This window comes from Streptomyces sp. NPDC030820 (assembly GCF_055572075.1).
Map to the genome: position 1 here is coordinate 1 of NZ_JBVIEB010000013.1, position 115,343 is coordinate 115,343.

94 protein-coding genes and 12 pseudogenes are annotated in these 115,343 nt (G+C 70.7%); 35 read left to right on the plus strand and 71 right to left on the minus strand.

The window, feature by feature from the left end:
• Positions 1-483 (plus strand): annotated as a pseudogene (locus tag ACZ418_RS31205) (S8 family serine peptidase); the annotation flags it as partial.
• Positions 484-655: 172 nt separating this feature from the next.
• Here the strand turns inward: ACZ418_RS31205 and ACZ418_RS31210 are convergent.
• Complete coding sequence (locus ACZ418_RS31210) at positions 656-1,096, minus strand: Hsp20/alpha crystallin family protein (RefSeq protein ID WP_468369654.1); 441 nt, start codon at positions 1,094-1,096, stop codon at positions 656-658.
• 210 nt (positions 1,097-1,306) lie between these two features.
• Between ACZ418_RS31210 and ACZ418_RS31215 the strand changes: the two genes are divergently transcribed.
• Positions 1,307-3,298: an aconitate hydratase gene (locus ACZ418_RS31215; RefSeq protein WP_468369657.1), complete on the plus strand. Its 1,992-nt coding sequence runs from the start codon at positions 1,307-1,309 to the stop codon at positions 3,296-3,298.
• A gap of 340 nt (positions 3,299-3,638) precedes the next feature.
• On the opposite strand, the pseudogene ACZ418_RS31220 reads toward ACZ418_RS31215, so the two are convergent.
• The 7 genes and pseudogenes from ACZ418_RS31220 to sigJ all read right to left on the minus strand — a co-directional run.
• A pseudogene (locus ACZ418_RS31220) lies at positions 3,639-4,013 on the minus strand (lipase maturation factor family protein); the annotation flags it as partial.
• Positions 4,014-4,073: 60 nt separating this feature from the next.
• Positions 4,074-4,460, minus strand: coding sequence for a hypothetical protein (locus ACZ418_RS31225; protein ID WP_468369659.1), 387 nt, complete (start codon positions 4,458-4,460; stop codon positions 4,074-4,076).
• Between the two features lie 208 nt (positions 4,461-4,668).
• Positions 4,669-5,094: an Hsp20/alpha crystallin family protein gene (locus ACZ418_RS31230; protein ID WP_468369662.1), complete on the minus strand. Its 426-nt coding sequence runs from the start codon at positions 5,092-5,094 to the stop codon at positions 4,669-4,671.
• Positions 5,095-5,550: 456 nt separating this feature from the next.
• On the minus strand, positions 5,551-6,711 hold the full coding sequence (locus ACZ418_RS31235; protein ID WP_468369664.1) for a site-2 protease family protein: 1,161 nt from the start codon (positions 6,709-6,711) through the stop codon (positions 5,551-5,553).
• Positions 6,712-6,979: 268 nt separating this feature from the next.
• Complete coding sequence (locus ACZ418_RS31240) at positions 6,980-8,188, minus strand: baeRF2 domain-containing protein (RefSeq protein ID WP_468369667.1); 1,209 nt, start codon at positions 8,186-8,188, stop codon at positions 6,980-6,982.
• 217 nt (positions 8,189-8,405) lie between these two features.
• Positions 8,406-10,013: pseudogene (locus ACZ418_RS31245) on the minus strand (SpoIIE family protein phosphatase); the annotation flags it as partial.
• A gap of 45 nt (positions 10,014-10,058) precedes the next feature.
• On the minus strand, positions 10,059-11,018 hold the full coding sequence (gene sigJ / locus ACZ418_RS31250; protein ID WP_468369670.1) for an RNA polymerase sigma factor SigJ: 960 nt from the start codon (positions 11,016-11,018) through the stop codon (positions 10,059-10,061).
• A 168-nt stretch (positions 11,019-11,186) separates the two neighbouring features.
• Here sigJ and ACZ418_RS31255 point away from each other — a divergent pair, with 168 nt between their 5' ends.
• A complete protein-coding gene (locus ACZ418_RS31255) occupies positions 11,187-11,879 on the plus strand; it encodes an NAD(P)-dependent oxidoreductase (RefSeq protein ID WP_468369673.1) in 693 nt (230 codons plus the stop codon).
• A 10-nt stretch (positions 11,880-11,889) separates the two neighbouring features.
• On the opposite strand, the pseudogene ACZ418_RS31260 reads toward ACZ418_RS31255, so the two are convergent.
• Together ACZ418_RS31260 and ACZ418_RS31265 are read right to left on the minus strand one after the other, a co-directional pair.
• Positions 11,890-11,997, minus strand: a pseudogene (locus ACZ418_RS31260) (VOC family protein); the annotation flags it as partial.
• A 97-nt stretch (positions 11,998-12,094) separates the two neighbouring features.
• Positions 12,095-13,465: pseudogene (locus ACZ418_RS31265) on the minus strand (amidohydrolase); the annotation flags it as partial.
• Between ACZ418_RS31265 and ACZ418_RS31270 the strand changes: the two are divergent.
• Together ACZ418_RS31270 and ACZ418_RS31275 are read left to right on the plus strand one after the other, a co-directional pair.
• Positions 13,457-13,609: pseudogene (locus tag ACZ418_RS31270) on the plus strand (TetR/AcrR family transcriptional regulator); the annotation flags it as partial. The pseudogenes ACZ418_RS31265 and ACZ418_RS31270 sit on opposite strands and share 9 nt — an antisense overlap.
• Before the next feature lie 109 nt (positions 13,610-13,718).
• Positions 13,719-13,901, plus strand: coding sequence for a hypothetical protein (locus ACZ418_RS31275; RefSeq protein ID WP_468369675.1), 183 nt, complete (start codon positions 13,719-13,721; stop codon positions 13,899-13,901).
• A 6-nt stretch (positions 13,902-13,907) separates the two neighbouring features.
• On the opposite strand, the gene ACZ418_RS31280 is transcribed toward ACZ418_RS31275, so the two are convergent.
• From ACZ418_RS31280 to ACZ418_RS31310, 7 genes are all read right to left on the minus strand, one after another.
• On the minus strand, positions 13,908-15,461 hold the full coding sequence (locus ACZ418_RS31280; protein ID WP_468369678.1) for a N,N-dimethylformamidase beta subunit family domain-containing protein: 1,554 nt from the start codon (positions 15,459-15,461) through the stop codon (positions 13,908-13,910).
• 155 nt (positions 15,462-15,616) lie between these two features.
• Complete coding sequence (locus tag ACZ418_RS31285) at positions 15,617-16,642, minus strand: hypothetical protein (RefSeq protein ID WP_468369681.1); 1,026 nt, start codon at positions 16,640-16,642, stop codon at positions 15,617-15,619.
• Positions 16,643-16,933: 291 nt separating this feature from the next.
• Positions 16,934-17,938 carry a phosphotransferase gene (locus ACZ418_RS31290; protein ID WP_468369684.1) on the minus strand — a complete coding sequence of 335 codons (1,005 nt, stop codon included), beginning with the start codon at positions 17,936-17,938 and terminating at the stop codon, positions 16,934-16,936.
• Positions 17,939-18,071: 133 nt separating this feature from the next.
• Positions 18,072-19,886 carry a phospholipase C gene (locus tag ACZ418_RS31295; RefSeq protein WP_468369687.1) on the minus strand — a complete coding sequence of 605 codons (1,815 nt, stop codon included), beginning with the start codon at positions 19,884-19,886 and terminating at the stop codon, positions 18,072-18,074.
• A 203-nt stretch (positions 19,887-20,089) separates the two neighbouring features.
• A complete protein-coding gene (efeB, locus tag ACZ418_RS31300) occupies positions 20,090-21,328 on the minus strand; it encodes an iron uptake transporter deferrochelatase/peroxidase subunit (RefSeq protein ID WP_468369690.1) in 1,239 nt (412 codons plus the stop codon).
• Positions 21,325-22,533, minus strand: a complete 1,209-nt coding sequence (locus tag ACZ418_RS31305; protein WP_468369692.1) for an EfeM/EfeO family lipoprotein — start codon at positions 22,531-22,533, stop codon at positions 21,325-21,327. Before ACZ418_RS31305 ends, efeB begins: the two co-directional genes overlap by 4 nt.
• A gap of 189 nt (positions 22,534-22,722) precedes the next feature.
• A complete protein-coding gene (locus ACZ418_RS31310) occupies positions 22,723-23,496 on the minus strand; it encodes a polysaccharide deacetylase family protein (protein WP_468369695.1) in 774 nt (257 codons plus the stop codon).
• Positions 23,497-23,846: 350 nt separating this feature from the next.
• On the opposite strand from ACZ418_RS31310, the gene pip reads away from it, so the two are divergent.
• Both pip and ACZ418_RS31320 read left to right on the plus strand, forming a co-directional pair.
• Entirely contained in the window at positions 23,847-24,812 is a 966-nt protein-coding gene (gene pip / locus ACZ418_RS31315; RefSeq protein WP_468369698.1) for a prolyl aminopeptidase, read from the plus strand.
• A gap of 120 nt (positions 24,813-24,932) precedes the next feature.
• Positions 24,933-25,559, plus strand: coding sequence for a DinB family protein (locus ACZ418_RS31320; protein ID WP_468369701.1), 627 nt, complete (start codon positions 24,933-24,935; stop codon positions 25,557-25,559).
• A gap of 13 nt (positions 25,560-25,572) precedes the next feature.
• Here the strand turns inward: ACZ418_RS31320 and ACZ418_RS31325 are convergent, their stop codons facing one another.
• On the minus strand, positions 25,573-26,172 hold the full coding sequence (locus ACZ418_RS31325) for a TetR/AcrR family transcriptional regulator (protein ID WP_468369703.1): 600 nt from the start codon (positions 26,170-26,172) through the stop codon (positions 25,573-25,575).
• Positions 26,173-26,287: 115 nt separating this feature from the next.
• Here ACZ418_RS31325 and ACZ418_RS31330 point away from each other — a divergent pair, with 115 nt between their 5' ends.
• A complete protein-coding gene (locus ACZ418_RS31330) occupies positions 26,288-27,136 on the plus strand; it encodes an alpha/beta fold hydrolase (RefSeq protein ID WP_468369706.1) in 849 nt (282 codons plus the stop codon).
• 42 nt (positions 27,137-27,178) lie between these two features.
• Here the strand turns inward: ACZ418_RS31330 and ACZ418_RS31335 are convergent.
• Positions 27,179-27,945 (minus strand): annotated as a pseudogene (locus ACZ418_RS31335) (GNAT family N-acetyltransferase).
• Positions 27,946-28,305: 360 nt separating this feature from the next.
• On the opposite strand from ACZ418_RS31335, the gene ACZ418_RS31340 reads away from it, so the two are divergent.
• Positions 28,306-28,872, plus strand: a complete 567-nt coding sequence (locus tag ACZ418_RS31340; protein ID WP_468369709.1) for a dihydrofolate reductase family protein — start codon at positions 28,306-28,308, stop codon at positions 28,870-28,872.
• Between the two features lie 39 nt (positions 28,873-28,911).
• Here ACZ418_RS31340 and ACZ418_RS31345 read toward each other — a convergent pair whose 3' ends face one another.
• Entirely contained in the window at positions 28,912-29,703 is a 792-nt protein-coding gene (locus ACZ418_RS31345) for an SDR family NAD(P)-dependent oxidoreductase (protein WP_468369712.1), read from the minus strand.
• A gap of 99 nt (positions 29,704-29,802) precedes the next feature.
• Between ACZ418_RS31345 and ACZ418_RS31350 the strand changes: the two genes are divergently transcribed.
• Positions 29,803-30,414 (plus strand): TetR/AcrR family transcriptional regulator, encoded by a 612-nt coding sequence (locus ACZ418_RS31350; protein ID WP_468369714.1) that lies wholly within the window; start codon positions 29,803-29,805, stop codon positions 30,412-30,414.
• 75 nt (positions 30,415-30,489) lie between these two features.
• Here ACZ418_RS31350 and ACZ418_RS31355 read toward each other — a convergent pair whose 3' ends face one another.
• The gene (locus ACZ418_RS31355) at positions 30,490-32,556 is read right to left on the minus strand and encodes a SpoIIE family protein phosphatase (protein WP_468369717.1); all 2,067 of its coding nucleotides are present in this window, start codon (positions 32,554-32,556) and stop codon (positions 30,490-30,492) included.
• A gap of 178 nt (positions 32,557-32,734) precedes the next feature.
• Between ACZ418_RS31355 and ACZ418_RS31360 the strand changes: the two genes are divergently transcribed.
• Together ACZ418_RS31360 and ACZ418_RS31365 are read left to right on the plus strand one after the other, a co-directional pair.
• Positions 32,735-35,191 (plus strand): SpoIIE family protein phosphatase, encoded by a 2,457-nt coding sequence (locus tag ACZ418_RS31360; RefSeq protein WP_468369719.1) that lies wholly within the window; start codon positions 32,735-32,737, stop codon positions 35,189-35,191.
• A gap of 88 nt (positions 35,192-35,279) precedes the next feature.
• Positions 35,280-36,086 carry a maleylpyruvate isomerase family mycothiol-dependent enzyme gene (locus ACZ418_RS31365; RefSeq protein WP_468369722.1) on the plus strand — a complete coding sequence of 269 codons (807 nt, stop codon included), beginning with the start codon at positions 35,280-35,282 and terminating at the stop codon, positions 36,084-36,086.
• A 12-nt stretch (positions 36,087-36,098) separates the two neighbouring features.
• Here ACZ418_RS31365 and ACZ418_RS31370 read toward each other — a convergent pair whose 3' ends face one another.
• On the minus strand, positions 36,099-37,193 hold the full coding sequence (locus ACZ418_RS31370) for a PP2C family protein-serine/threonine phosphatase (RefSeq protein ID WP_468370278.1): 1,095 nt from the start codon (positions 37,191-37,193) through the stop codon (positions 36,099-36,101).
• Between the two features lie 201 nt (positions 37,194-37,394).
• Here ACZ418_RS31370 and ACZ418_RS31375 point away from each other — a divergent pair, with 201 nt between their 5' ends.
• Positions 37,395-37,967: a hypothetical protein gene (locus tag ACZ418_RS31375; protein WP_468369724.1), complete on the plus strand. Its 573-nt coding sequence runs from the start codon at positions 37,395-37,397 to the stop codon at positions 37,965-37,967.
• A gap of 50 nt (positions 37,968-38,017) precedes the next feature.
• On the opposite strand, the gene ACZ418_RS31380 is transcribed toward ACZ418_RS31375, so the two are convergent.
• A complete protein-coding gene (locus ACZ418_RS31380; RefSeq protein ID WP_468369727.1) occupies positions 38,018-40,906 on the minus strand; it encodes a lectin in 2,889 nt (962 codons plus the stop codon).
• Between the two features lie 267 nt (positions 40,907-41,173).
• On the opposite strand from ACZ418_RS31380, the gene ACZ418_RS31385 reads away from it, so the two are divergent.
• On the plus strand, positions 41,174-41,449 hold the full coding sequence (locus ACZ418_RS31385; RefSeq protein ID WP_468370280.1) for an arabinofuranosidase catalytic domain-containing protein: 276 nt from the start codon (positions 41,174-41,176) through the stop codon (positions 41,447-41,449).
• A 147-nt stretch (positions 41,450-41,596) separates the two neighbouring features.
• Here the strand turns inward: ACZ418_RS31385 and ACZ418_RS31390 are convergent, their stop codons facing one another.
• From ACZ418_RS31390 to ACZ418_RS31400, 3 genes and pseudogenes are all read right to left on the minus strand, one after another.
• The gene (locus tag ACZ418_RS31390) at positions 41,597-43,243 is read right to left on the minus strand and encodes an APC family permease (protein ID WP_468369730.1); all 1,647 of its coding nucleotides are present in this window, start codon (positions 43,241-43,243) and stop codon (positions 41,597-41,599) included.
• Positions 43,244-43,372: 129 nt separating this feature from the next.
• On the minus strand, positions 43,373-44,452 hold the full coding sequence (locus ACZ418_RS31395; protein WP_468369733.1) for a trypsin-like serine peptidase: 1,080 nt from the start codon (positions 44,450-44,452) through the stop codon (positions 43,373-43,375).
• Between the two features lie 142 nt (positions 44,453-44,594).
• Positions 44,595-44,669: pseudogene (locus ACZ418_RS31400) on the minus strand (non-oxidative hydroxyarylic acid decarboxylases subunit D); the annotation flags it as partial.
• A 302-nt stretch (positions 44,670-44,971) separates the two neighbouring features.
• On the opposite strand from ACZ418_RS31400, the gene ACZ418_RS31405 reads away from it, so the two are divergent.
• The gene (locus ACZ418_RS31405) at positions 44,972-45,271 is read left to right on the plus strand and encodes a hypothetical protein (protein ID WP_468369736.1); all 300 of its coding nucleotides are present in this window, start codon (positions 44,972-44,974) and stop codon (positions 45,269-45,271) included.
• Positions 45,272-45,419: 148 nt separating this feature from the next.
• On the opposite strand, the gene ACZ418_RS31410 is transcribed toward ACZ418_RS31405, so the two are convergent.
• Positions 45,420-46,181, minus strand: coding sequence for a tetratricopeptide repeat protein (locus ACZ418_RS31410; protein ID WP_468369739.1), 762 nt, complete (start codon positions 46,179-46,181; stop codon positions 45,420-45,422).
• Between the two features lie 353 nt (positions 46,182-46,534).
• Between ACZ418_RS31410 and ACZ418_RS31415 the strand changes: the two genes are divergently transcribed.
• A complete protein-coding gene (locus ACZ418_RS31415) occupies positions 46,535-47,017 on the plus strand; it encodes a carboxymuconolactone decarboxylase family protein (protein ID WP_468369741.1) in 483 nt (160 codons plus the stop codon).
• 178 nt (positions 47,018-47,195) lie between these two features.
• Here the strand turns inward: ACZ418_RS31415 and ACZ418_RS31420 are convergent, their stop codons facing one another.
• Positions 47,196-48,464, minus strand: coding sequence for a polysaccharide deacetylase family protein (locus ACZ418_RS31420; protein WP_468369744.1), 1,269 nt, complete (start codon positions 48,462-48,464; stop codon positions 47,196-47,198).
• Positions 48,465-48,794: 330 nt separating this feature from the next.
• Entirely contained in the window at positions 48,795-49,616 is an 822-nt protein-coding gene (locus tag ACZ418_RS31425) for an SDR family oxidoreductase (protein ID WP_468369747.1), read from the minus strand.
• An 82-nt stretch (positions 49,617-49,698) separates the two neighbouring features.
• Between ACZ418_RS31425 and ACZ418_RS31430 the strand changes: the two genes are divergently transcribed.
• Complete coding sequence (locus tag ACZ418_RS31430) at positions 49,699-50,313, plus strand: TetR/AcrR family transcriptional regulator (RefSeq protein WP_468369749.1); 615 nt, start codon at positions 49,699-49,701, stop codon at positions 50,311-50,313.
• A gap of 143 nt (positions 50,314-50,456) precedes the next feature.
• Here the strand turns inward: ACZ418_RS31430 and ACZ418_RS31435 are convergent, their stop codons facing one another.
• From ACZ418_RS31435 to ACZ418_RS31470, 8 genes are all read right to left on the minus strand, one after another.
• Entirely contained in the window at positions 50,457-51,341 is an 885-nt protein-coding gene (locus tag ACZ418_RS31435) for a DMT family transporter (RefSeq protein ID WP_468369751.1), read from the minus strand.
• 164 nt (positions 51,342-51,505) lie between these two features.
• Entirely contained in the window at positions 51,506-53,254 is a 1,749-nt protein-coding gene (locus ACZ418_RS31440) for a carbohydrate binding domain-containing protein (RefSeq protein WP_468369754.1), read from the minus strand.
• 225 nt (positions 53,255-53,479) lie between these two features.
• A complete protein-coding gene (locus tag ACZ418_RS31445) occupies positions 53,480-53,761 on the minus strand; it encodes a hypothetical protein (RefSeq protein WP_451003206.1) in 282 nt (93 codons plus the stop codon).
• A 117-nt stretch (positions 53,762-53,878) separates the two neighbouring features.
• Positions 53,879-54,559, minus strand: coding sequence for a maleylpyruvate isomerase N-terminal domain-containing protein (locus tag ACZ418_RS31450; RefSeq protein WP_468369757.1), 681 nt, complete (start codon positions 54,557-54,559; stop codon positions 53,879-53,881).
• A 30-nt stretch (positions 54,560-54,589) separates the two neighbouring features.
• The gene (locus ACZ418_RS31455) at positions 54,590-55,405 is read right to left on the minus strand and encodes an ABC transporter permease (protein ID WP_468369759.1); all 816 of its coding nucleotides are present in this window, start codon (positions 55,403-55,405) and stop codon (positions 54,590-54,592) included.
• Between the two features lie 21 nt (positions 55,406-55,426).
• Complete coding sequence (locus ACZ418_RS31460) at positions 55,427-56,320, minus strand: ABC transporter permease (protein WP_468369762.1); 894 nt, start codon at positions 56,318-56,320, stop codon at positions 55,427-55,429.
• 3 nt (positions 56,321-56,323) lie between these two features.
• Complete coding sequence (locus ACZ418_RS31465) at positions 56,324-57,520, minus strand: ABC transporter substrate-binding protein (protein WP_468369765.1); 1,197 nt, start codon at positions 57,518-57,520, stop codon at positions 56,324-56,326.
• A 36-nt stretch (positions 57,521-57,556) separates the two neighbouring features.
• Positions 57,557-58,588, minus strand: a complete 1,032-nt coding sequence (locus tag ACZ418_RS31470; RefSeq protein ID WP_468369768.1) for an ABC transporter ATP-binding protein — start codon at positions 58,586-58,588, stop codon at positions 57,557-57,559.
• A gap of 100 nt (positions 58,589-58,688) precedes the next feature.
• On the opposite strand from ACZ418_RS31470, the gene ACZ418_RS31475 reads away from it, so the two are divergent.
• Together ACZ418_RS31475 and ACZ418_RS31480 are read left to right on the plus strand one after the other, a co-directional pair.
• The gene (locus ACZ418_RS31475; protein WP_468369771.1) at positions 58,689-59,447 is read left to right on the plus strand and encodes a FadR/GntR family transcriptional regulator; all 759 of its coding nucleotides are present in this window, start codon (positions 58,689-58,691) and stop codon (positions 59,445-59,447) included.
• 36 nt (positions 59,448-59,483) lie between these two features.
• A complete protein-coding gene (locus ACZ418_RS31480; RefSeq protein WP_468369773.1) occupies positions 59,484-60,245 on the plus strand; it encodes a cache domain-containing protein in 762 nt (253 codons plus the stop codon).
• A 47-nt stretch (positions 60,246-60,292) separates the two neighbouring features.
• On the opposite strand, the gene ACZ418_RS31485 is transcribed toward ACZ418_RS31480, so the two are convergent.
• The 3 genes from ACZ418_RS31485 to ACZ418_RS31495 all read right to left on the minus strand — a co-directional run bounded on the left by ACZ418_RS31485 (position 60,293) and on the right by ACZ418_RS31495 (position 64,320).
• Positions 60,293-61,798, minus strand: a complete 1,506-nt coding sequence (locus tag ACZ418_RS31485; protein ID WP_468369775.1) for a S53 family peptidase — start codon at positions 61,796-61,798, stop codon at positions 60,293-60,295.
• 474 nt (positions 61,799-62,272) lie between these two features.
• Entirely contained in the window at positions 62,273-63,982 is a 1,710-nt protein-coding gene (locus ACZ418_RS31490; RefSeq protein ID WP_468369777.1) for an MFS transporter, read from the minus strand.
• A 173-nt stretch (positions 63,983-64,155) separates the two neighbouring features.
• Positions 64,156-64,320, minus strand: coding sequence for a hypothetical protein (locus ACZ418_RS31495; RefSeq protein ID WP_468369778.1), 165 nt, complete (start codon positions 64,318-64,320; stop codon positions 64,156-64,158).
• A gap of 244 nt (positions 64,321-64,564) precedes the next feature.
• Between ACZ418_RS31495 and ACZ418_RS31500 the strand changes: the two are divergent.
• Positions 64,565-64,706, plus strand: a pseudogene (locus ACZ418_RS31500) (IS630 family transposase); the annotation flags it as partial.
• 19 nt (positions 64,707-64,725) lie between these two features.
• Here ACZ418_RS31500 and ACZ418_RS31505 read toward each other — a convergent pair.
• Positions 64,726-65,289: a hypothetical protein gene (locus tag ACZ418_RS31505; RefSeq protein WP_468369781.1), complete on the minus strand. Its 564-nt coding sequence runs from the start codon at positions 65,287-65,289 to the stop codon at positions 64,726-64,728.
• Positions 65,290-65,524: 235 nt separating this feature from the next.
• Here ACZ418_RS31505 and ACZ418_RS31510 point away from each other — a divergent pair, with 235 nt between their 5' ends.
• Positions 65,525-67,111, plus strand: coding sequence for a Na+/H+ antiporter (locus ACZ418_RS31510; RefSeq protein ID WP_468369783.1), 1,587 nt, complete (start codon positions 65,525-65,527; stop codon positions 67,109-67,111).
• 227 nt (positions 67,112-67,338) lie between these two features.
• On the opposite strand, the gene ACZ418_RS31515 is transcribed toward ACZ418_RS31510, so the two are convergent.
• On the minus strand, positions 67,339-67,467 hold the full coding sequence (locus tag ACZ418_RS31515) for a hypothetical protein (protein WP_468369785.1): 129 nt from the start codon (positions 67,465-67,467) through the stop codon (positions 67,339-67,341).
• A 177-nt stretch (positions 67,468-67,644) separates the two neighbouring features.
• Between ACZ418_RS31515 and ACZ418_RS31520 the strand changes: the two genes are divergently transcribed.
• The 3 genes from ACZ418_RS31520 to ACZ418_RS31530 all read left to right on the plus strand — a co-directional run bounded on the left by ACZ418_RS31520 (position 67,645) and on the right by ACZ418_RS31530 (position 69,553).
• Complete coding sequence (locus ACZ418_RS31520) at positions 67,645-68,265, plus strand: DUF6230 family protein (protein WP_468369787.1); 621 nt, start codon at positions 67,645-67,647, stop codon at positions 68,263-68,265.
• Between the two features lie 83 nt (positions 68,266-68,348).
• The gene (locus ACZ418_RS31525) at positions 68,349-68,771 is read left to right on the plus strand and encodes a DUF6114 domain-containing protein (protein ID WP_468369790.1); all 423 of its coding nucleotides are present in this window, start codon (positions 68,349-68,351) and stop codon (positions 68,769-68,771) included.
• 191 nt (positions 68,772-68,962) lie between these two features.
• Complete coding sequence (locus ACZ418_RS31530; protein ID WP_468369792.1) at positions 68,963-69,553, plus strand: substrate-binding domain-containing protein; 591 nt, start codon at positions 68,963-68,965, stop codon at positions 69,551-69,553.
• 241 nt (positions 69,554-69,794) lie between these two features.
• Here the strand turns inward: ACZ418_RS31530 and ACZ418_RS31535 are convergent, their stop codons facing one another.
• A complete protein-coding gene (locus ACZ418_RS31535; RefSeq protein WP_468370282.1) occupies positions 69,795-70,355 on the minus strand; it encodes a hypothetical protein in 561 nt (186 codons plus the stop codon).
• A gap of 680 nt (positions 70,356-71,035) precedes the next feature.
• Here ACZ418_RS31535 and ACZ418_RS31540 point away from each other — a divergent pair.
• Positions 71,036-71,767: a DUF7873 family protein gene (locus ACZ418_RS31540; RefSeq protein ID WP_450982117.1), complete on the plus strand. Its 732-nt coding sequence runs from the start codon at positions 71,036-71,038 to the stop codon at positions 71,765-71,767.
• Between the two features lie 906 nt (positions 71,768-72,673).
• Here ACZ418_RS31540 and ACZ418_RS31545 read toward each other — a convergent pair.
• Positions 72,674-73,102, minus strand: coding sequence for a MarR family winged helix-turn-helix transcriptional regulator (locus tag ACZ418_RS31545; protein ID WP_468369796.1), 429 nt, complete (start codon positions 73,100-73,102; stop codon positions 72,674-72,676).
• Positions 73,103-73,208: 106 nt separating this feature from the next.
• Here ACZ418_RS31545 and ACZ418_RS31550 point away from each other — a divergent pair, with 106 nt between their 5' ends.
• Positions 73,209-74,666, plus strand: coding sequence for an aldehyde dehydrogenase family protein (locus ACZ418_RS31550; protein ID WP_468369799.1), 1,458 nt, complete (start codon positions 73,209-73,211; stop codon positions 74,664-74,666).
• A gap of 25 nt (positions 74,667-74,691) precedes the next feature.
• Positions 74,692-75,798, plus strand: a complete 1,107-nt coding sequence (locus tag ACZ418_RS31555) for an NAD(P)-dependent alcohol dehydrogenase (RefSeq protein ID WP_468369802.1) — start codon at positions 74,692-74,694, stop codon at positions 75,796-75,798.
• A gap of 179 nt (positions 75,799-75,977) precedes the next feature.
• Here ACZ418_RS31555 and ACZ418_RS31560 read toward each other — a convergent pair whose 3' ends face one another.
• The 7 genes from ACZ418_RS31560 to ACZ418_RS31590 all read right to left on the minus strand — a co-directional run bounded on the left by ACZ418_RS31560 (position 75,978) and on the right by ACZ418_RS31590 (position 83,028).
• Positions 75,978-76,721 carry an SDR family NAD(P)-dependent oxidoreductase gene (locus tag ACZ418_RS31560; protein ID WP_468369804.1) on the minus strand — a complete coding sequence of 248 codons (744 nt, stop codon included), beginning with the start codon at positions 76,719-76,721 and terminating at the stop codon, positions 75,978-75,980.
• Positions 76,718-77,689: a fumarylacetoacetate hydrolase family protein gene (locus ACZ418_RS31565; protein ID WP_468369807.1), complete on the minus strand. Its 972-nt coding sequence runs from the start codon at positions 77,687-77,689 to the stop codon at positions 76,718-76,720. The genes ACZ418_RS31560 and ACZ418_RS31565 overlap by 4 nt, the downstream gene beginning before the upstream one ends.
• A gap of 102 nt (positions 77,690-77,791) precedes the next feature.
• Positions 77,792-78,730: a VOC family protein gene (locus ACZ418_RS31570; protein ID WP_468369810.1), complete on the minus strand. Its 939-nt coding sequence runs from the start codon at positions 78,728-78,730 to the stop codon at positions 77,792-77,794.
• Between the two features lie 11 nt (positions 78,731-78,741).
• On the minus strand, positions 78,742-79,791 hold the full coding sequence (locus ACZ418_RS31575; RefSeq protein WP_468369813.1) for an amidohydrolase family protein: 1,050 nt from the start codon (positions 79,789-79,791) through the stop codon (positions 78,742-78,744).
• Positions 79,788-80,924: an FAD-dependent oxidoreductase gene (locus tag ACZ418_RS31580; RefSeq protein WP_468369815.1), complete on the minus strand. Its 1,137-nt coding sequence runs from the start codon at positions 80,922-80,924 to the stop codon at positions 79,788-79,790. The genes ACZ418_RS31575 and ACZ418_RS31580 overlap by 4 nt, the downstream gene beginning before the upstream one ends.
• A 161-nt stretch (positions 80,925-81,085) precedes the next feature.
• The gene (locus ACZ418_RS31585; protein ID WP_468370284.1) at positions 81,086-82,042 is read right to left on the minus strand and encodes a cyclase family protein; all 957 of its coding nucleotides are present in this window, start codon (positions 82,040-82,042) and stop codon (positions 81,086-81,088) included.
• Positions 82,042-83,028 carry a fumarylacetoacetate hydrolase family protein gene (locus ACZ418_RS31590; protein WP_468369817.1) on the minus strand — a complete coding sequence of 329 codons (987 nt, stop codon included), beginning with the start codon at positions 83,026-83,028 and terminating at the stop codon, positions 82,042-82,044. The genes ACZ418_RS31585 and ACZ418_RS31590 overlap by 1 nt, the downstream gene beginning before the upstream one ends.
• Before the next feature lie 121 nt (positions 83,029-83,149).
• Between ACZ418_RS31590 and ACZ418_RS31595 the strand changes: the two genes are divergently transcribed.
• Complete coding sequence (locus ACZ418_RS31595) at positions 83,150-84,124, plus strand: LysR family transcriptional regulator (RefSeq protein ID WP_468369820.1); 975 nt, start codon at positions 83,150-83,152, stop codon at positions 84,122-84,124.
• A gap of 62 nt (positions 84,125-84,186) precedes the next feature.
• Here ACZ418_RS31595 and ACZ418_RS31600 read toward each other — a convergent pair whose 3' ends face one another.
• Positions 84,187-85,452 (minus strand): MFS transporter, encoded by a 1,266-nt coding sequence (locus ACZ418_RS31600; protein WP_468369823.1) that lies wholly within the window; start codon positions 85,450-85,452, stop codon positions 84,187-84,189.
• A gap of 686 nt (positions 85,453-86,138) precedes the next feature.
• On the opposite strand from ACZ418_RS31600, the gene ACZ418_RS31605 reads away from it, so the two are divergent.
• From ACZ418_RS31605 to ACZ418_RS31615, 3 genes are all read left to right on the plus strand, one after another.
• Positions 86,139-86,462, plus strand: a complete 324-nt coding sequence (locus ACZ418_RS31605) for a hypothetical protein (RefSeq protein WP_468369826.1) — start codon at positions 86,139-86,141, stop codon at positions 86,460-86,462.
• Between the two features lies 1 nt (position 86,463).
• Positions 86,464-87,510: a hypothetical protein gene (locus ACZ418_RS31610; RefSeq protein ID WP_468369829.1), complete on the plus strand. Its 1,047-nt coding sequence runs from the start codon at positions 86,464-86,466 to the stop codon at positions 87,508-87,510.
• Between the two features lie 117 nt (positions 87,511-87,627).
• Positions 87,628-89,268 (plus strand): hypothetical protein, encoded by a 1,641-nt coding sequence (locus ACZ418_RS31615; protein WP_468369832.1) that lies wholly within the window; start codon positions 87,628-87,630, stop codon positions 89,266-89,268.
• Positions 89,269-89,282: 14 nt separating this feature from the next.
• Here the strand turns inward: ACZ418_RS31615 and ACZ418_RS31620 are convergent, their stop codons facing one another.
• Together ACZ418_RS31620 and ACZ418_RS31625 are read right to left on the minus strand one after the other, a co-directional pair.
• Positions 89,283-91,016, minus strand: a complete 1,734-nt coding sequence (locus tag ACZ418_RS31620; RefSeq protein WP_468369834.1) for an APC family permease — start codon at positions 91,014-91,016, stop codon at positions 89,283-89,285.
• A gap of 89 nt (positions 91,017-91,105) precedes the next feature.
• Positions 91,106-91,356: pseudogene (locus tag ACZ418_RS31625) on the minus strand (transposase); the annotation flags it as partial.
• A 111-nt stretch (positions 91,357-91,467) separates the two neighbouring features.
• On the opposite strand from ACZ418_RS31625, the pseudogene ACZ418_RS31630 reads away from it, so the two are divergent.
• A pseudogene (locus tag ACZ418_RS31630) lies at positions 91,468-91,539 on the plus strand (orotate phosphoribosyltransferase); the annotation flags it as partial.
• A 39-nt stretch (positions 91,540-91,578) separates the two neighbouring features.
• Here ACZ418_RS31630 and ACZ418_RS31635 read toward each other — a convergent pair.
• The 15 genes and pseudogenes from ACZ418_RS31635 to ACZ418_RS31705 all read right to left on the minus strand — a co-directional run.
• Positions 91,579-92,505, minus strand: a pseudogene (locus tag ACZ418_RS31635) (helix-turn-helix domain-containing protein); the annotation flags it as partial.
• 558 nt (positions 92,506-93,063) lie between these two features.
• Positions 93,064-94,830, minus strand: coding sequence for an RNA polymerase sigma factor (locus ACZ418_RS31640; protein WP_468369837.1), 1,767 nt, complete (start codon positions 94,828-94,830; stop codon positions 93,064-93,066).
• A gap of 175 nt (positions 94,831-95,005) precedes the next feature.
• Positions 95,006-96,943, minus strand: a complete 1,938-nt coding sequence (locus tag ACZ418_RS31645; RefSeq protein WP_468369839.1) for an autotransporter — start codon at positions 96,941-96,943, stop codon at positions 95,006-95,008.
• A 514-nt stretch (positions 96,944-97,457) separates the two neighbouring features.
• Positions 97,458-98,165 carry a FadR/GntR family transcriptional regulator gene (locus ACZ418_RS31650; RefSeq protein WP_468369842.1) on the minus strand — a complete coding sequence of 236 codons (708 nt, stop codon included), beginning with the start codon at positions 98,163-98,165 and terminating at the stop codon, positions 97,458-97,460.
• Entirely contained in the window at positions 98,156-99,169 is a 1,014-nt protein-coding gene (locus ACZ418_RS31655; protein WP_468369845.1) for an aldo/keto reductase, read from the minus strand. The genes ACZ418_RS31650 and ACZ418_RS31655 overlap by 10 nt, the downstream gene beginning before the upstream one ends.
• Positions 99,170-99,230: 61 nt before the next feature.
• Entirely contained in the window at positions 99,231-100,325 is a 1,095-nt protein-coding gene (locus ACZ418_RS31660; RefSeq protein ID WP_468369848.1) for a sugar kinase, read from the minus strand.
• Complete coding sequence (locus tag ACZ418_RS31665) at positions 100,322-100,954, minus strand: bifunctional 4-hydroxy-2-oxoglutarate aldolase/2-dehydro-3-deoxy-phosphogluconate aldolase (protein WP_365324817.1); 633 nt, start codon at positions 100,952-100,954, stop codon at positions 100,322-100,324. Before ACZ418_RS31665 ends, ACZ418_RS31660 begins: the two co-directional genes overlap by 4 nt.
• A complete protein-coding gene (locus ACZ418_RS31670) occupies positions 100,951-101,712 on the minus strand; it encodes an SDR family oxidoreductase (RefSeq protein ID WP_468369852.1) in 762 nt (253 codons plus the stop codon). Before ACZ418_RS31670 ends, ACZ418_RS31665 begins: the two co-directional genes overlap by 4 nt.
• Positions 101,709-102,752 (minus strand): zinc-dependent alcohol dehydrogenase, encoded by a 1,044-nt coding sequence (locus ACZ418_RS31675; protein WP_361225802.1) that lies wholly within the window; start codon positions 102,750-102,752, stop codon positions 101,709-101,711. Before ACZ418_RS31675 ends, ACZ418_RS31670 begins: the two co-directional genes overlap by 4 nt.
• Positions 102,749-103,186: an RbsD/FucU domain-containing protein gene (locus ACZ418_RS31680; RefSeq protein WP_468369854.1), complete on the minus strand. Its 438-nt coding sequence runs from the start codon at positions 103,184-103,186 to the stop codon at positions 102,749-102,751. Before ACZ418_RS31680 ends, ACZ418_RS31675 begins: the two co-directional genes overlap by 4 nt.
• Positions 103,177-104,082: an amidohydrolase family protein gene (locus ACZ418_RS31685; protein ID WP_468369857.1), complete on the minus strand. Its 906-nt coding sequence runs from the start codon at positions 104,080-104,082 to the stop codon at positions 103,177-103,179. The genes ACZ418_RS31680 and ACZ418_RS31685 overlap by 10 nt, the downstream gene beginning before the upstream one ends.
• Positions 104,075-105,400: an L-fuconate dehydratase gene (locus ACZ418_RS31690; protein ID WP_468369859.1), complete on the minus strand. Its 1,326-nt coding sequence runs from the start codon at positions 105,398-105,400 to the stop codon at positions 104,075-104,077. The genes ACZ418_RS31685 and ACZ418_RS31690 overlap by 8 nt, the downstream gene beginning before the upstream one ends.
• A 93-nt stretch (positions 105,401-105,493) precedes the next feature.
• Entirely contained in the window at positions 105,494-106,534 is a 1,041-nt protein-coding gene (locus ACZ418_RS31695) for an ABC transporter permease (protein WP_468369862.1), read from the minus strand.
• Positions 106,527-108,092 carry a sugar ABC transporter ATP-binding protein gene (locus ACZ418_RS31700; RefSeq protein ID WP_468369864.1) on the minus strand — a complete coding sequence of 522 codons (1,566 nt, stop codon included), beginning with the start codon at positions 108,090-108,092 and terminating at the stop codon, positions 106,527-106,529. Before ACZ418_RS31700 ends, ACZ418_RS31695 begins: the two co-directional genes overlap by 8 nt.
• Before the next feature lie 47 nt (positions 108,093-108,139).
• Positions 108,140-109,204, minus strand: a complete 1,065-nt coding sequence (locus ACZ418_RS31705; RefSeq protein WP_468369865.1) for a sugar ABC transporter substrate-binding protein — start codon at positions 109,202-109,204, stop codon at positions 108,140-108,142.
• Between the two features lie 465 nt (positions 109,205-109,669).
• On the opposite strand from ACZ418_RS31705, the gene ACZ418_RS31710 reads away from it, so the two are divergent.
• Positions 109,670-111,901 carry an alpha-L-fucosidase gene (locus ACZ418_RS31710; RefSeq protein ID WP_468369867.1) on the plus strand — a complete coding sequence of 744 codons (2,232 nt, stop codon included), beginning with the start codon at positions 109,670-109,672 and terminating at the stop codon, positions 111,899-111,901.
• Between the two features lie 840 nt (positions 111,902-112,741).
• Positions 112,742-113,557 carry an EamA family transporter gene (locus ACZ418_RS31715; protein ID WP_468369869.1) on the plus strand — a complete coding sequence of 272 codons (816 nt, stop codon included), beginning with the start codon at positions 112,742-112,744 and terminating at the stop codon, positions 113,555-113,557.
• 38 nt (positions 113,558-113,595) lie between these two features.
• Here the strand turns inward: ACZ418_RS31715 and ACZ418_RS31720 are convergent, their stop codons facing one another.
• Entirely contained in the window at positions 113,596-114,192 is a 597-nt protein-coding gene (locus ACZ418_RS31720) for a hypothetical protein (protein WP_468369872.1), read from the minus strand.
• Between the two features lie 115 nt (positions 114,193-114,307).
• On the opposite strand from ACZ418_RS31720, the gene ACZ418_RS31725 reads away from it, so the two are divergent.
• Complete coding sequence (locus tag ACZ418_RS31725; protein ID WP_468369875.1) at positions 114,308-114,508, plus strand: hypothetical protein; 201 nt, start codon at positions 114,308-114,310, stop codon at positions 114,506-114,508.
• On the opposite strand, the gene ACZ418_RS31730 is transcribed toward ACZ418_RS31725, so the two are convergent.
• Entirely contained in the window at positions 114,480-115,328 is an 849-nt protein-coding gene (locus ACZ418_RS31730; RefSeq protein ID WP_468369878.1) for a thioesterase family protein, read from the minus strand. The two genes, ACZ418_RS31725 and ACZ418_RS31730, sit on opposite strands and share 29 nt — an antisense overlap.
• Positions 115,329-115,343: the final 15 nt, after the last annotated feature.

The window sequence follows — 115,343 nt, forward strand, 5'->3', positions numbered from 1 at the left end:
CCCACCGTGTTCAGCGTGGGCGCACTGGGGGTGTTCGGCACGTACCCGCAGGACACCTCCCAAGCCACCCACACCGGCCCGCAGTTGACACCAGAGGGACTGTTCGCGGCCCCGTTCAGCTGCTACGGCCAAGGCGTCGATGCAGCCGCCCCCGGTGTGGCGGTTTTGTCGTGCGTGCCGCAGGGCGGCTACACGGCCCTCGACGGCACCGGCACCGCCTCGGCCCATGTCGTCGGTCTCGCCGCCCTCGTTCTCGCTCACCACGAGGACTTCCACGGCCAGTTGCTGCCCCGCGGATCCGGCCGGGTGCAGCACTTGTTCGAGATCATCGCCGCCAGCTGCCGCCAGCTGGCCGCCCCGGGCACGCTGGAGGCGGCCCGGGTCGGACGCGGCCTGCCGGACGCCCTGGTCGCCCTCGGCCTGGCCCCCGGAGTGCAACTCGCCCCGGCCGTATCGCCGTACGCCGTGTCCATGGTCGGCTAGAGCCACTCCCCATTGTTGAAGACCAGCGGCATGTTCATGCCTCCAAGCCGGCCCAGCACACAACCAGGGGTGGCCGTGGCCGCAGGAGATGAGCAGGGGTAAATGATCGGGATGGGCCAGTAGCAGGGCCGGCCGGCCGCCACACAATCTGGCGGCGGCCGGCCCCGGTCCCTCACTCCCCGGCTGTGATCTCGATGCGGCGGGACTTGGTCGTCTCCGCCTTCGGAACCTTGACGGTCAGCACTCCGTCACGGAGCGTGGCATCAATACCTTCGGTATTGATTTCACCGGGCAGCATCGTCCGGTATTCGAAGCGCCCGGTCCGCCTCATGGCCCGGCGCATGGTGCCGGTCTTCTCCCGTTCCTTGATTTCGCCGCTGATGACCAGCTCCCGGTCGTTCAGCTCGATGTCGATGTCCTCGCGCTTGACGCCGGGCACGTCGACCTCGAGCAGATAGGCGTCGTCGGTCTCGTAGAAGTCGGCCGGCGGAGACCAGGCCATGCCCGGTGTCCAGGCCATACCCGGGGCCGTGGGCGCTGTGCCGAATGTGGATTCCAGCAGCGATCCCATGCGGTTGAACAGGTCGTCGAATTCGGCCAGTGGCTCCCGCATCCAGCTGGGGAACGGCCGCTCGGCGAGCAGTCTGCCGGGGGTGCGTCGTACAGGCAGAGTCATGACAGACCACCCTCCCTTGATGTCTCCCGATCGCCGTCGCCGAGTACCCGCCCGGAGTTCGGCCACGCTGTTCGATAAGGCGGTGCGACCGACGGGTGTGCTGTGTCGGCTTGCCACGTCCCGACAGAGCGCGCAAGCCTGGGTGGTGTGACGCTCTCCCACGGCACGCTGGCGCACCGGCTCATCGCCGACCATCTCGTCGACGGCGTGATGGAGCCGGGCCGGGAGATCGGTCTGCGGATCGACCAGACCCTCACCCAGGACGCCACCGGCACCCTGGTGATGCAGGAGCTGGAGGCCCTCGGCCTGGACCGGGTCCGTACCGAGGTCAGCGTCCAGTACGTCGACCACAACCTGCTCCAGGCGGACGAGCGCAACGCCGAGGACCACGCCTTCCTCCGCTCCGCCTGCCGCCGCTTCGGCATCTGGTACTCCAAGCCCGGCAACGGCGTCTCCCACCCCACCCACATGCAACGCTTCGGCATCCCCGGCAGGACGCTCGCCGGGTCCGACTCGCACACCTGCGCCGCCGGATCGCTGGGCATGCTCGCCCTGGGCACCGGAGGCCTTGAGGTGGCGCTCGCGATGGCCGGACGGCCGCTGCACGTGACCATGCCGAAGATCTGGGGCATCCACCTGACCGGCGAGTTGCCCGCGTGGGTGAGCGCGAAAGACGTGGTGCTGGAGCTGCTGCGACGCCACGGCGTCAAGGGCGCGGTCAACCGGATCCTGGAGTACCACGGCCCCGGCCTGGCGCACCTGACCGCCATGGACCGGCACGTCATCGCCAACATGGGCGCCGAGCTGGGCGCGACCACCTCCGTCTTCCCCGCGGACGATGCGGTCCACGACTTTCTGCGCGCCGAGGACCGCGAATCCGACTTCCGCGAACTCGCAGCCGATCCGGACGCCGTCTACGACCTGACCGACGAGATCGACCTGTCCACGCTCGAACCGCTCATTGCCCGCCCCACCTCGCCCGGCAACGTCGTACCCGTGCGCGAGGTCGCCGGCGAACCGATCGGGCAGGCCGTCATCGGCTCGTCCGCCAACCCAGGGCTGCGTGACTTCGCCATCGCCGCCGCGATCGTCGCCGGCCGCCAGACCGACCCGGCGGTCAGCTTCGACGTCAATCCGACCTCCCGCGAGATCCTCGCCGACCTCACCCGGATGGGCGCCACCTTCGACCTGATCGCCGGGGGAGCGCGCATTCACCAGGCCGGCTGCCTCGGCTGCATCGGTATGGGCCAGGCCCCTGCCCCGGGCCGGAACAGTCTGCGCACGTTCCCGCGCAACTTCCCCGGCCGCTCCGGCACCGAGGAGGACGCCGTGTGGCTGTGCTCCCCGGAGACAGCCGCCGTCTCCGTCCTCACCGGCACGATCACGGACCCCCGCGCGTGGGCGGCCCAGGAGGGTGTGCCGTACCCGGACCTGCGGCTGCCCGAGCACGCCTCGGTCAACCGCGCCATGCTGGAGCCCCCGCTGCCGCCCGATGAGGCGGCCCGGATCGAGCTGGAGCGCGGCCCCAACATCTCCGGCCTGCCCGACTTCGACCCGCTGCCCGACGCCCTGGAGGGCCCGGTCCTGCTCAAGTGCGGCGACAACGTCTCCACCGACGAGATCTCCCCGGCCGGCGCGAAGGCACTGCCGTACCGCTCGAACATCCCCAAGCTCGCCGAGTTCACCTTCACCCGGATCGACCCCGACTACCCCCGGCGCGCCGCCGACCTGCCCACCGACGGCAGGTCAGGCGCACACTTCGTCATCGGAGGGGAGAACTACGGCCAGGGCTCCTCCCGCGAGCACGCCGCCATCACCCCACGCCACCTCGGACTGCGTGCCGTCATCGCCAAGTCCTACGCCCGCATCCACTGGCAGAACCTCACCAACTTCGGCGTCCTGCCTCTGGAGTTCACCGACCCGGGCGACTACGACCGCATCGACACCGGCGACCGGCTACGCCTGGAGAACCTCCACACCGCCCTGGCACCCGGAACCGAGCCCCTGCTGCGACTGCACAACACCACCAAGGACGAGACCTACGAGGTACGCCACCGCCTCTCCGACGGCCGCCGCCGCACCGTACTCGCCGGAGGCACCATCGCGGCCCTCGCTCGCGAGGAGCAGCAGAACCGTTGACCCGGCTGCCCCGCAGACCGCACTACCCGGCCGGCCAGGAACGTGCGAGTCGCCCTGCTCACTCCTCGGGGGCTCCTTCGTCCACCCGGTACGTCCTGGTCCATGTGGCACCGCAGCGGCAGCGAGACAACTCGATCAATTCGCCGCCATCAGTCACACTCAGGCCGTCCCGAATGCGGACGTGAACGTGCTCACCCATAGCAACTCCTCCGATTGGCCGGATGCTATTCAGCGAGCTGTCGAATGGGACAGAGCCGCCCACATGGTGAGATTCGCGTCCCGACCCGGCCGCGGACCGAGCAGGGACCGGTACGGCCGTCTTTGCTGCGGACCGCTGTCCTCACCCTTCGCTGAGGCAGCGGCGCTCGTTGGTCTCTGCGCGGGCGACGGGCGGCAGGTAGTCCAGCACGAGGGTGCGGTGCCACCAGGCGCCGGTCCGGCGGAATTCTGACCAAGTGGTGAAGCGGTAGGCGAAGAGGCGGGCGCGCAGGAAGGTGGGCGGGGCGGCGGGGAAGGGATTGCGGCGCAGGAGCCGCAGGATGGCGGCGTCGTTGTCCAAGAGGCGGACGAGAAGGGCCACGAACCACTCGGCGGCGTACACGGGTGAGAGCGCGGCAAACCACATCAGCCAGTCGAGCCGCAGGTGGTACGGCGCCACCTGCGGCGGCAGCCGCCGTCTGTCGCCCGGCTTGGCCTTGAACTCGTACTCCTCCCACTGATGTTCGCACCGCCGGTGCATGCAAGGAGATCCACAGCTTGTGCCCAGCCGTGTGGATCACAGGCGCTCCTTCGGCGGACGAGCCGCCCGCGCGTCGGGCTCGGGCTGGGTATGACCGGTCGACTGCAGGAGGGGCGCTGTGTGGCGCTCGGGGCGGTGGGCTCCCTCGGCTGGGACGCGGGTGCGGAGGGTTTCCGTGTCGCCGGTCACGGGGATGGGGCGGCGGGCCACGAGTCTGCCGACCCAGCGCCGGCCGCAGTGTTCGCAGGGCGGGGCGCCGGCCGGGGTGTAGGGGGAGGGGACCGCCGTGTTGTCCCGGTAGAAGTACTCCCACTCCGCGTCGAGAGCATCCCGGTAGCGTTGGACGTCGTAGTCCACGCTCCAGCGGTGCCAGCATGCGCCGCAGGTGAACTCGACACGTTCGACGGCAAGTTCGGTGATCACCGCACGGTACCTCCTGTCGGCTCGGCTGGGACGGCTTCCGCCCAGTGCGACGCCGGAAACAGAGCCATGGTCCTTCTCCGTCTCCGCCGCTCCATGCCCGTCGACGGCCGCCGCACCGGTCACGCTGCAGTGGTGCGGCGGCCTCACCGCGTGTCCTGGGTACTGTTCAGTTCGTCCCTCCTCTCTGCCGCTCGTCTCTTTGACGTGGTCAGCCCTCGATCTGCTTGGCCTCTCCGCCCCGGCTGATCTCGATGCGGCGCGGCTTGGCCTCCTCCGTCACCGGGATGTGCAGGGTGAGCACGCCGGCGTCGTAGCTCGCGCTGATCTTCTCCAGGTCGAGCGAGTCGCCCAGGAAGAGCTGGCGGCTGAAGACACCGGTCGGCCTCTCGGCTACGAGCAGGTCGGCCTCCTTGGCGTCCGGGCGGGGCCGCTCCGCCCGTACGGTCAGGACGTTGCGCTCCACGTTGAGATCGACGGTGTCCGGGGTGACGCCGGGCAGGTCGAAGTGGACGACGAGGGCGTCCCCGCTCTGGTAGGCGTCCATCGGCATGGCGGCCGGCCGGGCGAGGGTGCCGAACATCTGCTGGGTGAGCCGGTCGAGGTCCCGGAAGGGGTCCGTGCGGATGAGCACCATCACTCAGCTCCTTTCGCCTGGTGGAATCCATTCGTTGCGGATTCGCCGGCCCGGGCTCCGGGAGCCCGGAGTGCCTTCGACAACCCCTATACCTCGCCGGCTCAGACTTGACAAGAAGGCGCTCAAGTTATTCAGCCTTATAGGCAAGTAGATCCGAAACCGCAGCTCACAGCAGGGGTGGGGAGGTGGCCTCGATGCGGTGCCGGAGCTGCGCCCCGACACGCGGTGGATGCCGTCACGGCGGAAGCCAGGCCCCGGCGCCGCCCCGCAGATGCGTCGTCGTACTCGGCACCACAGCCCTGAACCGCCACTGCGCGCGGGACCGGTCCGATAGGAACCCAGTGGATGAACAGGCCTCCGCCCACACCGGCCCAGGTGTGCGCACCGGTTCCGCTGATGGCCGGTGGCCGCGACCGGGAGGTGCCAGGCGGACAACGCCCATCCAGGCAACAGAGTTCAGCGAGGCCACGCTGTCCTGAGGCCCGCGCCCGGTGGTGTCGTCGAGGAGAGCCAGGTGACGACCCGGCTGACGTCGGAGCTGGTGACGATGCCGAGGACGCGTCCGTCCGCCAGCACCAGGGCGCGGCGGGCGGGGCTGGCATCCAAGGCCGGCAGCAGCTGGGCCAGGGGGTCGTCCGGGCCGGCGGTCGGAAGGTCGCCGAGGGGCACCATCACGGCGTCGAGTGAGGTCGAGTCGCGGTCCTCCACCGGTACCTGTCCTGCCCGCCGCACGCTGATCAGCCCCGCCGGTCGCCCTGCCGGATCCGTGACCGGGAAGGTGGAGTGCCGATAACGCCACGGCGGGCTGCTGAGGAACTCCTGGACGGTCGTTCCGGCCGGAACGGTCACCGGATCCGTGCTCATCGCCTGCCGCACCGGCACGGAGCCCAGCAGTTCACGGAGTTTTGCCTGGCTGCCCTCGACGGTGGCCATGGCGACCATGAACCAGCCGATGAGCATCAGCCACAGGCCGCCCGCGAACCCGCCGGCCAGGGCCTCGTACCCGCCGACCACGACCAGGATCCAGCCCAGCGCGCGTCCGGCTCCGGTGGCGACCTCGGTGGCGCGCAGCCGGTTGCCGGTGCGCCACCACACCAGCGCGCGCAGCAGCCGTCCTCCGTCCAGGGGAGCTGCGGGCAGCGCGTTGAACACCGCCAGCAGGACGTTGATGCCCGCGAGCCAGGCCAGCGCCTCCACCAGCAGTCCCGGGCCGCGCAGCGCTTGGGCCCACCAGGTCAGCAGGGTGAAGAGCCCGCCCAGCAGAAGGCTGACCAGCGGTCCGACGCCCGCGATGCGTAGTTCCGCCGCTGGAGTGGGCGCCTCGTTGTGCAGACGTGCGGCCCCGCCCAGCAGCCACAGCGTGATCCCGTCACTGCCGACGCCATTGCGGCGGGCCACCATCACGTGGCTGATCTCGTGGGCCAGCAGGGACAGCAGGAACACCACGGCCGTCGCCAGCCCCGTCAGCCAGTAGGCCCAGGCCGCACTGCCCGGGAGGGCACGGGGTAGGCGCCCCTCCGCCAGCACGAACGCGATCAGCGTGAAGATGACCAGGACACTCCAGTGCACGCCGACCCGGATACCCGCCACGCGGCCGAGCGAGAAGGTCGCGCCCACGGCCGACACCTCCTTCATCGCCGTCCCCGGGTACCCAGCGGCGGTCGGCGTACCCGGGCACGGCGTCACCAGGGACGCCGAGTCGTCCGGCCTCATCGCGTGCGATGCGGCCTGCGAAGCGCTCCGTCGCCCGGGTCCTGTCATCGAACTCCCGCCGTCCCTCCGGAGGGCGGGCTTCGCGGCGTCGGGTGCGTGCCTTCGACCGGGCGGTGCCCCAGCCCTACGACGCCATGCACGCTCCTGGGGTAGGGAGTTCGACGACAGGGCCCTAGGTGGGAGCCATGTCGGCCGGGTCGCGGTAGCGCAGCAGGACTGCCAAACCATCGGGCAAGGACTCGTCGTTCGGGTGCAGGACGACGAGTTCGGCGCACGTTCGGACGGTGGCGTACAGGAGGACGGCGCCGGCGGGTTCCGCGCGTGGCGAGGTCACGCCGAAGGAGGCGAGATCTTGGGCCGAAGCTGCGATCCAGGGTGGTTCCTCAGCCATCCACAGCGACTCAGGCAGTACGGGCGCGCGGGTGAGCAGAAGAGACCGGGCCTGAGCGCGCTGCAGGGCAGTGACGGCGGCCGTGATGCCTTGCGACCTGCGCGGGTGGCGGGCCCTTTGGGCACGGAATGTTTCGACCTGGCGCCGGTCCTCGGTGCTCAGCCTTCTGTTCAGGACCTGGGCCGCTTGTCCCTCCAGCAGGGCCCGGCCGGCCGTCCGGTCCGCGCCGCCATCGCCGGGGCCGACGAGGGCGACGCGGTTCTGCACATGGATCGGCATGCGGTTGACCAGGAGTCCGGCCGCCCACGAGTCCTCCGGGGCATGGCCGAGTACGACCACCTCGGCACGATGGCGGTCGGCAAGATCGCCCAGCTCCTGCGCGATCCGCAGAGCCGTGTCCCGCCACTCCTCCAGGGGCAGTAGATGACTGAACCGCGGCCCCGGACACACCCGAGCGAGCGGCCATCGGCCCGTCTCGGCGATCACATGCACGTGCGCGGGCGGCTGCTCCTCTCCCTGTCCGTCCCGGCGCGGCAACCCGTTGCCGCAGAACAGGAGGACCGCCAGGTAGGGAATGTCCGGCGCGCGCTGCACAGCCAGCGGCAACACGTCCGGGAGCATGCCGAACCGGGCCGTGTCCCGCACAGGCGGCTCGGGCAGTGCCGCCGCAAGGACCAGCCGCCCGTGCGTGGCGAACAGGGCCTGGCCATGCCGGCCTCCTGGCAGCACCTCCTGACCACCGACGACCGCGGCGTCCAGGGCGGCGACAGTGGCGGCGTCGGCGCCCTCGACGCGCAAGGCGTCGCGCAGGTGCCGCCACCGCAGCTCGATCGCCTTACCGGGATCGTAGAGGTCCTGCGAGGTGTCCAGCTGAACGCTGGCCCACGGGCCGGGCTCGGCGAAGAGGGGCTCCAGCAACGAGAGCTTCATCATCGCGTGGGGTAGTTGGTCGTCTTTCCCGTTCCCCGTACCCGTGCTCGCCCTCGCCATGTGTTCCGCCTTCGCCAGCCCCTGGTTCGTCCGGCGATTGCCGATTGCCGACTGTCGCACCAGGAGCGCGGAGGAGCCGGTCGCCTCAGACAGGGATCCCGTGGCCGGTGCGGCCGGCGGCGGGCTGCATGCGGCGCTTCCGCGCTGTCGAGCGGCTTTCTGCGGCGAGAGCCTCCGTCGTGGCAGCCTCCCGGCCTGGCTGGGGCGGGTGGTGAAGGGGCGGGGGCTGCTCGGCCCAGACGGTCTTGCCGGTGGACGTGTGACGGGTGCCCCAGCGTTCGGCGAGCTGACCCACCAGGAAGAGGCCTCGGCCGCCCTCCTCCAGAGCGCGGGCCCGGCGCAGGTGCGGGGTGGTGCTGCTGGCGTCGGAGACCTCGCAGATCAGGGCGGTGTCGTGGATGAGCCGCAGCTGAATCGGGGGGTGGGCGTGGCGGAGGGCGTTGGTGACCAGTTCGCTGACGATCAGCTCGGTGGTGGCGCTGGCGTCCTGGAGTCCCCAGACCGAGAGCTGGCGTGCTGCCCGCCGGCGTGCGGTGGCGACGATGGCCGGATCCGCGGGCAGGGTCCAGGAGGCCACGTGGGAGGCGTCCATGATGTGAGTGCGTGCGACGAGCAGGGCGACGTCGTCGTCCGGCCGGCCAGGAAGGAGCGCCTCGACGACGCGGTCGCAGGTGGTCTCCAGAGTGGAGGCGGGTCGGGTCAGGGCTTTCAGCAGAACCTGCTGTCCGGTGGCGATGTCGCGGTGGCGGGTCTCGACCAGTCCGTCGGTGTAGAGAACGAGCACGCTGTCTTCGGGCAGCCTGGTGTCGGTCGCTTCGAACGGCAGGCCGCCCACGCCCAGCGGTGGCCCGGGCGCCACGGTGAGGAAGCGCGCCCTGCCGTCGGGGGTGACGAGGGCCGGGGCGAGGTGGCCGGCGCTGGCCATGGTGCAGTGACCGGAGACCGGGTCGTAGACCGCGTACAGGCAGGTGGCACCGACCTCACCGACCGATTCGATACCTTCCTCGATCTCTTCGAGGATGAGGTCGTCGAGCTGGGTCAGCAGCTCCTCGGGGGCGAGGTCGACATCGGCGAGGGTACGAACCGCTGTGCGCAGCCGGCCCATGGCGGCAGAGGCATGGATGCCATGGCCCACGACATCGCCGACGACGAGTGCCACCCGGGCTCCCGAGAGCGGGATGACGTCGAACCAGTCGCCGCCCACACCGGCCTGGGGATCGGCCGGCAGATAGCGGCTTCCGGTCTCCACGGCCAGCCGGGCCGGCCGGTGATGCGAGAGCAGGGTGCGCTGGAGGACCAGGTCGGCGCCCTCGCCCTCCTGCGGGAGTTCGGCTTGGAGGAACCACTGGATGTGTTGCTCGGCGTCCATCAGCGGGCAGGCCAGAAGGTCGGCTTCGACCCGACGCCCGCCCTGGTCCCGCAGCGTGACTCGTCCCGTCCACGCCTGCCGCCGGGCGGCGCTCTGCCTGGCTGCTGGGGGTAGATCGGCGGCCAGGAGATCCGACGCCGGGCGTCCCACGATCTCACCCGGCGCGTAGCCGAGCAGCAACCGGGCACCACGACTCCAGGCGGTCACGACGCCCTGCGCGTCAACGGCCACCACGGCTGACTCCGCCACCTGCGGAGTGCCATAGATACGCATCGTCCTCAGCCCCGCACGTGCCTGGCGGTTCGGTGAACCTGCCGCACAAGGACAACACCGGCCGGCCTGTGAACATTCCCCCCGACAGTCCGCGGCTCCCGCTGTCATCGTGCGCGCCGCTCGGGGAGATGGGGCCGTGACCTTCGGCGGCTCGGTCGTGACGCCGTAGCCGGCCCGGCGCATCTCCCTGCGGGACGCCGTTTCCGGCGGCGTCCCGTACGCGCGCCGCTAGACCTTCGGACGGGCCTCGCCCGGATCCAGCGCCGAGAGCTTGTCCGGGTTCGTGACCAGGTACACCTCGCGGACCTGCGCGCCGTCCGGGTCGAGGTCCATGACCATCACCGCGTGCGGGGAGCCGTCCTCGAACACCACCACGGCCGCGTCGCCGTTGACGTCCCGGTGCTGGAACTCCAGCCCCGCCGCCGAACGCGCGGCGTAGCCGGTCAGCGCCCGTGCCACCTTGTCCCGGCCGCGGATCGGCCGCGGTGCCGCCTGCGCCTTGCCGCCGCCGTCCGTCCACAGCGTGGCCTCCGGTGCCAGGATCTCCAGCAGCGCCCCGAGATCCCCGCCGAGCGCGGCGGCCACGAACCGTTCCGTCGCCTGCCGCCGGACCCGGGGATGGGCCTGGTAGCGGGGGCGCCGGGCGCGCACATGGGACCGGGCGCGGTGCGCGAGCTGTCGTACGGCCGCGGGGCTGCGGCCGAGGATGTCCGCGATCTCGGTGTGTGCGTAGCCGAACACCTCGTGCAGGACGAACACCGCCCGCTCCAGCGGGGTCAGGGTCTCCAGCACGACCAGCATCGCCAGGGACACCGACTCGGCGCGCACCGCGCCCTCGGCCGCGTCCTCGCCGGCCGCCGGACCGGCAGGGCCGTCCGTGAGCAGGGGTTCCGGCAGCCACGGCCCCACGTAGGTCTCGCGCCGCCGGGCGATCCGCGCCCGCCGCGCGAGCGCGTGCCGCACGGCGATCCGGACCAGATAGGCCCGCGGATGCTCGATCTCCGCAGCCTGCCCCGCGTCCCCGGCACCCGAGCGCCCCGCCCAGGACAGCCAGGTCTCCTGCAGCACGTCCTCGGCGTCGGTGACGGTGCCCAGCATGTTGTACGCCACCGCGAACAGCAGCTCGCGGTGGTCGAGGAACGCCTGGGTGGCGGGGTCCGTCCCCGCGGGCGTCCGGTTGTGGGGCATGGCCTCTCCTCACGACGTCTGCCCACCCAGAGGGGCCGGGGCCCGGGAGTGTGACATCGGGTGCGGGTGTGTGCCGAAGGTCTCATCCTGCGCCCGCGTTGTCACACCCGCCGCCTTCGCGGCCCTCTCGGTCCACGGCAGCAGCACCACGCAGCGAAGGAGCAGCCCATGCGACTCGTCGTCTTCGGCGCGAACGGGCCGACCGGACGGCAGGTCACCGAGCAGGCGACCGCCGCCGGACACACCGTCACCGCCGTGACCCGCCACCCCGACGCCTTCCCGCTCGACCATCCCCGCCTCACGGTCGCGGAGGCCGACGTCCTGGACGGGGCGGCGGTCGACCGCGTCGTCCCCGGCCACGACGCGGTGATCTCCACGCTCGGCGTCCCCTACGGCCGGGCCCCGGTCGCCGTGTACTCGACAGGCCTCACCCACATCAGCCGGGCCATGACCCGGCACGGCGTCCGGCGCCTGGTGTGCGTCAGCTCCACCGTCCTGTTCGACGTGCCGGCGCCCGGCGAGGGTGTCTTCTTCCGGAAGGTGCTCGAGCCCTTCTTTGTGCGGGTCGTCGGGCGCACGGTCTACGACGACATGCGCCGCATGGAGGAGATCGTGCGCGCGAGCGGTCACGACTGGACGGTGCTCCGGCCCGCCGGCCTCTTCGACACGAGCGAGGTCAGCGACTACCGGCTGGCCCCCGGCCGGCTGCCCGGGCGGTTCACTTCCCGGGCCGACCTCGCGCACGCGCTCGTGCGCGAGGCCGTCACCGAGGGGCATGCGCGCGTTTTTCTCGACGTGCGCACCACCGAGGGCACGCCGCGCTTCCTCGACCTCGTCAAGAAGGAGGGGTTCGGCCGGTGAAGCGCGCCGGTCAGGAGGGCCGACCGCCGTAGGGGACGGTGATCAGCTCCATGGCGTGGCCCGTCGGATCCATGAAGTACACGCCGCGGCCACCGTCGTTGTGGTTGATCGTGCCGGGGGACGCCACGGCGCGTCGGTGGTGTCCCGTGCCGGTCGCAGGAAGAACAGTGGCAGGAGCGGCTGTTCGCGCGCTGACGTGTCGCTGACGGGAGCCGTCAGACGCTCCGGTGCACCACGTGACCGCCGGTTACCGTCAACACCACCGGAGATTGGGCGAGTTCGTCGCCGGGCGCGTGCACGGGATCCACGGCCAGCGCGGTGAGGTCGGCCCGGCAGCCGGGTGCGACACGGCCGGCGACCTCGGTCTCGCCGGCGGCGGCCGCCGCGTGGCTGGTGCAGCCCTCCAGCGCCTGCAACGGCGTCAGGCCCGGCCGGTGGGCCGCGGCGCCCTTCGGTCGGCGGGCCGTCGCCAGCACGGCCCGGACGTCGTAGTGCGCGATGGGCCAGTCCGAGCCGAGGGCGAGCGTGGCACCCGCCTCCCGCAGCTCGCGCAGCCGCCAGGCGCGGGCGGCCCGGTCGTCGCCCAGCCGGCGGGACCACTCGTCGCTGCCGTCGTCGCGCGTGTACCCGGTGTGCGGCGGCTGCAGAGAGGCCGCGACCCCCAACTCGGCGAAATGCGGCAGGAGTTCGTCCGGAGCGGTCTCGATGTGCTCGATCCGGTGGGCGCCGCGCCCGCTCGGCCCGAGAGCGGCGACGGTGTCCAGGACATGCCGTACGGCCGCGTCCCCGATGGCGTGGGTGGCGGTGCGGACGCCGGCCGTGTGCAGGGTGCGGACGGCCTCGGCGTAGGCGTGCGGATCCGGCCAGAACGCGGCGGTGCCCTGACCGTGGCAGTCGGGGTGCTCCAGCCAGGCCGTGCCGCCCTCGACGGTGCCGTCCATGAAGAACTTGACCCCGCCGACCAGCCAGTGCCGCCCGCCCCTGCCCTGCAGCTCGACCAGCTCCCGCAGCGCGTCCTCGTCGGCACCCGGCATGCACCACGGCGCGAACCGCAGCCGTACCGGCAGGACCGTCTCCTCGGCCACCGCCTGCACCAGGTCGAGGTCGCCGCCGTCCATCGCATGGGCCCCGGTGAGCCCCGTCGCGGCCATGGCGGACAGCAACTCCAGCAAACGGGCCCGCCGTTCGGCATGCGACGGCCTGGGTACGACGTCCGCCACCAGGTCCATCGCGGCGTGCTCGACCAGATGGCCGGTGGGCCGGCCCGAGGCGTCGCACACCACCTCAGCGTGCTGGGCGAAGGCACGCGGGCCGGTCACCCCGGCGGCCGCGAGGGCGGCGGCGCACGCGAGGGCGGAGTGGCCGTCGTACAGGCGCAGGAACGCCGGTGTGTCGCCGAGCACCTCCGCCACCAGGTCGTGATGGATGGGACGGCCCTCGAACGCGTTGTGGTCCAGGCCGAAGCCGACGACCCAGCCGTCGATCCGCTCGGCCTCGGCGAGCGCCGCGCGCAGCCCGGCCGGGTCGGTCACGCCCGACAGGTCCGTGCCCGTCGCCATGTCCAGCCCCCACACCGGATGGCTATCGCCCTGGAGAACCTGGTGCTCGGCTCCGCCCTCGATCTCTCCGCACCGGAGACGATGTGGGAGCTGACGGACCGCATACCCACCCGAAGGACGCCGGCCGCTGACCGGCGAGCCGGGGGCCGCTCGGACCGGGCTCAGCGGTGACCGTCTGTACGGGTTTCCCAGTACCGCCAGTAACATGATCAGCTTTGTTTCGGGTTACCAGTCAGTCAACTTGGCGCGGTCCCTGGACGCGCCCTGCCCGGAGATGTCCATGTCTTCTCTCAACGACGCGTTGGAAAACGCGCGCCTCACCTATGAGCAGCACATGCGGACCTGCCGTCAGTGCCATGCCGACGGCGCGGCCTGTGCCGTCGCCAAGCATCTCCTGCGGATCTACAACAACGCGCGCAGGGACCATCTGCGGTCGGGCGGACGGCACAACGCGACGGACTGACCGACGTCAGGTCCCGTACACCGAGCGGACATTGGCGCGCGGCGGCGGGGCGTGCCGGGTCGCGGGGCCCTTCGCGAAGGTGCGCAGGAGGTTCTCCGTGGTGCGGGTGACGAAGGCGCGGGTACGGGCGTCCATGCCGTGGTCGCGCCCCAGCATGCCGGTCCCGGCCACCAGGCCCTCCACCCAGCGCATGGTGCCGCTCGCGAACACACCGGCGCCACTGGAGGCCGTGTAGTACGCCGAGTCGCTGTGGCTGGCCCGCCCGCCGCAGACCAGCGGGGAGTGCGCGATGATCTCCAGCGGCTCCGGGGTGGGAGCGCCGGGGGTGATCCGGTCGTACTCCACACCGACGAGATGGGCGAAGGCGTCGCCGGAGCGGGCGCCGGTGCCCTCGTACAGCCAGTGGTCCGCGGCCCGGACGACATAGGGGGCGTCGACCGGATAGCCCTCGTAGAGCACGCCGGTCAGGGAGGACTCCGGATCCGCGGCCGGCGGGAGACGGTAGTCGGTGGTCACCAGGGCCGGCTGTGAGCCGTAGCAGGGGTCGGCGTGGTAGGCGGTCTTGTAGCAGACCACCGTACGGTTGTCCGCGCCTTCTCCCGCCTCCAGTCGGATCCGGCGGAAGCAGGTGTTCGCGCCGAGGAAGGCGAGGTTCGTACCGGCGTCCCGGGCGGCGGTCACATGGGCCCGCTGCTCCGGCGTCCAGTACTCGTCGTGGCCCAGGCAGACGACGGCGTGCGCGCCGCGCAGCACCGCGGGGTCCCGGTGCACGTCCATGCCGGTGGTGTAGGCGAGCGGGATACCGAGCCGCTCGGCCAGCACCACCAGCGCCCACTCGTACACCCGGAACTTCTCGGCGCCGTCGCCGTCGTAGGGGCGGTCGAAGCTCACCGCGAGCGAGCGGGTGGCATACGCCCCGGACGCGCCGTTGTAGAGGCTGCTGCCGCCCCAACGGTTGTACGCCTGCCAGGTGGCCGGCGCGTGCAGCAGGACCGTACGGCCCGTGCCGTCGCTGGAGCGGACGATCAGCGGAACGTACCGCTGGTGGCCGGTGTCCGCCTCCAGCCGCAGCAGATAGGCGCCCTCCGGCCAGCCCGAGGTGTCCACCGGCAGCGTCACCGGCCAGTCGGCGAGCACCGTGCGGGTGGCGGACAGCACGCGCGGGGCCGGCTGGGCGCGGCCGGGTATGCGCCCGGACGCCCATATCCTGCGGGCCTGCCTGCCGCCGTACCAGCCGACCCGGAACGCCGAGACCCGGAACGCGGCGGCGGTGGTGGACACATGCAGCCCGAACTGCTCGCCCGGAGTCACACTCACCCGGTCCGTGTAGCCGGCCACCGCGTCCGGCGGGCCGGTGGAGGCCAGACGCCAGTCGGCGGTGCCCGGGGCGTCCCGCTCCGCCTCGGGCCGCAGCCGCCCGTCGGGGGCCGCGGTGGAGTGCGGATGCGGCGGTGCCGCCGTGCACGCGGCGGCCGTGCCCAGGCCCAGCCCCGCGGACAGGACGAGGAAACGCCGGCGGCCGAGGCCGTCCGACGGCGTGGTGTCGTGTGCCGGAGCCACTGCACCTCCCGGATGTGTGTCGGCTCCAGCGTTCCGGCGCCCGCCCGGCTGGCGCAACCCGCGAGAGCCGCGGGAACACCGGTCGGCAGGCCGCGCGAGCGCGCCTGGTCGGCCCGGCGGCGATACGGCCGAACGGGTGATGCCGTGGGGTGCGCTCAGGTACGGAAGCCGATGTGCACGTGGTCGTGATGGGTGGCGTCGCTGAAGAACTGACCGGCACCACCGCCCGACAGCAGCACCGGACCGCCCACGTTGTACGACCCGGCGGCCGCCGCGTCCCGCATGAACCGCTCGATCAGGCTGCGGGGAGTCGCCGGGTCGACGACCGCGTGGCCGTCGATCCGCCACACGTCGAAGGCCCGGCCCCGCGGATGGTCGCTGGGCCGGCTGGTGCCGAAGACGTTCAGCGGATGCCCGGAGCGGACGACGCTCACCTCCAGCCGGTAGGTCCGCGCCAGCGCGAGCATCGCCTTCGCCACACTGGTGTGCACCTGACCACTGCGCAGGTCGGCCACGGCGGCGGGCGGCAGCACGATCCGGTCGTCGGACAGCACGTGCCGGATGTCCAGTGCCGGCGACCGGGCGGCCGGTCCCGGGTGCGCCGGATGCAGGGCGTCGACCGTCCAGCCGGCCCCGGACCGGGAGAGGCGCACGTCGACCGTCGTTCCGCCGGCGCTCACCGTGCCGGCGCGCCGGGTCCACTGCCGGCACACCACCAGCACGCTGGCCGACCGGGACAGGATCCCGCCGTACTGGGCGTCCACGACCTGCAGCGCCGCCTGGTCGGCCGTCGGCAGCAGCGGCCCGGCCTGGCCGACCAGTGCCGTCGCCAGCCCGAGCGCCGCGACCCTCGCCCGTGCCGCCGCCGCGCCGCCGTGCCCGTCGGCCCAGGCGCCGATCGCCTCCACCAGCTGCACGGCGCGCAGTTTCGCGGCCGGTTGGACTTCGGCGGACGTGGGCCGCCAAGGGCTCGTGCGCGGCAGAGCGGGGGAGGGCGACGGCGACCCGGTGCCGGTCGAGAACCGCTGGGACGGATGTGCTGGAGTGGGCGTAGGGGACGGGTGCTCGGCCCGCGCCGTACGGCCGGAACAGCCCGCCGCGCCGAGCGCGGCACCGGCGAGGGCCGCCAGCACGGTACGGCGGCCGGGTGGGGAAGCGGCGGGCGCACCAGTGCGGGTCATACGGCCCAGTGTCCGCCGCGCGGTACGGGGGCGGCGAGCGCGAGCGGGCGCGGGCGTCGACCTCGTGCTGCTGCCGAGCCTCCACGCTCACTATGCGCGGGTGGACCTGCCTGACCATCCCATGTGGGCCGGCGCGGACGACTCGCCGGTGCGCTGGTATGCGGCGCCCGGACGAAGAGCTCCCTGGGCGGTGGGTCCGCTGACCGTGCGCTCGTCAACGACGCGGACCGGTTCGGCACGCAGGTCCCGGAACGGGAGCCCTTGCGCTCACCGCTCGGGCCCAGCGACGAGCTATGAGAACGGCGGGTCGTCGAAGATCCCCAGCAGGGACTCGGAGCTCTGCTGGGCGCCCGGGGTGGTGCCCGACGCCGTGGGGAACGTGCGGCCCCAGGACGCGGCGCGGCCCAGGATGCTCAGGCGCCAGGCGAGGTGGGCGGCGCGGCGCAGGTCCGCGGGCGTGCGGCCAGCGCCCGTCCAGGGCTCCAGGTAGGCGTCGAGGAGCCGGGCCAGGACCTGCGGCCCGTACCGTGCGCGCGCCTTCTCGGCGGGGACCCGCAGGCTGCAGAACGGGTGTGAGACGGCCGCGTCGCCCCAGTCGAAGAAGGTGAACCGGCCCGGCGCCGGACGGAACAGCTGACCGTCGTGCAGGTCCGCGTGGTCGAGGGTGTCCTCGACGCCGAGGGAGGCGAGTTCGGCGCACCAGTCGGCGAGCCGGGGGCGCAGTCGCTCCAGCCGCTCGCGTGCCTCCGGACGCAGCGCGGTGCTCCGCGTGAGCAGCTCGTCGAACGCCTCGGGCAGGTCGGCGGTCCGGGTGGCGGGCACTCCGAGCTGCTCGATCTCCCGCGCGTGCGGAGTGAGGGTCCGCTGCAGACTCGCGTACCGGCGCAGCAGCTCCTCCCAGATCCGCGGCTCGACCGGCTCCCGGGCGAGCACGTCGCGGAACAGCTCTCCTCCGTCGGGCAGCAGGACCCAGGCACGCTCGGCGTCGACGGCCAGCGGCCGGAGCACGTGCTCCGGCACCCAGCGGGCCAGCGCGGCGGTCAACGGACCCTCGAAGGCGCTGGCCGGCGGATTGGCCTTGAACCAGACGGCCTCCCGCCCCTCGACGGGCACTCGCACGAGCACGGACCACGGCCGCAGCCGCACCCGCAACCCACGGCTCGGCCGCAGGTCGTGTGCGGCCAGCTGCTCCGCCACCCAGTCGAGGGCCGAGGCCCGCCACGACTCTTGCTCCCAGGGAGTCGGCGTGTACTGGTGGTTGCTCCGGTCCACGACGATCGAAAACTGTTGCAGCACCGTGCCATCTCAACATCACGGCCGTGGTGGCGGCCACCTGTTTCGGCAGGTGACGCGCCGCACGGCGTCATCGGACGCGAACGCGCCCCCGGTCACCGACCGGGGGCGCGTCGCTGTGTGCGGGACTGCGGGATCAGGCCTGCTGCTTGCGGCGCAGCGTCAGGTACGTGCCGGTCGCACCCGCGGCCAGCAGGGCGCCCACGCCGAGACCGACCGGGAGGGTCGGGAAGCCGGACGCGTCGCTGGTGGCGGCCGTGTTCTGCATCGCCGGGCCCGGGGTGATGCTGGTGGACACCGGAGCGACGTGCTCGATCGGGCCGATGTGCTGGACCGAACCGTCGGAGTTCAGCAGCACCTGCTTGTTGTTCGGGTGCCCGAAGTCGAACATGCCCGCGAGGGGGCCGGCCGTGGCGTCGAAGGAGTGGTCGCCGATGCGGCCCGTCTTCCAGTTGTCCTCGATGAACCGGGTGATGGACGCCTGGTTCGTCAGGGTGTGGTCGACCTTGTTGACCTTGCTGTACGGGGAGATGACGAGCAGGGGCTGGCGGGTGCCGGGGCCGCAGCGGTCGGCGTAACCGCCGGACGCCTTCGGGCCCTTCTGGCAGGCCGGGCTGTCGGTGGCCTTGCCGTTGGAGCCGAGGGAGGTGTCCGTGGAGCCGTTCCGCGGGGCGACGTAGGCGTGGTCGTACCAGCCGTCGGAGTCGTCGTAGGCGACCACGATCGCGGTGGACTTCCACTGCGGCGAGCTCTGGATCGCGTTGATCTGGTTCACCAGGAAGTGCTGCTCGTCGGTCGGGTCGGAGTAGCCGGCGTGGCCGTCCTGGTACTCACCGGCCTTGACGAAGCTGACGGCCGGCAGCTTGCCCGCCTTCAGGGCGGCGGAGAAGTCGGTCAGGTCGTAGTTGTGGTTGGCCTGACCGTTGTGGCCGATCTCCGAGACGCTCTTCGGCGCGAGGTGGTGCGGGTTCGCCGTCGACTTGTAGTACGCGAACGGGTTGTGGTGCGGACTGTAGTCCGCCACGGCGGCGCCGCCCAGGTTGGTGTGGGTGGTGTCGCACTTGGCGTACGAGCCGGACGTGCCGGTCCACGCGGTCGACGGGCGGAAGCCGCCCTGGAACCAGCCCCAGCTCACCCGCTTGGCGTTGAGCAGGTCACCGATGTTCTTGCCCTGCATCGAGGCCAGCGCGTTGCTGCTGGTGTGGTCCTTGTCGGAGCAGTCGTCGAAGGCCGGGTCGGGGTCGTTGATGACCGTGCCCACGCCCTTGGCGTCGGGGGACTTCACCGTGTAGGCGTCGGGCGTCGACGTCTGCTTCGGGTTCTCCGTACCGGTGGACGGGTCCATGGAGATCACACCGTGCGTCTGACCGGAGATCAGGTTCAGCGCGCCCGGCGTGGAGGGACCGTAGACCGAGCTGAAGCTGCGGTCGGACAGGGAGTAGTGCTGGGCGTAGTTCCACAGGGCGGTGACGGTGTTGCCGTCGTAGTAGTCCATGACCAGGCCGGGCTCGCCGAACAGGCCGCCGCTGCACTTGTCGACCTCGGTGTTCTGCACGTACTGGTCGGCCTTGCCGCCGTTCGCCGCGTACTGCTCGGCGCCGTAGTTGTGGTTCTGGTCGCAGGTCATCGCCTGGGACGGGGACAGCCGCTTCGGCGCGTACTGGTTCGGGTTCTTCGTCAGCAGCCCGGCGTGCGCGAGGGTGTCGATGTCCTTCGGGGTGTTCTTCGACGCGGTGAACTTCGTGCCGTCGGTGTTGGCGGCCTTCGGGTACGTGGCGAAGTAGTGGTCGAAGGAGATGTTCTCGTCGAAGAGCACGACGACGTGCTTGATCGGCGTCGTGGTCGAGGAGTGCCCGCCCGCAGCCGCGGCGGGCGCCGCCGCCCAGCCGGGCGCGTTGCTGCCGAGCACGGTGAGCGCCGCGGCTCCCGCGAGCGCGCCCAGGCTCCGCATCGCGGCTCGTCTTCCTCTGCTGGCCATGGTGGTCTACCCCTCCGGACAGAACGTCTGTGCGTCGTACGAGCAGGGATGCTGCGCCCGTTGCGGGGCGCGTCGGCGGAGCCATGATGGCGCGCGGGTGAACACCGAGTCAGGGATGCTAGGGCAAAACTTGACTGTGTGTTGACCCATCTGGTGGCCGAGTTGTCCGGACAGGTTCAGCCGAACAGGGCGCGTCCGTACCAGTCCTGGGCATCCCGTACGCCGGGCAGCGCGAAGAAGTAGCCGCCGCCGAACGGGCTGATGTAGTCCGTCAGCGGCTCGCCCGCCAGCCGGTGCTGCACCGTCTCGAACTGCCGCTTCAGGTCCTGCTGGTAGCAGGAGAACAGCAGGCCCATGTCGAGGTTGCCGTTGGCGTCCATGCCCCGGTCGTAGTTGTACGCGCGGCGCAGCAGGCGCTGGTCGGCGGTGTCCGGGGTGCGCGGGTTGGCGAGCCGTATGTGTGCGTCCAGCGGGATGACGTCACCCTTGGGGTCGTCGGCGTACTTCGGCGTGTCGTGCTCGTGGTCGCCGTCCAGGGGCGCGCCGGAGGAGCGGGCGCGGCCGAACATCCGCTCCTGCTCGCTGAGCGAGACGCGGTCCCAGAATTCCACCAGCATCCGGATCAGCCGTACGACCTGGTAGCTGCCGCCGACCGCCCAGTCCGGCTCGCCCATGCCCTTGCCCACCCACACCAGGCGGTCCATCTCGCGGGTACTGGTGGCGTCGGGGTTCGCGGTGCCGTCCTTGAAGCCCATCAGGTTGCGCGGGGTGCCGGAGGGCCGGGGCGGGCTGGAGAAGCCGTCCAGGCGCCAGCGGACCTGCGCGGCGCCCCGGGTGTGCCGGGCGATGTCGCGCAGCGCGTGCAGGGCGGTGTCCGGTTCGTCGGCGTGCAGTTGGAGACTGAGGTCGCCGTGGCACCAGTCGGCCTGGAGGTCGTCGTCGGGGAAGGCGGGCATGGCGGTCAGCCGCCGGGGCCTGATCGCGGCCAGCCCGAACCGGTCGTCGAAGAGCGAGGCGCCGACGCCGACGGTGACGGCCAGTTGACCGGAGGGCAGCCGGTCGCCGAGGACGCCCGAGTCGGCGGGCGGGGCGGTGATGCCCACCGGGGACGGCGTACCGCCCGAGGTGAGGAAGCGTGCCCGGTCGGTGAGCGTGCGCAGCAGGTCGGTGAGTTCGGCGCGGTTCTCGGCGGTCACGTCGAGGGAGGCGAACACGCAACAGCGGCGCGGGGCTGCGATGGCCGAGGCCTGGTGGATGCCGTGGAAGGGCGCGACGGACGCCGTCGCGGCTGCCGGTGTCCGAGCGGGGGCGGCGGCACTGGTGGCGAGCCCGGCACCGGCCAGCGCGGCACCGCGCAGAAAGCCGCGCCGGCCCAGGCCGTCGGGTCGCTCGGCGGTCACTGCAGGGTCGCTCACACGGTCCTCCGGGGGTCGCACAGGGTGGCCACCGACGCCAGGCGCTCGACCAGGTCGCCGAACACCGCGTTCACATCCTCGCGCTGGGTGCGGGTGAGACGGTCCGGCGGGGTCCAGGAACCGCCGTGCTGGAGCCCGTCGAGGGTGTGCTGGGCGCGGTCCAACTCCTGCCGGAGTTCCGGAAGTCCGGCGTACCGGGTGGCGAGCAGGGGCCTGAGCCGGGACAGCACCTCGCGGGTGCCGTCGAGGTTGGCGCGGGCCGTGGCGAGGTTGCTGCCGCTGCCGTAGTCGGTGCGGCCGGTCAGCTCGAACTGCACGGTGTTCTCCAGGATCTCGTGCGCGCGCAGCCCCAGTTGGGCGGGGTCCATACGGGTCTGCGACCAGTTGTCCCGCAGCCCGGTCACCGCCTTCACCAGCGCCGCCGCCGGGGCGCGCAGCCCGTCGGCCGGCTCACCGTGCCACAGTCCGTACTCGATGCGGTGGAACCCGGCGAAGTCCTTGTCGTGCACCCCGCCGGGCAGGCCGGCGTCGGTGCCGTTGATCGCCGCGTCCGCGTCCCCGAAGGCGTCGTACGCCGCGCCCAGCCGCTCGTACTCCAGATGCGCCGGCAGCCAGGCCGACCGGGCGGCAGGGAGGTCACCCCGGTCGATCGCGTCCCTGAGCTTCGTCGTCAGCCGGACGACGTCGCCGAGCCCGGTGCCGACCCACTTCTGGTAGGCGAGGGCGGGCGGGATCAGATCGTGCTCCGAGACCGGCGCGGCGCCCGGGCCGCGCTGTCCGCCGGTGATGTGCACGGTGGGGCCGGTGACGGCGTCGGCGTCGTCGGGCACGCACTTGAAGGCGTACGTCCCCTTGCCCAGCCGGACCGTCAACTGCCGTGTCGTACCGGGCCCGATGCCCTCCACCTCGCCGTACACCAGCTGGCTGCCCGGGTCCTCCAGGTAGACCTCGGCGGCGCCGTCGGAGGAGTTGTGCAGGTCGAAGGTCCGCACCCCGGGTTCGGGCCGGGTCCAGCCGCGGCCGCAGTGGCTCTCCGACACGTCGATGACGACGTGCCCCGCCGGGGCGCCGGCGGTCCCGACGTGGTGCCGGCCGCCGAGCGAGTACGCCAGCAGCGTGCCCGCGAGGGCCGCGGCAAGGGCGACGAACACGGCGGGCGCCGTCCGGAGACGAGCGGACCGCGTGCCGAGGCGAGGCAACGGCATGGCGAGCCTTTCCGGTACGACGTGATACGCAGCGGCCTCATGGTAGGCACCCCTCCGGATCCGAACAGGCGTCCCAGCACATCGATGACCAAGATTTCCCCCGGGGTTCACCGACGCGTGGCCTGGCACTGCCGTACGCCCGCTTCGGGCACCCTTCGACAATCCCCGACGGCGGGAAACGGCTCAGGATCAGCGCACCGGGAAACCGAAGGAGTGGCCCTGCTGTTTCAGCCACGGCAGCAGGGTGCGCAGCGCGGCCACCGTCTGCGAGCGGTCGCCGCCCGCGTCGTGGAAGAGGATCGTCGGCCCGTTCGTCGACTCACGCTGGACGGTGGCGACGATGGTGCCCGTGCCCGGCCGCTCGAAGTCCTTGGAGTCCACGTTCCAGCCGAGCGGACGCATGCCGTGCGAGGCCGCCAGGTGCCGGCTGTACGGCGTGAAGGCGCCGCCCGGAGCCCGGTAGTACATCGGCCGTACCCCGCCGGACGCCTGGGTGATCTGCTGCTGGGCCTCCAGGATCTGCTGCGACTGGTAGGCCTCGGACTTCTTGTCCATCGTGGTGTCGTGCGACACCGTGTGGTCGCACAGCCGGTGGCCGGCCGCCACCACCTGGCGGACCAGCTCCGGGTGCGCCTGGGCCAGCGGGCCGATCATGCAGAACGTCGCCTTCACGCCGTTCTCGCGCAGCACCTGCAGCACCTGCGGGGTCCAGACCGGGTCCGGGCCGTCGTCGATGGTGATGTTGACCGCGTGCTCGCCACCCTCCGAGGCATGGGCGATGTCGGCGGACACGGTCGCCGTTCTCGGCGCGGCGTGCCGGGCCGGGGCACCCGCCCCGGCCGAACCGCCGCCCGGCTGGCCCGCCTGCGCGGTCCACACCGACGTGGCCGCCGCCACCGCGGTGACCCCGACCGCCGCCGCAAGCATCCGGCCGTACCAACCCCGCCCACCGTGCCGCGCCATGCCCCGCCCCGTTCCGTGTCCCTGTGTTCTTGTGCACCTGCGTTCCGTGCACCTGTCAGGACGGCCGGGGTTGATCGCAGGATCCGGCTGTTACCGATCACGGACAATTCCGGGGCGCTTCCGCGACAGATGCCACCCACGGCCAACGGCGGCGGCGCGGCGAAGGACACCGCGGAGAGTCGGGGTCCCCCGTGTCTTACGACAGGCGCAGTACTACGGCCCGGGTCCGAAGGACGGGGTGATCCGGACGCCGCCACCAGCAGGGCGGAGGTTCGACACGGGCACCGGGCCGCCACGGCCCTGACGAGGATCATGCTCAGAAGACGTCGGGGAGGCGCTACGGTGCCCGGATGGCTCTCTATCCGGAGATCGAACCGTACGCGCACGGCATGCTCGACGTGGGCGACGGCAACCACGTCTACTGGGAGACCTGCGGCAACCCCGACGGCAAGCCCGCCGTCGTCCTGCACGGCGGACCGGGATCCGGGTGCACCCCGTACCCCCGGCGGCTGTTCGACCCGGCCGCCTACCGGATCGTCCTGCTCGACCAGCGCGGTTGTGGCCGGTCCACACCGCACGCGAGCCGCCATGACACCGACATGAGCGTCAACACCACGGCCCATGTCATGGCCGACCTGGAACTGCTGCGCCGGCACCTGGGCATCGAGCGGTGGCTGGTGTGGGGGGTGTCCTGGGGGTCGGTGCTCGCGCTGCGCTATGCGCAGACCCACCCGGGTGTCGTCTCCGAGCTGGTGCTCACCGGTGTCGCCACCGGGTCGAACGCCGAGGTCGAGCTGCTGACCCGCGGGCTCGGCCGGATCTTCCCGGACGCCTTCGCCGCGTTCCGGTCCCAGGTGCCCGCCGCTGAGCGCGACGGCAACCTCGCCGCCGCCTACAGCCGGCTGCTCGAATCACCCGACCCCGAGGTGCGGGAACGGGCCGCGCGGGCCTGGACCGACTGGGAGACCGCCACGATCCCCGCGCCGCCGCGCTCCGTCGCCCGTTACGAGGACCCCGTCTTCCGCATGGGCTTCGCTCGCACCGTCGCGCACTACTGGGGCAACGACCACTTCCTGGGTGAGGGCAACGACGAAGGTGTGATCCTGCGCGACACCCACCTGCTCAAGGGCATCCCCGGCACCCTCGTCCAGGGAAGTCTCGACTTCGGCAACCTCCTCGGCATCATCTGGCGACTCCAACAGGGCTGGCCGGGCAGTGAGTTGGTGATCGTGGACGACACCGGCCACAATGCCGGGGCGCCGGGTGTGGCGGAGGCGCTGGTCGCGGCAACCGACCGGTACGCGGCCCGCGGCTAGCCACCGAAGGGGAGCGGCTGCGGGGCGGCTGCGCCAGGCCGGCCGGCGGAAGTCCGCCCCGTGCGGGGCGCCGTACCGGCTCGAACACAGGTCGGTCCGTCCACCCAGGAGGAGTGTCCGATGACGACCACGCCACCCCGACTGGTTCCGCTGCTGGACCAGTTCGACTTCGCGAGCGAGCGGCTGCTGCGCCGTCTGGCCGGGCCCGTCATGGACAGCGGCGACGGCGGAGAGACCAGGGTCGAGCCCATGACCGACGACGAGTACTTCTGGGAACCGGTGCCCGGCTGCTGGACGGTCAGACGACGTGCCGACGGGCCGGGACCACGGGCGGCCTTCCTCGCCGGCGGCGGCCCATGGGGGCGGGACGCCGCGCCGTACCCGCACCCCTGGCCACCACCCGTCACGACCCTCGCCTGGCGGCTGAGCCACCTCACCGAGATGCTGTCCCTGCGCGCCGACCACACCGCCGGCAGCCGCACGGCGACCCGGGAGAACCACCCGGTCAGCGGGGACGCCGTCGGCGCGGTCGCGGCCTTCGAGACCGGCGCCGCCGTCTGGCGCCAGGCACTGCTGAGCGTCGACGACGCGGCGCTGGACACGGTCGGGTACTGCACCTATCCGTACGGCAGCGACGCGGAGGAGCCCTTCCTCGACATCGTGTGGTGGGTCAACCAGGAAGTGCTGCACCACGGAGCCGAGATCGCCCTGCTGCGCGACCTGTACCGGGCGCACCGGCGGACCTGACGGCCGCGTCGGATCACTCCCCGGCCAGCGCCGCTCGTACGATCGCCGCGGCCGCCGTGCCCGCGGCCCGCACCGGCTCGGTGCTGCGCGCGGCCCGGCCCAGCATGAAGGCGCCCTCCAGCAGGGCGATGACCGAGCTCGCCGTCTCCCGGGCGGTGGGCTCGGGCATGCCGCCCTGGGCGTAATAGGCGGCGAGGTGGTCGATCCAGCTGCCGAAGACCTCCGAAGTGGCCCGCCGCAGCGTGTCGTTGGTGCTGGCGACCTCCATGGCGACCGTCGCGATGGGACACGGGTCGGCGAAGTCCAGCTCGGCGAGGGTGCCGGCCGCGGCGGCGAAGGCGTCGGCGGTGGCCGCCACCCGGTCCTCGTACGGCTCCATGAGCGTGGTGATCAGGCCCAGATACACGGCCCCCGAGGTACGGATCACCTCCTCGCCCAACTGGGCCTTCCCGCCGGGGAAGAAGTGGTAGATCGAGCCGAAGGGCGCGTCGGCGGCCTCGGCGATCTGCTTCATCCCGGTGCCGGTGTAGCCCGAGCGCCGGAACAGCTCGGTGCCCGCGTGCACGATGCGCTGCCGGGTCTCATGCGTGCTGATGGCCTTGCCGTCGCTCACGGTCGCACCTCCGGGGAGCCGCTGTTTGCCAAAGGGCGGTCGGCGCCTATTCTGTCACTAGAACGATCTATCAAGAGCCACAGGCGAGGCGGCCGACCGAGGCGGAGGCAGGGGCATGCCCCAGATCGAGCTCAGCGCGGGAACCATCGACTACCAGGACACCGGAGGTGACGGGCCCGTCGTGGTCCTCGCCCACGGCCTCGGCTTCGACGACTCGGTCTGGGACGACGTCGTCTCCGCCCTGCGCGCCGACTTCCGTGTCCTGGTCCCCGTGCTGCCCCTCGGCAGCCACCGGCGCCCCATGCGGCCGGACGCGGATCTCTCCGCGCACGGCATCGCCCGTCTGCTGGCTGAGTTCATGGACCGCCTGGACCTGCGGGACGTCACTCTCGTCCAGAACGACACCGGCACGGCCCAACTCCTCGTCGGCGTACGGGACGAACGCATCGCCCGGCTCGTCCTGACCTCCTGCGAGGCGCTGGACAACTACCCGCCCGGCATACAGGGCCGGATCCTGAACGGGGCCTGCAGGATCCCCGGTGGTGTCCTCCTCCTTCTGCAGTCCTTCCGCTTCCCCTTCCTCGCCCGCATGCAGACCTCGCTCGGCGGAATGGCCAGGAAGCGACTCCCGAAGGAACTCATCGCGCGCTGGTACGGCCCCTTGCTGACGAGCCGTCACATTCGCCGTGACTTCGCCAAGTTCCTTCGTGCGACCCGGAAGGACTGCTACCTGGAAGCGGCCCGTAACCTTCCGAAGTTCACCCGTCCGGCACTGGTCGCCTGGGGCGCCGAGGACCGTATGATGCCGCCCGCGACGGGTCGCCGGCTGGCCGAACTGCTGCCGGACGCCCGCTATGTGGAGATCCCCGACGCACGCACCCTGGTCCAGCTGGACAACCCGGTGGCGCTCACCGAGGAGATCCGCCGTTTCGTCAAGGACAACCCCCTGCCCGGGGAAGGCTGACTCCGCGGGCCGGCGATGACACGGGCCCGCCGGCCCAGGAGGTCACGCGTTCAGCGAGACGTACAGTCGTGTGCCGCCGGGCCGGAAGCCGACCCTCTCGTACACACGGCGGGAGCCCTCGCCCGAGTACTCCAGCCACACGGACCGCGCGCCCCGCCCGAACATGGTCCCGGCCAGGGTCGCGGTGACCGCGGCGGCGATGCCGCGTCCCCGGTACGCGGGAAGCGTGCCCACGCCCGCCAGCTCCGCCGTGCCCTCGGCGGGCGCCGAGCAGAGCGCGCCGCCGGCGCAGCCTCCGCCGGGGGCGCGGACGAACCGGACGGCTCCGCCGCCCTCCTCGGTGCGCCGCAACCGTGCCGCGCCCTCGGGGGACGGGGCCCACTCGCCGCCGAAGGCTTCCGACAGGGCGACGTCGATCGCGGTGTAGTCCGCGTCCGTGGCCGGGGCCGCCACCTCGACCGGGCCGCCGAGCCAGGGCCTGAGCGCGGGGTGACCAGGGTGGCGGGGGTGCAGACCAGGTATGCGTGGACCGCCTCCGTGCCGAAACCGGCCCGGCGCAGCGCGGGTTCCACGGCGGGGGCGGCGTCCGGGGCGAACTCCAGCCGGGGCCGCAGCCCGCGCTCGCGGAACGCGGCGATCAGGTCGGCGACGTCCCGGTCGGTGGGCTCGGCGCCGGGGAACGGGGTGGCGTAGTTGACGTACGGGCTGGTCGTCGAGGGATCGAACCCCGCGACGAATCCGCCGACCTCACGCGCCGCCGGGCGGCGCAGGAGGTGGGCGACGGCAAAACTCTGGACATCGGTGCGCACGATGAAGACCTCATGGTGTGGGCCGGCAACAAGAGAATGACCTCGGCGAGGAGGCAGGCGGTGTGCTGGACACCGCGTCGTCGGGCCGCTGTGAGGAGACGCGAAAGTACTGCGCCGGGCTGCCGTCGGGCAGGCGGCTCAGTACCGGCGGCGGCCGCTGGGGGACGCCGGAACCATGGACCTCAGTCCTTCGTGACGAGTGGCCGGATGCGCTTTCGAACTCGTTGGATCTTGCCACGGTGTACGGGTGCATGACAAGCGAGGGTTTGTCCCGGTGGAGTGTCGAGGTACGAGTGTCCCGTTCGACGCTTGGGCAGAGAGGCAACCCGCCTCGGGAGGACAGTCCGAACAGGAGACGACATGAAGATCCGAGCCCGCGTGGGAATGAGCGTCGACGGTTGTGTCACCACACCGACCGGCTGGCCCGCGCACACGGCCGACCCCGCTTTCGTGTCCGGCGAGAGCCACGGCATCCGGGAGTTCCTGGCCGGATGCGAGGCCGCGGTGATGGGCCGCACCACCTTCGAGCCCGCGCTGACCAACGACCGCTGGCCCTGGCCGAACCTCGATGTGTTCGTGCTCGGCTCGCACCGCCCGGCCGGCACCCCCGACCACGTCGTCACCGACAGCGATCCGGTGCGGCTGCTGGAGAAGATCCGCGCGGCCAACCGGGGTGGCGACGTCCACCTCGTCGGCGGACCGCGCACCATCCAGACCTTCCACGCCCTCGGCGCGCTGGACACGCTGGAACTGGTCGTCGTACCGCTGCTGTTCGGCGGCGGCACCCGGCTGACGCCCGCGCTCGACCCGTCCCTCGGGCTCACCTTCCAGAGCGAGCGCGCCCTGCCGGGCGGGTCCGTGGAGATCGTCTACTCCTGCAAGGGCAGCCGCTCTCCACTGCCGGGCAGTCCCGTGAGCCAGCGCTGACCACGGCAGGAAGGACGGAGAGGGCGGGATCGTGGCGCCTCAGCGGCTCGAGCGCTGGGCGGCCACGATCGCGTTCACCGTCGGCTCGGCCCCGACCAGCCGCTGCACCCGCTCCGCGAACCCCGGGAACTGCGACGCGACCTTGGTGAGGAACCGCAGCTCGGGCGGTGCCACATTGACCTCGGCGAGATCGCGTTCGATCGCCCGCGTCACGCCCTTGCAGACCTGCGCCGGCGAGACGGTGCGCACACCGCCGGGCGTCGCCGAGCCGGTTTTGGCGAACATGCCCAGGTCGCGTACGAAACCCGGCTGGACGATCGAGACGCCGACGCCCGTGCCGTGCAGATCCTGGCGGAAGGCCAGCGAGAAGCCGCGCAGCCCGAACTTCGTCGCGGTGTACAGGGACGAGGACCTGGTGGCGGCCATGCCGGACAGCGACCCGACGAAGCAGATGTGGCCGCGCCCGGCGGCCACCATGCCCGGGGCGAGCAGCCGGGCGAGGATGGCCGGGGCCCGCAGGTTCACGGCCACGGCCCGGTCGATCTGCTCCGGTGTGTAGTCGAGGACGTCGCCGCTGGACGGCAGGGCCGCGTTGGCGATCAGGATGTCCGTGCCGGCGGCCTCCTCGGCCAGCCGCCGCACATCGTCGGGGTCGGCCAGATCGGCGGCGATCGTGCGGGCGCCGTAACGATCCGCGAGGGGTTCGAGCGCTTCCAGGCGGCGGCCGGTGAGCACGAGACGGGCGCCGCGGGCGGACAGGTCGGCGGCGAGGGCGCCGCCGATGCCGCCGGTGACACCGGTGAGCAGAACGGTTGACCCGGCAATGTGCACGACGACCACCCTTCAGTCCTGTTCGTTCGAACGAACAATAGGGAGCTCGAGCAGCCCTGTCCACCGCCGAGGCAACCCGGTGATGGAAGAATGCACGCCATGCCGCACGCCGCCCCCTCCGCCCCGATGCGCCAGCGCATCATCACCGCCGTCCTGCAGATCATCGGCGAGGACGGAGTCGCGGCCGTCACGAACCGGCGGATCGCCAAGGAAGCGGGCGTGTCCCTCGGTTCGGTCACCTACCACTTCGAGACCCAGCACGAGCTGCTGCGGGAGAGCCTGCTGTACTTCGTGCGCGAGGAGGCACGGCACTTCACCGAACTGGCCGACCAGTGCCAGCCGGAGGGCCTGGACGTCGAGGACGCGGCATCGCTGGCCGGCCAGGTGGCCTGCGGCTCGGCGCTGGACAGCGCCCATCCGGCGCCGTTCGAGCTGTACCTCCAGGCCGGTCGGGACGAGCGCCTGCGCGAGGCGGCGGCCGAGGCCTTCCGGGCCTACGACCTGCTCGCCGCCCGGATCCTCAGCGCGCTGGGTGTCCCCGACGCGGACCGCCTGGCCACCACGACGGTCGCCCTGGTGATGGGCCTCCAACTGCGGCGGCTGGCCACGGGCAGCCCCGAGGACGACCTGGTCGACGCCCTCCTGCTGCTCGTGCGCGGGTCCGCCGACCGGTCGGCCACGGCCGCCTCGGGAGAGCCGACGGCACAGTAGGGCGCCGGGCGCCGGCCGAACCGCGACCTGCGCCGGCCCGCAGGCTCCAACTCCCTTGGCCAGGCACGGAGTTGTCTACAGCGCCCGGGCGATGAGCAGGGCCACGTCGTCGTGGTCGTCTGGGTGGCGCAGACCGTGCAGCAGGACGTCGCAGGTCTCCTCCAGCGGCCGGCGCGGCTCGTCGAGGAGGTCCAGCAGGGCGTTCAGCCGGTCGTCGATGGCGTGCTGACGGGTCTCCACGAGACCGTCGGTGTAGAGGACCAGCACATCACCGGGGCACAGGGCGACCGTCGTGGTCTCGAACCGGACGCCGCCGACGCCGAGCGGTGCCGCGGCCGGCAGCTCCAGGAGCCTCGGCTCGTCGCCGGGCCGCGAGAGCGCGGGCGGCATGTGTCCGGCGTTGGCGACGCAGCACTGCCCGGTGCCGGGGTCGTACACCGCGTACAGGCAGGTGACGATGTAGTGCTCCAGATCGCAGGTGATCTTGTCCAGGTGCTGGAGCACCGCGCCGGGATCGAGGTCGAGATCGGCATAGGCGCAGGTGGCCGTCCGCAGCCGGCCCATGGTGGCGGCCGCGTCGATGCCGTTGCCCATCACGTCACCCACCACCAGGGCCGTCTTCTCGTCGGTCAGCGGGATGACGTCGTACCAGTCGCCGCCGACCTCGCTGGTGGCCTGCGCGGGCTGGTAGCGGGAGGCGAGCTCCAGGCCCGTGTGGTGCGCCGCGTGCTCGGGCAGCAGACTGCGCTGCAGGGTGAGTGCGGTGTTGCGGACGCTCTGGAACCAGCGGGCGTTGTCGATGGCCACGGCGGCCCGGCCGGCGAGTTCGGCGGCCAGGACGACATCGTCGTCGTCGAACGGCGCCGGATTCCGGGTCCGCTTGAGATCGAGGGCGCCGAGCACCTCGCCGTGGGCGATCAGCGGCACGGCCAGATACGAGTGGACCCCGGCCTCGGCGAGCAGGGCACCGGCCTCGGCGTCCCGGGCGATGCGCGGCAGATCCCGCGACCCGACATGACGTACGAGAACCGGCCGCCCGGTGTGGACGCACAGGGTGACCAGGCGGTCCCCCTCGTAGCAGGCGACATTGCCGGGAGGGTCGGCGGCGCGCAGCGCGACCGTGGGGTGGGCCGCCTTCAGGGCGAGGGCACGGAAGAGCTCCGGGCCGTTGTCCGGCCGGCGCATACGACGGCAGGACAGGGCGGAGTCGAGGACGTCCACGGCGACCACGTCGGCCAGCGCCGGCGCCGCGATCTCCACCAGTTCACGGGCGGTCTGGTCCACGTCCAGCGTGGTGCCGACCCGAGCGGAGGCGTCCGCGATCAGCGCCAGGCGCCGCCGCGCCCGGTCGGCCTCCGCGGCCGCGCGGTGCCGCTCGGTGACGTCCACCACCGAGACGGCCGCGCCCAGCACCCGGCCGCCCGGATCCTCCAGCCGGTAGAAGGACAGCGACCAGGCGTGCTCCTGGCCGGTGTCGGTCGGCGTACGGCCGACGTGGTACTGGTCCAGCAGAGAGGTTCCGGTGGTGAGTACTTGGCGCAGCGCGGACTCGACCGTGTCGACGTCCGGGAAGGGCAGGGTCTCCCTCAGATGGCGGCCGATGTGGTCCTCCGCGGGAGTGCCGTCGATCCGCTCCAGCGCCGGGTTGACCAGGAGGTAGCGCAGATCCGGGTCCAGGAGGGCCAGACCGATGGGGGACTGGTTGATCAGCCGCTCGCACAGGGCCAGGTCGGTCTCGACGCGCTGGAGCAGGGTGTGGTCGGCCGCGATGCCCAGGGCGTAGACGTCCCCGAGGTCGTCCAGCAGCCGCATGGTCCGGAACTCGGTCAGCCGGCTGCTGCCGTCCTTGTGCCGGACCGGGAACGCGCCGGCCCAGCCCCGGCCGGTCTCCAGCACCTCGGTGAACAGACTTACCACGGCCTGCAGATGCTCCGGGCGCACCAGCAGGCGCGCCGCGGGCTTGCCGAGGGCCTCCTGCGCGGAGTAGCCGAAGAGGTCCTCGGCCTGCGGGGTCCAGAAGACGATACGGCCGTGGGTGTCCAGGGCCACCGCGGCCACGCTCAGCACGTCCAGCAGTCCAGTCGGCCTGGGCGTCTCGTCGCCGTGTCCCTCGTGGCCGGCTTCCAAGGAGTCCGCTGCCATGCCGGTTCACCTCCGTCGGCCGGGCGGGCGGGCGCATGCTGACGGCCGGTGCTTCCATGGTCCCTCCGGTCCCGGCCACGCCCCAACCGCACGGCGCCGCGTCCGGGTGGACGCCGCATCTGCCGCTCCCTGCACACCAGCGGACAAACAGGCTCATAGTGGTGTATGGGTGGAACTGATGGAATCTGCGCCAGACGGCTTCGCCGCAGCCACGCCGCAGGGACCGGGTGATCTCTTCGACGCGTCCACCGATGCGGCCGCGGTGATATCGGAACACGGCGTCGTGGTCGGCTGGACCCGCAGCGCCGAAGCGTTCCTCGGCCATGCGGCACGGGACGTCGTGGGCGCCTCGGCCGCACGCCTGCTCGCCATGCCCGAGGACCCCGTACGGCTCGCCGGTGTCGTGGAGCGGTGCCGCGCCGGATACGGCTGGAGCGGGCAGATCAGGGTACGGCACCGCGACGGCCGCAGCCTCGACATCCAGCTGCGGGTCTCGGCCTCGTTCCGCGTCGGCGACACCGAGTGCTTCCTGCTGTCGGCCCGTGAACAGCGGCAGCGGTGGCCCATGGGCCAGTCGGTGCTGGACGGGTTCCTGACCCGCGCACCGGTCGGCATGGCCGTCATGGACACCGACCTGCGCTACGTCTGGCTCAACGACACCCTGGAACGGTTCGGCGGGGTCCCCCGGGAGGCGCGGCTCGGACGCCGGCTGAGCGAGCTGCTGCCCGGGCTGCAGGCGGAGGCCCTGGAGAGCCTGATGCGCAAGGTGATCGCGACGGGCATGCCGGTGACCGACTACGAGTACATGGGCTGGAGCTGGGCCGACCCGCACCGCCAGCACGCGTACTCGACCTCGTTCTTTCCCCTCGTCGACGCCGACGACAGCATCACCGGCGTCTGCTACATGGTCCAGGACGTCACCGAGCGGTGGAACGCCCGGCAGCTGCTGACCATGGTCAACGAAGCCGGCACCAGCATCGGCACCACGCTCGACGTGACGCAGACCGCCCAGGAGCTCGCCGACTTCGCCGTCCCCCGCTTCGCGGACTTCGTCCTCGTCGACCTGCTGGAACCCGTGCTCAGCACCGAGGGCCACGGGGCGTGGCTGACCGACGCGGGACCCGCGCCCGCCAAGGCCGTGATGCGCCGGGCGGCGCTGCGCTCGGTGCACGAGGACACGCCCGAGGCCGTCGCCCGGATCGGCGACCGGGTCGAGTTCAGCCTGCCGCCCCACGACGGTCACCTGCTCCTCGACGGCGAGCCCCTGCTCATCCCGGTCCTCCATCCCTCCGACGAGCTGTGGGGCGTACGGGACCCGGAGCGGACCGAACGCATGCGCGCGTACGGCATGCACTCGCTCATCGCCGTGCCGATGCGGGCCCGGAACACCGCCCTCGGCCTCGCCACGTTCGTCCGGTCGCTCAACCCCGTCTCCTTCGGGCCCGACGACGTCCTGGTGGCCCGGGAACTGGTGGCACGTGCGGCGGTGTGCGTCGACAACGCCCGCCGCTACACCCGGGAGCACACGGCGGCGATCACCCTGCAGCGCAGCCTGCTGCCACCCGCCCTGACCGGCGGCACCGCGCTGGAGGTGGCCTCCTCCTATCTGCCGGCGGACCCCTCCGGCGGCGTCGGCGGCGACTGGTTCGACGTGATCCCGCTGTCCGGCGCACGGATGGGCCTCGTCATCGGTGATGTGGTGGGCCACGGCATCGGCGCGGCGGCGAGCATGGGCCGGCTGCGCACCGCGGTGCAGACCCTCGCCGCCATGGAGATGCCTCCCGACGACCTGCTCGCCCATCTCGACGACCTCGTGCTCCGGCTGAGCGACGAGGAGGCGGCCGCCGGTACGGCCGCCCGCAGCACCTTCATCGGCGCGACCTGCCTCTACGCCGTCTACGACCCGCTCAGCAGACGCTGCGCGATGGCCCGGGCCGGTCACCCGCCGCCCGTCGTCGTGGCCCCGGACGGACACGCCTACTTCCCGGAGATCCCCGCCGGCCCCCCACTCGGTCTGGGCGGCATGGCCTTCGAGGCCACCGAGATCGAACTGGCCGAGGGCAGCCTCTTCGGCCTCTACACCAACGGTCTCATCGTGGGCTGCGACCACGACGTGGAGCGGGGCATGTCCCGGCTCGCGGAGGTCCTCGCCCACACCTGGGACGACCTGGACACGCTGTGCACGTCCGTCGTACGGCAGCTCGTGCCCGTGCCCCAGCCCGACGACATCGCCCTGCTCCTGACCCGCACCCACACCCTGGGAACCGACCAGGTCGCCTCCTGGGACGTACCCCCCGACCCGGCCGCCGTCGGCACCCTGCGCGCCCTCGCCACCCGCCAGGTGGAGGAGTGGGGCCTCGGCGAACTGGCCATGACGACCGAACTCGTCGTGAGCGAACTCGTCACCAACGCCATCCGCTACGCCGCGACGCCCATACGGCTACGGCTCCTCCGCGATGCCCGCCTCACCTGCGAGGTCTCCGACGGCAGCAGTACGGCCCCACGGCTCAGGCACGCCAGGAGCACGGACGAGGGCGGCCGCGGGCTCTTCCTGGTGGCCCAGCTCGCCCAGCGCTGGGGCGTCCGGTACACCGACGAGGGGAAGATCATCTGGGCCGATCAGGAGATCCCCTGAACCCGGATTTGCCTTCGAGCGCACTCCAGCATCCAGACTGACCGTGACGACGATCCCCACCGAGGACAGAACAGGACGGCGGCAGCAGATGGCAGCGACACACACGGCGGGGCATCCACTGCCGTACGACACCTACCGCGAGGCCGTCGCCCGCGAGACCCTGCGATACTGCGAGGTGGCGAGGGGCGTCGACCCCACGACCCCGGTGCCCTCCTGCCCGGACTGGACCCTGGCCGACCTGACCCGGCACGTCGGAGCACTGCAGCGCTGGTTCTGCACCCTGCTGACCCGGCTGGTGCAGGAGCCGCCCCGCAGCCGTGACATCGAGCTGGGGCTGCCGGAGGACCTGCGCGACCATCCCGACTGGGTGGCGGCGGGGGTGCCCGGCGTGGCGGCCGTACTGCGGGACACGGATCCCGAGGCACCGATGTGGGTGTGGGGCGAGGACCGGCACGCGCGGTTCTGGGCCCGCCGGATGCTGTTCGAGACGCTGGTGCACCGGGTCGACGCGGAATGCGCCGTCGGCCTGACCTCGGACATCGACCCCGAGCTAGCGGCGGACGGCGTGGACGAGTTCCTCGTCAACCTGCCCTACGCGGGCCTCTTCGCCCCCGGTGTGACAAAGCTGCGCGGTGACGGCGAGACCCTCGCGTTCCGCAGCACGGGCGTCGACGGCGGCCCCGATGAGGAGTGGCGGATGCGGCTGGACCCGGACGGCTTCCGCCCGGTGGGCCGCGAGGCCGGCGACCCCGAGCCGGTCACGGCGGCGGTGCGCGGGCGGGCGGCGGACCTGCTGCTCCTCCTCTACGGGCGGCGGTCGTACCAGGAACCCGCCTTCGAGGTCTCGGGACAGGCCGCGGTCCTCGACAACTGGTTCACCCACACCGCCTTCTGATCCGGGCCGCGCTCACTCGGCCGGCTGCCCGGCCGACGGTTCCACGGGCAGCTGGCAGACCGCGAGCGCCGCGGTGTCGTCCTGGAGGTTGTTGTGGCTGTGGGCCAGCAGGTCGTCGTGGAGCCGTGCGAGCAGCTCCGCCGGCGGGAGGGGACCCCAGGAGCGGAGGCGGTCGAGCAGCGGGTAGAAGGCGCCGGTCGCGTCCCGCGTCTCCGTGACGCCGTCCGTGTACAGCAGCAGCTGATCGCCGGGCCGGAACGGATAGGTGTCGAGGTGATACGGGTCCTCGACCAGCATGCCGAGGTTCAGGGGTGGCGCCGGCCGCCCGCTCTCCAGTTCGCGTACCTCGTCGGCCCGCAGCCGGACGGGCGGCGGATGGCCGCAGTTGACGATGCGGACGATGTGGCCCTCGGCGGGGATCTCGGCGAAGACCGCGGTGACGAACCGTTCGCTCGTCTCGGTCCCGCCCAGCTGCGTCGCCCTGCGGCTCATGCTCGTGTCCACCCGGCCGGCCAGAGCGAGCAGATCGGGTTCGTCGTACGCCACCTCACGGAACGCCCCGAGCATGGCGGCCGCGGTCTCGACCGCCACCAGTCCCTTGCCCCGGACGTCACCGATGAGCAGACGGGCACCGAACCGGGTGGGCACCGCCTCGTAGAGGTCGCCGCCGATGCGCGCCTCCGCGGCGGCGGAGAGATAGAGGCTCTGCAGGTGGAGGTTGCCGATCCGGTGCGGCAGGGGGCGGAGCAGGACGCGCTGCGCGGTCTCGGCCACGAACCGCACGTCGGCGAGCGTGCGTTCACGCCGGATCCGGTGGGCGGCCAGGATCACGCCGAGACCGCCCACGAGGGCCGTACAGATGTAGGTGGCGATGTAGTGACGGTCCCACAGATAGCCGGCGGACCGGCCCGCACAGCAGGGAGTACCGGCCAGCACCGCTTCCAGGCCGACGGCGAACACCGTGGCGGCGCCGACGGCCACGGGCCCGTGCGCGAAGGCGGCCAGTACGGGCACGGCGATCAGGGCGAAGCTCACCGGCCAGTCGAGGGGCGTGAGCGGCTCCAGCAGCAGTACGGCCGCCACATACAGGAGCGGCAGCCAGCGCAGCCATGCCGGAGGGGCCGGCACCCGGGGCCGTGTGGGTGCGCCGTCCTGCTCCGGCTCCGGGCCGCTCCGTCCGTGCTTCACCCGTCCAGCCTGGTGTGCCGCGCCCCCGTACCCCCGTGATTGCTCCACTCAACGGCATGTTCCGGGTGCCATGCGCGGTCGGTGATTGCGTCCACCATCGATGATCGTCACCCTGGGTGGGTGATCCTGGTTCCGGGCCGGCTGTGGCAGGGGAGCCCGGTGTGCAGGGCACTGGGCACCGGGCTCCCCGCCGGCGCCTTCTTCGGCGCCTTCGCCCGCGTGGAGTCGGGCTCGTGGGTGGGCGCCGCCGTCGTCTTTCTGGTCCTGAGCCCGTTCCACGGGATCAGGTCGGCACGGCGCATGGGCAGAGCATGGCCCGGGGCAGGGAACATGAGCGCCGCCGACCGCGCCGCGGTGGTGCGTGCCACCCGGCGGGGCGAGGCCGTCGGCGACCCCGCGCTGGCGCCCGCGGTCGTCGAGTACGCGGACGGCCTGTGCCGAGTCGCCGAGAAGGACCGGCTGCGCCGCCCGCTGGTCCTCCTCGTCGCCGCCCTCGCGATCGTGCTCGCGGTGTACGACACGTTGACGGCACCGACCGGCGTGCTGGTTGCGTCGTGGCTGGTGGTCGCGCTCCTGCTTGCGGACATCGCCTGGTGGCCCGGCAGACGCGCGCGCGTGCTCGGCCGGGCGGAGAGGGCGCGGGAGCTCGCCCGCTCCGCCCGGCCCGGAGACCGCCCGGCGTCCGGTTCCTGACGGTCGCCGAGCGGTCGTGAACGTCCATTTCTGCCGTTTCGACGCGGACTTCAGGCACCGAAGCCGATCGCGAAGACGTGCAGGCCCCCGGCGGCGACATCGGACGGCAGACGCACGCTGCTGACGGTCTTGCCCGGACTCAGGTCCACCGGCGCCGTGGCGAACACATACGTCCGTGTGCTGTCGGACGCGGTGCCCGCGTGGTTGCGGTAGGGCATCGTCACCGCGACGGTGTTGTCGGGAAGCGGTGAGGCGGCGCCCGCGCTCAGCGTCCAGTCGGAGAGGCCGAGGGGGACCGACTGGGCCGTGCCGTCCGTGTAGGTGACGGTCGCTGTGCCGGACACCGGGCCGTTGTTGGCGGCACCCAGGAAGGAGATGCTGCCGGAGCCGGAGGTCCGTACCGTCTGCCCGTTCGCCATGTAGTTGTCCGGTGCGCCGGGTGCCACGCCGGGCCAGGTGAAGGTGACCCCGTTGACGGTGAGCTTCGAGCCGGGGGTGACTCCCGCGGTGGCCAGGGCGTGCGCGGAGTAGCTGTAGCCCGCGCCGTCGAAGTTGGCCGAGGCCGCAGCGGTGTCGCCGGACGTCCCGACGTCGGTGTAGCCGGGCGTGCCCGGGTAGGAGCGGGGGGCGGCGGAGGCGTCCGACGCCCAGGACGTGTTGGGCGAGGTGCCGAGGACGTAGGTGAGGGTGCCGCCGCCGGTGAGGGCGCCGTCGGGCGCGTGGGCGGCGTTCCAGGCCGTGCCGTTCCAGGTGGCGGACTGGACGTACGGTGCGTCGTCCGCGGCCCCCGTGCCGTTGACGGTGAGGGTGCGGCCGGACGGCAGGGTGATCACCGCCTGGCTGAAGAGCGGGCTGCCCAGCGCCAGATCCGCGGTGCCGGGGGTCTCCGGATACATGCCGAGGGCGGACCACACGTACCACGAGCTCATCTCGCCCAGGTCGTCGTTGCCCGCAAGACCGGACGGGCCGTCGGTCCATATCTGGTCCTGCACTTGCCGGACGACCTTCTGCGTCTGGTACGGGCGGCCGATGTAGTCGTATTCCCAAGGGATGTTGAGGCTGGGTTCGTTGCCCAGGTCGGTGTAGCCGCCGGAGCCGGTCAGCGAGGACAGGTCCGTGTCCAGATACTTGGCGAGGGCCGCGTCACCGCCCATGGCGGTCGCCAGTCCGTGCACGTTGAACGGCACCATCGGCGTGTACTGCCAGGAGTCGCCCTCGACGAAGTTCTTGCCCGACGTCGGCGAGAAGCCGGCCGTCCAGGTGCCCGAGGCGTCGCGCGGCTGGATGAAACCGCTGCCGAAATCGAACAGGTTCTGCCAGTCCTGCGCCCGGTCGGCGAACCGGTGCTGGTCCGCAGTGTGTCCGAGGGCACCGGCGAAGGCCGAGACGGCGAAGTCGGCCGAGTTGTACTCGAGCGTGGTGGACGCGGCGCCGTAGAAGTTGCAGCAGCCGTACTTGCCGTTGCTGGGCAGGCGGCCGAGCTGCTCCAGATAGGCAAGCCCGGGCCGGTTGTCGTTGGGGTCGGTGGCCTCCGCGACCATGCCCTTCAGCGCGGTGGCGGTGTCGAAGTCCCTGGCCCCGAAGGCGTAGTAGTCGGCGATGATCTCGTCCGCCGGATCGCCGACCATGACATAGGTCTCCCCGTTGTTCTCCGACCATTTGGGGAACAGGCCGGTCTGGCGGTAGTCGTCGACCATCGACTGGGCGGTGTCGGACGCGGTCTGCGGCGCAACCAGGGCCTCGAGCTGGGCCTGCGAGCGGTAGACGTCCCAGCCCGAGTAGTTGGCGTAGGCGGCGCCGTGGCCCTTGTCGACGGTGTGGATCCTGCCGTCGAAGCCGGGATAGCGGCGGTTGGTGTCACTGATCACGTTCGGATGCAGCAGCGCGTGATAGAGCGCGGTGTAGAAGACGGTTTGCTGGGCGGGCGTCCCGCCGGCGATCCGCACCCGGCCGAGCAGGGACTTCCAGGCGTCGTGCGCCGCGCCGCGCACCTTGGCCAGGTTCCAACCGCTGTTCTCCGCCTGCCGGTTGCCCACGGCGTCGGCGGCCGACACATAGGAGATGCCGACCTTGGCCTGAACGGCAGGGTCGGTGGTGGTGTCGAACGTGACATAGCCGTCGGAGCCGCTCGTCCGGGGAGCGAAGGTGTGGGGCGTACGGGGCCCGGCGCCGTGCAGCGTGGGCTTGTTCGGCGCCTCGGGAGCGCTGGGGGAGGCGTTGCTCCTGGGCGTGGTGGGCGTGACGGCGGCCAGGGCGGTGCCGCTGTGGCGGAACGGGTGGTCGAAGACCATGTCGTAGTAGACGGTGTAGGAGTTGCCCCCGCCACAGAAGTTGCCGCTGGTGACCTTGCCTCTGACTTCCCTGTCGTTCACCACGTCGAACTCGGCGGCGGTGTCCCCGTTCTCGCTGCCCGTCAGCTTGAACAGGAGGTTCGCCCGACTGGTGGCCGGGAAGGTGAAGCGGGCCATGCCACTGCGGGTGGTGGCCGTCAGTTCCGTCTTGACGCCGTTGTCCAGCGACACCGTGTACGAGCCGGGGGCCGCGGACTCGTTGGCGTGCGAGAAGCTGTCGGTGGCGCCCGTGTCGACCGCGCCGACGGTCGGCAGCACGGGGATGTCACCGGCGGCCCGGCAGCCCGGTCCCGCGATGTGGGTGAGGCCGAATCCCGTGATGGCGGAGTCGGCGTACTCGTAGCCGCCGCCGTCCGGCCGGTGCGGGCTGGTGTCGGGGCTCCACTGGACCATCCCGAACGGGGCGTCGGCCCCCGGGAAGTCGTCGGCGGCGTGTGAGGTGCCGATGAACGGGTTCACGAGAGAGGCCGGATCGGCGACCGGCGCGAGCGAGACGGGATCGGCATGGGCGGGGGCGGAGACGGCACCCAGGACCAGGGCGCCAGTGGCCAGCACGGACAGAAGGCGGAACGGCACCATCGTGACCATGTCCCTTCGACAACGTTGTCCCGAAGGTTGCCCCTTCAGCCCCAGCTGTCAAGGACGCGCCGTACAGAACCAGCCGTTGTCTGACATGGAGTCACATCGGTTGAACAGCAGGCGGAGCCCACATGGGTGCCGCCGGCCACCGACGCAGAGGGTGCCGGCGGCGCCGTAGTTGTCGCAGGGCCGCGAACCCGCGGCCTGTGACGGTTCCGGGCAGGCCGAGCAACGCGCCCGGGACGAGGCCGATGACGGCCAGGAGCGACGCGAACGATCTGGGCGGCTGCTGCGGAACGTGCGCACAGTGGTAGCTTCGACCACGGCAACGCCGAGAGCACACCGGCCGACACCGGCAACGGCCACATGGACGCCGTCAGCCTCGCGACCACCGGCTACTTCGCGCCGTGCACCGGCTCCGGGCCGTGGGTCGAGGCCGTCCCCAACGGCCCCCAGGGCACCATCACCGGCCCCGGCGGCGCGGAGGACCAGCACTGGACGCACTGCGCCGACGGAAGCCTGCGCACGCCGGGACGGTGTCTGCTGAGCTGACAGCGGATCGCCTCTGGGCCGCTAGGTGTATTGATCACGAGCGCCGTCCGCCCGGAGCGGCGAGTGGGGGTGCCCCTTCCGATCAGCCGCGTCAACAACGCTTCAGGCCAATACACCTGGCGCGGAGGGGTTGTCGGAGAGCGGGTGTCAGAGGTCGTCCTCTTGCTCCGGTACGACGACCTGGTCGATCAGCCGCTGGATCTGTTCGCTGGGCAGGGCGACCGCCATGGCCCAGTAGTAGATGACGAGGCTGAACGCGGCCGTGACCCCGATGTCCCACCACAGCGGGAACCAGGGGTGCTTGAGCGGGCCGAAGTCGCTGAGGTAGACGATGAGCCCCATGCCCACCAGGTAGACCGGCAGCCATTGCGCGGCGCGCAGGTCGAGCTGGGGGGTGATGGGGTTCATCTTGAACAGCCGGTTCGCGACCAGGATGACGTAGCCGATCAGGATGGCGACGCCGAGCTTCCAGTCGGTGGTCCAACCCGACCAGAGAATGAGCAGGTTGGCGACGACGAAGGCGAGCGGCGACAGCACGCCGCCGCCGGGCAGCCGGTAGGGACGGTGGGCGTCGGGCAGCCGGTTGCGGAACACCCCGAAGGAGAGCGGGGCCCCGGCGTACATCAGCACGCTCGCGCTGGTGATCAGGCCGACGAGGGAACGCCAGCTGGGGAACGGCAGGAAGCAGATGCAGCCGACCACGAAGGCGGTGATCAGGCCGACCCAGGGGACACCGCGCCGGTTGGTGTTCTCGAACGCCGACGGCACATAACCGTTGCGGCTGAGGCCGTAGGAGACACGGGAGGAGCCGGTGATGTAGATCAGGCCGGTGCCCGCGGGGGAGATCACGGCGTCGAGATAGAGGACGGTGGCCAGCCAGCCCAGGCTGATGAGCGTGGCGACCTGGGCGAACGGTCCGCTCAGCGCGGTGAACGCGGAGTTGGCCCAGTGGCTGCCGATCTGGGAGGCGGGCAGCGCGGCGAGGAAGGTGACCTGCAGCAGGATGTAGATCAGGATGCCGATGAGGATCGACCCGATCACCGCGCGCGGGATGTCCCGCTTGGGGTTGGCGCTCTCGCCGGCGAGCTGGTCGGCCTGCTCGAAGCCCAGCAGCGCGAAGATGATGCCGCTGGTGGAGACGGCGGACAGGATTCCCTTGGCCCCGTAGGGGTTGAATCCGTCGGCCGCGGTGAAGTTGCTCGCGTGGAACTGGGCGATGGCGAACACGAAGATGGTCAGCAGGGGGACGCCGACCTTCCACCAGGTCGCTGCGCTGTTGGTGCGGGCCAGCAGCCGGATGCTGAGGAAGTTGATGGCCGTGATGACCGCCATCAGTCCGACCGCGACGGCGATACCGGGCGGGGTCAGGACGTGCTCGCCGCCCTTGACCTTCTCCCAGCCGCTCGCCCAGGAGTAGTGCTGGCCGTACGTGATCATCGCCAGCACCTCGATCGGCGCCACCGTGGCCGCCTGCAGCCAGGAGAACCAGCCGAACGACGCGCCGGCGGCGCCCCCGAAGGCGTAGTGCGGGAAGCGTGCGGTGCCACCCGAGACCGGATACATACCGCCGAGCTCCGCGTGCACCAGCGCCAGGATCAGGATCGCCAGGCCGCCGATGGCCCAGGAGATGATCGCCGCCGGCCCCGCGGCCGCCAGGGCACCCTGCGCGCCGAACAGCCACCCCGATCCGATGATCGACCCCTCAGAGGCCCAGATGAGACCGACGAAGCCGATCTCACGCCGAAGCCCGGGCTTGCGGGTCTTCGGACCGGGCGTTGCCTCTGACACGGCCATGGTGCAACCCCCTCGTTAGGGTGTGATATGCATCACCATCGTGCCACGCTGACGCGGTCATGGCACTCAACGTGCACGCACCGGTTTCTGACGGGGCTGCGCATGTCGATGAGCGCCCGCGCCCGTCGGTCAACCGGAGGTGAGGTGTGGTCCCGCCGGTGGGGCGCCGGTGACCGCCGCACGGTAGAGGGCCTGGGTGGCGGCGCCGAAGTAGGCGCTGTAGGAGATCTGCGGGGTGTTGCCGCCGGTGTGATAGCCGCCGATCACTCCGACGACCGCCCATCCACCGGGCCGGGGCACGAGCATGGGGCCACCGCTGGTCCCGCCCACGAAGGCGTCGCAGGCGATGCGCGGGAACGTGCCCGGGTCGGCCGGGTCGTCGCTGTCCCACCTGGTGGTCCAGCTCCAGCACTCCAGGGGCTTCTCCGCCCCCGCCGGATAGCCGATCATCCGCACCGGGAAGTGGTGGTAGCCGGTCCCGGTGAGCAGCCGCACGCCACCGACGGCGTCCTCCAGGCGTGTTCCGTCCTGGTTGGGCTCGGTGACCGCGAAGGCGAAGTCGTACGCGGCGCCCGCGTGTTCGCCCCGGTCGTAGTAGCGCTGGGGAACGTAGACGCCGTTGGTCCGCACGGGGAAGATCCCGAACGGCTTGAGGCTGTCGTGGTACTGCGGGACGAAGGCCAGGTGCCGCTTGGGCGAGGTGCCCGCGTAGCCCTTCAGGCAGTGGCCGGCGCTCAGTACCAGGTCATGGCCGGGGCTGCGCACGACGGAGCCGCTGCACGTCCGGCCGGTACCGGTGGCGTCCGTCCAGAAGAAGGTGCCGGCCTGGGGGATGCCGTCGAAGCTCCTGCTGGGCGGGATGTACTCGCCCGGCCGGGGGCCGTCCACGGCGGGGGACGAGCCGGTCGCCGTTGTATCGGTCCCGGAGCCGGTGCCTTTGAGGGCGTCGGCGGGCAGCGCGGCCTCCATCCGGGCCGGCGTCCAGTACGCGTCGAGCCGGTCGGCGAGCGGGTTGGGGTCGTCCGTGGCGCTGTCGCCGAACTCCGCGGCGCCGTCGGTGGAGGCCGTGGTGGTGTCGGTGGAGGCCGTCGTGGTGTCGGCGGGTGCCGCGGCTGCCTCGGCGGATGCCGTGGTGGTGAGGCCGGTACTGAGCAGAAGGGCAGCCGCACAGCCGACGGCGTACCGCACGATCCTGGTCCCGGGCTCCATCAGTTCCCCTCAGAGCGGACGCACATGACGGCCCACCATAAGCCTGCGGCGGTCGGCAGCACAGCGTCGGCCGTCGTACAGGGCGCACGGGAGGCAGAAAACTGCCGCCGGGGCGTGCATGCATGTCACCAGGACAGTCCGCACGCCGGGTGCGCCCGGCGGGTTCGCTGGTGCGCCACATGCACCGGCATGGCGGGCACTGCAGCACGCCCCAGACCCCCGGGGTCGGGGGAGGCGTGGACTACCTCGGCGCCTGCTCCGTGGCGCCGGTCGCCACGAGCTGATCGTGGTGCGCGGGGACCGGCTGCCCACCACCCCGAGGAGGCCACAAGGGTCGACTCAGATCGAGCGCCTCGGCTCCCCGGCGCGACCGTGTGCACCCGCTCCTTCCGGCGGCGCACCGGCGAGACCGCGGCGCGGTCCGGGCACGGCCCCGGGGGACGCATGGGGCGCGAGTCGCGGGGTAGACGCCCGTACCGGCCACGGGACGGGCATCGGCCCCACCGGAAGGAGAAGGCCATGAAGAAGCTGATACGGAAAGCGGGCCTGGCAGGCGCTGCCACCGCGATGGCCGCGGGGGCGCTCCTCGCCGGCGGCGGTCCCGCGGCGGCCGCTCCAGGGAGCACAGGGCACGCCACCACCGGCGCCACGGCCGTGCCCGCCGGTCACGCCGAGCACCACCACCGCGGTCTGCAGTGCATGGATCCGTGGGTCGCCGGCCAGGTGGCGTGGTTCGACCCCGCCGCCCGGCACCGCCTGGCGGTGTTCGACCCGTGGATCAAGGACCAGCTGGCGAGCTACGCCGCTCCCCGCTGTTAGCCCCCTGCGAGGGGTGCGTCGGGTGCCCCTCCGTGGGGTGGGCGGGAGATCATTCGTCATGGATCAAGCCTGACGGCACGTCGGCTCCCCGCACATCGGCGGAAGTCCCCCATCTTCCCTCTCGGGGTATCCGTAGGGGCTGCTCGCTTCACGTGCCGTCGATGCGGTCGAGCAGCGTCCGGGCTTCGACGGTGCGGTGATGGTCCGGGCCGAACGTGGCCCGGCAGGCGTCGTGGGCGGCCATGGCCCGGGTGCGGGCCTCATCAGCGCGGCCCATCCCCAAAAAGGCGGTGGCCAAGGCCAGTTCGACGGCTCCGGTCTCCGCGCGGGAGAGGTCCTCGGGCGTCTTCCGGCGCAGTGCCTCGGCGCGTTCCGCCTCGGCGAGAGCCTCCTTGTGGCGGCCCTGACCGTTGAGGGCGCGGGTCAGGCCGAGTTGCAGGACCAGGGTCAGCCGGCCCGGCGCGGGGTCGGCGGCGAGAGTCTCGCGGGCGAGTGCCTCGGCCTCCTCGTGGCGGCCCTGCTTGTTGAGGGCGAAGACCAGTCCGTTGCGGGCGGCCCCCGCTATGAGTGGCATCAGCGACCCCACACCACGGCCGGCGATCCGGGCGACGGCCGCGCACTCCGCCTCGCATTCGGCATACCGGTCGAGTCTGACCAGCGTCTGCGCGCGGTCCGAGCGGAGTTTGAGCGTCTGCGGATGCTCGGCGCCGAACCTCCTGCCGAACACCGGCAGCAGTTCGTCGTAGGCGGCAAGGGCCTCGGCATGGCGGCCCTGGGCGCACGTCGCGAGCGCGGCGACGCTCAGGGCCAGCGGCGCGTAGGTGTCCAGACGCAGTACCGACCGGGCCTCGGCCACGGCGCGTGCCTCGGCCTCCGCCTCGGCGTAACGCCCGCTCAAGTACAGGCTCATGGCCTGGGTCAACGGCGATGTCGCGGTTTTTCCCGCATCGTTTCGGCCACGCGACCGGAAGAACTTCATGCCGGGAGCATACGGATGCCGCACACGCAGGCTGGAGGGAGTGGCGACACCACGCCTCGGGGCCGTGCCGTGGCCCGCCTCCCTCACCTGCCAGGCCGGGGGCCGACGGGCTCGGTGCGCAGGCCCTGGACCAGGAGATCCACCAGTCGGGCGCGCGTCGTACCGCGGATCGCATCGGCTCGTGCACCACTGTCCCGGCCCGGCGGAACACGGGCATGGCGGTGTGATAGTTTCAGATTCAACATATTTAGGGTGATCGGCCACCGCAGCCGGAGGAGTCCACGTTGAGCAGTCCCGTCACGGCCGGTGCCACGCGGCGGATCTTCATCGACAAGCAGAGCCCCAAGGCGTATCACGCGCTGGTGCAGACCTCCGAGGCGGTCCGGGCGACCGCCGCCGAGGCCGGCCTGGACCGCATACTGGTGGAGCTGGTCAACCTCCGCGTCTCGCAGATCAACGGCTGCGCCTACTGCCTGCACGTGCACACCCGTGCCGCGCTGCGGGCCGGCGACACCCCGGACCGCCTGGGCGTGCTCGCCGCCTGGCGTGAGACCGAGCTGTTCACGCCCGCCGAACGGGCCGCCCTGGCGCTGGCCGAGGCGACCACAGCCGCCGCGGACGCCGCAGCGCAGGACGCCGCCTACGCGGCGGCCCGGGAAGTGCTCACCGACGACCAGACAGCGGCGGTGATCTGGGTGGCCGTCACCATCAACGCCTTCAACCGCGTGTCGATCATGAGCAGACATCCCGTGCGGCCGGAGCGTTGACGGCACACGACCGCGTTCAGGGCACGGGCCGCGGGTTCTGATCGATCGTCTCCGGCAGCCGCGCCACCCGTGGTTCCCTGTGGTGCCACCCTGGGAAGGCCAATCCCACCGGACAAAGTCCAATCGGCGGAAAGTGGCCTTGATCGCGGTGGCGGATGGGTGCTTGGAGGTTGTCGGTTCAGCGCTCCTCCGCCCGTCGCCAGGCGGCGCCCGCCAGGTCCCGTGCGCGCTTCGCGGGGCGCAGGAAGGCGCTCCACCCGCCCGCCGGCTTCTCGCCGACCTGGAGGCTGCGCAGTTTCGCGAGGATCTCGGGGTCCTGGGCATCGAGCCAGTCGGTGAACTCCCGGAAGGACACCAGACGTACGTCCTCCCGCCCGGCGATCTGCCTGAGCACCTCCTCGGCCGCGTCCATGTAGATGCCGCCGTTCCACTGCTCGAAGTGGTTGCCGATGAACAGCGGCGCCCGGTTGGTCTCGTACGCCCGCTGGAATCCGGCCAGGTACGACTGTGTCGCCTGGGCCCGCCAGTAGGGGTAGTTGTAGGAAGGTGCCCGCGTCGAGTTCTTGGACTGGTTCGCCAGCATGTTGTAGTCCATGGACAGCACCTCGAAGGTGTGCCCCGGAAACGGGATGCCCTGCAGCGGCAGGTCCCAGATTCCGTCCCGCTTCCTCGGCCAGCGTTGCAGCCCGCCCGGTGACGAGGCGTCGTAGCGCCAGCCGAGTTCCCGTGCGACCGGCAGCAGGTTCTCCTGACCGAGCAGGCAGGGGGTGCGGCCGCCCACGAGTTCCTTGTCGTAGTCGAAGGGGAGGGCCGGTTCGTCGTGCCAACCGGTGTGCGTACGCCATGACTTGACGAAGGACCGTGCCTGCTCGATCTCGGCGCGCCACTGTGCGGGGGTCCAGTTGGCCACCGATCCGGGGCCGGTGCAGAAGTGCCCGTTGAAATGCGTGCCGATCTCGTGGCCGTCCAGCCAGGCCTGACGGACGTACTTCAGTGTCTGCTTGAGGTGTCCGTCGGTGAGGTAGCCGATGTCCGAGGCGCCGACCGGGTTGTTCGGCGGGTCGTAGAGCCGTTTCCTGTCCTCCGGCAGGAGGTAGAGGCCGGACAGGAAGAAGGTCATGTGCGCGCCGTGGGTGCGGGCGAGCTCCAGGAAACGCGGGAACAGGCCGGTGCCCAACTCGCCGGCGCCGTCCCAGGAGAACACCACGAACTGCGGTGGTGTCTGACCGGGTTCGAGGGCCATGGGGGACGCCGGCTGGTGCGGCTGGCGTCCGGTGTACGCCGTCGAGCCGTCCCCGATCAGCCGGATCGCCCCCTGCTCGTCCGGGCTCCCGGGGGAACCGTTCCGTCCGCCCCGGTCACTGCATGCGGCGAACGTCGCGGCGGCCACACCGATGCCGGCGCCGAGACCGAGGCGTGCCACACTCCGGCGGCTGATTCCCGCCATGGCCACCATCCCAACCCGCGCCCTGCAGCGACGCGTTGCGCGCCCTCTCAGCCGAAACTCCCGTCACTCGGCACCATAAGGCACATAAATATACAAACTGGTTAAATGGTTGCGGTGTGGCGCGCAAAGTGGTTGCCAAGCATTGCGCGCGTCACCCGTCCGGCCCTACTGGGCCCCGGTCGAAAGCGCGGGCGGGCGGCCGGCAGGAAGCGTCGCCGGGCTCGACACGTGCGTACCCGCGCGGGCGTACGGTGCCGCCGTCGAGCTCTCTGCCGGGCGAGCGCCCGCCTCACCGTCGTACCCCTCGCGGCGGGGCCGATCCACGGCGGATCAGCGGAACGCCGCCACGTTGCGCGCAGCCCATGCGGAGAAGGGGGCCGCGGGGCGGCCGAGCAGGCGCGCCACGTCCCTGCCGACCGCCTGCTCCTCCGGGGTGGGGGTGCCCAGGACGGCGAGCGTGCCCTCGGCGACGGCGGGCGGCATGAACCGGACCAGCTGCGCCTGGGCCTCCTCGCGGCTCTGCTCCACGAACGTCACCGGCTCGCCGAGCGCGGCGGCGATCGCCGCCGCACGCTGTCGTGGGGTGGTGGGCTCCGGACCGGTCAGCGTGTACGTGACGCCGTCGTGTCCGTCCTCGCGCAGTACGGCCGCCGCCACCGCGGCGACGTCGTCCGGGTCGACGAACGGCAGTGCCACATCGGCGAACGGCGCCGCCGCGGTGCGGTACCGGCGGACCGGCTCGGCCCAGGCCAGCGCGTTGGAGTCCAGCCCGCCCGAGCGCAGCACCGTGAACGGCAGCCCCGACTCGGCCACCGCCGCCTCGAAGCGCGCCGCGTGCGCGTATGTGTCCGGCCGGGTGCCCGCGCCCTGCGAGGACAGCAGCACCACCTTCCCCACACCGGCCGTGGCGGCCTGGCGCAGGATGCCGGCCGGATCCTCTCCGGCCACGAGCAGGAACAGTGCCTTGGCGCCCTCCAGTGCGGGGGCGAGGCTCTGCGGCTCCCCGAGGTCGGCGGCGACGGCCCGCGCTCCCGGCGGCACGTCCTCCTCGTCGATGTGCCGGGCGACGGCGGTCACCGTCTCCCCGGCCTGGATCAACGTCGAGACCAGGGCCCGCCCGACGTTCCCCGTGGCACCCGTGACGACCAGCATGGCAGTTCTCCTCACTAAGTTAGTTGACTAACTAAGTCGGGACCTTAGTCCGTGGTCCAGCTCGTTGTCTATTCTTAGTCAGGTGACTGACTCAGATTCCGCCACCGCCGCCCGGACCGTGCGGCCCGGCCGATCCGGCCGGGGCGGCAAGCGCGAACGCCTGGTGAAGGCGGCCGTCCAGGTCTTCCATGAGCAGGGCGTGGAGAAGACCACCCTCGGCGACATCGCCCGTACGGCCGAGGTGCCGCTCGGCAACGTCTACTACTACTTCAAGACCAAGGACCAGCTGGTCGAAGCCGCGGTGGCCGCCCACTGTGAGCAACTGGACGCGCTCACAGAGCAGTTGGACGCCCTCCCGGATCCGGCCGCCCGGCTGAAGGCCCTCGTCTCCGGCTGGGTCGACCAGCGCGAGACCGCGGCCCGCTTCGGCTGTCCCTTCGGCACCCTCGCCACCGAGCTCGACAAGCGCGAGGACGGTTTGGACCGGGCCGCCGCGAAGGTCATGCGGACCCTGCTCGACTGGGTGGAGTCCCAGTTCGCCCAGCTCGGTCGCGCCGACGCCGCCGCCCTCGCCGTCGAACTCGTCGCGGCCTACCAGGGCATGTCCGTCCTCACCAACACACTGCGCGACCCCGGACTGATGGCCGCCCAGGGCGAACGCCTCCAGGCGTGGATCGACGGGATGGCGAAGCCGTAGGGCTGCTGGAACTGGTCCGGGGTCCCGCCTCCGGGGCGCAGGGCACGATCAGGGTGATCGAGTCGGTGTCGGCCGACGCCCTGTGGGCGGCCCTGACGTCAGGCTGGGGAGCGACCCCGTTCGTTGCCGCGCCTTGACCCGGTTCAGGTCGCCAGGTTCCGCTCCTCCACCGCGACCGGCACCACGATGATGTGCTGGACGGCCCGGCTGAGCACCAGCACGCCTCCGACGATCAGGAGGGCGCCCGCGGCCTCCGGGACCAGCCACCAGCCCGTACGGATCCGCTCCCCGAACAGGGTCATGCCGAGCGTCAGGCTCACCACCGCGTCACCGATGGTCAGCGCCGGCTGCGCCGCGGCCAGCGGACCGGCCTGGAGGGCGTTCTCCAGCAGGATGACGGCCCCGACGCCGGCGAGCGCGAAGCCGTACGTCTGCCAGGAGCGCAGGAACGCCGCGAAACCGTGGTCGGCGAAGGTGCCGCTGGCCGACTTCAGCAGGGCGGCGGTCAGCGCGTTGCCCGTGGCGGCGGCCGCGGCCAGCAGCGCGGCGCGCCGGGCCGGCGAGCGGTCCCGGCCGGAGGACAGCAGAACCGCCGCGGCCATCCCGCCGAGGCACAGGCACAGCGCCGGGATCCAGCGGCCGAGCGGCGCGTGGTCGACGGCGCCGTGCGGGGCGGCGGCGACCAGGAGCACGGCGAGGCCTGCCACACAGGCGCCGACGCCCCACCAGCCCGAGTGGGGCAGCCGTCTGTGCATGAGCGGGGCGGCGACGAGCAGCGCGAAGGGCAGCTCAAGGATGAAGAGCGGCTGGACCAGCGCGAGCGGGCCGTTGACCAGGGCCAGGCTCTGGAACAGCGCCGCGCAGACCACGCCGCACATGCCGATCACCCAGAACGGCCGGCGCACCAGCTCCGCGAGCAGGCGCAGCCCGCCGCGGCTGCTCGCCGACGCGGCCTTGCGCTGGAAGGCGGTGCCCACGGCGTTGCTCGCCGCACCCGCGACGGCGAACGCCGCGGCGAGTTCGATCACGACCGTCTCCTGCCTTCGGGAGGCCTCCCGGAGGAGCTTCGGGTCTCTTCAGCCTACGGAAGGGGGCGTCGGTACGCCGGTCGACGGCGCCCGGCGCCGGCAGGCCGGTCACATGAGCCGGCCCCGCCCGGTGATCGCCGAGCGGGGCCCCTCGCAACGGTGGATCAGCTCAGGGCGAGGTCGTCGGCGTAGACCGCGCCCTGGCCGTACCAGCCGTGGACGTACACCGTGACCCTGCCCGAGGCGCCGGTCGTGAACGGGACCGTGAGCTTCGACCAGGCCGAGGACGAGGCCCAGGTGCTGGCCGTCGCGCCGCCGCTCACGCCGAGGTAGGCGTAGGGACCCTGCACCCAGCCGCTCAGTGTGTAGGAGGTGTTGGGCTTCAGGGTCAGGGTCTGTGCGCACTGGCCGGTCTGCGAGGAGGACGGCGCGGTCTTCAGCGCGTGGGAGCCGCCGTGCACGGGGGAGGAGACCACCGCCGCCCCGCTGTCACAGGTCCACGGCGCGAGCGAGCCGGTCTCGAAGTCGCCGTTGCCGAGGACGGCGGTGCCGCCGGACCCCTTGACCGTCAGGGTGAGCGTGGAGCTGTGCCGGGTCGCGCCCGCCGTGCCGGTGACGGTCAGGGGGTAGGTGCCGGGCGCCGTGCCGGAACCGGTCTTCACGGTGAGTCTGGAGCTGCCGCCCGCGGTGACCGAGGACGGGCTGAGGGAGGCGGTCACTCCGCTCGGCGCACCGCTCACCGTCAGATCGACCGTCTGGGCGCTGCCGGCGGTCACCGAGGTCCGCACCGTGGCGGTCGCGGTGCCGCCCGGGTCGACCGAGGCGGTGGCGGGGGAGACGGACACGGAGAAGTCGTTGGCCGGCGGGGTCGTCGTACCGCCGGTGAAAGGCGCGAAGGTGTGCGTGAAGTACCAGGTGTCCTGGGCGATGCCGGAGCAGGTGTCGGAGGCCCCGGAGCCGGGGCAGCCGCCGTTGTCGCGCTGGAGGGCCCAGAAGGAGAGGGTGTTGATGCCCTTGGCGACCGCCCAGTCGTACACCGTGGAGGCGTCGGCGGTGGTGAAGGTCTCCGCCGGGCCGTAGTCGTCCACGCCGGGCATCTCGGTGACGCCGACCATGTTCCACAGCTGATGGCCCGACAGGTTCGGGTAGAGCGCGGACAGTTGGTCGTGCAGTCCGCTCGCGGCCGTCTCGGTGTCGGTGGCCATGTGGTGGGTGGCGCCGTCGTAGTAGTCGAACGTCATGAGGTTGACGACGTCGATCCTGGCGCCCGCGCTCTTCGCGCTGCGTAGCACGGCGAGGCCGCTGTCGGCGAGGCCGGTCGTCGTGGTCGGCAGGGTGTAGGAGAACTGCACCGAGCGGCCGTTCGTGGCGGCCCAGTCCTCGACCTTCCTGATGGCCTGGTTACGGCGGTCGATGCCGGCGGTGTCGGTGAGGGAGTTGTCCTCGACGTCCATGTCGAGCCGGGAGACGTCGTAGGTGGTGATGATCTTTTCGTAGGCGGCGGCGATGGAGTCCACGTTCGTACAGCTGTCGGCGATCTCGGTGCCGCCGTTGTCGGCTGCGTAGCCGCCGAGGGACGGGATCACGTCGCCGCCGCGCGAGCGGATGGTGGTGAAGTCGGCGCCGAAGACGGAGGAGGTGACGGGTGTGCCGGTGTCGCCGTTCCAGTACGGGGTGCAGGAGCCCTTCTTGTCGGTCTGCAGGAAGGCCATGGTCAGGTACTTGGCGCCGGAGGCCTGGGAGAGAGCGGCGGGGCTGTCGCCGCTGTAGGCCTCGAAGTAGGGCGCGAAGACGTGCGTGGGCAGCGGGGTCGCCGCGTGCGCGGTGCCCCCTGCCCCGAGGGCGAGTCCCGCGGAGGCGGCCAGGGTGGACAGGCCCGCGAGCAGGGCGCGTACGGGTCTCGGACGTCTCATGGGCACTCCCGGTTGGCGAACGACGCGGTGCCCCGGCCGGGGCTATTGGTCTAGGCCATGATTGGTCTGGACCAGACGTCGGTCAAGGTGCGGGAGTCGCCTTTTGCGCGTTCATGGGGGTAGGTAAACCACCTGGTTGTGAGGGGAGTTGAGGCAGTACGGGGAGGCGGCCCGACTTTTGACCGGGCCGCCTCCCAGGCCCCGTCCTGCCCTCCGCGTGGCCGCTCAGGTGGCGCGGGTGCCGCCTCCCCGGCGGATACGGCCCAGCAGATCCCGGTGATAGGCGGCGAGTTGCCCGGCGGGCACGGGCGCGGGGCTGCCGGCGAGGGTGTACCAGGTGTCGCTGCCGGAGTGCTGGATGGCGACGCGCACGCTGTGGCCGTCGGACAGCAGGATGGTGGCCACGGTCAGGTCGCCGGTGATGACGCCGACCTCCTCGGTCATCGCCCCGCCGGGGCCGGCGGTGACCCGGTCGACGTAACTGTTGATGCTCGGTGGGGTGTGCATGGGGCGCAGGCTTCCATCAACCCGGGCGGTGAGTCCCGCACCGCGCAGGTGTCGCCCGCGTGTGTCCCCGTGTTGGGCGTGTGATCGGCGCCGGCCCGGCCGGGTGCCGGTCACCGTTCAGCCGAACAGCGGGAACCGGTCGGCCGCCACGCCCAGTGCGGCGCACTCGGCCTCGGTGAGCGCGGTCCGGCCGGTGCCCACGCGCGCGTAGTGCGCGTCGCTCCACTCCGGGAGCGCGGGCCGGCCGAGCAGACCGTCCAGGGTGGTGCGCACCGCGGCCAGCCCCTCGGGCGCCGGTCCCGGTGCGTGCGGGAGGTGGACGGTCAGATCCAGGTGGTGGACGGTCGCCTCCACCGCGAGGGTGCTCAGCAGATCCTCGGCCGTCAGCACATGCCCCTGCGTGCCGACGTGCTGCGCGGGGTCGGCGGCCTCCGCCGCGTGCACGGCCGCCGCCAGAGTCTCCAGATACAGGCCCCGGAGCTGACCGAAGTCGAGGAACATGCTCGCGTTCACCCGCACCCAGCGCCGGCCGTTCGCCGCCCCCACGGTGTCCGGCCGCCAGTCCTGCCAGTACGTCACCGCGTCCCGGTCCACCGGCGCCCGCGTCGGCGTGTGCAGGGCCACCAGAGCGCGCTGGGCGTCGCTCAGGCAGTGGAAGACGAGATCGCGGACCGCCCAGCCGGTGCAGCCCGTCGGCAGCCACGACTCCTCGTCACCCAGTGCCGCGACGACCGCCGATGCCGCCTCGTACGCCGCGCGCAGCGCCCGCGCCGGGCCGACCGCATCCACAGGACTCATGCCTCCCCTGTCCGTCCGTCGAACGGCGTGTCACACCCGGCTCGAGGTCGCCGTGTCCGCGGACAGCCGCTGGGCGACGTAGATCGGGATCACCGACAGCAGGACGAGTATCGCGGCCACGACGTTCACCACCGGTGCCTGCTGCGGCCGGGTCATGTTGTCGAAGATCCAGATGGGCAGGGTCTCGATCCCGGGCCCCGCGGTGAACGTGGTCACCACGATCTCGTCGAAGGACAGCGCGAAGGCGAGCAGTCCGCCGGCCAGCAGCGCGGAGCGGACCAGCGGGAAGGTGACGTCCGCGAAGGCGCGGAAGGTGGTCGCGCCGAGATCCATGGCCGCCTCCTCGTACGAGGCGGCCGTACGGCGCAGCCGGGCCACCACATTGTTGAAGACGATCACGATGCAGAACGTGGCATGGCCGACGATCACCGTGAACAGCCCGAGCCCCACGCCGAGCGGCTGCAGCACCGTGCCGAAGGCCGAGTTGAGGGCGATGCCGGTGACGATGCCGGGCAGCGCGATCGGCAGGACCACGATGAACGACACCGTGTCCCGGCCGAAGAAGCGGTGCCGGGCCACGGCGAACGCGATGAGCGTGCCGAGGACCAGCGCGATCGCGGTCGCCCCGAGGCCCGCCTTCACCGAGACCCACACCGCCTGCCGGGCACCGGAGTTGTGCAGGGCCACCGACCACCAGCGCCAGGTCAGGCCCGGCGGCGGCCAGCTCGCACTGCGGTCGGGATTGAGCGAGTTGACCAGGACGAGCAGCAGCGGGACGTAGATCACCGCGAAACCGAGCCCGGCGCCGGTGCGCAGGGCGATGCGCGCGGTGCGGTTGAGATGCATGACGCTCTTCTCCTCCGGGGCCTACAGGCTGTTCAGGGCGCCTGTGCGGCGGATCGCCAGCAGGTACAGGACGATCACCACGACGGGCACGGTGCCGAGCGCGGCGGCCATGGGCAGGTTGAGCTCGATGTTGGAGTACACGAGGTTGCCGATCAGCTGGGTCTTGCCGCCCACGATCTGCACGGTGATGTAGTCGCCGAGGCTGAGCGAGAAGGTGAACACCGAACCGGCCGCGACCGACGGCAGCACCATCGGCAGCACCACCGAGCGGAAGGTCCGTCCGGCCCGCGCCCCGAGGTCGGCCGAGGCGTCGAGCAGGTTGGCCGGGAGCTGTTCGAGGGCCGTGTGGATCGGCAGGATCATGTACGGCAGCCACAGGTAGGTCAGGGTGAGGACGGTGGCCAGCGGGCCGAAGCCGGGGCCGCTCAGCCCGAACGGCGCGAGCAGCCAGTCGGCGAGACCGCCCTGGGACAGGATGAGCCGCCAGGCGTACACCTTGACCAGGTAACTCGCCCACAGGGGTGTCAGGATGGCGACCACGAGCAGGGGGCGCCACCGCGGCCGGGCCACCCGCGCGGTGTAGAAGGCGACGGGGAAGGCGATCACCGCGCACAAGGCGGTCACCGCGAGCGCCACGCCCACACTGCGCAGGATCACCTGCCGGAAGACGGGCGTGGTCAGCAGTTCGTGGAAGTTGTCCGTCGACCAGACCTTCACCACCTGCGAGGTGAAGGAGTTCGTCGTCCAGAACGCCGAGACGAACAGCACCGCCAGTGAGCCGAGGTAGAGGACGGCGAGCCACAGCAGCGGGGCGGTGAGCAGCAGGGTCAGCCGCAGCCGGGGCCTGCGGTGCAGGGTTCCGGCCAGCCGCCGGACGGTTCCCCGGCCGGCGGCGGTCGTCGCGTCGGTCGTCACGGCTCAGCCCTTGATCTCGGTCCAGGCCTGCACCCACTTGGCGTACGGCACGCACTTGACGTCCTTGCGGCCGTCCAGGCACTGCTCGATGGGCGTGTTCCAGAAGGCGATCTTCTTCCAGTAGCTCTCGTCGGCCGCGTGGTAGACCGTACAGAAGTTCTTGTCGCTGGTCTCGGCGCAGGCCTTGGAGTTGGCCGGCGCCTCGCCGAAGTACTCGGCGACCTGGGCGTTGACCTTGGGCGAGACGATCCAGTCCAGCCACTTGTAGGCGCAGTTGGGGTGCTTGGCCTTGCTGTACACCATCCAGGTGTCGGACCAGCCGGTCGAGCCCTCCTTCGGCACCAGTGCCTTGACCTTGGCGCCCTCGGAGGAGGCGAGGTTCGCGATGACCTGCCAGGTGGTGCCGACCACCGAGTCACCGCTCTTGAAGGCGGAGACCTCCTTGAGGTAGTCGCTCCAGTACTCGCCCACGTTCTTGTTCTGCTGCTTGAGCAGGGCCACGGCCGCGTCGAACTGCTTCTGGTCGAGGGCGTACGGGTCCTTGATCTTCAACTCGGGCTTGGTGGCCTTGAGATAGAGAGCCGCGTCGGCGATGTAGATCGGCGAGTCGTACGCGGTGACGTGCCCCTGGTACCGGGAGGCGTCGTCGAAGACGGCGGACCAGGAGGTGGGCGCGGGCTTGACCTTCTCGGTGTTGTACATCAGCAGGTTGGCGCCCCGGCCGTGCGGGATGCCGTACATCTGGCCCTTCACCGAGTTCCAGGCGCCGTTCTTCAGCCCGCTGAAGATGTCCTTGTAGTTGGGGACCAGGGCGGTGTTGACCGGGGCGGCGTCGCCGGAGGCGATCAGGCGCAGGGAGGCGTCGCCGGAGGCGGAGACAGCGTCGTACTCGCCGGTCTTCATCAGCTTGACCATCTCGTCCGAGCTGGCGGCGACCTTGGAGTGGACCTGGCAGCCCGTCTGCTTCTCGAAGTCGCCGACCCAGTTCACCTTGGGGTCGTTGGAGCCGTCCTCGACATAGCCGGCCCAGGCGATCAGGTTGACCTGGCCCTCCGTCTTGCCGAGCTTCGTCGGGGCCTTGAGGTCGGGTGGGTTGAGCCCGGTGGCGGAGGAGCCGCCCGAGCCGGAGGAGTCACAGGCGGCGGCGAGCAGCAGCGCGGCGGCGCAGGCCGCGATGCGCAGGGTACGGGTGGGACGCACGGCGTTCTCCAAAGGGACGTAGCGGCGGGGGAGAGGTCAGGAGGGCAGCCGGACGGCGTGCCGGCGGTGCCAGGTCAGGCGCACCCGGGTGCCGCGGTAGGCGGCGACGTCCTCGGAGGAGGTCTCCAGGTTCTGCTGGAGCGCGGTGAGCCGGCCGCCGCCGTCGAGGTCGACCAGGAAGCGGGTGGCGTCGCCCAGATAGACCACCTCGGCGACGGTGCCGGTGGTGCCCGTGTGCTCCGGTTCGTCCGCCTCGGCGGACTCCTTCAGGACGCGGATCTTCTCCGGCCGGATGTTGTACGTGCCCGGGCTGCCGACGATCCGGTGGGCCGCCTCACCGTCGAGCAGGTTCGAGGTGCCGACGAAGGAGGCGACGAAGGGGGTCGCCGGGCGCTCGTAGATCTCCGCGGGCGTGCCGACCTGGGCGATACGGCCCTGGTCGAAGACGGCGATGCGGTCGCTCATCGTCAGGGCCTCCTCCTGGTCGTGGGTGACGAAGACGAAGGTGATGCCGACCTCCCGCTGGATCGCCTTCAGCTCGACCTGCATCTGCTCGCGCAGCTTCAGGTCCAGGGCGCCCAGCGGCTCGTCCAGCAGCAGCACCCGGGGCCGGCCGACGAGCGCACGGGCGAGCGCGACGCGCTGGCGCTGCCCGCCGGAGAGCTGAGCCGGACGCCGCTGGCCGTAGCCCTCCAGGCGAACCTCGGCGAGGGCCTTGCGGGCGCGGACGAGCCGCTCGGCCTTCGGCACCTTGCGGACCTTCAGCCCGTACGCGACGTTCTGCTCGACCGTCATGTGCGGGAAGAGGGCGTAGTCCTGGAAGACCGTGTGCACGTCCCGCTCGAACGGGGCGAGGCCGGTGACCTCCTGTCCGGCGAGTTCGATCCGGCCCCGGTCCGGTGTCTCGAACCCGGCGACCAGCCGGAGGACGGTCGTCTTTCCGGATCCGGACGGGCCGAGCATCGAGAAGAACTCGCCGTCCCGGATCTCCAGATCGACCCCGGCCACGGCGGTCGTCTCACCGAACGACTTCCGCAGGTCCTGCAGCCGGATCGCAATTCCCTCCATAGGGGAACCTTTCTGGCGCGCTGTACGTTGAACCGTTGACGGTAAACATATGAAGTCATAGTTCTAAGCTCAAGATCCCCTTAGGGTAAAGCTTGAGTCAATGCACGAGGTGGTGGCCGTGAGGCAGTACGAGATCGAGGGCGGCGCCCGCAAAGCCGTCTTCAGTCCGGTGAACAACCGGGCCCGCGTGGACGCGGTCGTCCGCCGCATCGGCGACGCCATCGAACTGGGTCTCCTCGCCGACGGTGAGCAGCTGCCCGGCGAGACCGAGCTGGCCGGCCAGCTCGGCGTCTCCACGGTCACCCTGCGCGAGGCACTCATGGCCCTGCGCCAACAGGGCCTCGTCACCACCCGCCGGGGCCGCGGCGGCGGCAGCTTCGTCTCCCTCCCCGAAGTCCCCGCCGACGACCGCCTCAAGGCCCGGCTGCGCGGCTGGAGCACCGAGGAACTGCGCGACCTCGGCGACCACTGGGCCGCCCTGTCCGGCGCCGCCGCCCGGCTCGCCGCCCAGCGCACCGAACCGGAGGATCTTCACCAACTCCGCCGTACCGCCGAGGAGTTGACCCGGGCCGAGGACGCGGCGGCACGCAGTCGGCTCTACGGCCGCTTCCACGTCGAACTCGCGGCGGCCGCCCAGTCCGCCCGGCTCACCCGCGAACAGGTCGCCCTGCAGAGCGAGATCGGCGCACTGCTGTGCCTTGTCCTCGCCGACGACGCATATCGTGAAGAAGTTGCGGACCGTCACCGCTCCGTGATCTCCGCCGTGCAAGATGGGGCCCACGAAACGGCCGGCACGCTGGCCGAGCGGTGCGTCAGGGAGTCGACGGCGCGGCTCGTCGCCGTACGTCTCACCCTCTGACCCGCCGCGTCAGGTTCCCGTCCGCTGGAGGACACCATGGGCCGGAGCCCCGCGCTCGCCACCCTCGGCACGGAGCCGGAGGCGTGGGTGGCTGCACAGGTCGGCGGTGCGCTGGAGGCCGTCTTCGACACGGTCGCCGCCACCCGCACCGACACCGAAGGCCTGCTCGGCCGGGTGGTCGCAGAGGGCCGGCGGCCGGCCAGCGCCGACCTCGCCGCCCTGCGCCCCGGACTGCATGTCCACCTGACCCACGAGGAACTCGTCTCCGGCGTCGGCTTCGTCGCGGCGCCCGGCCTGCTCACGGACGTGCCCGCCTGGCTGGAGTGGTGGCAGTCCGGAGCCGACGGCGACGTACGCCCGCTCCTGCTCGACCTCGATCCCGGCCAGTCGGCGTACTCCGACTACACGCACTGGGACTGGTTCACGCTGCCCCGCGACACCGGGCGGCGGGCGGTGGCCGGACCGTACGTCGACTACCTCTGCTCCGACGAGTACAGCCTCACCCTCTCCGAACCCGTCCTGATCCAGGGACGGTTCGCGGGAGTCGCCGCCGCCGACGTCTATCTGCGGCACTTCGAGACAGCCGTCCTCCCCCTGCTGCGGCGCCTGCCCCGCCCCGCCCACCTGGTGAACGCCCGGGGCCGGGTCGCCGCCTCCGCCGACCCCGCCCACCTGGCCGGCTCCCTCACCAAGGGCCCGGACTTCGGCGAACTGCTCAGCGCGGCGCGGCCCGGCGCGTACCACGGCATGCGCCTGGTGCCGTGCCGGGGCGTGCCGCTGGTGCTGGTGCTCGCCTGAGCCGAGCAGGCGGACGGCTCAGGCGCGGACGTCGTTGCCCCAGAGGATCAGCCGCTGTGCACGGCGCTGACGAGGTCGGGCAGGAGCTTCGCCGCGTTCGGCGTGCCCAGCCCGGTGACGGGGTCCCATCCTGTGGTGGACGAGTAGCCCGGGACCGAGGTTTCGGCGGTGTTGTTGCCCACGGTGACGTCGTTGAAGTCGGCTGCGTACGTGGCCGGGTCCGACGCGAGCTTGTACAGAGCCGGGTTGATCAGTCCGAGTCCACCGCCGTTGATCTGGTCGGCGAGGGAGACCAGGCCCGCCCACTGGGGACAGGCCAACGACGTGCCGCCGATGTCGTACCAGCCCGTGCTGCACGGTGTGCCGCCGCACTTCAGCCCGCCCTGGCCGTCGGGCGGGAGGGACAGGTACACCAGCGCTCCCGTGGACGGGCTCGCCTGCAAGGAGACGTCCGGAACGCCGCGCGTCGCACCGATGGAGGTGCTGCCGGCCGGCAGCGCGTCCGACTGGTAGCCCGGCTTGGCGAAGACGCTGCTGTAGCCGCCGCCGGAGCCGATCCAGCCGATCTCCGACTGGCCGGGGGCCTTCTGGCAGGCCCTTGGCGGGGTGACGCTGTCGACGACCCTGCCGTTGGTGGCACCCGGGTCGGTGCACAGGTCCGTGCCGCCGACTCCGGTGACCAGCGGGTCGGACGCGGGCCACTCGACGGCGGGACCGGCGAGCGTGGACCCGCCTTGGCCCACAGGTGTCTTGGCCGAACCGGCGCTTCCATCGTCACCCGACGAGCCGAGAACGGTGACGCCGTTCTGTGCTGCTGACTTGTAGGCGTAGCGCAGGTTCTCCAGCGACCGGGTGCTGCCGAAGGCGCCCTCCGCAGAGGCGAAAGACTGGGAGATGACGGTCGCGAGGTGGTGCTCGACGACGTACTGCTCGGCGGCCATCATCTGAGGGAAGCCCTGCACCCCGAGGGTCTCGGCAGTGGGGGTGGTGACCAGCAGGATGTTGGCGCCGGGTGCCATGGCGTGGGCGGTCTCGACGTCGAGAGCCACCTCCAGCGCCCACGCGCTCTTGTCCTCCTGCCCGGGAGAATTGCTCGTGGACGGCGGCGCCTTGGTGGCGGGCGAGCCCTGCAGATGAAGCTCGCTGAAGGTCGGCATGCCGGGGGCACAGCTGACGTTCTCTTCTCCGCACATGGCTGCGAGGCCGAATGCCCGGTCGAAGACGTGCAGGTCGTGAGCCATGGTGTCGCTGCCGTAGGAGTCGACGATTGCGATCGTCTGACCACGGCCGTCGTCTCCGGCTGAGTGCAGCGGGCCTACGTTGTAGGCCGCCTGGATGGCCTGGGGCGTGAAGCAGCGGCGTCCCGCTGACGCGCACTGAGCTTGCGTGGGTGGAGACTGGCTGGTCGTCAACTGCATGTAGTCGGCGACAGTTGGCCGTACTTGCGGATAGGTTGCCTGGTGGGCAGCGCTCGTCGCGGGCACGGCGCCCGCCGCTGCGAGGCCGAGGGTGCCCACCCCCGCGAGCAGCCACCGTCTGATGGTGTGTGCCATCAGAGTCCTCTCTTGAGATCGAAAGGGGACTTGCGCGTCCGCCCCTCAGGTGGGGGGTGGTGGCACAGGGGTTGCGGACGGGGCGAGGTTACTCTCGCGGTTGTTGGGCCGATAGACTTGTCCTGTCAACAATGACCAAAGAAGGGCACTGCTGGACCAGTCGAGCGGTGCTGCGCGAGCGTTCGGGCCGCTTGCGTTTGCCGCGACGTGGTTGCCGCACGATTCAGGACCGCCGTACGGCGCTTCCTCGCGTCTCCCGTGCGTCGGGGTCATTCGCGGCGGGGCAGCAGCCCTCACGATTCTGGTGGCGAGTCGGTCACCACGGTCTCCCCGGCCAACGACTCATGAGCTTCGGGGGATCGAGAGTTCCCTGAGTCCTAAGTGGGCCGGCGTGCGCGCGACGCGATCGCCGACGCCACAGCCTGGGTGGGCAGCGCAAGGGCTGCCCACCCAGGCTGGAGGCTGGTCGTGGGGTCAGTCGCCGTCCTCGGCGAGGGCCGCCAGTTCACGATCCACGGCGCGCTGGTGCTCCATCGCCTCATCGCGGGCCTTGCGCGGGCTCCAACGGCCGGCCATGACGAAGATGAACGGCAGGAAGATCACTTGCCCGGCGACACAGATGAGCCACCAGGTGCGCCACTGTTCGGGGCCCTGGGCCGCGGCGCTCTTCACCTCGGATCCGTAGCGTTGCAGCAGCGCCAACTGCGGCTGGGCCCTGCGCACGGTCGCCAGGTCGTCGGCCCCGACCTCGCGCGCCGCCTGGGCCGCCAGTGCCGGCGGGACTGCGGTCGGAGGATACGCCTCGAGCTTGGCGAAAAGCCGCGGGTGCGCGTCGATGATGGCCAGAGCGGGGGCGGCCTGGACGCTTGCGGCCTTTACCTGGGCGCCGTGCTCGACCAGTGGCGTGGCCGACGTCACCACGACCGGGACGAACGCTGTGGAGACCGCGACCACCGCACGGATGATCCATCCCCACACGGCCAGACCGGTCGCCGTGGCGGCCGGGTTCTGCTTCTCCACGGTCTCGGTGAAGCTCGCCATCCAGGGTGCGTAGGTGACGCCGGTGAGCACACCGATGGCGACGAACAGTGCGGCAAAGGTGTAGTAACCGGTGCGCGGCTCGGTGGCGTGCAGGGCGAAGAGCGTGGTGACCGCGATCGAGCCGATGGCTCCGACGATCATGAAAGGCTTGCGCACCTTCAGCTTGTCGGAGAGCAGCCCTGCCGCCACCAGTGCCACCGCGTTGGCCGCCCAGTACCAGTTGGCCAGTCCGTTGGTGCGCTGCTCGCTGTAGCCGAAGGTCGCGGCGAAATAGACGACGAAGTTGCCGACAGCGCCGAAGTAGAGCAGGAGGAAGAGGCTGACAGCCGTGGCCGAGCCGACGACGTCCAGCCGCAGCATCTGCCGCCAGTGGCCCGCGGCTGCCGTCCTCGGATCCATGCCCTTGGCCCGTGCTTCGATGAGCGCACGGTCGCGGAGGCTGACCATGATCTGGTCACGCAGCCGGGGCGACAGCTCGCGCAGCCCCAGCAGTGCCAACATGAAGACGGCAAGCCCGGCCCAGCCGGAGTAGCGCAGTTCGTCCTGCCAGCCGGCGAAGGACAGGGTGCTGCTGGTGACGACGGTGACGACCAGGCTCCCGATGACCGGGCCCATGGTCCAGTAGCCCATCGCGGTGGCTCGTCCGAGCTGCGGAGAGAAGTCCCGGATCAGTGCCGGCGTGGCCACCAGCACGATGCCTTCGATGAAGCTGAGGCCGGCGAAGAGCACCAGGTAGGTGCTCTTGTCCGGGGCGTTGGGCAGGCCGAGGAGGCTGAGCAGGGCGGCGATGAGAAGGCCGTAGACCACCATGTTGGCCCGGCCCCAGCGGTCGGCGAGGCCCGCCACGAGCGAGGCGAAGGCGCCGACCGCGTTGCCGATGACGCTGACCCACACGAAGTAGCTGTAGGTCATGTGGAAGTGCGTGATGATCGACGTGGCGACCGCGTACTGCACGTAGAGGGCGTAGTACAGGACCACGGTGGTCAACACCACGATCGCCAGGTACGCGATCCGGCGTGAGGTGACGGGGTAGTGGTTCAACTCGCGGCGCCACAACCGGGCGGCACCGTGGGGAGTTTCCGGCGTGCCGGTATCGATCGGTCTGAGATTCGTGTCGTCGGGCGAAGCGGGCATGGCAGTCATGCGGGCGGCTCCTGGGGTCGGGCTCATGGGCCCGGTGCGGTGGGTGCGGACAGTGCACGCCTTGCGGTGCGGCGGGCACGAGCACTGTTCGGCCGGGTGGGCCGAACCCCGGGGTCTCTGCGTCCGGACGGGGAAGATGTGCGCAGAGGCTAGTACCGACCAGTCGGTACGGCCTAGGGGTGTGCGTGGGGATACCGAAACGTGACCTTGACCAGGGTGGCCACCAAGTGGATGAGCGGGTCCTCGATGCCGGCGCCCGGGGTCTCGACCGGACCGTCCGTGTAGAGCACGAGGGTGGAGCCGCGGGCGATCGTCGTGCAGCACTGTTCGTGGATCACGCCGCCGACGCCGAGGGGCCGCGTTCACCGGCGCGGGAAGCGCGGCGCCCATGCCATGCGGTAGTCCATGGCGCTCAACCTTCGTGAGCCCGCCGGCGAGCCGCCAGGTCGGGGTCAGCTCGACGACGGTGATGACGAACCGCTTCCACGCCGAGCCCACGGCAGTGACGCGCAGCCTGCCGTCGGCGATGCACGGTCAGGGCTTGCCACCGCACCGGCCCGAGAGGGCCGAACCGACACCTAGCGGTCGCTGGCCAACCTCACCAAACACAGCCTCGACCAGCTCACTGCGTTGGTGAAGACACGGTTGAAACGGATGCAGTACCGCCCCCGCCTCATCCCGGGGCCTCATCACCAAGACCGGACTCGGCTTCCAACCGCCGTAATCCCAGCCATTGAAGATCTCTAGCTGCCCGGCGGGCGCGCCCGCTGCCTTTTCCGTTCCACCAAGTAGCCGACCGCGGTCGCGCCCAGTAGCAACAGCCCCATGGAAACCCCACTGAAGAGCCAACTGACCGGAGTGCCTTTGGCTCTTTCCACACTCCAGAAGACCACCGACAGCACGCCCCAGCCCTTACACAGCTGTGCAAGGGCCCGTCCGAGCCCGCCGGGACGCGGACGGTGCGCCGGCAGACGGGCGGCGGGGTCGTAGCCGACGCGCTCGTAGTGCAATTGAGTCAGGCGCTCCAACCGCAGGCACAGTGCGAAGAACAGCATCAGCCCAGCGCCCAGCAAGACCGCCTGCAAGAAGCGCGTCCCATCGGTGAATGCCCCGAAGGTCATGCCGCCCAGCGCCGCGAGCGGCACTGCCAGGACAGCCGCGGAGCGCAGCGGGCGGCTGGCGACGCGAACCGCGATGGGCGCCGGAGGCCGGTACCTCCCGCCCATGCCGAGATGCCGATCGGCTTTCAGGACCGCCGTCAGCAGCAACATCTCCGCCTTCCGCAGCACCTGCAGCATCCGCTTCATGGGTCCCTCGCACGTCGACGATGCCAAATACACACCCTGGACCGTCGACAGGGCGGCAAGGTTGCCGTCGCTGCGCGATTCAGCCGGCAGCGGCCTCCACGGCCCCCCAGATCGACAGGGCGCCGGACACCGGACGGTCGCTCCCCGTCGGCTGCGTCACCGCCGTACGTCGGTTACGTTGGTAAAGCACCTGGCCAGAGGGGGGTCGCAAGCCGTAACCCACCGGGGACGCTCCATGACCGGCGTGATCGTCGTCCTGCTGTTGGTGGTCCTGGCCACCGCCGTGGCGACCGGTGCCCGGCGCTGGAGCCTGCCCGCCCCCTCGCTCCTCGTGGTCGCGGGTCTGGTCGTGGGGCTGATGCCCTGGGTTCCCGAGGTCCGCCTGCCGCCTCACGTGATCAACGTGCTGGTGCTGCCGCCGCTGCTCTACGCCTCGGCCGGGGAAATCTCCGTCCGCGACCTGCGCACCGTATGGCGGCCCGTGACCGGCCTGGTCTTCGGCCTGGTCCTCGCCTCGGCCCTGGCCGTCGGGTACGTGGCCCAAGCGATCACGCCGCTCACCGCCGCGACCGCGTTCATCCTCGGCTCCGTCCTGGCCAGCACCGACCCCGTGGCCGTGACCGCGCTCGGCCGACGCCTGTCCCTCCCACCGCGCGTGCAGGCCATGGTGCAGGCGGAAAGCCTGTTCAACGATGCCACCTCACTGGTCCTGTACAAGGTCGCCGTGGCCACCGTGGTGTCCGGCAGCGCCATCAGCGTGCCCGGGACCGCCCTGCAGTTCCTGATCCTCGCAGGCGGAGGAGCCCTCATCGGGGCGGCGGTCGCCGCAGTGGAGACGCTGATCCGCAGACGGACCGACGACCCCATGCTGGAGACCGTCATCGCGTTGGTCACCCCCTACGCCTCCTACGTCATCGCGGAGCAGGCGCACACCTCCGGCGTGACCGCCGTCATCGTGGCCGGGGTCGTCCTCGGCAGCACCGGCCACAAGCTCGGCGACGCCCCCGTCCGCCTCCAGGTCCACGCCGTCTACGAGACCGTGACCTTCCTGCTGGAGAGTGTCGTCTTCGCCCTGATCGGCCTCGAGCTCCCTTGGGCTGTCCGCCATCTCGCGCACGACGAGCATGGCTGGCCGCTGTGGGTGCCGGTGATCGCCTTCACCCTGCTGGCGATCCGCCTGCTGTGGATCTTCCCGCTGTCCGCCCTGATCCACCACCGGCACCGGGAGGGCGACACCCGCCTCTCCTGGCGGGTTCCGGCCGTCCTGTCCTGGGCGGGCACCCGAGGCGTCATGCCGCTGGCAGCCGCGCTCTCCATCCCCCTGGCCACCCACACAGGGGCCCCGCTGCCGCACCGGGCGCTCATTCTCACGCTCACCACCGGGACCGTCGCGCTCACTCTCGTCTTCCAGGGTTTCACCCTGGCCCCCGTCGTCCGCCGCTCCGGCATCGCTCTGGAACCGGAGCACACCGCACGCGAGGAGGCCCGGACCCGCCGGCGCATTGCCCACGCCGCTCTCGACGAACTCAAACTGCTGGGCGATCTGGATCAGCTCGCCGATCTGGGCAGCGCCGCCGAGGCCGCCCTGAAACAGGCCCGTCGTCATCTGGAAGCGCGCATCCACCAGGTCGAAGACGCGCACTACAGCGACCCGGACGCCCGCCCCGCCGACGCCTACCGCGAGATTCGCCGGACACTCATCGCCATCGAAGCGGCCGAGCTCCAGCGCCTCTACGAAGCGAACAAGATCAGCAACGCCACCCGGCGCCAGATCCAGCACGAACTCGACCTCGAAGAAGCCAGCCTCCGCCCCCGCGACTGACGGCCGGCTTCAGTTCTGTGCGATGTCTCCACGACTCTCAGCGAGTTGGGTGCAGACGTGGATGACGGTGGCTTGAGGAGTGAGGTCCTGGCCCGGGAGCGGTCCCCGGGGGCGGCTGGTGTCGCCGGCGCGTGCGTATCGCCGGTGCGCGTCGGCCGCGACGATGGACGCTCGGGTCACCATCAGTCTGTGTGGCCTTGCGGGCCCCAGCGCGACGGCGTCCGCTGTCAGGGTCCCAGCTCGCAGGGCGGCGCGAGACCTGCGACCAGGTGCTCCTGGGCGAGGCGGCGGCCCGGCAGGAGCACCTCGATGAGCGCCTTGGTGCCCTCCTTCTCCCGCCAGGCACGGCGAGGCAAGCGGCACGACTGCAACCGTCGCCCGAAGAGCCCAGCAAAAGTTGCGTCACTCGTACGGCGGGCCCGGAGTGCAGGCGATTGCCGCACCCGGAACCCTAGGATCCACCATTGGACAAATGTGGCGTATTTGCCCTCTTTGGGCATGGGTGGGTAGACCGCACCACTGAAGGAGACGGGATGTCGCAACGCGTCGGGAGAACCCGCTGGAGGCGTTTCGCGGTAGTCCTGCTGTCCGGTGTCGCAGCCTGTGCGACGGTCTGCGTCGCCATGGCACAAGGAGTGCTCGCCGCCTCGTTCTTCATCTCCGGTCAGAAATTTCAGGTTACCGCTGACTCGTTGAGCGCCCGTGGGTCCAGCCTCTACAGCATGGTCGACGTGACCAAGAAACACCAGCTCGTACCTGTCATGGTCACCGGTTTCCGGCACGCGACGCTCAGCGGGCTGTGCCAGTCCGTTCTCGTCGACATCCCGGTACTGGGCAGGCAGACTCTGCGGCTCACCGGCGGGGACCAGCCGGTTGAGGCGTCCGACATGTTCATCGACGCGACGGCCGAGACGGCCAAAGGTGCGGACTTCACCGGCCTCGACATTGGTGTCGCTCAGGGTGCCATCACCAAGGGTCCGGTCAAGTCCGGAGACAAGGACTCGGGCTTCTTCGATCCTGATGGCGTCGGCCAGCAAGCCGTGTCGGTCACCCTGACTGACGTGCGGGTGAGCGCGGTCGCGGTCTCCGCCGGCACGTTCAGCGTTCCGGGCCTGCGCGTGCAGCTCGAGCCGGGCAACCACGCATGCCCCTGACCGACGGCCCTGTGCGGGGGCCACAGACCCGGGTCTCGCATCGTACTCACGGGACCACAGCACCACTGATCAGGACAGAGCGCGTGATCACCAACCCCCTCGGCAGTCGACGTAAACTGCTCGTCACGGCGCCGGTGTTCCGGCGCAGGTTCAGCAGGTGGCGTGGCGAACGCCCCTTCTGGGCAGGGCTGTTCACGTTCGCCGCCGGTCTGCCCATCCTCTACTGGCCCTACGCGAACCTGGACCTTGGCGGGGTTCCACTCGCCCTGTCCACCACCTCCGGTGCCGGGTCCCTGGTGATCGGGATTCTGCTCCTGACACTGGGCGTCGCGCTCTGGTATCGCCCCCACCTTCGCGTGTTCTCCGGGATCGCCACCCTCCTGCTCGCCCTGATCTCCCTTCCCGTCGCGAACTTCGGCGGCCTCTTCCTCGGTGTGGCCTCCAGTCTGATCGGCGGCTCCCTGGCCTGCGCCTGGATGCCGCCTACGGTCGACCAGCCGTCGTGACCGCACGGCCCCCAGGGGTTCCAGCCGGGCGATCTGCTTAACCGACCTGGCGTCGACACTCGCCCCACCAAACGTCGGCGTCCATCTCGAACCTGCCCGGGCCAGGCTGGTCCACCATGTGCTCACGCAAGGCTGAACGCAGCGCCCCGAGCAACGAGGCATGAGCGCACGCTTTCAGAAATCGATTTCACGTGCAAGTTGGCGACATCCCGGTGACGACGGCCGCAACCGACAACAAGGCCGCCGCAGCCGTGGCCGCGAAGCACCTGGCCGAGGCGATCGGAGGAAAGGGCAAGGTCGCGATGGTGGTGCACGACCAGACGAGTCGCTCGGGAATCGACCGGCGCGACGGCTTCATCGAGTGGATGAAGGCGAACGCTCCCGGCATCCAGCTGCTGCCCGTGCAGTACGGCGGCGGCGACCAGGCGAAGTCGGCCGACATCACCAAGTCCATCATCGAGGCCCACCCTGATATCCAGGGCATCTACGGGTCGAACGAGGGCTCGGCTGTGGGCGTCATCCAGGGTGTCAAGGAGAGCGGGAAGAAGGGCATCCGGATCGTCGGCTTCGACTCCGGCAAGGGACAGATCAACGCGATCAACAGCGGCCTCATGCTCGGCGCGATCACACAGAACCCCATCGCGATCGGAGAGCAGATCGTCAAGGCGTCGGTGAAGGCCATCCACGGTCAGTCGCTGCCGAAGGTCATCGACACCGGCTTCTACTGGTACGACAAGAGCAACATCAACGACGCCAAGATCCAGGCCGTCCTCTACCAGTAGGCTCTCCCGGCCCGGTTTCGGGGGTCCGCCTGACGTCGGCCTTCAAGACCCGGTTGTGGTCTTGAAGGCCGACGTTGTCGTATGGGGTGGGTGCGGATGCCGATGCAGCCGAAGGGATCGGGGGAGATCCCGGCGGAGACGGTCAAGCGGCATATCGGTACTCGTTCAGCGTTCGGTGCGGTCGATGCCAGTTGTAGAAGGTCTCGAACTCGCGGAGTGCGCGGAGGGTGGCTCTGGTTCCCTATCGGGGTGCGGTCCAGGAGTTGCCTGCGGCAGGTCTGTATCCAGCATCCATGAGGGAGTTCGTCCGCGGCATCCGGATGCCGATGATGAGGCCCTTCACTCCGGCATCAGGCCGGCAGGATGTCGAAGGCGTCGGTGAACTTCGAGTCTCGAGCGTCGCGGGTTCGCCGTGGATCCGGCGATAGCCCCACGAGCTGTTCTCGCGGGCCAGGCGTAGGACCAGGGCTCGGATGGACCGGATCGTAGGAGGGCGTCCGCGGTTTTTGGGCACGCAGTTCGCAGCGTGGCGTGGCCTGAGCAGGTCGCGGTGCCGGCGGAGGATCGTGTCCGGGCGTACCAGCAGCAATCGCCGTAGTTTGTCCATCGGAATGTGGTGGAGCAGGCCGACGAGGATTGCGCGGTCGGTGTCGGTGAAGGCGGGCTTACCGATCTGACGTTGAAGGACGAGCAGTTGGTGCCCGAGTGCCAGAATCTCGATGTCCTTCTCGCGGTCGGTCATCGGAAGCAGACGCAGAAGTGCGAAGGTGTTGGTGGCGGCGAGGTAGGCCAGGCGCAGCATCACGAACCCTCTTCGCCCTCCCGATCACGGGCAGAACGCCCCCGCACCCTAGCGGATCCGCTACGGCGCGAGACACCGGTTCGGCGATCCGTGCCCGCTCGCCCCCGCAGTTTGTCCACCAGCGGGCGGCACGCGTCGATGAAATCGCTGAGCTGCTGAACGAGACCCTGGAGAACGAAGAGGAGCACTGACAGTACGCCACCCCATGCCAGCAACCAGAGGACCGCCTGAGAGTCCACTTGCCCGGTTCCCTTCTGTGAGGGTGGCCGAACTGAGCAAGCGTGTGGCAGGTCTCAGGTCGACCACCACACCCTGTCGGGTGTCCACGTGATCAACTGAGGCCCTGCCGACGTCCAGGCCGCATATTCGGTTAGTGCCTTGACGCCGCCCTCGGCGCCCGAGCGGGACGTCGGGCCCGCAACCCCCCCAGTTATGATTTCGACCGCAACACGTTCACCGGGCGGGTCGGTACCGCGGATCTTCCCCGCTGACCCTGAGACCCCGAACTGCGTTGCGGCGGGAAGACACTGGCAAGTGCGCCTTCCGCACGGCAGGTTAATGCGCCACCCACCGTGATCACAACGTCCGCGCGAAGGCACCACGAGAGGCGGGGCGATAAAGGGAGTGCGTGCGTTCGAGTCGCTGAGGTACGTTCCTGCCTGTTCGAAGGGGGACCCGAAGTGGCGAAACTGAACCAGATCATCGCTGTCGAGAAGGGTGTCAAGAGCAAGTCGCTCCAGGACATCACCGCCGCGCACCACAAGGTGCAGAAGCCGGCTCTGCTGGCCGGTATCTCGCGCACGTACCAGCCGAAGGACGAGGAGGGTGAGCAACTGCCGCCCGAGTCCACGCGTGTGCAGGTGCAGGCCGAGGACGTGCTGCGGGAGATGTCCGCGTCGCTCACCCGGCTCTTCGACGTGACCGCCACCAAGGACTGGGCGAACTGCACGGCCCGCGCGGACGTCACGATCGACGGCCGCACGATCGTCGCCGACGTCCCGGTCAGCTACCTTCTGTTCCTGGAGAAGCAGCTCACCGACCTGCACACGTTCGTCAGGAAACTCCCCACCCTCGACGCCGCCGAGTCCTGGTCCCACGACCCATCGACGGACTGGTGGAAGACGGACCCGGTCCGCACGATCCGTACGAAGAAGGTCCCGCGCAACCACGTCAAGGCGGAGGCGACCGAGAAGCACCCGGCGCAGGTCGAGGTGTACTACGAGGACGTGCCCATCGGGTACTGGACGACCGTGAAGTTCTCCGGAGCGCTTCCGGCGCGGCGGGTGAACGAGCTGGTGGAGCGGGTCGAGAAGCTCCAACAGGCGGTGAAGTTCGCCCGTGAGGAGGCCAACGGCGCCGAGGTCACCGACCAGCGGGTCGGCGACGCGGTGTTCGGCTACCTGTTCGGCTGACGCCGGGCACGGGTAGCATCCACGATCGCCCCCGCGTGCGAGCGCGGGGGTTGCGCGACAGGCGCGGGCCGGATTGAGGACCGGTTCGCGTGAGGAGCGCAAGCTGACACTGAAGTTCAGCCTGAAACACGCGGTGACAGTGAAGGTTCGAGTCCTTCCCCCGGCACAGCACCACCAACGGGTCGGGGTAGCCCAACACGGCAGAGGCAGCCGCGGTCAATCTCAGACTCTCGCTCCAGTCTCAGCATTGCCGCCGATCGCCGGATCGACCGAGGCCGGACGAACGCCGTCGGATGCGAGTTCGACTCTCGCCTGCAGCTCTTTCGTGCTGCGGTAGTTCAAAGGAAGAACACGACGGCATGATGACTGATCCGTCCTCTTAAACGCCGTCGGCGTGCGCAATTGGGTGGCATCCCCAGGGGCCCGGGAGCTGGATACGACTCCCGGGCTCCGCCACGTTCCCGCGGGAGCATCTCGTATACGGGCCTCCGCGCACGGCCCGGGGACTCCGCATCAGGCGGGCAACGACCAGTATGTCAACTACCACTACGACGCGGGATCCCCGACCGGGCGAACCCCGCTTCCGGCACCACCGGGCCCCGGGCGTGCGGCTCCGGATTCCCGGACGGGCGGCCCGGCACGACAGGGTCGCCCCGGATCCCGGCGGAGGACGTGGATCGGGTCCGCCGGGTTGCTCGTCGGGGCGGCGATCGCGGGGGCCTGATCAGCTACGCCGTCGCGCCCGACGGCACCGGCCCGACCTCCTCCGCTCCTTCAAACACTGGCGCCCTTCCCGGCGTTGCCCGCACCGAGGAGAGCCCGAGTGCGAGCCGGCACGACCGGGCGAGGCCGTCCACGCACGCCCCCGGGATCCTGTGGCAGGGCACGTTGGTCCTCGACGGATGCCTACGACAGTGCGTGCCATGCCTTGGACAATGCTTGACGGAACTGGTCGGCTTGGTCCGGTGTGAGGTCCTGGATCATCCGCTCCTCCAGCTCCCGTACCGGATCCGCGAACCGGTCGAGCAGTTCGCGCCCGGTGTCGGTCAGCAGGATCAGCAGTTCGCGGCGGTTGCGAGGGTTGCGCTCCCGCCGTACGAGCCCCCGAGCCTCCAGCGACCGTACGAGATCGGCCATGGACTGTGCCGTGACGAACGAGTCCCGGGCGAGCTGGGCTGCCGACAGGCCGTCATGACGCTCCAGCACGGTGAGGGCGGTGTACTGCAGAGCCGTGATCCCCGCGGGTTTGACGAGCTCGTCCAGATGCGAGCGCACGACGAGTTCCACCTGCTTGACCATGTAGAGCAACGACGGGTGTGTCCGTGTATCGACCATGCGTGCACCCTAGGGCATTGACAGGAAACCTGCCCTTAATCAGACTGCAGAACCAACAGGAATCCTGTCTGTTGAAAGTTTGCCGAACGATGCTGGGGAGTCGGTCATGGCCACCACCTTCGACACCGGTCCGGGACAGTTGTTCATCGGCGGCCAGTGGCGCGAAGCCGCGGACGGCGCCCGCATGGACGTCATCGACCCGTCCACCGGTCGTCTGGTCACGACCGTCGCGGAGGCCGGCGCCGGTGACGTCGACGCCGCCGTGCGCGCGGCCAGGGGTGTCTTCGATTCCGGGCCGTGGCCCCGGATGAGCGGGCGCGAACGTGGGCGCGTCCTGCACCGGGTCGCGGAGCTGATCCGTGCCAACGCCGAGGAGATCGCGGCTGTGGAGAGCCTCGACGTGGGCAAGCCGATCTCCCTGTGCACCGCGGTCGATGTGGCGAACGCGGCCAACGACTACGAGTACTACGCCTGCCTCGCCCAGAGCCAGGACGGCGCCACCCGCGACACCCCGCTCAACGCCTTCGCCTACACCAGACGCGAGCCGCTCGGCGTCATCGCCGCCATCACGCCCTTCAACTTCCCGCTGATTCTCGCTGGTTCGAAGCTCGCACCGGCCCTCGCGGCCGGCACCACCGTCGTCCACAAGCCCGCCGAGGAGACTCCTCTCAGCGCCCTCTACATGGGCCGCCTGCTGCAGGAGGCGGGCGTCCCCGACGGCGTGGTCAACGTCGTCACGGGTACAGGTCCGGTGGCGGGCGAGGCTCTGCTGCGCAACCCCGGCATCGACAAGGTCGCCTTCACCGGATCCACCGCCGTCGGCCGGCACGTGGCGAGTGTGGCGGGTGAAGGGCTGAAGACCGTCATGATGGAGCTGGGCGGAAACGCGGCGCACATCGTCTTCGAGGACGCCGACCTGGAGAAATCGGTCGGCGCGATCATCAAGGCGTTCGTCTTCAACACCGGCCAGTTCTGCATGGCCGGCCCCCGGCTGCTGGTCGCCCGCCCGGTGCACGACACCTTGGTCGCCGGCCTTGTCGAGGCCATCGCGCAGGTGCCCGTGGGCGATCCACGCGATCCGGGGACCGTCGTCGGGCCGATGGCGGCACTGAAGCACCTGAAGAAGGTCGAGGAGTACGTCGAACTGGCGCGCAAGGAGGGCGCCAGGGTGGTCGCCGGCGGCGAGCGGCTCGACCTGGGCGGCGGCTACTACTACAAACCCACCGTGATCACCGGCCTCGCCAACGATTCCCGCGTCGTCCAGGAGGAGATCTCCGGCCCCGTCCTCACGGTCCAGCCCTTCGACACCGAGGACGAGGCCGTGGACCTCGCCAACTCCACGCCGTACGGCCTCGCCTCGGGCATCCAGACCACCAGCCTCGCCCGCGCCCACCGCGTCGCCGAGCGGCTGCAGGCCGGCATCGTCTGGATCAACGACTGGGCCATGCTCGACCCGGCGGTCCCCTTCGGGGGCGTCAAGGACTCCGGCTTCGGCCGCGAGTACGGCCCCGAGGCCCTCGCCGCCTACACCAAGGTCAAGTCCGTGGTCGTCTCGCTCGACTGAGCGCCAGCGCAAAGGAGTTCACCGTATGACCACCACCACGCACGTCGCAGTGGTCGAGTCCGTAGGAGCGCCTTTCACGCTCTGCGACATCGAACTCGACGCCCCGGGATTCGGTGAGGCCCTCGTGCGCATGGTCGCCACCGGCCTGTGCCACACCGACCTCGCCGTGGCGAGCGGCGCTCTGCCCTTCCCGCTGCCGGGCGTCCTCGGCCACGAAGGAGCCGGTGTCGTGGAGGCCGTCGGCCCGGACGTGACCGGCGTCGAACCCGGCGACCATGTCGTGCTGTCCTTCACCTCCTGCGGCGGCTGCCGCAACTGCCGTGACGGACAACCCGCGTACTGTGCCACCTGGCTCCCGCTGAACCTCATCGGCGGCCGGCGTGCCGACGGAACCAGCACCATCAGCCGCGACGGCAGCCCGCTCGGCGGGCACTTCTTCGGCCAGTCCTCCTTCGCCGAATACGCGTTGGTGGACCGGCGCAGCCTGGTGAAGGTCGACCCGGATGTGCCGCTCGAGTGCATCGCCCCGCTCGGCTGCGGTGTACAGACCGGGGTCGGTGCCGTGTGGAACGTCCTCAAACCCCGGGCGGGCAGCACTCTCGTCGTCCTCGGCGCCGGAGCCGTGGGCCTGTCCGCGGTGATGGCCGCCGCCCTCACCCCGGCTGCCCGGATCATCGCCGTCGACCGGTTCGCCGAACGCCTCACTCTCGCCGAGGAGTTGGGCGCCACCCACACCGTCAATGCGGCCGAGGCCGACCTCGGCGACACGCTCGCGGTGCTGACCGACGGGCAGGGAGCCGACGGAATCGTCGAGACCACGGGCAACGTCGCCGTGCTGCGCCAGGGTGCCGACGCGCTCGCCGCCCGCGGCACCCTGGTCGTCGTCGGCGCCCCGCCCTTCGGCACCGAAGTCGCCCTTGACGTCAACGGGTTGCTGCCAGGCAAGCGGATCGTCGGGCTCACCCTGGGGGACAGCGAAACCCAGACCTTCATCCCCGCCCTCGTCCAGCTGGTCAAGGAGGGACGGCTGCCGCTGCACCGCCTGATCAGCACCTATCCGTTCACGGACATCGACCAGGCGGTGCGGGACATGAACGCGGGCAAGACGATCAAGCCCGTGCTCACCTTCTGAACCCTCCCGACACACATAACTGCCCGTGACGCGGGCGATCCGGCAGTCGGCCAGCAGGACGCCCTGCGTGTGGAGGGATTGGATGAGCACCGGCCGGCGGCGCGCCGTCCAGAATGTCGGCAACCGCCTCCGCGGTGCTCGCGCGGACCTTGTCCATGGGTGAGTGGGCCTTTCCGCTGCTAATGACGTACGGCGTCCGAGATCGACTTCACGCCGCCGTGTGCGGTGAGCCCGCCGTCCACGGGGATCTCGGCGCCGGTGATGAAGGACGCGTCGTCGGAGAGGAGGAAGACGACGAGCGGGGTGATGTCGTCGACCGTGCCGGTGCGACCGAGCGGGGTCTCGCGCAGATTCGCCTCGCGGAACACGGGCGCGGCGGACGCCGTCATCTCGGTCTCGATGAAGCCGGGGTGGACCGTGTTCACGCGGATGCCGCGTGGTCCCAGTTCCATGGCAGCGGTGGCCGACAGGCCACGCAGCGCCCACTTGCTGGCGGTGTAGGCGACCGGGTAGTGGCCGGTCAGCGCCGCCGAGGAGCCGACGTTCACGATCGATGCCCCGGGGCGCATCAGCGATGCCAGGTGCTGGATGCCAAGCAGCGGCCCGGTGACGTTGACGGCGTGGACACGAGCCATGTCCTGGGGGCGTACGTCATCGAGGCGGGCGCGCCAGGTGATGCCGGCGTTGTTGACCAGGCCGTGCACTTGGCCGTACGACTCCCCGAGTTCGGCGGCGAGTTGAGCCCAGTCCTTCTCGCTGGTGATGTCGAGTCGGCGGCAGCCCGGGGCGTCGACGACATCGGTGGCGATCACCCGGGCGCCCTCTCGGGTCAACGCCTCGGCCTCGGCGGCGCCCTGGCCGCGGGCCGCGCCGGTGACGACGACGACCTTGCCGAGGAGCCTCTTGGGATGGAGGTCGGTCACGGCCGCTCCCGAGAGCGGCGCCGGCCGGTCGGCAGAGGCACCGGGCCGACCCCGGCGACAACCTTGTTGGAGACGCTGCCGATGCCCTCGACGGTGAGCGTGACCGTGTCGCCCGGCTTGAGCGGCGCCGGGTCCTGCCTGCCGCGGACGCCCCACAGCTCGGCGAGGCAGCCGCCGTTGCCGCAGGTTCCCGAGCCGAGGACGTCGCCAGGACGGACCCAGGTGCCGCGCGAGGCGTAGGCGACCATCTCCTCGAAGGTCCAGCTCATGTTGGACAGCAGGTCCTTGCCGACGACCTCGCCGTTGATCTCGGCGGTCAGCGCTAGACGCAGGAAGCCGTCCGCGTCGCGATACTTCTCCAGCTCGTCGGCGGTGACCAGGTACGGGCCGAGCGTGGTGGCGGTGTCCTTGCCCTTGCAGGGGCCGAGCCCCACCTTCATCTCGGCGGATTGCAGGTCGCGGGCGGACCAGTCGTTGAAGATCGTGTAGCCGATGATGTGGTCGCGGGCCTGTTCGGGAGTGAGGTCCCGGCCCTCCTTCCCGATCACGGCGGCGACTTCCAGTTCGAAGTCGAGCACGCTCGCCCCGGGCGGCACGGGGATGTCGTCGTGCGGCCCGTACACCGCGTAGGGGTTGGTGAAGTAGAAGGTCGGCGCGTCGTACCAGCGCTCGGGCACGCCGAGGCTGCCGTCCACGGACCGCCGTACGCCCTCGACGTGCTCCTCGAAGGTCACGAAGTCCCGCACGGTGGGCGGCTGCAGCGGCGACAGCAGCCGCACGTCCGAGACGTGCAGTCCGGCCGGGACGTCGAGCATCGCCGCGCTCGCGCCGAGCAGTTGGGGCAGGCCGTCGCCGTCGGCGAGGAGCCCGGCCAGGGAACGTACTCCGGGAAGTGGGTAGAGCGTGCCGTCCTCTTTGATGACGGCTACGTGGCGTCGATTGCGGTACTCGTACGCGGCGAAACGCATGGGAGGTCCTGTCGACGGGAGGACGGGGGAACGAGGCCGGGGGCGCGGCGGGGAGTCAGGGCGTGACAGGCTGCCACGCCCCGGTGACCGGGGGCTCGCGGATCAGACCGGAGGGGCGACGAACACGCCACGGTCGACGTCGTTGAAGGACTCCTTGGTGACCAGCTCGTTCATGGGGTTGGCGGTCCCCCACTGGTCGGTGACCTCGGGCTGGGAGAAGTCGTAGACGTGCGGGTGCCAGGTGTCCTCGTCCAGCAGCTCCAGCTCCGTCGTGTACTCGACGGTGTTGCCGTGCGGGTCGAGGAAGTACGTGAAGGTGTTGTCGCCCGCCATGTGCCGGCCCGGGCCCCAGATCTTCCGGAAGCCGGCCCGCATCACCCGGCCCGAGCCGCGCATGTACTCGTCGATGCCGCGCATCTCGAAGGAGACGTGGTGCAGGGAGGTGTGCGGGCCCTTGGCGATGGCCATAGAGTGATGCTGGTTGCTGATCCGCATGAAGTGCATGACGTCGCCGATGTGCGGATGGCCGAGTGTGTCGGACAGCCGGAAGCCGAGGTGCTCCTCGTACCACGCCTTGGTCTTGTCCAGGTCCGGCGAGTTCAGCACGACGTGCGACAGCTTGACGGGGATCGACTCCTTCTCCTCGATCTTGCGGTGCTGCCGGACCTCGACATCGGCGGACACCTCGATGGTGCGCCCGTCGACGTCGAAGAAGCGGAAGCCGTAGCCGCCGCCGGGGGTGTCCACCTTGCCCGGTCGTGATATCAACTGCACGCCACCCGCAAGGAGTTGCTCGGCGAGCGTGTCCACGTCGGCCGCGTTCGCGACCCCGTAGGAGACCAGGTCCAGGCGCTTCTCGTCGGCCTTGCGCAGTCGTACGACGTACTGCTCGGGGCTGCCCTCGGCAGCGAGGAAGGAGATGCCGGAGTCCTCGGCGACCTTGGTCAGGCCCCAGACGCCGGTGTAGAAGTCGAGCTGCTTGTCGTACTCGGGCACGGCGAGGTCGACGTGCCGAAGGTGGGTGAGCAGGCGGTTGGACATGTGGGGCCTCCTCAGGCGAGGTTGAGCAACGCGGCGGCGTTTCCACCGCGTATGGCGTGGAAGTCGGGGCCGGGCAGCCGGGCGGCGCGCAGCGCGGCGAGCGGGTCCTCGGTGCCCATGTCGAAGGCGTAGTCGGAGCCGAGCAGCACCCGGTCCGCGCCCGCCGCCCGGACGAGCTCCCGCAGCACGTGCGGGTCATGGACCAGGGAGTCGAAGTACAGGCGCCTGAGGTAGCTGCTGGGCAGGTGGGCGCAGCCGGCGCCCGCGTCGGAGCGAGCCGACCAGGCGTGGTCGGAGCGGCCGATGTGGGTGGGGAGATAGCCGCCACCGTGCGCCGCGATCAGCTTCAGACCCGGATGGCGGTCCAGCACACCGGAGAAGATCAGGTGCGACAGCGCGACGGCGTTCTCCACCGGCTGGCCGACGGTGTTGCACAGGTACCACTGGTCCAGGCGCTCGTCGAGGGTGCAGCCGAAGGGGTGCAGGAAGAGGATCGCGCCCGTCTCCTCTGCGCGGGACCAGAAGGGGGCGTAGGCCGGGTCGGACAGCTCGCGGCCGGGAGCGTGGCTGGAGATCTCGACACCCGACAGACCCTGCTCCAGGGCGTGTTCGAGGGCGCGCACGGCCTGCTGCGGATGTTGCAGGGGCACGAGCCCGAGGCCGTGGAGCCGTCCGGGAGCGTGGGCGCAGTGGGCGGCCGTCGCCTCGTTGGCGAGCCGGTAGACCTTCTCGGCCGTCTCCTCGTCCGCCCAGTAGTGGTAATGCGAGGGGGACGGACTCACCAGCTGGACGTCCACGTCCTGCGCGTCCATGGCGGCCAGTCGTGCGGTGACGTCGGTCATTCGCGGGGCGCGCTCGCGGACCATGGGGCCGCTGACGGCGAGGGCCGCGGGACCGTTGCGGCGGGCGTCGAGGGCCTTGGCCTCGGCCAGTCCCGGCAGGTCCGCCACCAGGGCGTCGACCTCGGGCAGTAGGACGTGCGCGTGCACGTCCACGGTCGGGGAGGGGCGCGCGTCAGCGCTCGATGAGGGGTGGTGCTCGGGCGACGGGCGGGATGTCACGGCAGCTCCTTCAGCATGTTCATGGTGCGGCCGATCAGCCCGGGCACGTCGGCGTCGCGCACACCGTCCAGCTGCCACTGTCCGATCTGCACCGACGCCTCGACGACGGTCCGCACCCGGGGGACGCGGCGCTCGTAGTAGGTCCGGAACAGCTCGTCGTCCCAGTCCCGGCCACTGGTGAGCAGCTCGGCGAGGACGAGGGCGTCCTCCAGGGACATGCCCGCGCCCTGGGCGATGGTGGGCGGGCAGCAGTGCGCGGCGTCGCCGATCAGCACGAGCCGGCCCCGGTGCCAAGGGCCCTGCACCAGCATTCGGTTGAACCAGGTGTAGTTGACCTTCGTCGGGTCGGTGATGTGCTTGGTGATCTCCGGCCAGGCGCCGCCGTACCCCTGCGCCAGGCGGCGCATCTCGTCGGCGTAGTCGGCCGGGTCGACGGAGGCCCGCTCGCGGCATCCCTCGACGACGAACGCGTAGATGGTGGTCTCGCTGGTGGGGGTGTAGCCCGCGATGTAGGCCGGGCCGCCGTAGGCGAGGTCGGTGCGCTCCACGCCCTCGGGGCGCGGGGCCGCGATGCGCCAGATGGCCATGCCGGTCGGCTCGGGCTTCTCGGTGATGCCGATGGCGGCGCGGGTGGCGGAGTTCAGGCCGTCGGCGGCGATCACCAGGTCGTAGCGTCCTTCGGTGCCGTCGCTGAAGCGCACCGAGACGCCGTCGGCGTCCTGCTCCAGGGCCTCGGCGGTGGTGCCCAGGCGGACGGCGGCGCCGGAGGCACGGACCGCGTCGATGAGGATCTGCTGGAGCTGGGGGCGCTGCATGCCGAGGGTCGCGGGCAGGTCGTCGCCTCCGGTCTTGATGTCCTCGGCGACGTGCAGCACGGTGCCGTCAGGGGCGGCGATGCCCAGCGTGCCGAAGGGAAAGCCGGAGGCGCTCACCCGCTCCCAGACACCCAGTGCGCGCAGCACACGCAGGGCGTTGCCCTGGAGGGTGATGCCGGAGCCAGTGGTGGCGTTCCAGTCGGGCTTGGCCTCGATCAGGTCGACGGTGATGCCGGCGCGGCGCAGCAGGATGGTCACGGCGTTGCCTGAGGCGCCGCCGCCGATGACGAGGATTCGGCGGGCGAGGCTGTCTGCCATGGCGGGGATACCTCCCGAGGTCGGGCCGCGCGGCTTCGGCGGCGGGGTGCGGCTCGCCCGCCGCGAGGGCGGGCCAGGGGCTCTGATGAATCACCCGTCAGCGCGTGGGCCGGATGTGCCACGGCTGTCCGGGGAGGACGCGTCCGGCCGATTTCTGCGGGCTACTTGACGGCGATCGGGTTGACCGGAGAGCCCACGGCTCCGGTGATGGGCAGCGGCGCTGCGGTGAGCCAGAACTCGTACACGCCGTCGTCCGCGCAGTCCGCTGCGAGCGCGTCGAGGTCCCACATCTCGCCGATCAGGAGGCCGATGTTGGGGATGGCGACCTGGTGCAGCGGCTGGAAGGCATGGTCGAACTCGTTCGGCCGAACCTCGAAACCCCAGGTGTCGGTGGCGATCGCGGCGATCTCGGTGCGGTGCAGCCAGCCGGCGGTGGTGAAGGACAGCCCGGGCGCGGGACCGCCCGCGTAGTCGCCCCAGCCCTCGCGACGGACGCGGGCCAGCTGCCCGGTGCGCACGAGGACGATGTCCCCGCGGCCGACGGTCACACCGTGCCTCTCGGCGGTCGCGGTCAGATGCTCCTCGGTGATGGCGAACCCGTCGGGCAGTTCACCGCCTTCGCCGACGACTCCGCCCACGTCCAAGAGCACGCCCCGCCCGGCGACGTACGGCGCCATGTGCTCGATGCCTGTGACGAGGTCGCCGTCGGAGGTGACGACCTTCGCAGCGTCCCGGCCGTTCCACGCCTTGCCGCGGTCGAAGATGTGCCCGAGCCCGTCCCACTGGGTGGAACACTGCAACGGCATCGCGATCACGTCGTCGGCGCCGCCGATGCCGTGTGGGAAACCCTGGTTGCCGAGGGCGGCGTCGGTGCCGGTGTCGAGCATGGTGTGCACCGGGTTGGTGCGGCGCCGCCAGCCCTTCTGCGGGCCGTCCATGTCGAAGCGCTGCGAGAGCGAGAAGCTGACGCCCCGGCGCACGAGGGCGGCGCCCTCGCGCCGCTTGTCCTTGGTGAGGAAGTTGAGCGTGCCGAGCACGTCGTCCTCACCCCAACGCCCCCAGTTCGAGTACGACTTGGCGGCCTCGGCGATCGCGCCTTCGGGATCCGTACGGTCGATCACGCCGTGGCTCCCTCGGCGACACAGCGGGTGCGCTGCACGCCCAGCCCGGTGATGGAGCCCTCCATGACGTCGCCGTGGCGCAGCAGCCGGCCCCAGTGGATGCCGTTGCCGGCCGGGCTGCCGGTCAGCACCAGGTCGCCGGGCAGCAGCCGGGCGGTCTGGGAGATGTACGACACCAGGCGGGCGATCCCGAAGAGCATGTCCTTGGTGGACTCGTCCTGCATCGTCTCGCCGTTCAGCTTCAGCGTGACCCGCAGGTCGCCGGGGTCCGCGATCGACTCGGCGGGGACGATCCAGGGGCCGAGCGGGGTGAAACCGGGCGCGTTCTTGCTGCGCAGCCAGTCGGTGCCGATGGCCTTCATGTCCCGGCGGAAGACGGTGGCGCGGTCGGTGAGGTCGTTGGCGATGGTGTACCCGGCGACGCACTCCAGCGCCTCCTCCACCGACACCCGGTGCGCGGGCTTGGCGATGACGGCCGCCAGCTCCAGTTCCCAGTCCGGCTGTTCGGCCCAATCGGGCAGTACGACGTCGTCGTAGGGGCCGGTGATCGTGCTCGGCAGGCCGATGAACACGTACGGCAGGTCCTCGGCCGCCCGGCGGTCCATGACCGCGGCGATCTCCGCCCGCGCCTCCTCGACCGTGCGCGGGTCGTCGGGGGAGCGGTGGGCGACCTCCAGGTCGATCACGTGCTGACGATAGTTGGCACCGGACTGGAAGATCTGCCGGGGCTCGACCGGTGCCTGCACCCGCAGGCCGTCGAGCGGCTGCCACTCCAGGGCGTTGACGTTCGCGAGGGTGTGCAGGACGGGGAGGGCCTCGTCCCACCGTTCCAGGACGGCGCGCACATCGGACGGCTCCCAAGCCAGGGCCCTGGTCAGGTCCAGCACCCGGTCCCGGACCACCAGACCGGGGAACGGCGCCCCGTCCGAAGTGGAGAGTGTGCCGAGCGCGAACGGGCCGGCGGACTGCGCGAGCGTTGCCATGAGATTTCCTCCCGCTGGGTTGCCGTCTACTCTGGCCTGGATCATCAGATCGTGGAAATGAATCCTGTGGATGGTCTCCATCCACACCGTCGATGACCTTTCGCTTGCCAGGTGGTGCCCGGTGAACCTGTCCCGACTCGACCTCAATCTGGTCGTCGCCCTGCGCGCGCTGCTGGAGGAGCGCAACGTCACCCGGGCCGGCGAGCGCATCGGACTGAGCCAGCCCGCGATGAGCGCGGCGCTGGCCCGGCTGCGCCGCCATTTCGACGACGAATTGCTGGCCCGGACGGGCAATGCCTATGAACTGACCCCGCTCGGCGTGGCCCTGCGGGACCGCAGCGCGACCGCGTGCGACCTGCTGGAACGCGTCTTCGCCAGCCAGGCCGACTTCGATCCGGCCGCCGAGACCCGTGAGTTCACCCTGCTCGCTTCGGACTACGGCGCCGCGGTCTTCGGTGCCGCGCTCGCCCGCGCTCTGCACGGGGAGGCGCCCGGGATCCGGCTCACCTTCCAGCACCCGGCCCCCAATGTCGTGGAGAACACCGCCACCGTGCTGAGCACCGTCGACGGACTGCTGATGCCGCACGGCGTCATCGACGGCCTGCCCGCCGTCGACCTCTTCAGCGACCGCTGGCTGTGCCTGGTCGCCGACGACCACCCCGAGGTCGGCGACGAACTCACCCTCGACCATCTGGCCCGGCTGCCCTGGGCCGTCTACCAGCGCCCCTACGACGCCCCGGCCGCCCGCCAGCTCAGCATGATCGGCATCAGTCCCCGGGTCGAGGTCTCCGTCCAGACCTTCCAGCTGCTGCCGCACATGATCGAAGGCACTCGCCGGATCGCGGTGATCCAGGAGCGCCTGGCCCGCAGAGCGGTCCGATCTGCCGCAGTGCGGGTGCTGCCATGTCCTTTCGAGGCGGTGCCCGTACGGGAGGCGATGTGGTGGCACCCGGTGCACGCCCAGGACGCGGCGCACATCTGGTTGCGGCAGAAGGCAACGGAGGTGGGGGCGATGTTGACGGCCAAGGGCAATGGCGGCGCCTTCACGCGGCGCGGGGCTGTATCGAATGTGGCTACTCAGCGTGAGCATGACTAGCCACGATGGCGCCGCGGTCACGCGACGGCGCATCGTGGCAGTCCCCGTGGGGCGTCGGCCCGTCAGGCCACTTGCTCCGGCAACGGCCGGGGATCGGCGGCGCCGGCGCGGCGGCGAGCCGCCAGCAGACCCGCCGCGACGAGACCGGCGGCCAGCCCCAGCACCCCCACCGCCCCGGCGAGGCTGCCGACCGCGGACTCCACGGCCAGTAGTACGAGCGGGCAGACGAACTCGCCGCCGAAGAACGCCGTCATCCACAGCCCGGTTCCGCGACCGCGGTCCTCGAACGCCAGACGCGACATGGCGCTGGTGAGGAGGGCGGGCAGCAGCATGCCCGTGCCCACGCAGTTGATCACCGCTCCGACGACCAGCAGCGGGGCGTTGCCCGCCAGGAACATCACCCCGAAGCCGGCCGCACAGAGCCCGAGGACGGCGGGCAGCATCGGGTCCGGGGAGCGCCCCAGCCGGGCGAAGGTGACCGCTCCGCCGACGGTGGCGGCGCTGGCGACCGCGGTGGCCAGGCCGATGACGCCGGAGTTCTTCACCCCGAGCTCGTCGAGCAGGTACGACATCTCGACCGGGACGGTGTAGAAGACCATCGCCCCGAAGAAGGTGAGGGCGCAGATGCCCGCCAACTGCCGCCAGGGGAAAGGGCGTCGGACCTCCGCCGGATCCGGGGCCTCACCCGTGACCTTGTGACCCGCCGGGGTGGGCAGGGTGGTGACCATGAGCGGAGCGAGCACCAGACTCACGGCGTAGACCCAGAAGGGCACGCGCCAGCCCGCCGACCCGGTGGCGCCGCCGAGCACGAAGAAGACAGTGGCCGACGCGGAGGCGCACATGGTCTGCAGAGCGAGGTACTTCACCCGCCGGTGTCCGCTGTAGTAGTCGCCGATCAGCGTGGTGCAGCACGTCATGATCGCGGCCTCGGCGACACCCACCAGGGCGCGACTGGCGATGATGGCGCCCAGAGAGTCCAGATACAGCGGGGCCGTCCCGAACACCGAGTACAGAACGGTCGTCACGATCAGCAGGCGCTTGCGACCCAGTCGGTCCACGATCACTCCGGCGAACGGAGCCAGCAGCGCCAAGGCCAGCGCCGGAATGGCCAGCGCGAGGGGAACCAGCGCCTTGGCTCCCGGGGTCGACTCGAAGTGGTCCTGCATCTTCGGCAGCACCGGGGCGATCAGCACCGCTCCGAGGATCGGCAGACAACTGCCCGCCATCAGCAGGGTCACACGCAACAGATGGGCCGGACCGGAGACGGAGACAGGTGACGACGCGACATCATCGACCGCGGCGGGAGGCGGCGGGACGGAACCAGGCATGGCGACTCCATGGACGGCGTACGGAAGCGGGCATGCCTGTCACGGGCGCCGACGGCGCGAGGCATGCTGAGAAGGGCCGCCCCGCCGGTCCGGACAGCGGCGTGCGGGTAGGGACGACTATGGGCTGGCCGAGGCCGCACTTCCATCCCTCGGGCGATCCGAATCCGGTATCAGGCTCATCCACACCATGGATGACGCCCGGAGAAGTCACTTACGGCACGAAGGACCGTTCAGGCAGACGCAGGCGGCGGTGCCCCCAACCCGGGACTGCTTTTTGAGATTGATCATGCGTCAAAGCGCCCGCATGTGCCCGCCGAGAGCTTCGGCGAGGCCCTTGCGTGGGCTCGTCAGTCTTTTGGAGTGAACTGTGGGGTCGAAGTACTCCACCATGTTCCGCGATTCGGCCGGGACGTTGACCACATCTTCGACAGCCAGGGGACCCAGCCCCGAAGGCGCCGTATCCACAAGCTCGTTGACCAGGACCGTTCATGTGACAGACCCCACCCCGGCTGACGGAAAGGCGCCTTGAGCACGAGCCATCGCCGACGATCTCGTGAGCCGTCTGTGCCTGCTCCGTCAGGCCCGATACGCTGGGTGGGATCGGGGTGGGGACCACAACTCGACGACATGGGGGCCGGTAAGTGGCAGCGGTGATCTCGGTGTCCGTGAGGGGCGCATTACTCGGGTTGGACGATCCGGAGCGGATACGGGGCGAACTCGAGGCGGGGACCGGTCTGGAATGGCGCCGCGAGGAGGTCGACCAGGGGTGGGTATTGACCGGCGGCATCGTCGAGATCCTGCTGGTGGCCGCTGTCTCCAAGCTCACCGAGGAGTCCCTCGGCGCGGCCCTGGACGCCACGAAGCGGGCAGTCGAGCGGTGGCGGGCCGGCCGGTTGGATCCGCCGCAGGCCGAGGTCGAGGTAAGGCCCGTGCCGCCGTCATCCACTGACGCTCCGGCAGGCGCCCCGGAGGAGAACCGGCCCAGGGGATCCGAAGGAGTGAACGGCTGAGATGGCTTCACGCGCACTGGTGATCGCACCTGGGGAGTACCAGCCGGGATCGAATGTCCCCGGCTGGCCCACGATCGCCGCGAGCGGACGTATGTACAGAGAAGTCCTCGCAGGTGACAAGCTCTGGGGTGCGGAGGGCTGCCGGGTGCTCGGCCCGGACGAGGCAGGGACGATCGACGGGGTGATGCGCGCCCTGGAGGAGACCGCCGCCGAGACCGGCCCTTCGGACACCCTGCTCGTCGTCTACGTCGGCCACGGGGCCTGCTGGGGCGACGTCCCCGCCGGGGACCAGGTGCACTTCTCAGTGGGCACGTCCCAGGACCGGGCTCCATGGACGTGGTTGAACAGCTGGTACGTGTACCGCGCCATGCGCAAGGCCGCGGCTGGGCTCAAGGTCCTCATCGCCGACTGCTGCTACTCACACAGGCTGGGCGACCTGGGCCCGGCCGAGGAGGAGCCGAAACTGCCGGGTGTGATGGGCCGCCAGTTCGAGGGCACCTGCGTACTCAGCGCTCTCGGCCAGGATGCCGCCCTCGCCGGTCCGCTCGCCTCCGCCGAGGGGTGTCCCGGTCTCCCGGCACCGTTCGACCAGTGCACTCCGTTCAGCGGACACTTGCTCAACGTCCTTTCGCGAGGCATTCGGGACCGCAAGGACCAGCTCACCTTCGGATTGCTCAGGGAGGCCATCAAGGCCGAGATGGAGCAGTGCACCGCAGGGCATCCGCAGCCGCGGATGGTGCTCAGGGACGCTCCCGACGGAACACAGATCTTCACCAACCGGATGGCCGCCGACCAGCGTGCGGATCCGTCGCTGCCCACCGATCTGCACGGCTGGATCGACTGGTTGAGGGGCGACCCGGACGCGCGTATCCCGTACCTGCTGAAGGACGAGTGCACCACCGCCGACATCGTCTCCGCCCTCTGCGACAGGGGGGACGACGACAGCCTGAAGCTGGCGGAGCACATCGACATACGGGCGAACGATGCCTACCGTTCCCCGGACACCTTCGCCAGATACTTCAGTCGGATGGAGCGTCGCGCAGCTTGAGTGTCACGCATGAGTAGGGCTCGACCCGGAGCCGAGGGATGGCTTGACGAAGATCGGACGTGGAGCGTCCGGTACTCCTGGGTGACCCGGAGCAGCACCGAAGAAGTCGCGGCGCGCGTGCAGGCCCTTCGGAAGGGCAACGAGAGCAAGGGTGAGCCGCCTCGGCCCGCCGTCGCGATCCGGGTGCTGTACGCCTTCGCGATCCAGCGGTCGACGGACCAACTGATCGAAGCAGCAGCCAAGTTCCACTTCTACGACGCGGTGAACGTACTGGCGACGGCGGCGCTGTGGCGAAGCATCGGCGATGCGGCGGATCTGGCGTGCCGTCAGTCGGAGATCGACGGCGCCGCCTCTTTGGGCGTGGCCGGGCAGGGGGAGCGGCAGCAGCCGGAACCCGAGATCGCCGAGTACCGGCCCTCTGCGCTGAGCAAGGGCATCGTGCACGATGTGGCTCGCCAGCGCACGGCGCTCGATGTGGCCCGGTTCGTCCGGGAGTTGCGCGGGCGGGGCAAGCAGGACCTTGTCGACGCCACGCTGAACACGTTCAGCGAGAAGCGGACCCTGCTTGACACGGCACTGCTGTATCTCGGGCTGCGCGACGAAGGGTGCGCAGAGGCGGCGGTGGACCTTCTGGGACGGGCCGTGCAGAGGATCAATACGTCCGGTGCGCGGCAGTCCGACACGACGACGCCGGCCGGGCTCAACGACCTGGTCACGGCACTGCGCATGCTCAGTCCGGTTGAGCCGGTGCTGGAGAACTGGATCGACACGCGGCTGGGCGACACGGATCTGGTGGGGCCCACCAGGGATACCGTCGCCAAGCTGATCTCGGGCTCGGAACACAGCCCGGACTCCCTCATCGAGCATGTGGGTAGGCGGTTGCAGTACCACAACGTAGCCGCGGTCTGCCGGGCGTTGGCGGAGAGCGACCCGGAGCGTTGCGAGGCCGTCCAGAATCAGGCTGCGGCACGCGAGGAGCTGCATGAACTGGCCGAGATCATCAGCCGCTGGCAGAAGTTCGAGACCGTGGCGAGGACCAGGGTCGATCTGTATGCCAAAGTCGTGGCCCGCGGCGTGGCATGTGCCGCCGGACCGCGTTCCCCAGCCGAGATCGACACTCTCGTGAAAGAGTTGAAGAACATCGACGCCGACCCGGAGTGTTGGCGCCTGCTGTGGATAGCCGCAGCGGAGCACATCGACGGCCGGGCCGGCGGCGAGCTGGTGCGACTGCAGACGAAGATCGAGCGTTCCCGGGACCTGTACCGGGTGGCGCGGACCGTCGCCCGCCGACTCACCGCCGGACTGCTGAGCAGAAGGGTCGACCCCGGGGTGTTTGCCGACTATGTCACGGCGCAGCAGGTGCAGGGCAATCGCGGCAGGATCGCTGCGGACGTCGCCTGCAAGGAGTTGTCGGATCCCTCCGACCCCGAACTGGCCGGGGTGCCGATGGGCGGTGTCGTCGCCGAGACGGCCGTCCGCCTCTACGGCGACGGGACGGATCGGGCCTGGGGCCAGGAGAAGGCCTGGGACCTGCTGGAACGCTGCCTGGAGAACGAGCAGCGGATCACCCCCGCGGACGTGGTGGCGATCACCGAGCAGTTGCGCGCCAGCGGGATGGACGGGCGGCGCCGGCGTTCGCTCTACCGCGGGACGGTCGGCCGGTGGGCGGACGCGGTGCGCCGCCAGGAAGCGGTGTCACTGTTGCGGAGCAGGGGCTTCGAGGAGGAGGCCGAGCAGGTCGTGGAGTCGGTGCATTAGCCCGCTGTGCGCGGCTACCGCTGCGGCTCCTGGGACCGCCCCTGCTCCCTTTCGCGGAGCTGGGAGGTCGGTAGCGGCAGCAGCGGCTCCACTCGCCCGATATGGCGTCTCGAGGCCCACACCATGCCGTAGAACGCGGTCAGGGCCATGACCCCCACACCCGCACCCCACAGATAGAACGCGAGATGGTGTGGGGCACCGGGCTCGGGGTTGCCGAACAGGGTGCAAACCAGCAGCAGCGCCAACATGCCGAGAAGGCAGGCCGCAGCTTGGGCGGCCGGGTCGGAGCCCAGCCGGCGGAAGCGCGTCACATGCTCCCGGGCGTCGTAGAACCGTCCCAGCGTGGGGAACTGCCGGGCCAGTACCGGGAATCCGAGCAGCAGCACGCAGCCGACGGCGAGCACGGCCATTCCATGCCACAGGTCCGTCCACCCGGCTCCGTACAGGATCAATGCAATGAGGACGAAGCTGAGCCAGGCCGCGTGCCGGCGGGCCCGGTTGCGGCTCGGCGAGACCGGCGGCAGCTTGTCGCGCAAGGAGACCAGGGCCACACCGGGAACGGCGTACACGACGAGGGTCAGCACGCCGTCGGCCGCGACCAGGGTGTGCCATCGGCCGCCCATCGCGAGCAGCGCGACCACCCCGACGACGAAGTCCACCGCCAGCACCAGCCAGTAGACGTCCCTGCCACGCAGGGTGGTCGTGCGCATCGTCTGCAGGCCCCGGTGGGTGAGATGGGCGCGGCTGAGCGTGGCGACCTCGCGGGTCAGGGCATGGGTGAAGACGAGCCCGGCGCCCATGGGGGAGAGCACCGAGTTGATCCGCAGACACCACCCGAGCCAGGCGACCGAGGACGCGAAGGCGAACTGGGTGTAGGGGGAGTCCGGGCGGCCCGGATCCCACTGCCCCTGGCGAGAGCTGAAGACGATCTGGAGGAGGATGTAGAGCACGGTTGTGCCGATGATCGTGCCGTAGACCGCCCAACGCAGCCGGGCAGGCTCGGTCAGCCGACCCTCGGCCTTGACGTTTCCGGCGAAGTCCAGCGGGCCCTGGAATCCCACATAGGCGTAGATCACCCCGCTGTCCACCACGGCGGCCAGGACCGCGCCGTACCCTCCGGTGCCACCGGTGCCGTCCCCGGCCCCGCCCCCATGATGGTGATCGAATCCGGACGCGATGAACAGGGCGATGGTGAGCAGCGGGACTACGACCTTCACCACGGTCAGCCAGGAGTTGCCGATCCGCACCAGCCGCGGGACGAGCAGATTGGTCGCCGAGATCACCGCCATCAACGCCAGCGAGCAGACCCAACCCCAGGCGGTCAGGGTGGTCCCGGGCCCTATCAGAAACGTCGGGAGTATGGACGAGAGCCCCTTGGTCATCGCCACGGACTCGCTGGCCGCGTTTATCGCGTAGAAGATCCACAGCCCCGCCGCGGCCACGATCGCCACCAGCGGCCCACTGCTCTGCAGCGGAAGGAAGATGAGCCCTCCGGTCTTCGGTGCAGCCGTGCCCAACTCCACCATGACACCGGCCACGATCAGCATCACCAGCCCGCCGATCAGCCAGGCCCACGGAGCATAGCTGCCGGCCTTGTCGTAGGCGTCGACCGCGCCCAGCAGCCAGCCGGAGCCGATGGTCCCCCCGGCAGCAAGTCCGAAGAGCTGGAACAGCGAGAGCCGGCGCGGTTCGTCAGAAGGTAAGTACTCCTTCGGCTGGCCGCTGGTGGGCCGCACCTGCAAGGCCATCCTGCTGTCCCCCGAGTAGCGTTCACTGATGGTTGGCACCTGGTGTGACGACAGGTTACAACTCGCAGTTGCATTTGCGTGATGCTTCATCAGGTTCTGATCGGTGATCTCACTTTGAGGCGGTGCGGTGAGTTCGGTGGGCAGGACGGTGTCGTCGGTTCCTGACTCGATCGGGCGGAGCCGGGGCCTTGGCCAGCAGGTCGAGCTCCAAGTAGCGGCGGGCTTCGGTCCACTCGTCGTACTGCTCGGCCAGGACCGCGCCGGCCAGGCGGATCAGGGCGGTGCGGTCGGGGAAGATGCCGACAACGTCGGTGCAGCGGCGAATCTCCTTGTTCCAGCGATGACCTGAGGGCGAACTCCGCGAACTGGTCTGAAGAACTACACGTTTCCAAGGCGTGGACCACGCGTGCGGGTGCGGGCGTTGCCGTCGACGTGGCTGCTGTCTCCGGAGGCGGCAGCGCACGGGCTGCAGCGGCGGGTCGAGGGCCCGGAGATCAAGGGCCGCCGGGTGCTGGTCGTCGAGCAAGGCCGCCGTCCACGTTGCGCTTGCCGAATACCTCACGCGTAGTGCGTGCAGGAGTTGGCGTTGGGTCCAGATCAATGTGCGGTCCAGCAGTTCTCGCCTGCAGGTCTGCACCCACCGCTCCATGATCGAGTTCATTCTCGGCATCCGGATGCCGCTGAGTACCACCTCGGTACCCGCGTCCTTGAGTACCTCGTCGAACAAGTGTGGGAACTTCCCGTCCCGGTCCCGGATCAGGTAGCGAGCCCTGCAGCCGGCGTCCTCGAGGTCCATGACAAGGTTCTTCGCGGCCTGGACCACCCAGGACTCGGTGGGATGTGCGGTGGCGCCCAGGATACGGATCCGGCGGTTGGCGTGCTCGACCACGGTGAACACGTAGAGCCTCGCCCCGGACAGGGTGACGGTCTCGAAGAAGTCGTAGGCCAGCAGCGCGTCGGCCTGGGAGCGCAGGAAGTCCGCCCAGGCGTTCGAGGCCCGCTCGGGCGCAGGGTCGATCCCGGCCTCTCTCAAGATTTCCCAGACCGTGGATGCCGCCACCTTCACCCCGAGCACGAGTAACTCACCGTGCAGGCGCCGGTAGCCCCAGCTTGGATTCTCCCTGGCCAGGCGCAGTACCAGAGCTCGGATCGAGTAAACGGTCCGCGGTCGGCCTCCGCGCTTGGGCCGGGACTGGGCGGCGTGCCGGTGGGCGATGACGTCGCGGTGCCAGCGGAGCACGGTGTCCGGCCGCACCAGCAGCCGCATCCGGCGCAGTACCTCCCGTGGCACGCCATGGAGGAGCGACGCCAGGAACGCCCGGTCGCTCGCGTGGAACCGAACCTGCTGTCCGTTCAGCTGCCGCTCCAGAACGCCGATCTGGTGGCGCAGGGCCAGGATCTCGACGTCTTTCTCACGGTCGCTCATCGGCAGCAGCCGCAGCATCGTGAACGCGTTCGTCACGCTCAAGTACGCCAGTCTCAACAGCACGACTGATCATCATGCCGCGCCGACCGCCGCCGCGCGATAGCTGCGGCTCGAGCGGCCTCGATTGGTGCCGAAACTCGTTCCCACCTGCATGGATGAGGTATTTGGCAAGAGCACCGTCTGCTGTGGGACACCGGGTAGCTGCCCCGGGTCACACACCGATGCACTCGCCGCCCAAGGGCGCGAAGGAGTCACCCCGACGACGTCGTCGAAGGAGACCGCGGCGGCTCGTCAACTCGATGCGGCTGCGTTCCGTCCAGGCGCAGCACCAGGGCCCGGACGGAGTGCACGGTCTGCGGTCGGCCCGGACGCCAGAGCCGGGAGGGCGGCGTGGCGGCGCGCGAGCAGGTCGCGGTGTCACCGCAGCACCGTGACCGGACGCATCAGCGGTCGCAGCCTGCGCAGCACGTCCTTCGGGAGTTGGTGCAGCAGCGCGGCCATGAATGCCCGATCACCCGGGTGGAACCGCAGTTTCTCCTTTCCGAGTTGGCGCTCCAGGACGCTGATCTGATGGCGCAGTCTTCGGCAAGGGCACCGCCCCGTAGAGGCAACCGCCGATGGTCAGGACACGACGGAGTGCTGGGGCACGGTGCCCGCGTTGGTCGGCGTGGAGCGGGTGGTGTACTGCGGTACGGGGGCGTCGTCGTGGCCGGTGTCGCGCACGAGTCCGTACCGTTCGCGGTCGGCGGAGTGCGGGGTCGGGGGAGTGGCGATGTCGTCGGCTGTCTCCTGCCAGGAGGAGGGCAGGACGTCGAGGTTGTAGTCGGCCTGGGTTTCGTTGAGGTGGAGTGTGACGCTGCCGTCGAGGTAGTAGTACTCGTTCTGCCACATCTGCTGGGCTCCCGGCGGCAGGGTGATCAGTCCTTGCTGCCTGTTGCCCATCCAGGTGCCGCCGGCGGTCGCGCCCGGTCGGCGGTCGTCCATGCGGTGGCCGCCGCCCGAGGCCACGTGGAACAGCCTTCCCCGCAGTCCGGTCCACGAAGGCATGGTCAGCAGCCCGGGGCGCAGGCCGTACATCACGTCCCAGTGGACGGTGAAGTAGCCCTTCCCGCGCAGTACCACCGTGTCCCCGCGGTGTACGAGCTGGTAGCCGTCCAGGTGCCTCTTGAGCCCCGTCATCGTCACCGAGGTCTGCGGGCGGTGGGGCAAGGCGGCGGGTGACTGGTCCGGCGGTGGCGCGCTGTCCACGGTGTCGACCACCGACCCGTACCGCGGCCCTGGCAGGGACCGGGGCGAGGGACGTGAGACGGCCGAGCCCGGTGCCGGTGCCGGCCGCGACGGTGATGCGGATGCGGTGGGCGAGGGCGCGGGTGCCGGGCTGGAAGCCGTCGCGGCGGTGGCCGGACGCGCCGACGGGCTGGACCATGGGGCCGCGTACACGAGCGCGCCGCCCACGGCGAGCAGCGCACTCGCCGCCACCACGGCCTTCGCGGTGAGGCCCGTCCCTGCGGTCCCCGCCTTCGCGGAACCCCCGCCGCCTGAAGTGGCCGCGGTACCGGCATGGTCGGCCGCCGCGGCGTGCGTTCCCGCGGACAGCCACGGGCGCCAGGCCAGCAGTGCCGCCGGCACGGGCAGGAGGGCCAAGGGCGCCAGCAGTCCTTCCGGGGCCAGCATGCCTTCCTCGTGGCGCGCGCACCGCGGGCACTGCCGCACATGGCGGCCGAGGCGTTTGCGCCACAGGCCGCTGGGGGCCCCGTTCCAGTCCAGGGTCAGCCGGGTCAGTTCCCCGCATGCGGGCCGGGCCGCGAGGGCTCGGACGATGACGCGGGAGGTGTGCAGGCGCTCCTTCATGCGTTGCACCCGTACAGCCGCTTGATGGCCGGTCATGTCCAGAGCGGAAGCGAGCTCGGCCCGGGCGAGCCGGCCGGCCGTCTCCAGCCACCACAGTGACAGCAGCTCCCGGTCGTCCTCGTCGAGCCAACGGGTCGCGCGCAAGGTCTCCTCGCGCTGCCCGGACAGCCGCAGGTCGAGGATGACCCCCTCGGCGAAGTCGGCGGCCGGGTCGGGCCGGTGCTCAGCCGCGTCGAACGCCGCTCCCGTCGTCTCCCTCCTGCCGCGCCTGCGGATGTGGTCGCGGACCTCGTTCACGGTGATGGCGATCACCCAGGACCGGAACGCCTCCGGGCGCTCCAGCCCCCCGATGCCGCGCAGGATGCGCATCATCGTCTCCTGGACGATGTCGTCGACGTCGTCGCGGTACGGGTGCGCACGCGCCGCGACGCTGTAGACCAGCGGAAGCGTCCGGGAGCTAAGCTCTTCCAGGGCGCCGCGTTCGCCGGCCCGAGCCGCGGCGATCACGTCGGCCGCGGGCTCGGCCTGCCTTGGCATCGGGTCTCCCTTCGACCTGCCGCGGGTACGAGGCCCCGCTCACGCCGACCGAGCCGGGCTGCGGGGGCCTCTGGTGACCGCCGTCGGTATCACCGGCACCGTGGCAGCGAAGCCATCGTAAAAGGTGAGCGCCGGCAGCCATGCGCGGGCCGGTGGAATCCGTGCCGGCCGGGGATCAGCGGGAGTGACGCGGGGCCGCACGCTGACGCGAGCGGCTGCGTATGAAGACGAAGACCGCGGCGACGCCGGCGAGAACGACGCCCGCCAGCCCTGTGACGGTCCACAGAGCACCGAAGTTGCTGCCGGTGCCCGCCATGGTGCCGGTGGAGGAGCCCAGGGGCGTGGCCGCTCGGGTGGTCCGGGCGGGGGAGGGGGCCGGTCCTGTCGCGGCGGAGGACGGGTGTGCGGCCGTGGTGGACGTGAGAGCGGTGAGCACGGTGTGGGTGTCGCCCCGGCTCACGGAGAAGCGTGCCCCGCCGATGGCGAGACGCGTACCGGAGACTGTTGCGGTCGTCGAACCGACGGTCAGCTCGGGGGAGTTCCGGGAAAGAAGGATCTTCGTGCCTTTGACGACCTGTAGCCTGCGCAGGGTCGTGTCGCGTGCCCCGCTGAGGTCCAGGACGGCCGAAGGACCGGTCAGAGCGACCGCGTCGGATGTCCGCAGAGAGGTCCCGGAGACGATCAGGCTGCCTTTGGCCACGGTGGTGGCGCCGGTGTAGGCGGCGCTGGTGACGGTGGTGGCCGCGGCTCCGCTCTGCGTCACCGATCCGGCACCGGTCACCGCCGGGAGGAGGGTGGGTGTCCTGCTGTTGCGGAGCACGAGTGAACCGTTGTCGATCACTTTGTCGAAGGCTCCGCCGGTGTGGAGGCTTCCGTCGCCGCCCGCGGTCCCGGAGCCGAGATGGAGGGTCGCATTCCTGTCGATGGTGGTGGATCCGTCGTAGTACTGCGCTGCGGCGAAGGTCACGTCGTTGCCGCTGGTGCCGGCGATGACGACGTCCCCGGCCCCGGGAGCGCTGAGGGTGTCGTGATACATGCCGCCGCCGATGGGCGCGCCCAGGGTCACCGGTCCGTCGTAGTCGAAGGTGAGCCGGGAGCGCTGCCGTCTGGCGTGCAGGTTGATGTAGACCGTTTGTGCCGTGCCGGGCATGAAGATCTGGTGTGTGGTCCCGTCACCCCACTGGACGTCGGCGCCCTCGATGTTGGTGCCGCGCTTGTTGAGTTTGTGGGCCACGGGTCGCCAGTTCAGTCCGGGGTCGCTCAGCGAGGGCGCCGCCCCGTCGCCGCTGTCACTCCAGCTGTAGACGCCGGTGAGGATCACCTTGCTGCCCGGGCGGGAGTGCACGTTGACGTCGTTGCCGTACTCGTGGCTGTAGAAGTTCTGCCGCTGTACGACGGTGTGGTCGAGCGGGGTGTCGATGATCCATGAACCGCGGTTGACGACGGAGCGGGCGTTGGGCAGCTCGGCGGCACAGGTGGTGCTCGCGAAGTTGACGCCCGTGCCGTTGTCGAAGACGCCGGAGAACGGGTTGATGCCGCAGATCTGGAGCGTTCCCCACATGTTCCGGGGCTGGGTGACCAGGCCGGAGCCGCTGATGACGCCCAGGTTGAACAGGCGGGTCAGCGACAGGCGCAGTGTGCCGTCCACCCGGATGTTGTCCTGGTTCTGCTGGTAACCGGGCGTGTTGTACGGGAAGGACCCGATCAGGCCGGCCGTACCGCCGGTGCCGTACTGGACGGTTGCCCCCGCATCCACGGTGACCGCGGGCTCGTCGGGACGGTCGACCACGACGTACGGATGGTTGTCGCCCGGGATCCGGACCCTCTGGTGCTGCCGGGAGTGCGGCAGGGTGAAGGTGCTGTCCTTGGCGAGGACCAGCGTGCCGGTGCCGGACACGCGAAGGGTTCCTTCACCGCTGATCACGCCTGTGTACGTGTGGGTTCCCTGCGGGACGCGCACGACCGCGTCGCCGGTCAGGACGACATCACGGTTCGCCAGGACGGCCGAGGTGATGTCGCCGTCCGCGGCGACTGCGCTGCCCACCGCAACCACCGGTGTGACGGCTCCCGCGACGAGGGCCGACGCCAGGACAAGGTGCCAAGATCGCTTCATCGAGTCAGGGTGCTTCCTGAAGTGCTGGTGATCCTTACGGACGTGGAGACCGGTGGCCGGACACCGGGATCTCAAAAACCTGGAGAAGTTCTGCGGTTCCGCCCACGCCGCCCATCCGGACCCGGCCGGCTCGAAGGAGGCACCTGACACGCCGAAGGCATCGGGTCCTGGGAAACGCGGGCGAGGGAGTCGGCGAACAGGCGCGGTCGGAACCGGCTCGTTCTGCGCGGCGAGTTCCGTCAGGGGGTGGTGGTGTAGCCGGCTCGTGGGCGACCTCGTCGACCGCAGCCGGTAATGGATGCGTACGCCGTCACGGCGGGCGACGACCCGCGGGTCGAATGAGCGCAGTGCCGCGTTGTGCCCCTCGCGGAGGAGGCGCTGGCCGTCCTCGCCCAGGGCCGGGAGCAGAGCCTCGTGCCCAGGGGAACGCCGGGCATCGGCGTCCATGCCAGGTGCACGGACGAGCAGGCTTCACCCTTCTTGTCCGGCGTCCGTCACGATGAGGATGTGACGTCTACCGAAGGGGAGGAGCCTGGCCGGAGCGCAGGTGTTCTCTGAGCCACTGTTCGGTGTTGTTCACGTGCAGCAGTGCTGCGGCCTGACTGAGGTAGGCGTCTCGGGTGGTCAGGGCATGGAAGATCGCCTCGTGCTCGGCCAGGGTGCGGCCCGCGGCCTGGGTGTCGACCAGGCCGCGCCAGATGCGGGCCCGCAGAGTGCGGCCGGAGATGCCCTCAAGGAGGGTGAGCAGGGTCTCGTTGCCCGTGGCCGTGATGACGGCGCGGTGGAAGGCCGCGTCGTGGATGTTGAGCTGCTCGACGTCGTCACGGGCCTCGCGCATGGCGTCCAGGTGCCGCTCGACCTCGGCAAGCTGCTCGTCGGAGATCCGGGTGGCGGCCAGGGCGGTGGCTGCCGGTTCGAGGAGACGCCGCACCTCCATGAGGTCCTGCAGCGCGGAGGAGTCGCCCTGCAGCAGTTCCACCGCTCCGCCGAGCCCTTCCAGGAGAAGGCTCGGCTGCAGGCTGGTCACGTACGTGCCGTCGCCCCGCCGCACCTCCAGAACCCGCGCGACGGCCAGCGCCTTGACCGCCTCACGGGCCAGGTTGCGGGACAGACCCAGCTGGGCTGCCAGGTCCGGCTCCGGCGGCAGCTTGGAGCCCGGAGGCAGCGCACCCGTGCGGATCAGCTCGCGGATCTGCGCTATGGCCTTGTCCGTCAGAGACACTGCGAACTCCTTCCGGGATCGTTCGCCGTGGGCACGTCCGACCTGATCAGTTCTCGGGCACGGAGATCCTCCCAGAGATCTTCAGGCATCCGCTGATCGTGGAGTTCCACGTTTCGTGCAACCTGCTCGGCATTCCGCATACCGAGGGTGATGTTGATGATACTGGGATGGGTGCGCGGGAAGGCGATCGCGGCGGCGGGCAGGGTCGTGCCGTGCGCCGCGCAGACGTCGGCGATCGCCCGAGCACGGGCTACCAGGGCAGGCGGGGCGTCCTGGTAGTCGTACTTCATGCCCTCGGCGGGGCGGTCGCTGGAGAGCAGCCCCGAGTTGAACACGCCCACGGCCACGACGCTCTTGCCGAGTGCCTGCGCGGCGGGCAGGACATCGTCCAGGGCAGACTGGTCGAGGAGCGTGTAGCGCCCGGCCAGCATGACCAGGTCGGCCGCGGTCTCGCGCAGGAAGCGGGCCAGCATGGCCGACTGGTTCATACCGGCGCCGATCGCGCCGATCACCCCCTGGTCGCGGAGGTCCGCGAGGGCCGGCATGGCCTCCTCGGCGGCTTGCCTCCAGTGGTCGTCGGGGTCGTGCAGGTAGACGACGTCCAGGCGGTCCAGGCCGGTGCGTTCCAAGGTCGCCTCGATGGAGCGGAGCACTCCGTCACGGCTGAAGTCCCACTGCCTGCGCAGGTCGTCCGGCACCACGAAGCCCTCGGTGTCGATGCCGCGCGGCTGCTCGTTGGGAACGAGCAGGCGGCCGACCTTGGAGGAGACGGCGTACGTATCGCGTGGACGGTCCCGCAGGGCGGCTCCCAGGCGGCGCTCGGAGAGACCGAGCCCGTAGTGCGGTGCCGTGTCGAAGTACCGGATGCCGGCCTCCCAAGCCGCCTCGATCGCGGCCTGCGCGTCGTGAGGAGGGGTGACGCGGTAGAGATTGCCGATCACGGAGGCCCCGAAGCCGAGTTCCGTGAGCTCGACGGGGGTGTCCGTGATCTTCCGGTATCGCATGGTCCGATGTGTCACCTGTGCTCCTCTGCTGGTGCGGTTCGGTACGGCGGCCGAGGACCGGTCATCGTCTGACGGCGGCCGAGCCACCTGCCATGAGTGCCTCGACCTCGGTGAGTGAGGCCATGGAGACGTCGCCGGGCGTGGTCATGGCCAGTGCGCCGTGGACGGTGCCGTAGGCCAGAGCGCGTTGCAGGCCGACGGCATCGAGGTTCGCCGCGGGCCTGGCGCGAGCCGCCGAGCCGCCCTCCTCGCCGTCGCCCGTCAGCAGTCCGTAGATCAGTCCGGCCGCGAACGCGTCGCCGGAACCGATGCGGTCCAGGACGTGCAGGCCGGGCATGTCGGGGCCACGCACGCAGCCGGTCCGGGCCGACCAGGCGGCCGAGGACCAGTCGTTCACCCCGGCCGAGGGCACTGTGCGCACGGTCGTCGCCAGCACCTCAGCCTGGGGCAGGCGTCCCGCGACCTCTGCGAGTGCGTCCTGCACCTCGTCCTCCTCGACCCGCAGCGCCCCTGGGTACGGTCCGGCCAGGCCCAGGGCACCCACGACGACATCGGCGTGCCGGGCGAGCCGCAGGTCGACCTCGCGGGCGGCGTCGGCGCCGCCCCGGCCGGCCCACAGACTCGGGCGGTAGTTGGGGTCGTAGGAGACCGTCACGCCGTGCCGCCGCGCGGCCGCCATGGCCTCGTCCGCGACGTCCACAGTGGTGTCCGACAGACCGGCGAAGATGCCGCCGGTGTGGAACAAGCGGGGTCCCGGGGAGAAGACCGCGTCCCAGTCGACATCCCCTTTGCGTAGCTGCGAGACGGCTGTGCCCGCGCGGTCGCTGACGCCCAGTGCGCCCCGGATGCCGAAGCCCCGCTCCACGAAGTTCAGCCCGTTGCGGGCGGTGCGGCCGATACCGTCGTCGGACACCCAGCGGATCAGGGAGGTCTCGACTCCGCCCTGGAGGATCAGGTCCTCGGCAAGCCTCCCCACCGCGTTGTCGACCAGGGCGGTCACGACGGCCGTGCGCAGGCCGAAGCAGCGGCGCAGTCCCCGCACGACGTTGTACTCGCCGCCGCCTTCCCAGACCTGGAAGGTGCGGGCGCTGCGGATCCTGCCCTCGCCCGGGTCGAAGCGGAGCATCACCTCGCCGAGGGCCACCACGTCGGTCACGTCGCGCTCCTGTGTACGGCCTCGGCGGTCAGCCGGCGGATCTCCTCGTACTCGCCCCGTTCCAGATGGGCGGCGGTGGCCATCCAGCTGCCGCCGACGGCGAGGACCGCCGGGTCGGCGAGGTAGGCGGTCATGCGGTAGGCGTCGATGCCGCCCGTCGGCACGAACCGGGCCTGCGGGAAGGGCGCCGCCAGGGCTCGCAGCATCGGGATGCCGCCGAGCGGCTCGGCGGGGAAGAGCTTGACGGTGTCGAGGCCGGCCCGCAGCGCGCGCATCAGCTCGGTGGCGGAGGCGATGCCGGGTACCACGGGTACCCCCAGCTCGCCGCACCTGGCGACGACTGCCTCGTCGAAGCCGGGAGAGACGACGAAACGGGCCCCGGCCGCCACGGCCAGGTCCACCTGCTCGGGCGTGAGGACCGTACCGGCGCCGACCGTCAGCCCGCCGTGGGCGGCCATCGTCCTGAGTACCCGCTCGGCGTCGGGGGTGCGGAAGGTGACCTCGGCGCACCGGGCGCCGCCCGCCGCAAGCGCGTCGGCCAGCGGGCCGGCGGTCGCGGCGGAGGGCACGGTCAGCACCGGCATGACGCGGGCGCCGGCCAGTACGGAGGCCAGGTCGGTGTCACTCATCGGCCGAGCCATCCGCCGTCGACGGGCAGGACGGTGCCGTGCACGTAGGCGGCGGCGTCCGAGGCGAGGAACACCGTGGCACCCGCGAGGTCGTCGGCGCTGCCCCAGCGCGCGGCCGGGATGCGGTCCAGGATGGCCTTGCTGCGGACGGGGTCGTCCTGCAGAGCCTGGGTGTTGTCGGTGGCGATGTAGCCGGGCGCGATGGCGTTGACGTTGACGCCGTGCGGGGCCCACTCGTTGGCCAGGGCCTTGGTCAGACCGGCGATGCCGTGCTTGGCGGCGGTGTAGCCGGGGACGGTGATGCCGCCCTGGAAGCTGAGCAGCGACGCCGTGAAGATGATCTTCCCATGGCCGCGTGCCACCATCGCCGCGCCGACCGCCCGGGTCAGGGCGAACTGCGCGTTGAGGTTGACCTGCAGCGCCAACTCCCAGTCCGCGTCGGTGTGTTCGGCGGCCGGGGCGCGGCGGATCGTACCCGCGTTGTTGACCAGGACGTCCACCGGCCGCTCGCGCCCGGCGAGGTCCGCGCCCAGGGCCCGAACGGCGGCGGGATCGGCGAAGTCGGTGCGGATCGCCTCGAAGGTACGGCCCGCGGCGAGAACGTCCTTCTCCACGTCGCTGCCGGACTCCTCCAGCGAGGCGCTGACGCCGATGACGTCCGCGCCGGCCCCGGCGAGGGCGCGGGCCATGGCCCGGCCGATGCCGCGCCGGGCACCGGTGACGACCGCGAGCTTCCCGGTGAGGTCGAAGGCGTTCACTGGATGGCTCCCTGGGCGTCGTCGGTGCAGTCCACGAGGATCTTCATCACGTCACCGCCGCCCTCCAGGGCCTCGAATGCGGCGGGCGCCTCGGTGAGCGGCACCACCTTGCTGATCAGCCGCTCAGCCGGGATCGTGCCGTCGGCGACCAGGGCGACCGCCTTCTCGAAGTCGGAGCGGTCGTACAACCGGGCGCCGACGAGGGTGAGTTCACGCCAGAAGAAGCGGTGGAGGTTCACCTCGCGGGGCCGGGGGTGGATGGCGACCAGGCACAACCGGCCGCGCACGCCGAGAACCTCGACGGCGGTGTCCACCCCGCCTTGCGCGCCGGAGACTTCGAAGGCGACGTCCGCACCGGCGTCGCCGGTCCACTGCCGGACCAGCTCGGGCATGTCGTCGGCGCCCGGATCCCAGGTGACCAGCCCCAATTCCTCGGCGAGCCGCCGCCGGTGAGGGCTCAGCTCGACCACCCGGACGTCGGCTCCGGCTGCCCGCGCGACCAGGGCGATCAGGACGCCGACGGGGCCGCCGCCGACCACGACGGCCTTCTCGCCGTCGCGGACCTGGGCCCGGCCGACGTCGTGCACCGCGACCGCGGTGGGCTCCACGAGGGCGGCGTGGTCCAGGGGGAGGGAGCCGGGCAGCCGGATGAGAGTCGAAGCGGGCACGGTCCAGCGCTGCTGCATCGCGCCGGGGGAGTCGATGCCGATGAAGTCGAGGTGCTGGCAGATGTGTTGGTGTCCGGCGCGGCAGGCGGGGCAGGTGTCGTCCCAGCGCAGCGGCATCACGGTGACCGCGTCCCCGGGCGACCAGCCCTCCACTCCTGCACCGACCCGTACGATCCGGCCGGACATCTCGTGCCCGAGGACGGCGGGCACGGCGACCCGGGCGTCCATGTCGCCGTGGAAGATGTGCAGGTCGGTGCCGCAGATACCGACGTAGGCGGGGGCGATCTCCACCTGGCCGGGGCCGGGGGGCGGGCTCTCGGCGGGCGCGGTGTCCAGGGTGCGGGCGGCGAGGTAGCGGACTGCGAGTGTCATCGTGTTGTCAGGGTCCCTTCAGAGCGGACGCCGATGGTCAGCAGCAGGTTGGCGTAGGTCCGGGTGTCGGCGGTGACGATGGCGAGGGCCAGGTCGGGTGAGCGGGCGGCGTCGTAGAACTCGAAGCGGCCGAGCGTCTCGACGGGGACGGGCGCCAGCATCGAGCGGTACTCGGCGATGGCCGGCGGCTCCGGCTCGCCCTCGGGCGGCACCATCACGTGCGCCGACTCGACAGGCAGAGCCCGCAGCAGGACGTCGAGCACGGTGGTGACATCCAGCAGCCCCGGCGCCAGGTTGAGATGGACGGTTCTGGCGCGCTCGCCGGTGGCGGTGCTCGCGGGGTAGTGGCCGTCGGCGAGCAGCACGCGGGCGCCGTGGCCGGCTCCGGCGAGGGATTCGAGGATGCCGGGATGCAGCAGTTCGGTCAGGAGCACCGGGATGTTCCCTCCTTCGGATCGGTGCGCTGGAGTCTGTAGAAGTCGGTCGCGGTCTTGGCGAGGACCGCATCGGTCTCGCTGTGGGAGCAGCCGGCCAGGAGTTCCTCGACGGTGGCGGCCCACCGGTTCCAGCCGCCGGCGAGGACGCAGACCGGCCAGTCCGAGCCGAACATCAGCCGGTCGGGGCCGAAGGCCGCCAGCAGGACCTCCCACACCGGCCGGATGTCGTCGACGGTCCACTTCTCGTGGTCGGCCTCGGTGACCAGGCCCGACACCTTGCACCGCACCTGGGGATGTGCGGCCAGCCGCCGCACGCCCCGCTCCCAGTCGTCCAGGTCGTGCCGGGCGATGGGTGGTTTTCCGGCGTGGTCGAGGACCAGGGGAAGGCCGGGGAGGCGTTCCGCCAGGCGGATCGCCTGGGGGAACTGGTGGCTGCGTATGAGCAGGTCGTACCCGAGGCCCCGTTCGCCCACCGCCCGCAGTCCCCGCTCCACCGAAGGCTGTTGCAGCCAGGCGGCGTCGGACTCCCCCTGGACGAGGTGACGTACGGCTCGCAGATAGGTACCGCCGGGTCCGGCGCGCAGTGCGTCGAGTACGTCGCCGATCGCCGGGGACGTGAGATCCGCCCAGCCGACGACCGCGCCGATGAGCGGGTCGCCGTCGGCGAGGGCGAGGAACTCGCGCGTCTCGTCGACCGACGTCACGCACTGGACGAGCACCGTGCACTCCAGCCGCCGACCTGCCACGGTCGCGGTCGCGGCCGTGCGCAGGTCGGCGGTGCCGAAGCTGCGGCGGATGGGCTCGTGACCGGGCTCGTCCAGCCAGGGCTGGGGGCGGTGGCCGAGATTCCAGACGTGGTGGTGGCAATCCACGAGTTCGGGGGTGTCAGACACGGGCGGACCAGACCGGGCCGTCGGGATACGCGTGGTCCTTGAGGGAGTCCGGGTGCATCTGGGCGCTCAGGCCGGGCAGAGCCGGCGCGAGGTAGTGACCGTCCACGATGCGCACCGGGTCGACGAAGTGCTCGTGCAGGTGGTCGACGTACTCGATGACCCGGTCCTCGACGGTGCCGGAGACGGCGACGTAGTCGAACATCGACAGGTGCTGGACCATCTCGCACAGGCCGACACCGCCGGCGTGCGGGCAGACCGGCACGCCGAACTTGGCGGCGAGCAGGAGGATCGCGATGTTCTCGTTGACGCCGCCGACCCGCGCGGAGTCGATCTGCACGATGTCCACCGCGCCGGCCTGCAGAAGCTGCTTGAAGACGACCCGGTTGGCGATGTGCTCGCCGGTGGCGACCTTGATGGGCGCGACGGCCTTACGGACGGCCGCGTGGCCGAGGATGTCGTCGGGGGAGGTGGGCTCCTCGATCCAGTACGGGTCGTAGGGGGAAAGGGCGCGCATCCAGTCGATCGCGGGGGCGACATCCCATCTCTGGTTGGCGTCGACGGCGATGCGGATGTCCGGGCCGACCGCCTCGCGGGCCACGCGCATGCGCCGTACGTCGTCCTCCAGGGACGCGCCGACCTTCAGTTTGATCTGGGTGAAGCCGTCGGTGACGGCCTCGCGGGCCAGGCGGGCCAGTTTCTCGTCGGAGTAGCCGAGCCAGCCGGGCGTGGTGGTGTAGCCCGGGTAGCCACGCTCCAGCAGACGCGCGATCCTCTCCTCGCGGCCCGGTTCGGCACGGCGCAGGATGTCCAGCGCCTCCTCGGGCGTGAGCGCGTCGCTGAGCCACCGGAAGTCGACCTGCGCGACGAGCTCCTCGGACGACATCTCGGCCAGGAAGCGCCAGACGGGCCGGCCGGCGCGCTTGGCGGCGAGGTCCCAGGCGGCGTTGACGACGGCTCCGGTGGCCATGTGGATGGCGCCCTTCTCGGGACCCAGCCAGCGCAGTTGGGGATCGTGCACGAGCGAGCGGGAGAAGGCCCCGAGGTCGCCGCAGACTTCTTCCACCGAAAGGCCCACCACGTGCGGGGCGAGGGCCGCGATGGCGGCGGCCTGTACGTCGTTGCCGCGTCCGGTGGTGAAGGCGAGCGCGTGGCCTTCCAGTCCGTCGCCGGCGTCGGTGCGCAGGACCACGTACGCGGCGGAGTAGTCGGGCTCGGGGTTCATGGCGTCCGAGCCGTCGAGGTGTTCGGAGGTAGGGAACCGCACGTCCAGGACGTCCAGGGCGGTGATGCGGGCGGATGAGGGCACGGTGGCGGACATGGCGGCAACTCCTGTGAGAGGCAAGGGGATTCGGTCCCCTTGCGACGAGACATGAACGCGGCGGAGGTCGGGCGGCCGGTGGGGCCGCCCGGATCACTCCTGGACCTTGCCGCCGGTGATGCGGGAGATGGCGAGGGCGACCAGGATGATCAGGCCGTTGAGAGCGCCGATCCACTGGGCGGGGACGCCCGCCAGCGTGAGCACGTTCTGGATCATGAAGAGCAGCAGGATGCCGCAGAACGCGCCGAACATGGTGCCCTTGCCGCCGTTCAGGCTGATCCCGCCGATGACGGCAGCGGCGAAGACGGTGAAGATGTAGCCGTTGCCCTGCGCGGAGGCGACCGAGGCCAGGCGTCCGGACAGCATCAGTCCGGCGAGGGCGGCGAGCACGCTGCCGGTGACGATGACGATCCACAGCACCCGGTCGGTACGGATGCCGGCCGCCTTCGCCGCGTCGACGTTGCCGCCGATGGCGTACAGGGAGCGGCCGAAGCTGGTCCAGCCGAGCACCACGATCGCGATCGCGAACAGGGCCAGACAGATCCAGATGGAGGCGGGCATCCCGAACCATTCGGCAGTGCCGGTGTAGAGCATCGAGTGCGGCAGCTGGAAGAAGGTCTGGCCGCCGGAGATGCCGGTGAGGATGCCGCGCAGGACGATGAGCATGCCGAGGGTGACGATGAAGCCGTTGAGGCCGAAGCGGATGATCAAGAGGGCGTTGATCACGCCGACGAGTGCGCCCACGGCGAGGGTGACGGGGATGGCCCAGGCGCCGGGGAGCAGGCCGAGTCCGTGTCCGGCGCCGGCCGGGACGACCAGCCAGGCCGCGACTCCGGGCGCGAGGCCCATGGTGGACTCCAGGGACAGGTCCATCTTCTTGACGATCAGGATCATCGTCTGGGCGAGGACCAGCAGGGCCATCTCGGACATGGTCTGCAGGACGTTGATGAGATTGTCGGCCTGCAGGAACACCGGGTTGACGATCTGGCCGACGATGGCGATGACGACGATCGCGGGGACGAGGGCGAGGTCGCGCAGGCGGGCCAGGGGTATCCGGCCGCCGAGCAGCGCGGTGCGCCTGGGCTTGGGTTCCATGGCCTTGGCGGCTACGTCCGCGAGGACGGTTTCAGGCATTGAGGTCCACTCCTTCCATCGCGGCCACGAGTTCGTGGTCGTGCCAGCCGCGGGCTATCTCTGAGGTCACCCGGCCCTGGAACATCACCAGGACCCGGTCGCACATGCGCAGGTCGTCGAGTTCGTCGGAGGCGATGAGCACTCCGGTGCCGGTTTCCGCGGTCTCCTCGACCTTGCCGAGGAGGAACTCCTTGGAGCGCACGTCCACGCCCGCGGTCGGGTTGATCAGGACGAGCAGCCGGGGGTCGTCGGCCAGGGCGCGGGCCATGACGACCTTCTGCTGGTTGCCGCCCGAGAGCGCGGAGACGGGCAGCTCGGGTCCCGGGGTCTTGATCGCCAGCTTCTCGATCATGTTGTCGGCGAGCCGGTCCCGTCGGGCACGGCTGAGAAAGCCGTTCCTGCCGAGCCGGTGAGAAACGGACAGCGTGGCGTTGTCCGCGATCGACATGTCGGGCACGAATCCCTGATGGTGCCGGTCCTGCGGGACGAACCCGGCGCCGGCGGCGAGCGCGGCGGGCACGCTGCCCGGCCGGGGCCGCCGCCCGGCGATCTCCACCACGCCCGCCTGGGCCGCTCGGAGCCCTACGACGGTCTCGGCGACCTCGGTACGACCGCTGCCGGCGGCACCCGCGAGTCCGACGACCTCCCCGGCGCCCACCTGGAAGGTGACATCACCGTAAGCACCGTCGCTGCCCAGCGCCTGCACGGACAGCGCGGGCGTGGCGGTGCGGTCGAGGGTGCTCGACCGCACCTGCAGCCGGTCGACCGCCGCCTCGCCGGTCATCGCGGCGACCAGCTCGGTGCGGGGGAGCTCCGCGACCGGCGCGGTCACGATGTGCCGGGCGTCGCGGAACACCGTGACCATGTCGCAGATCTCGTAGACCTCCTGGAGATGGTGGCTGATGAACAGAAAGGTCACGCCCTGGCGCTGCAGGTCCCGGATCCGGTCGAAGAGCCGGTTGATGGCCGCCCCGTCGAGCTGGGCGGTCGGCTCGTCGAGGATGATGAACCGGGCGCCGAAGGACAGCGCCCGGGCGATCTCCACGAACTGCCGCTGCTCCACGCTCAGATCGCCGGCCGAGGTCTGCGGGTCGACGTCCACGGACCACGTCGACAGAAGCTCCTGCGCCCGGCGGCGCACACCCTGCCAGCTGATGAGCCGGCCGCGGCCGTGGTCGTGCCGGTTCAGGAAGAGGTTCTCGGCGACGGTCAGGGTGGGGATGATCGTCGACTTCTGGTAGACGCAGGCCACGCGCTCTCGCCAGGCGTCGCGGTCCGCGAGTCGTGGTGAGGGGCTGCCGCCGAAGGTGACCGTTCCCTCGTCGGGGGCCTGGAGTCCGGTGAGGACGGACACGAGGGTGGACTTGCCGGCGCCGTTGCGGCCGACGAGCGCGTGGGTCTCGCCGGGCCTGATGGTGATCCGGGCGCCGTCGAGGGCGACCGTCGGACCGAATCGTTTGACTATGCCCGTCGCCTCGACGACGGGCGGGCCCGCCTGGGACCGTCCGTCGTCCGCCGGGGCGGGCGCGGGGCTGACTGCTCGCTCCCCGTCGCTCATCACAACCGCCTTGTTTTCGTTAGCCGTTGGGTTGCTGGCAGGGCAGATCAGCCGAGGTTGTTGCCCCACAGGGAGGTGTCGTTGCTCTTGACGCTGGACACGCCGCCGTAGGTGCCGCCGTCGCCGGTGACCAGGGGAGCGGAGAGCTGGTCCTCGAGCAGACCGTCACGGACCTGGATGATGGTGCTGTTGTGGTCGGTCTTGCCGGGCTTGAACGTCTTGCCGTCGATCGCAGCCTTCACGTAGTACAGGGCGTACTTGGCGTAGAGGTCGGCCGGCTGCGAGACCGTGGCGTCGATCTTCCCGGCGGCTATGTCCTTCAGTTCCTCGGGGATACCGTCGTTGGACACGATGAAGACGTGCTTCTTGTCCTTCGGGTCGACCAACAGGCCCTTCTGCTTGAGCACCTGGAGCGTGCCGGACAGTGCGAAGCTGGACTCCATGTAGACGCCCTTGATGTCCGGGTTGGCGGTCAGGTCGGTCTGGAGCTTCTGCGCGGCGACCGCGCCGTCCCAGTTGGTGGCCTCGCCGAACACCTTGATGCCGGGGTAGTTCTTCTTCATGCAGTCGTTGAACGCCTCGGTGCGATCGCGGCCGTTGATGGAGTCCAGCCCGCCCTCCAGCATCACGACCTTGCCCTTGCCGTTCAGCTTCGTGCCCAGGAACTGGCAGGCCTTCTCGCCGTAGGCGCGGTTGTCGGCCCGCACCACCATGAACACCTTGCCGGTGTCGGGGCGAGTGTCCACGGTGACGACCGGGATCTTCTTCGCCTCCAGCTGCCCCAGCGTCGGTGCGATGGCGGCGGTGTCCTGCGGAGCCATCGCTATGCCCTTGACACCCTGGCTGATGAACGTCTGCACGTTGGCGGTGAGCTTGGCGACGTCGTTCTGCGAGTTGGTGGTCTTGAGGGACAGGCCGAGCTTCTTGCCGAACTCGGGCGTGTACTTGATGTACGAGTTCCAGAAGTCGGTGTCGGAACGCGGGTAGTCGACACCGACCTGCGGCGCGTCGCTCGACGTGGACGCGGTGCCCGAGCCGCTGCTGCACGCGCCGAGCAGCGCCAGGGCGGACAGGGCTGAGGCGGTGGAGCAGAGAGCAGTTCTGAGTCTCACGGATACTTCCTCGCGCTGGTCCCGGAGCGGGAGATGGTTTCCAGGGCGACAGCTGTGTGCCGCCACTTCGAAGAGATGGGATGTATGTATAGGCGGCGACCGAGGGTGCTGTCCAGGTGTCGGGAGAAAATGCTGGAAACGGGGTGGGTGTGGAGCTCGCGGTGATGGCCCGGGGCTGAATCAATCCCATCAATGATGCGCACTCGTGATGCGCTGACGGCTTGTCAGTGGACTTCCGTTGTGTTGGCGCGTCCTTCGAGTGGCCCGCAAACATTCCATGTCTGGCGCCTGACAATAGGGTGATAGCGCCCATATACGACAAAAGTGCGAGTCAAGGGAGTGCTTTCATCCCTGCACGCCTGTTGACATGAGTGCGTCACATGGTCGAACTTCGTGCGTAACCTCCGGCGCCCCGGAACCGTGGGCGTCGTGTGTCCCCTCGTCCCCGACTTCCCGGATGTCCTTATGCCGAGTTCTCTCAACAGACGCCAGTTCCTGTCGGCCGCCACATGTGTAGCGGCGGCAGCCATCGCCGGCGGCGGCCTCGGAGCCGGCGTCGCACAGGCGGCACCGAGCACCTACACGCCCGACTGGACCTCGGTCGACCAGCACCCGCCGGCCCCGGAGTGGTTCCAGGACGCGAAGTTCGGGATCTACTTCCACTGGGGCGTCTTCAGCGTTCCCGCCTACGACAACGAGTGGTACCCGCGCAACATGTACATAGCCGGCAGCGCGGCCAACCAGCACCACATCGCGACCTACGGCGACCCGTCCGTGTGGCCGTACCACAACTTCATCAACGGGGCGAAGGACCTGGCCGGGAACACCGTGCAGTTCGCACCGAAGCTGAAGTCGGCGGGCGGCAACTTCGACCCCGACGAGTGGGCGCAGCTGTTCGTCGACGCGGGAGCGAGGTTCGCCGGACCGGTCGCCGAACACCACGACGGCTTCTCCATGTGGAACAGCCAGGTCAATGAGTGGAACTCGGTCGCCAAGGGCCCGAAGCTCAACCTGCTGCAGCTGTTCACCACGGCGATCCGGGCCAAGGGGCTCAAGCTGCTGGTCGCCATGCACCACGCGTACCACTACAACGGCTTCTACGACCACGTCCCCGCGCAGTCGGACCCGAGCCTGCAGAAGCTGTACGGGCAGCTGAGCAGGACGCAGGAGAACCAGCTCTGGTACGACAAGCTCAAGGAGGTCATCGACCTCGCCCAGCCGGACATCCTCTGGCAGGACTTCAAACTGGACGCGGTCGACGAGACGCAGCGCCTGAACTTCCTGTCCTACTACTACAACCAGGCCAACGCCTGGGGCCGCGAGGTCGTCGCCACCTACAAGGACGGGTTCGACAACAAGGGTGAAATCTTCGACTACGAGCGCGGCGGCCCCGCCGACCTGACCGCGCCGTACTGGCTCACCGACGACAGCATCTCCAACTCCAGCTGGTGCTACACGCAGGGCATCGGCTACTACAGCATCAAGCAGATGCTGCACGCGTTCATCGACCGGGTCAGCAAGAACGGCAACATGCTGCTGAACATCGCGCCGATGGCCGACGGCACCATCCCCCAAGCACAGAAGGACATCCTGCTCGGCATCGGCGACCACCTGAAGCGCTTCGGCGAGTCGATCTACTCGACCCGCGCCTGGACGGTGTACGGCGAAGGCCCGACGAAGATGGGCGGCGGCGCCTTCACCAATCCGACGGCCGGCACCGCGCAGGACATACGCTTCACCCAGAACAAGGCCAACAACGTCCTGTACACCACCGTCCTGGGCTGGCCGGGCAGCTCACTGACGATCAAGACCCTCAGCTCGGACCGGATCAACCTCTCCTCGCTGACCTCGGTGAAGCTGCTCGGCTCCACCGCCGGCACCTACATCGACCTGCCCACACCGGTCCAGAACTCCTCCGGCCTCACGGTCACCCTGCCCGCCTCTGCGCCGTACAGTGCCAACGCCTACGTTCTGAAGCTCTCTTTCTCCGGCACCATCCCAGGCATGCTGCCGCTCGCCGGCGCCGTCGCCTTCGCGGACGTCAACTACACCGGCAGCTCAGCCACGTTCACCCTCGGCGACTGCACCGCGGCCGACCTGACCGCGGCCGGACTGGGCGCGCGCACCATCTCCTCCCTCCGTCCGAACCCCGGCTACCAGGTGATCGGTTACTCCGGAGACAACTTCACCGGCACCTCATGGACCTTCACCGCCGACAACCCCGACCTCAGGGTCACCGGCAACAACGACCAGATCACCTCGCTGAAGGTCCAGTTCAACCCGTCGACGTACTTCCGGCTCACCAATGTCACCGACGGCCTTGCCCTGGACAGCGGCGGTAACGTCGCCTCCGGGTCCAACCTCAAGCAGTGGACCTGGGACAGCAGCCCCAACCTCCAGTGGCAGGCGGTCGAGGTGGGCAGCGGCTTCTACAAACTGGTCAACCGCACCAACGGCATGGTCGCCGACGGCTGGGGCGCCACCGCCGACGGTTCAGCGGCCAGGCAGGCGCCGTGGAACGGCGGCCCGAACCAGCAGTGGAAGATCACTCCCCGGGGCGGCAACAGCTACTCGATCGCCAACCGCACCAGCGGCCTGGTTCTCGACGGCGGCGGCAACGTCGCATCGGGCTCGATCACCAAGCAGTGGACCTACGGAAGCAGCACCAACCTGCTGTGGACCTTCACGGCTCTGTGACCCTCGCACCCGCATGACAAGCGGCTGCGGCGGGCGCGCTCCGGGGACCGGGGACTTCCGGTCGCCGGACGTCTCGTACCGGCCGAGCTCGGTCAGCTGCAGCACTTTGGTGGCCCTGGCGACCACGCGGGTATGCCCGGCGGCGGTCACCGGAGTGTTGCTGCCGGCGGCGACGACGCGGGCGACGCCTTCGTAGCCGTATGTGCCATACCCCAACCCGGGCGGCGCGTGCGGAGCATCGCGCTCCGACCGCCTCACCCCCGGCACATCCAAGCCACCATATGCGCCCGCAGCACCCGCAGCGCAGTCCGTCCCCGCTCCCCGCGCCACGGCGTGGTCTCGATGCGATCGCGCAGCGCGGCGAGAACCTCGTGTGCGTCGTGTCGCGGCAACGCCCTGGTAGTCGACGCCCCTGTTTCTCGGCGCACGCCGGTTTCAGAAAAGGAGTTCGCCCTGCGCCACCTCGACCGTATCGTCAGTGGTCAACTCGCCCCACCGACATGAACCGCACGACGGGCGGATCGGTGCAGGCGACGGTGAAGAACGAGTGCGGGGGTCGGGTTTGGCGTCCAGGCGCGCTGAGCGGGTGGCGCCGGGGGCCGTGCCACCCGCCCCACCCGTTGATCATCGACGGGTCGCCGACCTAGGCTGCGAGGACAGCCGTACCGGGAGCCGATAACCATCAGCCAGTACCCGACCCCTCGGGCGCGCGCCGCCCTTGCCCTCGGCCGTGGACTCGGCGCCGTTCCGGCCCCGGGGCTCGTCCTCGGCGGGATCCTCGGACTGCAGGGCGGGGCCGCGCTGACGACCCGGCTCTACCCCGCCGTGGGACCGGCCGGCGTGGTGACCCTGCGGCTCGCGATCGCCGCGCTCGCCCTCACCGCACTGTGGCGGCCCCGGATCCGCGGCGACCGCGCCGGTCTCGGCATCGCGGTCGGCGCCGGAACGCTGCTCGCCGTGCACCACCTCGCATACTACGAGGCGGTCGCCCGCATTCCCCTGGGTGCCGCCACCACCCTGGAGTTCCTCGGCCCCTTCGCCATCGCCCTGTGCGGTTCGCGCCGCGTCCCCGACCTGCTGTGGGCAGGTCTCGCCGCCGCCGGCGTCCTCCTGCTCAGCGGCAGCGGTACGGCCCTGGACGCCACCGGCATCTACTGCGCCGCTGTCGCCGGGTGCTGCTGGGGCGGATACATCCTGGTCGGCAAACGGCTGGCCGAACGCGTCCCCGACGGCCGCGGCCTCGCGCTTGCCGTGACCTGGGGAGCGCTGCTCAGCCTGCCGTACGGCATTACCCAGGCCGGCACCCGCCTCCTGGACCCCGGCACCTTTGCCGTTGCCGCTGCGGTCGCCATCCTCTCCAGCGTCGTGCCCTACACGTTCCAGCTGGAGGCCCTGCGCCGGCTGCCGCCGCGCGTCTTCGGGGTGCTGACTAGCCTGGAACCCGCCGTCGGCGCACTGATCGGACTGCTGCTCCTGGGGCAGCACCTCGCGATGGCCCAGTGGGCGGGGGTCGCGGCGGTGGGACTGGCTTCGTCGGGGGCGACACGTACGGAGAAGCCGGCGGGCGGGACACCGGCCGCCGACACTCCGACCTGGCCGCTCGGGACGGACGGTTCGCCCCACTGTGGATGGTCCGGTCCGGACTGCCAGGAGTGAGCGCGCGGCGGCCACCCGGGTGAGCGCCGCCAGCCCGGTCACCTCATGCGCTCGGCGGTCGCTGCCCGTGCCCTCAGCATCGCGGCCTCCCGGTGTGCGCCCCGTTGGTCAAGGATGCGGGCCCGGTACTCCATGGCGTACGCGTCGCCCAGTTCCTCGGCCCGCAGATACGCGTGTACGGCCTGCGCCTCACGGCCCCGGTCCTGGAAGGCGACACCCAGCGCGGTGATGGGGTAGGCCTGTTCCTGGGCGAGGATCGCCGGTGTCCAGCGGTCCACCGTGGCCTCGTCGCCGCGCTCCAGGGCCTGTCGGACCAGACCGAGCATGGCGTCGGGATCGCCGAGGGCGGCGGCGCGTTCCCAGATCACCTGAGCGCGGTTGGTGTCGCCCTCCTCGGTGTGCAGGGTGCCCAGATTGAAGCCGGCCGTGACTTCTCCGGCCTCCCAGGCCCTGGTCCACCAGTGCAGCGCGCCGGCCCGGTCGCCCTGCTGGTACAGCACGGCTCCCCAGGCCGTCATCGCGTCGACGTCACCGCGTTCCGCCGCCGTCCTGACCCGCGGCACCGAGCCGGCGACGATCCGGCCCTCGGCGTCGAGCTCCAACACCGCCCGTCGGCGGAACCAACGACGTATCACGCACACTCCAGTCGACACAGCCCAGCGGCGCGGCTTCCGGTGCCGCGGTCGGCGATCAGGGGCCGATGATGCCAAAGCCCCCGTCGCGGGTCGCGGGCGGCCCGGTCCCGAGGACATGGGGGCCGCCGTACGGCCGGGGGACACCGGCACCGTCGTCCGTACGGCGGGTGAGTTCGTGGACTGGACCGCCACCCGGCCCCGCGAGGAACTGGCCGTGCCCTTCATCCTCGTGCGGGACGGACCGGCTTCAGCGAGGATGCCGGGCGCTGGACGGTGCGAGCGTGCGGTCACCGACCCGGAAGCGGCCGTACCGTGAGCGTCTGCTGGGCCTGGCCGACGGGGCCATGGACGTCGTGGAGGACACTGCTGGTGAGGCCCTGGCCGGTGGGGCCGAAGGTGACCGTGGTGTCCAGGCCGACCCAGCGGCCCGCCGGTTGCCGGTGCAGATGGATCGTCAGGTCGACATTGGGGAACATCCACTCGGTCGGCGGCCGGCGTACGGCGATGCCGTTGGCCGTGTCGACGAGGGCGACATAGGAGGCGACCGGGCTGCTGGGCTCGCCGGCGACGAGGTCGAGGTCCGTGGAGATCCAGACGGAGCCGCGGCCCGGCTCCGAGGGGGTGACCGGCCGGACGTCGACGGACGCGCAGTGGCCGCCGGGCCAGAGCGAGGCCAGGGACTGACCGGCGAGTCCGTCCGGCGGGGTGAGGCGCGCCTCGGCGCCGCCGGCCACGGCGCTGGTGTCCACCTCGGTCAGCAGCCAGGCGCGGGCCCGTACCACCGGCCGGTCCGCGATGCGTACGACCGCTTCGAGCAGTTCTATGGTGCGGCCGGGCCGGATCGACTCCACCTGGATCTCGCACTCGTCCAGGGCGAGGCGCCCCAGGATGTCGAAGCTGATCCTGGACAGGAGCAGTCCGCTCGGCGGGCGCTCGGCGCGGTACTGGTCGATCGCGTGGACCACGAGTCCGCCGAGCGGGCTGAAGTGCATCTCGTCGGTGTCCCACGCGCCGCTCGCGTGCGGGGTGGGCTTGTAGCGGTACCGGTCTATGCGCTCGAAGTAGCTGGCGGCCAACGGGTGCCTCTCCTCGGGGGTCCGTGCACGGGGCGTCGAGCAGGTCGTTGCACAGTACATCCGTGGCCGCGACCG

Bases quoted from the DNA above. Each gene is read 5' to 3' on its own strand.
- ACZ418_RS31520 (WP_468369787.1), top strand. From the start codon at position 67,645: ATGTCGCAACGCGTCGGGAGAACCCGCTGGAGGCGTTTCGCGGTAGTC.
- ACZ418_RS31490 (WP_468369777.1), bottom strand. From the start codon at position 63,982: ATGACTGCCATGCCCGCTTCGCCCGACGACACGAATCTCAGACCGATC.
- pip (WP_468369698.1), top strand. From the start codon at position 23,847: ATGGCTCTCTATCCGGAGATCGAACCGTACGCGCACGGCATGCTCGAC.
- ACZ418_RS31545 (WP_468369796.1), bottom strand. From the start codon at position 73,102: ATGGTCGATACACGGACACACCCGTCGTTGCTCTACATGGTCAAGCAG.
- ACZ418_RS31655 (WP_468369845.1), bottom strand. From the start codon at position 99,169: ATGCGATACCGGAAGATCACGGACACCCCCGTCGAGCTCACGGAACTC.
- ACZ418_RS31420 (WP_468369744.1), bottom strand. From the start codon at position 48,464: ATGGCGGGAATCAGCCGCCGGAGTGTGGCACGCCTCGGTCTCGGCGCC.
- ACZ418_RS31405 (WP_468369736.1), top strand. From the start codon at position 44,972: ATGAAGAAGCTGATACGGAAAGCGGGCCTGGCAGGCGCTGCCACCGCG.
- ACZ418_RS31350 (WP_468369714.1), top strand. From the start codon at position 29,803: ATGCCGCACGCCGCCCCCTCCGCCCCGATGCGCCAGCGCATCATCACC.
- ACZ418_RS31645 (WP_468369839.1), bottom strand. From the start codon at position 96,943: ATGAAGCGATCTTGGCACCTTGTCCTGGCGTCGGCCCTCGTCGCGGGA.
- ACZ418_RS31255 (WP_468369673.1), top strand. From the start codon at position 11,187: ATGCGACTCGTCGTCTTCGGCGCGAACGGGCCGACCGGACGGCAGGTC.
- ACZ418_RS31675 (WP_361225802.1), bottom strand. From the start codon at position 102,752: ATGACACTCGCAGTCCGCTACCTCGCCGCCCGCACCCTGGACACCGCG.
- ACZ418_RS31240 (WP_468369667.1), bottom strand. From the start codon at position 8,188: ATGGCGAGGGCGAGCACGGGTACGGGGAACGGGAAAGACGACCAACTA.
- ACZ418_RS31470 (WP_468369768.1), bottom strand. From the start codon at position 58,588: ATGGAGGGAATTGCGATCCGGCTGCAGGACCTGCGGAAGTCGTTCGGT.
- ACZ418_RS31210 (WP_468369654.1), bottom strand. From the start codon at position 1,096: ATGCGGGAGCCACTGGCCGAATTCGACGACCTGTTCAACCGCATGGGA.
- ACZ418_RS31475 (WP_468369771.1), top strand. From the start codon at position 58,689: ATGCACGAGGTGGTGGCCGTGAGGCAGTACGAGATCGAGGGCGGCGCC.
- ACZ418_RS31610 (WP_468369829.1), top strand. From the start codon at position 86,464: ATGGCTTCACGCGCACTGGTGATCGCACCTGGGGAGTACCAGCCGGGA.
- ACZ418_RS31390 (WP_468369730.1), bottom strand. From the start codon at position 43,243: ATGGCCGTGTCAGAGGCAACGCCCGGTCCGAAGACCCGCAAGCCCGGG.
- ACZ418_RS31360 (WP_468369719.1), top strand. From the start codon at position 32,735: ATGGAATCTGCGCCAGACGGCTTCGCCGCAGCCACGCCGCAGGGACCG.
- ACZ418_RS31695 (WP_468369862.1), bottom strand. From the start codon at position 106,534: ATGCCTGAAACCGTCCTCGCGGACGTAGCCGCCAAGGCCATGGAACCC.
- ACZ418_RS31570 (WP_468369810.1), bottom strand. From the start codon at position 78,730: ATGTCCAACCGCCTGCTCACCCACCTTCGGCACGTCGACCTCGCCGTG.
- ACZ418_RS31550 (WP_468369799.1), top strand. From the start codon at position 73,209: ATGGCCACCACCTTCGACACCGGTCCGGGACAGTTGTTCATCGGCGGC.
- ACZ418_RS31440 (WP_468369754.1), bottom strand. From the start codon at position 53,254: ATGAGACGTCCGAGACCCGTACGCGCCCTGCTCGCGGGCCTGTCCACC.
- ACZ418_RS31395 (WP_468369733.1), bottom strand. From the start codon at position 44,452: ATGGAGCCCGGGACCAGGATCGTGCGGTACGCCGTCGGCTGTGCGGCT.
- ACZ418_RS31340 (WP_468369709.1), top strand. From the start codon at position 28,306: ATGAAGATCCGAGCCCGCGTGGGAATGAGCGTCGACGGTTGTGTCACC.
- ACZ418_RS31510 (WP_468369783.1), top strand. From the start codon at position 65,525: ATGACCGGCGTGATCGTCGTCCTGCTGTTGGTGGTCCTGGCCACCGCC.
- ACZ418_RS31330 (WP_468369706.1), top strand. From the start codon at position 26,288: ATGCCCCAGATCGAGCTCAGCGCGGGAACCATCGACTACCAGGACACC.
- ACZ418_RS31380 (WP_468369727.1), bottom strand. From the start codon at position 40,906: ATGGTCACGATGGTGCCGTTCCGCCTTCTGTCCGTGCTGGCCACTGGC.
- ACZ418_RS31425 (WP_468369747.1), bottom strand. From the start codon at position 49,616: ATGCTGGTCGTCACGGGTGCCACGGGGAACGTCGGGCGGGCCCTGGTC.
- ACZ418_RS31410 (WP_468369739.1), bottom strand. From the start codon at position 46,181: ATGAGCCTGTACTTGAGCGGGCGTTACGCCGAGGCGGAGGCCGAGGCA.
- ACZ418_RS31710 (WP_468369867.1), top strand. From the start codon at position 109,670: ATGCCGAGTTCTCTCAACAGACGCCAGTTCCTGTCGGCCGCCACATGT.
- ACZ418_RS31535 (WP_468370282.1), bottom strand. From the start codon at position 70,355: ATGCTGCGCCTGGCCTACCTCGCCGCCACCAACACCTTCGCACTTCTG.
- ACZ418_RS31455 (WP_468369759.1), bottom strand. From the start codon at position 55,405: ATGCATCTCAACCGCACCGCGCGCATCGCCCTGCGCACCGGCGCCGGG.
- sigJ (WP_468369670.1), bottom strand. From the start codon at position 11,018: ATGCCCCACAACCGGACGCCCGCGGGGACGGACCCCGCCACCCAGGCG.
- ACZ418_RS31320 (WP_468369701.1), top strand. From the start codon at position 24,933: ATGACGACCACGCCACCCCGACTGGTTCCGCTGCTGGACCAGTTCGAC.
- ACZ418_RS31505 (WP_468369781.1), bottom strand. From the start codon at position 65,289: ATGAAGCGGATGCTGCAGGTGCTGCGGAAGGCGGAGATGTTGCTGCTG.
- ACZ418_RS31275 (WP_468369675.1), top strand. From the start codon at position 13,719: ATGTCTTCTCTCAACGACGCGTTGGAAAACGCGCGCCTCACCTATGAG.
- ACZ418_RS31445 (WP_451003206.1), bottom strand. From the start codon at position 53,761: ATGCACACCCCACCGAGCATCAACAGTTACGTCGACCGGGTCACCGCC.
- ACZ418_RS31555 (WP_468369802.1), top strand. From the start codon at position 74,692: ATGACCACCACCACGCACGTCGCAGTGGTCGAGTCCGTAGGAGCGCCT.
- ACZ418_RS31565 (WP_468369807.1), bottom strand. From the start codon at position 77,689: ATGCGTTTCGCCGCGTACGAGTACCGCAATCGACGCCACGTAGCCGTC.
- ACZ418_RS31580 (WP_468369815.1), bottom strand. From the start codon at position 80,924: ATGGCAGACAGCCTCGCCCGCCGAATCCTCGTCATCGGCGGCGGCGCC.
- ACZ418_RS31230 (WP_468369662.1), bottom strand. From the start codon at position 5,094: ATGGTGCTCATCCGCACGGACCCCTTCCGGGACCTCGACCGGCTCACC.
- ACZ418_RS31640 (WP_468369837.1), bottom strand. From the start codon at position 94,830: ATGCCAAGGCAGGCCGAGCCCGCGGCCGACGTGATCGCCGCGGCTCGG.
- ACZ418_RS31690 (WP_468369859.1), bottom strand. From the start codon at position 105,400: ATGTCCGCCACCGTGCCCTCATCCGCCCGCATCACCGCCCTGGACGTC.
- ACZ418_RS31310 (WP_468369695.1), bottom strand. From the start codon at position 23,496: ATGGCGCGGCACGGTGGGCGGGGTTGGTACGGCCGGATGCTTGCGGCG.
- ACZ418_RS31725 (WP_468369875.1), top strand. From the start codon at position 114,308: ATGGGGGCCGCCGTACGGCCGGGGGACACCGGCACCGTCGTCCGTACG.
- ACZ418_RS31285 (WP_468369681.1), bottom strand. From the start codon at position 16,642: ATGACCCGCACTGGTGCGCCCGCCGCTTCCCCACCCGGCCGCCGTACC.
- ACZ418_RS31730 (WP_468369878.1), bottom strand. From the start codon at position 115,328: ATGTACTGTGCAACGACCTGCTCGACGCCCCGTGCACGGACCCCCGAG.
- ACZ418_RS31700 (WP_468369864.1), bottom strand. From the start codon at position 108,092: ATGAGCGACGGGGAGCGAGCAGTCAGCCCCGCGCCCGCCCCGGCGGAC.
- ACZ418_RS31480 (WP_468369773.1), top strand. From the start codon at position 59,484: ATGGGCCGGAGCCCCGCGCTCGCCACCCTCGGCACGGAGCCGGAGGCG.
- ACZ418_RS31590 (WP_468369817.1), bottom strand. From the start codon at position 83,028: ATGGCAACGCTCGCGCAGTCCGCCGGCCCGTTCGCGCTCGGCACACTC.
- ACZ418_RS31620 (WP_468369834.1), bottom strand. From the start codon at position 91,016: ATGGCCTTGCAGGTGCGGCCCACCAGCGGCCAGCCGAAGGAGTACTTA.
- ACZ418_RS31295 (WP_468369687.1), bottom strand. From the start codon at position 19,886: ATGCGGAGCCTGGGCGCGCTCGCGGGAGCCGCGGCGCTCACCGTGCTC.
- ACZ418_RS31305 (WP_468369692.1), bottom strand. From the start codon at position 22,533: ATGCCGTTGCCTCGCCTCGGCACGCGGTCCGCTCGTCTCCGGACGGCG.
- ACZ418_RS31450 (WP_468369757.1), bottom strand. From the start codon at position 54,559: ATGAGTCCTGTGGATGCGGTCGGCCCGGCGCGGGCGCTGCGCGCGGCG.
- ACZ418_RS31365 (WP_468369722.1), top strand. From the start codon at position 35,280: ATGGCAGCGACACACACGGCGGGGCATCCACTGCCGTACGACACCTAC.
- ACZ418_RS31355 (WP_468369717.1), bottom strand. From the start codon at position 32,556: ATGGCAGCGGACTCCTTGGAAGCCGGCCACGAGGGACACGGCGACGAG.
- ACZ418_RS31665 (WP_365324817.1), bottom strand. From the start codon at position 100,954: ATGAGTGACACCGACCTGGCCTCCGTACTGGCCGGCGCCCGCGTCATG.
- ACZ418_RS31600 (WP_468369823.1), bottom strand. From the start codon at position 85,452: ATGCCTGGTTCCGTCCCGCCGCCTCCCGCCGCGGTCGATGATGTCGCG.
- ACZ418_RS31485 (WP_468369775.1), bottom strand. From the start codon at position 61,798: ATGGCACACACCATCAGACGGTGGCTGCTCGCGGGGGTGGGCACCCTC.